The sequence below is a fragment of the Sphingomonas sp. SORGH_AS_0950 genome, assembly GCF_030818415.1.
Lineage (GTDB): Bacteria > Pseudomonadota > Alphaproteobacteria > Sphingomonadales > Sphingomonadaceae > Sphingomonas.
The window spans coordinates 2,822,247-2,936,046 of sequence record NZ_JAUTAE010000001.1 but is presented as its reverse complement, the minus strand read 5'-3'; the positions used below and the strand labels follow the sequence as shown (position 1 = coordinate 2,936,046).

Below are 113,800 nucleotides of genomic sequence, written 5' to 3'. Positions count from 1 at the left end.
GCCTGAGCCGCACCAGCAGGCCGCCCAGGTCCTCGCTCTCCTCCAGCGACACGGTGCCGCCGTAAATCTCCGCCACGTCGCGCACGATGGCGAGGCCCAGTCCCGTGCCAGGCTTGCCCGTGTCCAGCCGGACGCCGCGATCGAAGATGCGGACGCGTTCGCTTTCGGGGATGCCGGTGCCGTCGTCTTCGACCAGGATCTCGACGAAGCCGGCCTGCGCGGCCACCGTCACGAAGACGCTGCCGCCGCCATATTTGGCCGCGTTCTCGACCAGATTGCCCAGCATCTCGTCCAGGTCCTGGCGCTCGACATGGACGACCAGGTCCTTCGGCCCGTCGACATCGATCCGGGCGTGGCGATAGAGGCGGCCGACGGCGCGCTCGACCGATTGCAGGCTGGGCCAGACCTCCGCCCGGCTGTGCGCCGAGCCGCGCCGCCCGACCGCGCGGGCGCGCGCCAGATGGTGGTCGACCTGCCGCCGCATCGTTCGCGCCTCGCGGATCACCGTCTCGGCCAGATCGTCGGCATGCGCGGTGGCGGCGTTCATGATGACGGTCAGCGGAGTCTTGAGCGCGTGCGCCAGATTGCCCGCATGCCGCCGCGCCTCCTCGGCCTGCTTCTCGTTATGCTCGACCAGCGCGTTGAGTTCCTCGACCAGCGGCGCGACCTCGTCGGGCATGGCGTCGGAAATCCGGTCCGCCCGCCCGGCGCGCATCGCCGCGATATCCTCGCGCACCCGGCGTAGCGGATAAAGGCCGTAGAAGGTCTGGATCGCCGCCATCAGCAACAGCCCGATCGCCAGCAGCGCGAAGCTGCGCACCAGCGTCCGCCGGAGCGCGGCGATCTGCGCGTCCAGCCCCTGGCGGCTCTGCGCGACCTGGAACCGCCAGCGCACCTCCGACCCGGGCAGCTTCACATCGCGTTCGACGATGCGCAGCTTTTCCTCGGGGAACTGGTCGCTGTTATAGGTGTGGATGCTGTCGTCATTGTGCGGCGTGCCATAGGCCAGCTGCCGGTCCCACAGGGATCGCGAGGGAAACGCCTCGCGCCCCGGTGCCGACACCTGCCAATAGACGCCCGAGCCCGGCTCCAGAAACGCCTGGTCGGCGGGCTCGCGGCTGAACCACACCTCGCCCTGCTGGATCTCCGCCGAGACGAGCAGCGAGCGCAGCACATAGGCCAGCCGGTCGTCGAAATTCTGCGTGACCGCCGACACCAGCACCCGGTCGAGCGCGAAGCCGCCGCCCGCCAGCAGGACCGTGATCCACCCCGCGGCGATCAGGATCATGCGACGCGACAGCGATCCGGTACGCCGCGTCGGGCGCAGGGTGGCACCGTCCTTCATGGCAATGTCCCGGTGCGGCCGCCGGTCAGGCCGCCGCGCCCGCCGACCCGGCCGCCGGATCGTCCAGGCTGTAGCCCAGGCCGCGAATGGTGGTGATCACGTCCTGGCCCAGCTTCTTGCGGATGCGCGTCACGAACACCTCGATCGTGTTCGAATCGCGGTCGAAATCCTGGTCGTAGATATGCTCGATCAGCTCGGTGCGGCTGACCACCTTGCCCTTGTGGTGGAGCAGATAGGACAGCAGCTTATATTCCTGCGCGGTCAGCTTCACCGGCTCGCCCGCCCGCGTGACCTTGCCCGAACGGGTGTCGAGGCGGACGTCGCCGGCGGTCAGCTCGGACGAGGCGTTGCCGCTGGCGCGCCGGATCAGCGCGCGCAGACGGGCGATCAGCTCCTCGGTCTGGAACGGCTTGGCGACATAGTCGTCGGCGCCCGCGTCGAGCCCGGCGACCTTGTCCGACCAGCTGTCGCGCGCGGTCAGGACGAGGACGGGCATGGTCTTGCCCTCCTTGCGCCAGCGGTCGAGCACGGTCAGCCCGTCAATCTCGGGCAGGCCCAGGTCGAGCACGATCGCGTCATAGCTTTCGGTCGAACCCAGGAAATGCCCCTCCTCGCCATCGGTGGCCAGGTCGATGGCATAGCCCGCACCCTCCAGCGTGGACTTCAACTGCTGGCCGAGATTGGGCTCGTCCTCGACGATCAGAACGCGCATCGCAAAACTCCTGTTGTTCGATTGCAACCGGCGGGGGTCGCGCTCACCCGTCGGTCCGGCCGATGACGCGGCCGGTGCGACCGTCGACCTCCACCCAGATGACCGTGCCATTGCGCAGGAACTTCAGCGTGTAAATGGCCGCGCCCGCATCATAGTCGAAGCCGATATATTGCGAATCGCGCATGGTGGGCACCACCCGCGCCTCGATCTCGCGCAGCGACAGATTGCCTTCCCGGCGGGCCTGGGCCGCGCGCATCTGGTCGCCGCGACGTTGATCGGGGGGCGACCCGATCATCGGCGGCGGACCCATCGGTGCGGCGAGCAGAGCCAGAAGGACGGTCATCGACATGAAACTGGCATAGCGGGAAACCGTTGAACAGCCTCTGAATGGATCATGCAGCCGTGCGACAGCGCATGGAGCGCTTGCCGGGTTCCCCCTTCGCGCCTAACTGCCAATCCATCATGGCAGCACCCGTTCTTTCCTATGAAGACCTGGGCCTTGTGCAAGGCTCGGGCTGGCTCTTCCGGCATCTCGACATCCATATCGGTCCGCGCGACCGGCTGGCGCTGATCGGGCGTAACGGGGCGGGCAAATCGACGCTCCTCAAGCTGATCGCCGGGATCATCGATTCGGACGAGGGGCGGCGTATGATCGTGCCCGGCACCCATGTCGTTTATCTCGAGCAAGACCCCGATTTGACCGGCTGCGCCACGCTGATGGACTATGTCCTGTCGGGCGAGGGCGCGCCGGAAAGCTATGAGGCCGAGGCGATCGCCGGACAGCTCGGCATCGACCTGACCCGCGAGGCCGCGACCGCCAGCGGTGGCGAGAAGCGGCGCGCCGCGATCGTCCGCGCGCTGGCGATGAACCCCGACGTGCTGCTGCTCGACGAGCCGACCAACCATCTCGACCTCGCCGCGATCGAATGGCTGGAGGATTGGCTGAAGCGCTTCACCGGCGCGTTCGTCGTCATCAGCCATGACCGCACCTTCCTGACCCGGCTGACCAAGTCGACGCTGTGGCTGGATCGCGGTCAGATGCGGCGCAACGAGGTCGGCTTCGGCGGCTTCGATGCGTGGACCGAACAGGTCTATGCCGAGGAACAGCGCGCCGCCGAGAAGCTCGACGCCAAGCTGAAGATCGAGGAGCATTGGCTCCACCGCGGCGTCACCGCACGGCGCAAGCGCAACCAGGGCCGTCTGGAAAAGCTGCACCAGATGCGCGCCACCCGCGCCGCGATGATCGGGCCGCAGGGCGCGGCGAAGCTGGGCATCGCGTCGGACGATGTGAAGACCAAGGAGGTCATCAAGGCCGAGCATGTCACCAAGCGTTACGGCGACCGCACGATCATCAAGGACCTGAGCCTGAAGGTGACGCGCGGCGACCGGATCGGCCTGGTCGGCGCGAACGGCGCGGGCAAGACCACCCTGCTCAAGCTGCTGACCGGCGAGATCGAGCCCGACGAAGGCACGGTGTTCCTCGCCAAGACGCTCGACGGCGTCATCATCGACCAGCAACGCAAGCTGATGGCGCCGGAAAAGCGGGTGCGCGAGGTGCTGGCGGACGGCGGCGACTGGATCGACGTGCGCGGGGTCCGCAAGCATATCCACGGCTATCTCAAGGAGTTCCTGTTCGACCCCTCGCTGGCCGAGGCGAAGATCGGGACGCTGTCGGGCGGCGAGCGCTCGCGTCTGCTGCTGGCGCGTGAGTTCGCGCGCGAATCCAATCTGCTGGTCCTCGACGAGCCGACCAACGACCTCGACCTCGAAACGCTCGACCTGTTGCAGGAGGTGATCGGCGATTATGACGGCACCGTCCTGATCGTCAGCCACGACCGCGACTTCCTCGACCGCACCGTCACGGTGACGCTGGGGCTGGACGGGTCGGGCACGGTCGATGTGGTGGCGGGCGGCTATGCCGACTGGGTCGCCAAGCGCAAACCGGTCGCGGAGAAGAAGGCTCCGGCCAAGGCCGCCGCCCCCGCATCCCCCGCGCCGGTCCAGGCCAAGACCAAGCTCAGCTACAAGGACCAGCGCGATTACGAGCTGCTGCCCAAGCGGATCGAAGAGCTGGAAGCGGCCATCGCGCGCGACGAGGTGAAGCTGGCCGACCCCGATCTCTATGCCAAGGACCCCGCCCAGTTCGACCGGCTGATGAAGGCGATCGAAAAGGCGCGTGAGGAGAAGGACGCGGCCGAGATGCGCTGGCTGGAACTGGCCGAACAGGTCGAGGCGCTGGCGGGCTGACCCCGCGCCCCCGCGCCCCCGCGCCCCGCGCGCATCCTACCGGGTGATGCGCGCGGTCGCCACGGCGCTCTGGAACAGGCCATCCATGGCGGCGAAGATGTCCTGGTCGGTCGTGACCTTGGTATACAGGCCGGGCGAAGCGCATTTCTGCAACGCCGGTTCGACCTGGTACAGATAGGGCGCGACATTCTTCTGGGACCAACTGTGGTTGTCCATCGCTTCGCGCAGATACTCGGTATAGAGAACCGCGATACGGATGTTGCGGGCCTTGATCGCATCGCAAAGCGTCGTGTCGATCGCCACCTCGGGTCGGCCATTGGCGCGGGCCTCGTCCCGCATGCCGTCGGTGACGATGAACATCACGCCCTGCGGAGCCTGGTTGTCGGTGCCGCTGCCCGGCGTTTCCATATTGTCGCGCATCCAGCTCAGGATGTCGCTATGCGCCGAGTCCCTGTCGCCAAAGCCGACCTCGTCCGGATCGCAGGCGCGGGTCGGGCAGTTGTTGGTGTAGTATAGCGGCACCTTCAACGTCTTGGCCTTGCTGGCCACGATCGTCATGTCCGATGTCCGCTTCGTCAGAACGGTGATGCCGCCCTTGCCGCGAAAGGTCACCACCGCCGCCCGATATGCCGCGCCGTTCTTGCTCGACGCGCTGCGGATATTCGTGCTCAGGCGCGACAGGGCGGTGCCCTCGTCATCGATGCGCAGGGTCAGGCCATAGGATGTCGCGACCCCGTACAGGTCCGTTATCCGGCCGTTCGCATCGCGCCCGGTCTGATCGGCCTGGGAATGACAGGCGAATTTGCAGCCCTGGCTGTTGCTCTGCGCCACCTTGGCCAGCCCCGCCGAGGTCGTCGGCAGCGCCATCGAGGCCGAGACGTCCAGCACCATGTAGAAGTCGATATCGGGCGCCACCGCGTTGGTGGTGGCCGACAGGCCCGATATGGGCAGGGTCTTGAGCCCCAATATCTGGGCGAAGGCGTTCGAGGATGTGGCAGTGTATTTCACCGTGGCGTTGCGCCGTCCGTTGGCGTCGGTCGGCGCCTGCACGGTCAGCCCGGTGATCTGGATGGCCCCCTCCCCGCCGAGGCCCTTGGCCTGCGCCTGGAAGACCTGGGCCGCATAGGCTGCCGCATCGCTGTCGCTGACGCCCAGCTTGGCCTTGCTGACCGCCGAGAGCGCCGCCGCATCGGCGATCGCGTTGAGCTTGGTCTGGGCCTTCATCGCGCGCGCATAGTCGACCCCCATGCCGATGGCGAAGGTCAGCACCGGCAGGGCCAGGGCGAACAGCATCATCACGTTCCCGCGACGATGGCGAAGCGCCGCGCGAAGCAGGCGGACGGACAGGATGCGACGGATCATTGGCAGTTCGAACAATCGATCTTGTCGGTATTGCGCGGCACCATGAACAGACGATCCTGGAAGGTCATCGGGCCGATGGTGCCGAACGATACCGGAGGGGAATAGGCGTAGCTGACCTCGGCGAGCAGGAAATAGGTGCCCGCACCGCGCATCGCGGCCGGAACCGCAAGGGTGGTGCCGACGGCATAGCCGGCGGTGTTCAGTCCCCGGCTCCACTGCACGGTCGTGTTGCCGCGGGCATCGGTCGCGATCTCGGTGATCCGGAAGCGCGCCTTGTCGGCGGCATAGGGTTGCAGCACCTGCGCGGCCGCGACCAGATTGTCCTGGACCTCGGCGGCCGACATGATGCCGGTCGTGTTCTGCGCGATCAGGTCGGCCGCCGCGCGGGTGGCGATCGTCACCTTGCGATTGCAGGCGATCCCGTCCTGGAGCTGGACGCCGCCCAGATAGAGCAACAGCATCACCGGCAGGATCAGCGCGAATTCGACGAGGGCGACCCCGCGCGTGTCGCCTCGCATCGTCGCCAGGACCCGCCGCCTCACGTATAGGGTTCCGACTTGGACACCGATGTCGCCATCAGGATCGACGAACCGGCATTGCCGCTCAGATCGGGCTGCGGCGTGATCCGCATCGGCCACACATAGACGAACCGCACGATCACGACCGCCCCCTGCTCGCCCAGGCTATAGGACAGCGGCGCGGACAATTTGCCATTGGCATCGAGACGCAGATTGCCATTGGCATCGAGACGCAGATCGAGCGGCGCGATAGCCAGCCCGCCGCCGGGCGCGCTCTTCACATCGACATAGAGCCGCGAGCAGGACAGGAAGATGGGCAGTTGCGCGCAGCCCGACTTGCGAAACCGCTCGGCGAGCTGCGCCTGGGTCATCCCCTGCGCCAGGGACTTGATGTCCGCCGACTGGGTCTGTCCGGTCACGATGCCGCGCGCCGCGACCTCGACCGCGGTTTCGAGCGATTCCTGCGCCAGATAGGCAAGGCTGGTCTGCAGGATCGCCAGCAGCAGCGCGAGGAACGGCGCCGCGACCAGCGCGAATTCGACGATCGCGGCCCCCCGCCGATCGCTCAGGACCGAGCGCCGGGCGCGTGCGCGACGAAGCGAGGGGGGACGAAGGATCATGGAAGGGCGGTCTCGTTTCCGCCCATATCGGTCACAAAGGGTTAAACATCCGCAAATGTGCCGCGATTTCGGGACGATACCGAAGGGCGATCAACGCAGCGCCCGCGCATAGAGCGCCAGGGTCCATTGCATCGCCTGGAGGAACAACGCGGGGTCGTAGCGCGGCCCCTCGTCGCGCAGAAAGGCGTGCTGGCCGTTCACCTCATGCCATTCATAGCTGGCACCGACCGCTTCCAGCCGGGCGCGGATCGCCTCGCGTCCGGCATAGGGGACATGCGGGTCCTGCCGCCCCCAGACGAACATCGCCTCGGCCTTCAGCTCGTCCATCCGCGCCAGGCTGTCGTCGCTGCGCCCCTCGCCCAGCGTGCCCGAATGGATGTCGGTGGCATAGAAGCACGCCGCCGCCGAGACGCGCGGGTCGAGCGCGGCGCGATAGGCCAGATGCCCGCCCAGGCACACGCCGAACGTGCCCAGCCGCCCGTTGCACGCCGGATGCGCCGCCAGCGCGGTCAGCGCCGCCATCGCATCGGCGTCATAGGCCGCGACCGGCTTGGTGAATTTCAGGTCGTTGCCGCGATCGGTGCCCGGCTTGTCATAGGCCAGCACCGTGCCGGCGGGCTCATATTCGTGATAGACCTCGGGGATGCCGACGACATAGCCCTGCCCCGCCAGCATCGTCGCCAGCCGCCGGATCGGCGCGGTCACCTGATAGATTTCGGAAAATAGCAGGATGGCGGGAAAGCGCCCCTCGACCGCCGGGCGGATCAGGTGGACCCGCATCGCGCCGCTGCCCGGCACCTCGACATCCTGAAACTCATCGCCGCGCACGATCATCGCCGGTCCCTTATATTGTCAGCAGTGTCCTTGGCACCCGCGAGCGCCCCCGGCAATCCGGTGCGGGCGTTGCATGGAGTCGCCACGCCGCTATCGTCGGCGCATGCAACGGGAACGATGGAAGCGCGACGACCGGCGGCTGGTGCTGCTGACCCTGATCTGGGCGGCGGGGCTGGTCGCGTCGGGGTGGCGGCCGTTCGACCGGGCGACCTGGGCGATGGAGGTCGCGCCGGCGCTGATCCTGATGCTGGGCGGGGCCTATAGCTATGCGCGGGTGCCCGCCGGGGCCTGGGTTCAGGACTGGCTGCATCTGGCACGTAATCCCTATGACCGGCTCGGCCATTTCGCGCAGGGCTTCGTGCCCGCCATCGTGTTTCGCGAGGCGTTGATCCGGCGGGGTGGGTTGCCGCGCGGCGGGCTGACGACCTTTCTCGTCCTCGCCTGCTGCCTGGCGGTCAGCGCCATCTATGAGCTGATCGAATTCGCCGCTGCCTTGGCGCTGGGCCAGGGGGCGGAGGCGTTTCTGGGCACGCAGGGCGATGTCTGGGACACGCAATGGGACATGCTGATGTGCCTGATCGGCGCGGCGACCGCGCTGCTGACTTTGTCGCGGCTGCACGATCGGCAGTTGATTCGATGGAAGCGCTGAAGGGGTGATGACCCGCGCCATTCGTGTTAGGGCCGATCGACATTCAGCGACGCCTTTCCGTCCCTCGCCCCTCGCAGAGGGGAGAGGGTTGCGCAGACTTGGTCTTTGCGAGAGCAAAGGCTTAGTCGGAGCTGGGTGAGGGGTGGGCGCTCGCGAAGCGAGCGCGCGAGCCTTTGGGCTCGCTCAACCCCTCACCCAAGCTGCGCTAGCCAGCAGGCTGGCAAGCTTCGCTAACCCTCTCCCCTGTCCAGGGGAGAGGGGAAGAAGACGCAATACTGAATGTCGATCCGCCCTAGAAGACGCGATCGAACGGGAGTTTTCGAAATGATCCAGCGGCACCGCTGACGCGGCACAGGTTTTCCCGGACGGCACCTTCCTGGGCTGTCGCTATGCCATCGGCGCGATGAAGGCGAAGGGCAGCGGATCGATCATCAACATCTCGTCGCGCTCCGGGCTGGTCGGGATTCCGGCGGCGGCGGCCTATGCCTCGTCCAAGGCGGCGATCCGCAACCACAGCAAGACGGTCGCGCTCTATTGCGCGCAGGCGGGCTGGACGATCCGCTGCAATTCGATCCACCCGGCCGCGATCCTGACCCCGATCTGGGAACCGATGCTGGGCGACGGGCCCGACCGCGCGGCGCGCATGGCGGCGCTGGTCGCCGATACCCCGCTGAAACGCTTCGGCGAACCCGACGAGGTCGCCGCGATCGCGGTGATGCTGGCCTCGGACGAGGCGACCTATGTCACCGGCGCGGCGTTCAACATCGATGGCGGGCTGCTCGCGGGATCGGCGGCGAGCCCGGGCTAAGCCTATGGCGTCGGGCGGTTTCGGCCGATAGGCTGACCCCATGAACCGCAACCTCACCGAAGACCGCCCGACCTTCGTCACCCATCTGGAATGCTCGCTGACCGGCGAACGCTATGAGGCGGACCGGCTCCACGGCCTGTCGCGCGCGGGCCGTCCGCTGCTGGTGCGGTATGATCTGGAGGCGATGGGCCGCGCGGTGTCGCGCGATGCGATCGCCGCACGCGACACCGATCTGTGGCGCTGGCGCGAGCTGCTGCCCGTCCGGCGCACCGGGAGCATCGTGTCGCTGGGCGAGATCGAGACGCCGCTGATCCCGATTCCCCGCTCGGGCGGCGGATCGGTGCTGGTCAAGGACGAGGGGCGGCTGCCCACCGGATCGTTCAAGGCGCGCGGGCTGGTCATGGCGGTGGCGATGGCGCGCGAGCTGGGCGTGACCCGGATCGCGATGCCGACCAACGGCAATGCGGGCGCGGCGCTGGCCGCCTATGCCGCGCGGTGCGGGATCGAGACGGTGATCCTGTGCCCCGAGGAAACGCCGGAAGTGAATGTCCGCGAGATCGCCGCGCAGGGCGCGCGCGTATGGCGGGTCAACGGCCAGATCGACGAATGCGGCGCGATCGTCGGGCGCGGCGCGGCGGAGGGGCGCTGGTTCGACTTCTCGACGCTGAAGGAGCCCTATCGGATCGAGGGCAAGAAGACGATGGGGCTGGAACTGGCCGCGCAGCTGGGCTGGGAACTGCCCGATGCGATCTTCTATCCGACCGGCGGCGGCACCGGCCTGATCGGCATGTGGAAGGCGTTCGACGAGATGGAGCGGCTGGGCTGGATCGGGTCCAGGCGACCGCGCATGTATGCGGTCCAGGCCAGCGGCTGCGCGCCCATCGTCCGCGCCTATGAGGCGGGTGAGGAGCATGCCGAACGCTGGGAGGACGCCGCGACGGTGGCGGCGGGCATCCGGGTGCCCAAGGCGATCGGCGACTTCCTGATCCTGCGTGCGGTGCGCGAGTCCGGCGGCGCGGCGCTGGCGGTCGGCGATCCGGCGATCCTGAAGGCGGTGGAGGACTGCGCGAAGCGGGACGGGTTGCTGCTCTGCCCCGAGGGCGGGGCGACACTGGCGGCGTACAAGCAGGCGGTGCGCGACAATCTGGTCGACGAGGATGAACGGGTGGTGCTGTTCAACTGCGCCACCGGGCTGAAATACCCGATGCCGGAGGCGGGGCAGTGGCTCGACAAGAACGGGGCGATCGATCTGGCGGCGCTCTAGGCCCTTGGCCTTCGACTTCGCTCAGGCTGAACGGAGGTTGGGCTCCCTTCCCCCACTCCGTTCACGCTGAGCGAAGTCGAAGCGCACGCCCCCCCTCACCCACGGACTTTCACCCGATCAGCAACCGAATCCCCAGCGCCGCCAGCAACGCCAGCGGCATCGCCACCGCGCCGATCTTGAGGAAGGCGAGGAAGCCGACATCCTCCCCCTCGCGCCGGATCGCCTGAAGCCACAGGATCGTCGCCAGCGAGCCCGTCACCGACAGGTTGGGCCCCAGATCGACACCGATCAGCAGCGCGTCGGTGACGATCTGCGGCGGCTGCGCCTGGGCGATCGCGCTGCTCGCGATCAGCCCGGCGGGCAGGTTGTTCATCAGGTTGCTGCCGAACGCCAGCACCGTGCCCGACACCGCCGCCGCGCGTGTCGGATCGGCCAGCATGCCGCGCAGGCCGCTCGCGACCCAGGCGATCACCCCCGTCCGGTCGAGCGCTTCGACCAGCACGAACAGCCCGGCGACCAGCGGCAGCACGCCCCAGCTCACCGACCGCGCCAGCGTCAGCGGCGAGCGTCCCGCCAGCAGCGACACGATCACCGCCGTCGCGATCCCCGCGATCGCGGTCGGCAACCCCAGCGGCTCGTCCAGCGCCGACATGGTGAGGAGGAGCAGCGCGGTCAGCACGATGCCCGCAATCGCCAGCTTGCCGCCATTGGTCAGCGGGTCGCGCGCGACGTCGCGCTCGCAACCGCCCGCGATCCGCTGCCGCTCGATGGTCCGCAGCACCAGGAAGGTCACGACGATCGACCCGATCGAGGGCAGCGCGAAGGCCGCCATCCACGCGCCCAGCGGCGGCATATGCCCGCCATAAAGGACCAGATTGGCGGGGTTGGAGATCGGCAGGACGAAGCTGGCGGCATTGGCGATCAGCGCGCAGGCGAACAGCAGCGGCAGCGGGTCGGCCTTCGCCTTCTTCGCCGCGACGAAGACCGCCGGGGTCAGCACGACGGCGGTCGCGTCATTGGACATGAAGGTCGTGACGACCACCCCGGTCGCATAGACCAGCGCGAAGAGCCGCGCGCGCGATCCCTTCGCCGCGTTGACCGCCGTGGCGGCGATCCAGTCGAACGCGCCATGCTCGCGCGCCGTCTCGCTGAGCAGCATCATGCCGATCAGGAACAGATAGACGTCGCCCCCCTTGGCCACCGCCTGCCCCGCTTGCCCGAGCGGCATCAGGCCGAGCAGGATCAGCAGCGCCGCCCCCGCCACCGCCCAGATCCATTCGGGCCAGCGCATCGGCCGCGCGATGACTCCGGCGGTCGACAGACCCGCAATCGCCCAGGTCGCACCCGTCGCCAGAGTCACCATCCGCATCCATTCTTGTTCGGCCCCAGCCGGGCCCCGTCGATCCCGGCGATAGGCCAGGGGCCGATCGCATGGCAATCCTCGCCCGGCGCGACGGGCAGGCGCCGCTTGGGGATCGCGTCCATGCCCCGGACCAGACAGTCGATGCGATCGCGCCCTTCGCCGCACGCCACCTCGACCGCGTGCAGCCCGGCGTCGAGCGTCACTGCGGCGTGCCACGATCCATCCTCCCCGCGCGTCATCGGCGTCGCCGCGCCGCCATCGGCCGCAACCATCGGCACCGCATCGGCATCGGCGCCGAACAGCCTGGCCGTGATCGTCACCGGGCCCGGCCGGGGGACCTGATGCGGGTCGGTCGGCCGGGTGATCAGGCGGACATCGCCGGGGCCCACGATCTGGACATGCGGCCAGGGTGCATCCAGCCGTCGGAAGCGCCAGCTGACCACCCGGTCCTGGACATGGACGATGGTGAAGCCCGCCGCGCCGCCATCCTCCTCGATCTGCCCGGTCGAGCGGGTCGCGCCATAGATGACCCGGCCATCGTTCAGCAGCTCGTTATAATGGGTATGGCCGGTATCGACGAAGGCGACCTCGCCATCGATGAGCTGGCGCGCGATCGTCTCGCCATCGGCGGCCAGATCGCCGGGATAGGCGTGCATGAAGACCAGCGGCACCTGCCCCGCCGCCTTGGCCCGCGCGAGTTCCTCGGCCAGCCGGTTGCGGTCGTGCATGGTCAGCCGGAAATCCGGCCCGCCCGCGCCCGCCGATACGATGTCGAAGAACAGGCAGCGATGCCCGGCGATCACCTCCGTCTCGGGCTGGTTGGCCCCGGGGATGGCGGCCTCATAGGCGGTGAGATCGCCCGGCTCGAAATCATGGTCGCCGGGGATGATCCGCCAGGGTCGCGACAGCGGCGCCAGCGCGTCCAGCATCCGGGCATATTGTTCGGGCATGCCGTGATTGGCATTGTCGCCTGGCAGGAAGACGAAGTCCGCCGCCTCGCCGATCCGCGCATTCACCTGCGCCACGATGGCGCGCAGCCGGTCCAGGCTTTGCCAGCCATCATCCGCGTCCAGATGCAGGTCGCCGACATGGACCCAGCAGATACCGCCGCTCATGCGTTCGCTTCCTTTCCGGCGTCTCCGCCACAGGCCGGGCGCAACGTGCCCGCAAAGCCGATCCACAGCGCGAGGCTGGCGACCGCGAAGCCGCCCAATATATAGAAGGCAGTGCTGTAACCGAGTTCCTGCGCCAGCCACCCGCCGATCGCGGGCGACAGGCTGGCCCCGACGCCCTGGATCGTCATCACCGCGCCCTGCCCGACATTGACCCGGCCGGTGCCGTTCAACAGGCAGGCGACGAGCCCCGGCACCGCGACGCTCTGAAGCCCCGCACCGATCCCGTCGAGCGCCTGGACCGGCCAGACGCCCCAATGCTCGATAAAGGTCCCCGCCAGGAATCCCCGCAGCGGAAGCGCCGCGAAGGAGATCAGCAGGACCAGCCAGTAACCGCGCCCGGCGGCGACCTTCATCGCGACCAGGCTGGCGACGATCATCACCGCCTGTGCGACCATCACCGTCGTCGCGGTGAACATCGCCGCATCGCCCTTGCCCGCGCCGACCACCGCCATGCCATAGAGCGGCAGCATCGCGCCGTTGCCCAGATGGAAGCACGCCAGCGCCGCCGCCAGGATCAGCATCGGCTTGTTGGACAGCAGCGCCTTGAACCCCTCGGCCTGCCCGCCCTCCTGATCCTCGCCCTTGTCATCCTCCAGCCCGCGCGCGGCCCGGTGATCGATGGCGCGCTCGGGGATCGACAGGACCGAGATGACCGCCAGCACCCCGAAGGCGGCGGCCAGGAAGAAGATGGCGGGCATCCCGAACTTCCAGCCGAGAAAACCCGACAGCCCCGCGCCGACCATGTTTCCGGCATGGTTCCAGGCCTGGTTGCGGCCATTCTGCGCGTTGAAGCCCTTTTGCCGGACGACGCCCAGCGTCATGCCGGTCACCGCCGGACCGATCGCCGCGCCCGCGATCGCGGTCGCCACCTGGCTGATCCCGACGACCAGCCCGGTCTGCGACCAGAGGATCAGGAAGGACGCCAGCACCGTGCAGATGCCGGTAATGACCACCACCCAGCGTTTCTTGTCGGTATGGTCGATAAAGGCGCCCGCAGGCACGGCCATCACCATCCCCGCCACGCCGCCCAGCGTCATGACGGTGCCGATCGGCCCCGTCTGCCACCCGCGCTGTTGCAGGAAGACGCCCAGAAAGGGACCGATCCCCGCCTGCATGTCGGCCATGAAGAAATTGAGCGCCTGTAGCCAGCGCGTCGCGCGGCGGCGGTCGGCGTCCGGCGCGTGGGCGCCGGAGGCGTCGGGTAGGGCAGCTGTCGCCATGGATCGTCTCCGCAAGATGCGGGGGCCCAACTCAGCAATGTTTTGAAATATCCGCAGTCAGGCTGATTTATGTTGGCCGGGGACCGCTCGCCGGGCGTTTGGTAAAATCAACCGTCCTGAAGCCCCACGCTTTTTCCGACGACCCGGCCCATGACACGAAGAAATGGCCCGATCGAGAAAGGATCGGATCGACCGGGAACAAAATCCGGTGGCGATGAAAACTCTGGCTATGCTCGGGCGCGACGTATCAGGAATTTCAGATTCGTGTCATCTTTGCTGTTTCCGTGTCCCGCTATGCTGCATCACCAAGGCAGCCGGCATGGGGATGATGGCGCGATGATCGGGACGATGGGGCGATATGCCGTGGCGGCGGGCCTGCTGGCGGGCGGCGCCGCGCCCGCTATGGCGGCCACGGGGTGTCAGGTCGGGATGATGGCCGCGATCCCCGTCACCATGCAGGGGCTTCGCCCGGTGGTCGAGACACAGATCAACGGCAGGCCCGCCCCCTTCCTGCTCGATAGCGGGGCCTTTTACAGCAACATCGCGCCACCCGTCGCGCGCGAGTTCGGGCTGTCGCTGAGCCCGCTTCCCGACGGGTATCGCGTGAACGGGGTCGGCGGCAGTTCGGAGGCACGCGTCACCACCGTCCGCCGCTTCACCCTGGCCGGGTTCGACCTGGCCCATGTCGAATTCATCGTCAGCGGCAGCGATGTCGGAGAGACCGGACTGCTCGGCCAGAATGTGCTGGGGCTGGCCGATGTCGAATATGACCTGCCCGGCGGCATGGTGCGGCTGTTCAAGCCCAGCAACTGCGCCAAGGCCGCCATGGCCTATTGGACCAAGGGGCAGCCCTTCTTCGAAATGCCGATCGAGCCGCGCGACAGCCGCCAGCACCACACGGTCGGCACGGTCGAGCTGGACGGCGCGAAGCTGCGCGCCACCTTCGACACCGGCGCGGACGGCACCGTGCTGACCCTGCGCGCCGCCGCGCGGGCCGGGGTGCATCCCGGCGATCCGGGGGTGGAGCCCGCAGGCTGGTCGACCGGGATCGGGCATCATGTCGTCAAGGGCTGGGTCGCGCGGTTCAAGCTGCTGCGGATCGGCAATGAGGAACTGCACAATGTCCGGCTGCATATCGCCGATCTGGGCGGACTGGACACCGACATGCTGCTGGGCGCGGATTATTTCGTGTCGCACCGCCTCTATGTCTCGAATGCGCAGCACCGGCTGTATTTCACCTATAATGGCGGACGGCTGTTCGACGCCGCCGCGCATGTCGATCCCGCCGCGTCGGGCGCGGTGCAGGTCGTCGCCGAGGCCGCCGCACCGACCGATGCCGAGGGCTATAGCCGTCGCGGCGCGATGCTGCAGACCCAGCACGACCTGCCCGGCGCGATCGACGCCTTTACCCATGCCATGACGCTCGCGCCCCGCGACCCGCGCTTCCCCCGCCAGCGCGCGCTCGCCTATCTGGAGCAACGGCGGCCGGTGCTGGCGATCGACGACCTCAACACCACGCTGACGCTCGACCCCGCCGACACCCACGCCCGTTTCCTGCGCGCCGAGCTTCGCCAGCGGGCGGGCAATCCGGCGGGCGCGGTCGCCGATCTCGACCAGATCAGCGCCGCCCTGCCGCGCGAGGACATGCAGCGCCTGCAAATCGCGCGGCTCTATGCCGATGCGGACGCGATGGCCCCGGCGATCGCGCAATATGGCCTGTGGCTGGACACGCATCGCGACGATGCCCGGCGCGGCACCGCGCTCAATGGGCGATGCTGGGCCCGGATGCTCGCGAATGTCGAGCTGGACAAGGCGATGAGCGACTGCAACGCCGCCATCCATGCGGTGCCGGGCAATCCCAGCTATCTCGACAGCCGCGCCTTCGTCCGGCTGCGGCGCCACGAGGATCAGGCCGCGCTCGCCGATTTCGACGCCGCGCTAGCCATCGATCCCAAGCGCGCCTGGGCGCTCTATGGCCGCGCCATCGTCGAGCAGCGGCTGGGCAGGACCGCCGAGGCCGATCGCGACCGCGCCGCCGCCATCGCGATCGACCGGCACATGCCCGACCGGATCAGGACATTCGGCATCGCCTGACCGGGTGGCGGGGCGGCGGTTGGTGCCGCCGCCCCCCCCCTCCTCAGAACGACTTGGACACGCCGACGAAGAAGCCGCGACGCGGCCCATATTGCGGCGCGCCGACACCCACGCCGGTTCCGTCGCGGATCTCGTATTTGTGGTCGAGCGCGTTGATGACGTCGAAGCGGATGTCGATGTTCGGCCCGGCCAGATGGTGGCTCGCGGTCAGGTTGAACTGGGCATAGGGCGCGATCTTGGCGCCGTTGGGAATGCTCCGCACATCGTCGTCGCGGCGCAGGCCCGAGCCATAGATCATGCTGCCGCCCAGCTTCGTGCCCCCCGCAAAGGCATAGGACACACCCGCCGATCCGGTGAAGGTCTGGTCGTGATCCAGATAGATATAATGCCGGGCGATATAGTCGAGATCGTCCTGGCCGAAGCTGAACTGGCTGGAGACGATGCCCCGGCCCTTGGCCTTGGCGGCGGCGAAATTGGCATAGGCGAGCAGCGGCCCACGCTGATAGCTCATATTCGCCTCGATCCCGCCGATACGCCCCTGCCGATAGTTGAACGGGGTCAGGATGATCGGCGCGCCGAACTGCCCCTCGTCGATCAGGTTCTTCGAGATGCGGTAATAGGCGTCGATGCCATAGGTGAAGTAGCGGCTGAGCCGCGCCTGGAACCCGGCGTCGAAATAATCCTGCCGCTCGGCATAGGGGACGTCGTTGACGGTGACCGAGGGATAGGCGCTGGTGCCGACGAACTTGTTGATGCTGGTATTGCCGACCAGCTCGAAGGGCGGCGGCACGAAATAGCGCGAATAGCCCGCATGCAGCGTATAGACATCGTCCGGCTGCCACACCAGGTTGACGCGCGGCGACAGCTGCCCCTCACGGCGATAGCCGTTATAGAGGTCGTAGCGCGCGCCATAGTTCAGCGTCAGCCTGGGCAGCAGCTTCCATTCGTCTTGCAGATAGGCGCTGACGCTGGTCGCGGTCTTGCCGCTATTGTCGGCGATCATGATCGGCTCGCCCGCCTGGGCGCCGTTGCCGTCGACCGGGAAGACGCTGGTCGTGGTCGCGCTGGTCGAGCGGTCGCGCGACAGCAGCAGGCCGCCGCGCAGCGTGTGCGCATCGCCCAGATGATAGACGGCATCGACCTGCCCGCCGATCGCGAAATCCTGCTTGTACGCCTGTTGCGCCTGCCCGTTATAGAGCAGCTCGCCCAGCACGTCGGGACGATAGCGCAGCGAGGAATAGCGCGCGAAAAGCGACGCCTGCACGGTGAACGGCTCGGCATCGTGGAGGAAGGCCAGTTGGCCGAAGCCGGTCTTCTCCAGCTGCGTCTCGTTCAGCTTCTCGCTGGGAAACGTCTTCTGTCCGCCGACGCTCCAGGTGCCGCCTGGCTGTTGGCCGACCGGGTTGGGGATCTGGAACCACTGGTTGGAATAGCCGCCGACGAACGACACCCGGTTCTGGTCGTCCAGGATATGGTCGACATAGGCAAAGCCCTGATACTGGTCGGTATCGTCGTGCACCGGATTGGACCGGCCGTCGACGCTCTCGATGCCCAGGCCACTGTGCCGGTAATCACCCGACACGAAGTAATTGGTGCTTCCCGAAGAGCCGCCATAGGTCAGGCTGGGCTGGATGGTGTTGTGGCTGCCGCCATAGATGGAGGCGGTGCCGCCATTGTCGAACAGCCCGCTCTTGGTCGTGATGTCGATCACGCCTGCGGTGCGCAGGCCATATTGCGCCGGCAGCGCGCCGGTCAGGATGTTGACCTTGTCGACCAGGCGCGGCGACAGGGTCTGGCCGAACACCGCCAGGCCTTCGGGCAGGATGGTGCCGTTGATGCGATATTGCAGGCCATTATGGTCGTCGCGGACGTGGAATTGGCCGAAACCGTCCTGCACGATGCCGGGCGCCTGGAGCAGGATCTGGTTGAACTGCTGGTTCTCGCCGCCGGGCAGCGCCTTGATCGTCGCGCTGGTGATCTCGTAATTCGACGCGCCGAGGCTGGGCTGGATATGCGCGCGCGCCGTGTCCAGCCGCTTGGCGGTCACGACGATGTCGCTGCTGTCGCCGCCCTGCGTCTGGTCCGCGTCAGGCGTGGGCACGCCGCGCGTCTGCGCCATCGCCGGCATGGCGATCGCGGCCGTGGCTACGCAACACAACAGGGCGTATAAGCGCATAGAGATACTCGCATGATATATAGTCTCCCGGACGTTCTGCTTCGCCTTGCTGCGGTGCGAAGGCAAGCGCCGTCGCGCTCCATGACGCATTTGTAAGACAGTCATCATCCGCCCGCCCGCCATGGCCAGCGGGGCCGGATCACGCTAATCATGCGGATATGGCCGAACGTTTTGAGAGACACCGCCAGCCCTGGCGGCCCGACGAGATTCAGAAACTCCACACGCTCGCCAAGAAGGGCATGGCGCTGAAGGCGATCGCCAAGGCGCTGACCCGCAGCGAGGAGTCGGTCAAGGCGCGCGCCAAGGAAGACGGGCTGTCGATCGCCAAGCTGCACTGAGCCGGACGGGCGACGCTACTGCGCGACCCGCCCGATCCGCACCAGCACGCCGTTGGGGTCGCTGACCGCGAACTCATAGGTACCCCAGGGCTTGAGGTGCGGCGCGCCGGGCTCGATGATCCGGTCGCGCACCCGGTCGGCGACCGCGTCGACGTCCTCGACATAGAGATAGAGGCCGAAGGGATTCTCCTCCACGCGGGGTGGCCAACCGGGCATGTGGTTCAAATGCAGATGCCAGCCGCGCCCGTCCTCCATTATCCGATAGCCGCCGAAATCGGCCGCGACGGTAAAGCCGAGCAGCCGGTAGAAGGCGGTGCTGGCCGCCATGTCGCCAGCCGGCACGATCGCGACGCAGTGATGATTCATGGCCCTCTCCCGTCCCGTTGGCGGGACCGGCGCATCCTATCGCATGGCGTCGTCCGCGAAAGCCGTTTGCCGCTATAGCGGATAGCCGTCGCGGCACCGCTCCCATTCGACCGGATCATGCGCGCAGACGAGCGTGACCGTGTCGCGGCGTGCGATCGACAGGTCGCGCAGCCGGGCCTGGTTGGCCAGACGCGCACGCGCATCGACCTCCATCAGCCGCTGATAGGCGCGCAGGCCCGGCGTGCAGCGGCGCCTCGCCTCGCGCATCTCGCCGCGATAGAAATAGGCGTCCCCGGCATGGAGCAGCCATCGCCCGCCGGGCTGTCGGATCGCCACGCCCGCATGGCCCCATGTGTGGCCGGGAAGCGGCACCAGCAGGATTTCGGGCGGCAGGCCGGGCAGGTCGCGGACCGCATCGAACCCGAACCAGCCCTCGCCCCCGGCGCTGTGGAACTGCCACCGCGCGACCTGATCCCATTGCCGGGGCCGCCAGCGGTTGCGCGCGACGATCCCCGCATGCGGCCCGGCGGCATCGTCATATTCGCGGCGCATGACATGCACGGCCGCATTGGGAAAATCCTCCAGCCCGCCCGCATGGTCGAAGTCGAGATGGGTCAGCACGATGTGCCGGACATCCCCGGCGCGATGGCCCAGCGCCTCGATCTGGCGGATCGCGGTTTCCGACTCGCGCAGCCGGATGTTGAGCATGGCCCGCCACGGCAGGGTGATGCGGGGATCGGGGCGGCGATGCGGATGCGCCACGTCGCGCAGGCCATAGCCGGTATCGACCAGCACCAGCCCGCTCGCCTCGGTCTCGATCAACAGGCAGTGGCAGACCAGATGCCCCAGCGGCCCATGGCTGCGCCCGTCGAACAACGCACCCCCCAGGGGGCAGTCGGTCCCGCAGTTGAGATGGTGGATCCGCATCGGACTCCAACCCGATCGATCGGGCGATCGTTCCATCTTATCCCTATTTTACAACAGGATAAACCACATCACCTGGATCAGGAAGCCGCCATCACGGCTCAGGCGGTCAGGGTGATCCGCCGCCCTTCCCGCGCGGAGCGATAGATCGCCTCGATGACGCGCAGATCGGCCAGCCCTTCCTCGCCGGGGACCAGCGGCCGGGTGTCGTTCAGGATGCACTCGGCGAAATGGTCGAGCTGTCCGGCATGCTGCCCCTTGCTCGGCGTCAAGCGCCGCTCCTCGGTCCGGCCGTCGCGGTGGACGAACATCCGCTGCCCCTCATAGGCGGTGGCGGGTTCCAGCTCGATCCAGCCCTTCGTCCCCGTCACGCGGTAGATATTGTGCCCCGAGCTATAGCTCGACACGCAGGTCGCCTCGATCCCGGAGGGGAAGCGCAACAGGAAGGTGATGCGGTCCTCGACGGTGCGGAAGCGCGGGTCGTTGCGGTCGGTCGATTCCACCGCACTGACCTCCACCGGCTGCTCGCCGGTCAGGTAGCGGACCGCGTTCAGGCTGTAGATGCCGATGTCCATCAGCGACCCGCCCCCCGACAGCGCACGGTCGAGTCGCCACTGGTTGGGCTGCGCGTTAAAGCCATGGTCGGAGGTGACGATCCGCGTCGGCCCGACAAAGCCCTTGCGCGCCAGATCGATCGCCAGCCGGTTATACGGCTCGAACCGCGAGCGATAGCCGATCATCAGCTTGCGCCCCGCCGCCTGGCAGGCCTCGATCATCGTCCGGCAGTCCGAGGACGACACCGCCATGGGCTTCTCGCACATCACATGCTTGCCCGCCCGCGCCGCGCGCACCGTATATTCGGCGTGCAGGGCGTTGGGCAGGATCACATAGACGACGTCGACATCGGGATTGTCGCGGATCGTGTCGAAGTCCGCATAGCTGTAGCGGTGGCTGGCGGGCACGCCATATGTCTCGCCGAAACGGGCCAGCTTCTCGGGCGTGCCGCTGACCAGCGCGGTCAGGCGCGCATGGTCGCACTCGGCGAATTTGGACATAATCAGTTCGGCATAGCGGCCCAGTCCGACAATGGCATAGCCGATCCTGCGCCCGCCCGGCGCGGCGCAGGCGCCCCCGGCCGCCATAGCCAGTCCGGCGCCCAGCCCTGTGATGACGGTTCGACGGCTGGTGTCGCGCATGATCCTCTCCCGATCGGTTATGGCTATATCCGTCAATGGCTTAGCATCATCCGCCGATCCGCACCACCGCGCGCCGTTTCCGCCGCCCCCCGTCCCCCCTTGCCAGGATTTCCGACGCGCCATAGCGTCGCGGCCGGGGATCTGGGGGGAATAGAGACGTGCGTACCATATTCGTGCCGCGGCACCGGCTGGCGCCGGCGCTTCTGATGGCGGGCGTCGCCGCCTTTCCGCTTCACGCCGCCCGACCGGTCGCCGTGGCGGTGGAGACCGCGGGCCCCGCCGCCGCGCAGGCCCCGGCGGTCGAGCCGATGCCCGACTGGGTCCGCACGCTTGCCATCCCCGAGGCGACGAAACCGCGCGTGGAGCGGGCGCAGGACGGCGTCGTCTATCTGCTCAACGATGCGCAATATCGCTCGCGCCCGGACGGTCATGACGACTGGTTCCGCCTGACGAGCAAGGTCATCAACCGCAGCGGGCTGGAGTCGGCCGGTCAGATCACCATGGCCTATAATCCGGCCTTCGAGACGCTGGGCGTCCACTTCGTCCACCTGATCCGCGACGGCAAGGTCATCGACCTGACCCGCGACACGCAGTTCCGCGTGGTCGAGCGCGAGGACGATCTGGAGGACGGGATCGTCAGCGGCACGATGAAGGTCATCGCCAATCTGCGCGACGTGCGGGTCGGCGACATCGTCGATTACGCGACCACGGTCCATGCCCGGTCCAGCCTGTGGGCGGGCCATGCCTTTTACGGTTTCTCCCAGCGTTTCTCCGAGCCGCTGGCGATGCGCAGCCTGCGGTTCGTCTGGCCCGAGGGGATGACGCCGCGTTTCAAGGCGATCAACAGCGACATCGCCTTTCCGCCGCGCAAGACCGATCGCGGCACCGAATGGGAATGGAGCGTCACCGATCCCGCGCCGATGAAGGGCGAGGACAATGTGCCCGGCGGCGTGTTCCAGTGGGGACTGGGCGAGATCTCGACGATGCGCGACTGGGGCGAGGTCGCGACCTGGGCGACCGGGCTCTACCGGGGCGACGACACGCTGCCCGCCGACTTCGCCGCGCGGCTGGACGCCATCGCCAAGGCGTCGCCCGCCCCCGCCGACCGGCTGACCGCCGCGACCCGCTATATCCAGGACAATATCCGCTATGTCGGTGAGGAGCTGGGCGAGGGCTCGTTCGTGCCGCGGCGGCCCGGCGTGGTGCTGGCGCGCGGTTACGGCGACTGCAAGGACAAGAGCCTGTTGCTGGCGGTGGCGCTGCGGCGGCTGGGCATCGACGCGGTGCCTGCGCTGGTGTCGACGACCGACGGCCCCCGGCTGACCGAGCGCCTGCCCTCGCCGCTGGTGTTCGACCATGTCATCGTCCGTGCGGTCCTCGACGGACGGGTGCTGTGGATCGACCCGACCGGCACCCATCGCGGCGGCCGGGGGACCGCGATCGTCCCCTCCAATCTGGGCCATGCGCTGCCGATCCGCGACGGCCAGGCGGCGCTCGAGCCGATGGCGGGCTATGGCGAGCGGGCCGGGCGCATGACCGTGGTCGAGGAATTCGCGGTCGACGAAAAGGCCGAGGTCGCGATGACCCTGCACGTCGTGACCCGCTATACCGACGCCCGCGCCGACCAGGTGCGCGGCAGCTGGGCCTCGACCTCCGCGCGCAAGATCGCGGACGACAATCTCGCTTTCTATCGCAAGCGCTTTCCCGAACTGGTCGAGGGCAAGCCGCTGGTCCAGACCGACGATCGCGACGCCAATGTGGTGACGATGGTCGAGGACTATACGATGTCGCGCGCCGCGTTCGACAAGGCCAAGCTGTCCGCCAAGCTGATCACCCGCGCCTATGCCGCACAGGACATCCTGCCCGACCGGCAGGATGATCCGCGCCGCCAGCCGCTGGCGCTGCCCGACCATGTGGTGAACGAGCAGACGATCGACCTGCGGGTCAAGGACCGGCTGCTCGAGCCGCTGGACGATGTCGAGGCCAAGGGCGGGCCGGTGGCCTTCTCGCGCCGCTCGACCAAGCTGCCCGACGGCCTGCACATCGTCTATCGACTCGACACCGGCCCGCGCGACATGGTGCCCGCCGCCGAGGCGGAGGCGGTCTATGCCGTGTCGGAGAAGGTCTCGAACGAGACGGGCATCGAATTCTATCTGGAAAAGTCCCCGCGCCCCTCGGGAATGCCTGCCGGGCTCGACCCCGCCCTGACGGCGACGATCCGGCCCGACCTGGAAAAGCTGATGGCGCTGATCCAGAAGCCGGACCAGCCGTCGAAGATCGAGGCGCTGTCGCTGATCGCCGCGATGTCCGAAAAGCTGCCGCACCCCTCGCCGATGGCGGGGATGGTCGACGGGCTGAAGGCGGCGGTGCTGTCCGATCTGCGGCGTCCGCAGGCGGCGCTCGCCGCATTCCAGTCGGCGACCGCGCAGTTCGACGGCAATCCCGAGGTGTTCCGGATGTGGATCGCCTATGAGCTGGATCTGGGAACGCCGGACTCGGTCGTGAAGGCCTTGCAGCGCACCCGTGCCGCCCAGCCCGCGATCGTCACCGGACTCGAAGATGCATGGGTTCGCGCCGCACTCCAGAAGATCCAGACCTTGCCCGCCGAGGCGCGGACGAAGGCCCATGAGGATCTGTGCATCGTCCTGTCCGACAGCGAATGGCAGCAATCGCCGCGCACCGCCTTCGGCGGCAGCATGCTGGGCTGCGCGATCGTGGCGCAGAGCCGCCGGGGCGATCTCGCCGCCGTGCGGGCCGGGCTGGCCAGGACCCCGCCGACGCCCGCGCTGCTGGCGCTGGCCACCGACAGGCGGCACCAGCCGCTGTGGGGCGACATGGAGCGGCTGGTCGCCGACGGCTTCCGCCAGTCGCTGACCAGCGCCGCCGCCAGCGCGGAGGCCGCCGCCAGCGCCGCGCCGCGCGATTACAAGGCGGTCACCGAACAGATGCGCACGCTGCGCACGCTCGGCCGCTATCAGGAGGCGATCGCGGCGGGCAAGGCGCTCGCCACCGACACCGCGCGGATCGAGATGGTCGGCCATGACGGCTTCTGGCTGGCCAACGAATATGCCGAGAATCTGCGCTCGCTGGGCCGGACCGACGAGGCGGTGGCGCAATATGACCGGATGCTGGCGCTGGGGATGGAGCAATATCCCGAGCTGGTCTCGCTGGCGATAAACCGCGCCGAGACGCTGACCGCCGCCGGACGCTATCAGGCGAGCATCGACAGCCTGACCGCGCTGGAGGCCGGGCAGGGCCCGAAGATCAGCCTCTATGGCAAGATGTGGATCTGGTCCAACCGCGCCTGTGCGCAGCACCGGCTGGGCCATGCGGCGGAGGCGAAAGCCGACGAGGACCGGCTGGCCGCCAAGCCCGCCGAGAACTGGAGCGCGACGACCTCCGCCGCGGCATGCCGGGGCGACGTGAAGGCGATCGGCGAGCATCTGATCGCCCGCCTGCGCGCCGAGGACAGCCGGGAGCAGGCGATCGGCCTGTTCCTGATCCAGCCGCCCTCCCCGCACCGCACGTCGCTGGAGGCCGAGATGGTCGAGACGATGGACAAGGCCCGCGCGCTGCCCGAGGTGCAGGCCGAACTCGCCAAATATGGCCGCGCGGTCCGCTATGCCGGGATGGCGGGGGGTTGGGGTACGTTCTGACGCCCGTTCGGACCTCTCCCCTCCCGCAAGCGGGAGGGGTCGGGGGAGGGCATGGGGTCTCACCGAGCCCATAACCCGTGGCCATCGCCCCTCCCCAACCCCTCCCCTTGCCGGGAGAGGGGCTTTATGGGCCGGGCCCTCCGCTATGACGAATGGGCGCAGGGCTGGTGAACGATCCGACGCCCGTCCGGACCTCTCCCCTCCCGCAGGCGGGAGGGGTCGGGGGAGGGCATGGGGTCTCACCGAGCCCAAAGCCCGTGGCCCTCGCCCCTCCCCAACCCCTCCCCCTGCCGGGAGAGGGGCTTCACCGGACTAGCCCCCGACGCTACCCAGACGGCGCCGCGCCCTGTCCAGTGCCGCGTCGCGCCATGCCCTCAGCGTTGCCGCCGGGACCTCCGCCAGATCGAAGCGCAATTCGTGCATCGTCATGCCCGAGCGATAGCCCTCGGGCCAGACGGCGGTCTGTTCGAAGCCGCAGCGCTGGAAAAAGGGCGCAACCCGTGGCGAGGTGTCCACGGTGACATAGCGGGTCGGCGGATCGGCATGGGTGGCGATATGGAGCAGCCGCTCGAACAGCAGCAACCGGCCCAGCCCCATGCCGTGGCAACGCCGCGCCGCCATGCCCCAATAGAGCAGCGCCTTGTTGTAATGCTCCCAGAGTTCATAGCCGCCGAACGCCACCGCCACCCCGTCCAGCACAACCACGAAGGCCGGGCCGTCGGGATCGTCCAACGTCTCCTCCAGCCATTCGCGGTCGCCCGCGCCGAAATAGTCCGCCCGATTGTCGTCGAAGATCGCCAGCACGGCGGCGTAGTCGGCCTGTTCGTAACGGCGGACGGCGAGGTCGGTCATAGCGTATCGTCCCAAAGAGCCACGGTGTCGAACGCGCCACCCGCCTCACGGCTCCAGCAGCGAGACATGCCCTCACAGGTCGCTGTCGCCATGACCGAATCGATCAGCCGGGTCTCGATCGACTCCGCCGCCAGCCGCCGGGGCGCGCCGACCAGCTTGGCGTGCGCTTCCTTGATCGTCCAGCGGCGCAGCCATTGCCGCGACCGGTCACCCGGCGGCGCGGCGCGCAGCGCCTGTGCTTCCAGCGGGGTCAGCATGTCCCAGAGCGGCGGGGCCTCCTCGATCAGCTCGCGGTCGACCGCGATCGGCCGGCGCGCCGCACCGATCAGGCACTGGCCGCCGCGCCCCGACAGGCCGAGATGCCAGCCGCGCGGGACCACGACCTGTGGCTGCCCCGCCGGGCTGCGCGCCAGCATGACCGCCTGCGGATCGAGGCTGCCGAGCCGGGCGAGCAACCGCGCGGCCAGCCCCGCTCGCCGCCCCGCCCCCGGATCCTCGGTCCGCCAGATCACCGGGCCATCCGCGTCCAACGCGTCCAGCGCGCCGTCATGCCAGAGCGGCGTCATCCCCCGGTGACGATGCGCGCCGGGCTGCCTTCCCAGTTGGTGCCGTCGGGCAGCGTCTCGCCCTTCATCACCACCGACAGGTCGCCCAGCTGCGCGTCCGCCCCGATCTCGGCATCGTAGAGCACGATCGCCAGCGAGCCGATGGTCGCGCGGTCGCCGACGGTGATCGCGCCGACCTTCATCACCCGGTCCTCGAACAGATGCGTCTGGAGCCCGGCATAGTCGTTCAGCGCGACATCATCGCCGATCGTGACCAGATCATGCTCGGTCAGGTCGGTGGTGTCGATATAGCAGCGCCGCCCGACCTTCGCGCCCATCAGCCGCAGATAGAGCCCGATCCACGGCGTGCCGCGCAACGGTTCGAGCAGGTTGCTGACCGCCAGATTCTCATAGGTCGCCGTCACCAGCTCGGTCCGCCAGACAAAGGTGCTCCACAGCGGCGCGGTGGTCGTCTTGTACCGCCCGACGACCAGCCATTTCAGCGCCAGCACAAACGCCCCGCAGGCCAGGCAAAAGCCCAGATAGAGGAAGGGGAAGGTCGAGACGATGACCAGCCCGCCGCGCTCCAGATCGTCGAGATCGCCGACCACCGAGAGCAACATGCTGAAGAACACCAGAAAGGCGGTCAGCGACAGGGTGGTGCGGATCGCCTCGATCGACAGACGCGTGGCGATCAGGCCGCGCGACGGGTTGAAGCGTGCGCCCTCGTCGAACATCGTCGCGACCTGGCGCACCGGCAGCTTGAAGGCGGGCGAGCCGAACCAGGTGCTCCCCGCCTCGGTCGCGAGCGCGGGGTCGGCGGGGGGCTTGGACAGGACGCCGATCAACACCTCGTCGCCGATCTGCGCGCCGGTCGGCAGCAGCGCGGAATTGCCGATGAAGCTGCGGCGGCCGATCTTGGTATGGGCCAGCTCGATGGTGCCGTGCCCGATCTTGGCCGCGCCGAAGATAACTGAGTCCGCGATGAAGCTCTCCGGCCCGATCTCGACCAGGTCGGGGATGATCGCGCTGGCGGTCGAAATCTCCGCGCGCCGCCCGACCTTGACGCCCAGCGCGCGATACCAGGGGATGACGTACAGCGTCGCGAAGATCGGGTGCAGCAGCCGCAGCGCCAGATCGTTGATCTGCTTGACCATCCAGTAGCGGACATAGAAGCCGCTGTTCAGGTCATAGACGCCCGGCGCGACCCGGCCGAGCAGCAACCGCTTGGCCAACACGGTCAGCACGCACATCATTACGATATAGGTCGCGGCGAGCAGCGGCGAGACGAGCATATAGCCATAGCCGGTCGTCGCCCAGTCCAGCTCGATCAGCGCGATCAGGCCCGGTGCGATGGGCAGGATGGCGAGGATCGGCAGCAGCAGCGCGCCGATCAGCAGCCCCAGCGACGCCGTGCCGCTCTTCGCGGTCCGCACCGTGCCGGGCTCCACTATCTGGTCGAAGGCGGCGGGCGATCCGGTCCAGCGTTGCCGCGCCGGAATCACCGTCTCGGCCGGGAGCGCGGACATGTCGTCGAGGATCGCATCCTCCTCCAGCCGCGCATTCCGCCCGACCACCGCCTGCGACCCGACAAAGGACCGTGCGCCGAGATGGACCGTGCCCAACCGCAGCAACCCGCGCTCGACCGAGCTGGTCGCCAGCACCGCCTGGTCGCTGACGATGGCGTCGTCGCCGCACGCAAACAGGTCGGCGGTGTCGATGATGCCGGTGCCGATATAGGCGCGCTTGCCGATCCTGGCGCCGAGCATCCGATAATATCCCCGGATCATCGGGGTGCCCGCCAGATAGGGGGTCGCCGTCACCGCGATGATCCGGCGCACCAGCCACCAGCGGAAATAGGTCCAGCCCCAGAGCGGATACTCGCCCGCCTTGAACCGCCCGGCGATCAGCCACTTGGCCGCAATCGAGAACAGCATCGAGGCGACGGGGACGATGGTGAAGAATAGCGCGCTGAGGACCAGCGCGTCGATCCGGCTCATCCGCCCCGCCAGATGGGTATAGGCGACGTAAGGGAAGAACCATTGCAGCCCGGCAATGGTATAGATGGGCAGCAGCGCGACGGTCTGCGCGGCGACACACAGCATCCGCTGCCATTCGGGGACGCGGTGGAAACTCGCCTCGGTCGCCACCGCGACGGGCGCGGTCCCGCCGATGCGCAGCGCCAGCGCGCGGATGGTCGGCGCGGCGTAGAGATCCTCCAGCGACAGCCCGGCCAGCCCCGGCACCTTGCGCGCCGCCGAGACGAGCCGTGCGGCCTTCAGCGAGTGGCCGCCCAGATCCTCGAACAGATCGTCGGTGACGGATACCGGCTGCGGCGCGAAGGCTTCGGCCCAGATGCGATGGAGCTGTTCCTCCATCGGGGTCGCGGGGGCCTCGATGGCGCGACCGGTGTCGACCGTCACCTCGGGCTTGAGCAGCGCCTTGCGGTCCACCTTGCCCGAGGCGGGCAGCGTCGGCAGCGCCACAAGTTGCTGGTACGCCGCAGGGCGCATGTAATTGGGCAGCCGCTCGGTCACGCGCGCCTTGATATCGGCGATGTCGATCGTCTCGCCGCCGCGCGCGACGAGGAAGGCGGCCAGGAATTCGGAGCCGTCGGCATCGGTGAACAGATGGACGACCGCCTGCGCGACGCCCGGAGCCTCGCCGATCACCGCCTCGATCTCGGCCAGTTCGACGCGGAAGCCGCGAATCTTGACCTGGGTGTCGATGCGCCCGACGAAATCGATGTCGCCCGCCGCGTCCAGCCGGACGAGATCGCCCGAGCGATAGATGCGCTCCGGCCCGCCCGACACGGTGTCGAACGGGGTCATGGTGAATTTCTCGGCGGTCAGGTCGGGGCGGTTGACGTAACCGACGCCGACGCCGGGGCCGCCGATCACCAGCTCGCCCTCCTGCCCCGCTTCCACGGGTTGCAACGCCTCGTCGACGATCCAGGCGGTATAGCCGGGCAGCGGCTTGCCGATGGTGATACGCTTGCCCGGCTGCACCTCGGTCCAGGTCGCGGTCACCGAAGTCTCGGTCGGGCCATAGGTGTTGAGCAGCCGCAAGCCCGGCCGCGCGAGGCGACGCGGCAGGTCCGCCGGGCACGCCTCGCCCCCCATGTTGATCAGGCGGAGCGTGGGCACCGGATGCTCGACCAGCGCGATCAGCGAGGGGACGACGTGCCAGACGGTCGCCTTTTCCTCGGCCAGCGCGATCGCGACATCGGGCCCGCTCGACGCCAGCGCCTCGGTCGCGACGAGCAGTTTCGCGCCGACGAAGAAGGCGCTCCACATCGTCTCGACCGACATGTCGAAGGCCAGGCTGAACCCGCCGAACACGATGTCGCCCGGCTCCAGCGCCAGGATCGCGCTTTCGGAGCGGACCAGATGGCAGGCATTGGCATGGGTGATCATCACCCCCTTGGGCCGCCCGGTCGTGCCCGAGGTATAGATGATATAGGCCAGGTCGTGCGGGTCCGATTCCGTCACCGTGCGCCCCATCGGCAGCGGCGGCTCGGCGGCGAGATCGCCCAATTCGGCGTCCAGGCACAAAGTCCGCCCCGGAATCTCCCCCGCCCGCGCGCTCGTGGTGATGGTCAGCGCCGCGCCGCTATCCTCGATGATGTAGGCGATGCGGTCCTGCGGATAGCCCCAGTCGACGGGCACATAGGCGGCCCCGGCGCGCAGCACGCCCAGGATCGCCATATACTGGTCCAGCCCGCGCGGCAGGCACAGGACGACGCGGTCGCCCCTGCCCACCCCCAGCGCGCGGAGCCGGTGCGCCAGCGACAGGCTGCGCTGCGCCAGCATGTCATAGGTCCATTCGGTCGAGCGGCCGAATTCCTCGTCCGCGCCGATCAGCTTCAGCGCGGTCGTCCAGCCCCGGTCCCGGCAGGTCGCGTCGAACAGCTCGTGGAGCAGTTCGTCCCGCGCATAGGGGCGGTCGGGCCGCAGCGCCGGGGCCGGAGCGATCGAGGCATGGATGCTCGGCGCGACGGAGGCTTCGGTATCTGCGGACATCGATACGCTTTCCTGGGGAACAAGGACGGGAGACGGCTCAACTGCGCCGGATGAGCGCCCGTGACAATCGCCGATCCTCCAGCGAATAGTAAAGCCAGATGCCATCCTCGGCCACCACGACCGAGGCGGCGAAGGCGATGTCGGTGGCGCCGCGATCATCGGCGGGCGGCGGCAGGATCAGCGGCTCGATCCCGCGCGCGACGACGCGGGTATAATGTTCGTCGAACGCAACCCAGCCGATCCGCCAGCGCGCATCGCGCGTCGCGCCATTGTAGAACATGACCGGACACGCCTTGTCGTCGGTCAACAGCGGGCCGGTCGACAGATGCCAGTCGTCCCAGCTGTTCTCGCGCGGCATGAAGGGGGTGGGCTGTTCGGTCCAGGGGCCCGCGACGTCCGCGCCGATCGCCATGCCGATGCGCGAGGCCTGGTCGGCGGCATATTCGTAGAACAGCCGCCAGCGTCCGTCGGCGGTGCGGTCGACGGTCGCCTCCTTCGTATTGCCCTCGGACTTGGAGGAAGCCAGCGCGACACCGCTCTTGGCCAGCCGGTCGAGCGCGGGGCCGGTGGCATAGGACAGCTCGCCATGCGAATGGTCCGCCAGCACGCCCGAATAATAGACGAGATAGTCGTCCTCGCGGCGCACGACGGTCGGGTCCTCGACCCCGCCCGCGTCATGGTCGCCCGGCCCCGGCGCGATCGAGGGGGTGTCGAGCATGGTGAAATGCCGCCCGTCCTCGCTCCATCCCGACCAGATCACGCCGGTATCGGTCAGCGTCTCGCCCGGACGGACCACCGCGCGGACCATCATGCCCCATCGCCCGTCCGCCTCGCGCCAGACATAGGGGCTCATCAGGTCGCGGGCCATCAGCGCGGGCGGGCCCGACAGCGTCACATCCTCGATCCGCTTGACGTTGAAGTCGAGGTCGAGCGGGGCGTCGACCACCCGGTCCTTGCGGTGCGGATCGGCGACCGGGCTCCGCGCGTCGGGGGCCATCATGCGCCGAGCGCCTGCATCAGCGACAGGCCGCCATCGATGACGATCCGTGCGCCGGTGATGTAGCGTGCCTTGTCCGAGGCGAGGAAGACGGCAAGGTCGGCCACTTCCGAGGCATTCCCCGCGCGCCCCATCGGAATATTCTGCTCGAGTGTTCGGCGATAGACCGGATCGGCCTGCGCATGCGCGTTCATCGGGGTCAGGATCATACCCGGCTCGATCGCGTTCACGCGGACGCCGTGCGGCGCTTCCTCGATCGCCAGCGTCTCGACCAGATTGGACAGCCCGCCCTTGGCCGCGCAGTAATCGGCGCCCCCGGCGCGCACCGCATAGGCGTGGATCGACGAGATGTGCAGGATCGCGGCATCACCCTTCGCCGCGCCCCGCCCGGTCAGGAACCGGCGCGAGGTCAGGAAGGCGCCCGTCAGGTCGGTGTCGAGCAGCCGCCGCCACTGGGCCAGCGTCATGTCGCGCACCGTTACGCCCGACATGTTCAGCCCGGCCGAATTGACCAGCACATCGGCGGGCCCCCAATGCCGTTCGACGGTCGCGAAGGCGTGGTCGACCGAGACCTCGTCATCGACATGCGCCTGGACGGTGATCGCCTCGCCCCCGGCGGCGCGCACCGCCCCGGCGGTCTTTTCGGCGGCGGCGGCATCCGCATAATAGAGCACCGCCACCCGCGCCTGCCGTGCGCCGAACGCCTCCGCACATGCCGCGCCGATGCCCGATTCCGCGCCCGTCACGATCACTGTCTGACCCGCCACGTCCAGTCCTCCATCGATGATCGGGCGTAACGATTCTTGATCCAGATCGGTTCAGCGGCATCTTCGCGAAGCCGTGGAATGTCGGGGGCGACTGACATGCGCGCTACATATTTGCGCGGTATCGGCGCGCATCCGTCGATGGCGATGCCGGGGCGGCGGCGCGCAAGAGCGCGGCTCCTGTGGTGGCGGAATGGGTGGCGACGGTCGGACAGTGATGGGCGCGCAGGACGCGGCGGGGCGGCGATGATGCTGCTCGCCGCGCTGGTGCTGGCCGCCGGGCAGGACGACCCGATGCTGCGCGTCGACCTGCCCGCCGGGACGGTCGCGGCCGGGCTCGACCGGCTGGCGCGGCAGGCGGGGCAGGCGCTGGTCGCTCGGCCCGCCGACCTGGCCGGTCGCCAGGCGCCCGCGCTGAAGGGGACGCTGCGGCTGTCGCGCGCGCTCGACCGCTGGTGTCGCCCGGCCGGACTGTCCTGTCGCCGGATGCCGGGCGGAATCGTGGTGCGGGCCAGCCGACCGCTGCCGCCCAAGGTCACGCCGCCACGCCGCGCCCCCTCCCCGCCCCCGCCGCCGCCGCCGCCCGTGACCGGCGAGGAGGTGATCGTGTCGGGACGACGCGGCACCGACGTGCAGGGCGAACTGGACCGCAGCTATTCCGCCTCGCATCTGGACGCGGTGGAACTGGCGCGGCGGCCGCCGCAAAGCCTGGCCGAGATGCTGTCGGGCCTGCCCGGCCTGTGGGTCGACACCTCGGCGGGAACCGCGGCGAACACCGTCCGGGTGCGCGGCATCCCGCTCGACGGCTATCAGGCGATCGCGGTGCAGGAGGACGGCCTGCCGGTGCAGCACGACACGCTGCCCTGGACCGATATCGACCAGTTCGTCCGCCCCGACCTGATGGTCGAGACGGTCGATTATGTGCGCGGCGGCCCCTCCGCGATCTTTGCCAGCAACGCGCCGGGCGGCGTGCTCAACATGCGTACCCGCGCCCCCGCCGGGCGGCCCGGCGGCGAGATGCGCGCGACGCTGACCGATTACGGGCTGGTCCGCTGGGAAGGCTATGCGACCGGCCCCATCGCCCCCGGCTGGCGCGCGATCGTCGGCGGGTCGGTGGCGCGCGATCCGACGGTGCGGCGCATCGCCGCGACGCTGGGCGGCGGTCAAATCCGCGCGCGGGTCGATCACGACTGGCGGGGCGGGCGGCTGACGCTGGCATGGCGCGGGCTGGCCGACGACACGCTCAACATCTCGTCCTTTCCGATGCGCTATGTCGGCGGCGGGCTGGCGCCGCTGCCCGGTTTCGATCCGCGCCGGGACAGCTTCTTCGGCCCCGAGCTGGCGACCCTGCGCTTCGCCGCGCTGGGCGAGCGGCCGCTGGGGCGGAACAATCGCAACCGGCTCACCATGCCCTCGCTGGCGCTGACCCAGGATATGGGCGGGGGCACGCTGGCGTTACGTGCGCATGGCCGCCGGTCGCGCACCACGCGCTATGCACTGTCCTCCTCGGGCAGCGCGATTCCGGCGGCGAGCGCCATCGCCGAGGCGTTGCCGCGCCTCGCCGCCGCCTTTCCGGGGACCGCCCAGGCCGCCTTGCGCCATGTCGGCGACGACAGCCCCTTCGCACCGCTGCCCGGCAACGACCGGGTGGTGACGCTCAACCCCGTCGCTGCCGATGTCCGCCTGTCCGAAGCGATCGCCGACCTGTCCTATTCGCGCGCGCTGGAGGCGGCGGGGCATCACGAACTGACGCTGGGGCTGTACGGCGTCGGCTATGACTGGCGCTTCCGCCGCGCGGTCGCGCGTGCGCTGGTCGAGGCGCGGGGACAGGGCCGGTTACTCGATCTCGTCGCGCTGGATGCCGCCGGACGGGTGCTGGGCCGCGCGACCGATGGCGGATTGTCGAGCCGGGGATCGACCTATGAGGCGGTCGACGGGCACCAGCGCATGGTCGCGCTCTATGCCGCCGACGAATGGCGGTTCGCGCCAGGCTGGCGGCTCGACTGGGGCCTGCGGCACGAGCGCGCCGCGCTGTCCGCACGGGTCGAGCGCGCGACGACGGTGAATGGCGGCGATCCGTCGACGCTGGCGGATGACCGGATCGCGATCGGATCGGGGATATGGGACCGGCGCCGGGCCCGCATCGCGCGGACGGCGGGGACGCTGGCGCTGCATTGGCGGGCGTCCGACCGGCTGGGGCTTTTCACCCGCGCGACCCGTGCGATGCGGCTGCCCGATCCCGGCGCGTTCCGCATCGGCAGCGGCGATGCCGTCCGCGCCCTGTCGGTCGAGCAGGCCGAGCTGGGGCTGATCTGGCGGCGTGGCGGTGCGGGGCTGGACGCCACGCTGTTCGCCAGCCGCTTTCCCGACATCGCGCTGCCCGACCTGTCGCTCGATCCCGCGACCGGCGCGGTGCAGGTGGGGCAGCATGACGCGACCGCGCGCACGCTGGGGCTGGAGCTCAGCGGCCATGCCAGTCCCCGGCCGGGCTTGGCGCTGCGCGGCACGCTGACCTGGCAGGACCCCAGGCTGCGCCATTATCGCTTCGCCGACGCCACCGGCGGCCCCCCCGTCGTCACCGACCTGAGCGGCCGGATGCCGCGCCGGGTGCCTCGTCTGATGGCCAGCCTGTCGGCCAGCGCCACCCTGCCCGGCACCGGCTGGACGCTGGACGGGGATGTCTCGGCGATGGGGCGGCGCTTTGCCGACGATGCCAATACGCTGGCGCTGCCCGGCTTCGCGCTGGTCGATCTGGGTGCGAGCTGGGCAGCGACACCCGTCCTGACGCTGCGGCTGCGCGCGACCAATATCCTCGACCGGATCGCGGTGATGCAGGGCGACGCGCTGGGCGGCGAGATCCGCGCCGGGGCCAGCGACGGCGTCATCACCGTCCGCGCGCAGCAGGGCCGCGTCGTGGCGTTCAGCGTCGACTGGCGGCTGTAAGGCCCCGGCGGTAGCGCGCCAGCTCCTCGGCCGCCGCCGCCATGTCGCGGCGGAATCCGGGCTGGCCCTGTTCGCGCGCGAACACCGCGCTGGCCGCCAGATAGCCGCCCTCGACCGCGCTCTGGCTGTGTGATCCGCAGATCCAGCGGCTGTCGCCATAGTCGCGCCCGCGCGCCAGGATCGCCTGCGCCCGGTCGGGGATCAGCGCCGCCATCAGCAGCGCAAAGCCCCAGCCATGTGCGGTATGACCCGAGGGATAATCGCCATTGGCGATCAGCGAGGCGGTGCGCGGCTCGCAAATGGGCAGGTCGGTGCCGATGAAGGGGCGCGGCGACTGCCAGTGCCGCTTGGCCGCGCCGATCGCCGCCGAACGGTCGGCATCGAACCGCGCGATCAGCGCGCGGGTGACGGGCAGCTTGCTCCAGTCCGGTCGAAAGCCCAGCGCCCCGGCGAAGCGATCGCCCAGATCGCTCGACACGTCCGCCGTCGCCTGTTGCCAGCGCGGTGTGCCGGCGAGCGTCCGGCTGTCGCGAAAGACCCGCGCATCGGCCAGCGCGCGCGGACTGCCCGGTGCGGGCGGGCCGGGAAGGATCGCGGCCAGGTCCAGCCCCTCGCCCGCCGCCAGATAGCCCGCCGTCTCCCGCGCGACCGCGCCGCCCGGCATCGCCAGAACAAGCATCAGGATCGCTGCCATTCCCCAGCCCGTTCGCATCGTCCGCATCCGCTCGTCCCCTGCCGAAGTTGTCATTCGCCTATCCCAAGACGTTTTTCCCCGGCAACCGGGGACATGGCCCTCGGATTGTTCAGACGATTCTCAAATCCGTAGAAAAACCGTAACAAAAACGCCATAAATGTCTTAAAACTTTTACAAATTTCCTTGTCCCCGTTTTCGCGAAACCCCTGTCTTCCCCGCGACCGTCCGTTTGGCCGGACGCGTGATTTCATTCCTTGGGGGGTTATTCGAGATGTGGACGAAGAGAACGCTGCTGCTGGCGTCGAGCGCGCTGTTCGCGGTGCAGCCGGCGGTCGCGCAGGACGCGCCGAAGCAGGACGGGGCGGCGGACCAGCAGGGCGAGGTGGTCGTCACCGGCTATCGCACCAGTCTGGCCGCCGCCCGCGATTCCAAGCGCGACGCGTCGATCATCAAGGATTCGATCGCGGCCAGCGACATCGCCGCCTTTCCCGACCTGAACCTGGCCGAAGCGCTCCAGCGTCTGCCCGGCGTCGCGATCAATCGTGAAGCGGGCGAGGGCCGCCGCATCTCCCTGCGCGGCCTGGGCCCCGACTTCACCCGCGTCCAGCTCGACGGGATGGAGGTGCTGGGCAATGTCGACTCGCCGCAGGACAGCCGCGGCCAGACCACGCGCGACCGCGCCTTCGACTTCAACCTGTTCGCCGCCGAACTGTTCAACCATGTCGATGTCGAGAAATCGTACCAGGCCAAGCAGACCGAGGGCGGCCTGGCGGGCACGGTCGGGCTCTACACCGCGCGCCCGTTCGACTTCAAAGGCACCAAGATCGCCATGTCGGCGCAGGGCGGCACCAATACGCTGACCCGCGATTTCCAGCCGCGCCTGACCGGCCTGATCTCCAAGAACTGGGGCGATTTCGGCATCCTCGTCTCGGCCGCCTATAGCCGCCGCAACACCCGCGAGGAGGGGTTCGACACCTATCGCTGGCGCCGCAACAAGGCGAATGGCAGCAACATCAGCGGCCTGACCGCCGCCGAACAGGCCAAGATCAACTCGGGCGACCTGTTGTTCGCACGCGGCAACCGCCTGTCGGTATGGGACAGCAAGCAGGAGCGGATCGGGCTGACCACCTCGGTCCAGTGGGCGCCGACCGACAAGGTGCATCTGACGCTCGACGGCCTTTACGGCCAGTTCAAGGGCGACCGTTTCGAGACGCACCTGGCCTCGCGCGGCGGCGGCAGCTCGACCTGGCTGGGCGGCGGCGAGACGTTCGCGGGCGTGGTCTATCCCAATTCGCGGGTCAACGCGCTCCAGTGGAACGACCGCAACGAGGTCGTCTATCTCGACGTGTCGGGCGGCAAGGCATCGACCGAGACGCGCATCCAGAACACCAAGAACATCTTCAAGCAGCTGGTGCTGAGCGGCGACGCCGAGCTGGCCGAGGGGCTGACCTTCACCTGGCTGGGCGGGGTCGAGCGGTCGGCCTATTCGATGCCGGTCAACGACAAGTTCACGGTCGAGGGGTTCGGCGACGTCACCTCCGACTATCGCGGCGGCACCTATTCGCTTGTCAACACCTATAAGTTCAACCCGGCCGACGCCAATTTCTGGCATGCCAAGCGGCTGTACGTGAACAACACCTATCAGGACACGGCGTTCGACAACATCAAGGGCCGGTTCGACTATAAATTCTCGCCCGACGACACGATCAGCATCGGCGGCGAGTGGCGGCGCTTCGCCAATACCGGCTATTATGGCGAGCAGGACAATATCCTGACCAGCCAGTTCCAGTCGGGCAAGGTCAGCGCCAATGTCGCGGGCTATGCGCAGGTTTACGGCGGCTATACCGGCCAGGACTGGACCATCGTCGACTTCCCCAGGATGCTCCAGACGCTGGGCATCGACCGCAGCCAATATCTGACCAGCAAGCTGGGCGTCTTCGCGGTCGAGGAGCGCACCGGCGCGGCCTTTGTCCAATATGACTGGAACCATGTGCTGGGCGGCGTGCCCTTCCGCGGCAATATCGGGGCGCGCTATTATCGCACCACCGTCACCTCGGACGGGCTGGCCAGCGTCGGCCCGGTCACGGTGCGCGGCGAATATCAGGGCGTGCTGCCCGCCGCGAACCTGATCTTCGAGCTAAATCCGGGGCTGATGCTGCGCTTCGCCGCGTCGCAGAACATCAACCGCCCGGCGCTGGGCGCGCTGGCGGTCAACGGGTCGGTCAGCAACAACAATGGCGACATCACCGTGTCGATCGGCAACCCGAACCTGCGCCCCTACAAGTCGAACGACTTCGACATCTCGGCCGAGCAGTATTTCGGCTCGGTCGGCTATGTCGCCGCCGCCCTGTTCTACAAGCATCTCGACGGCTATATCTCGACCCAGACGGTCAGCGACGTGCCCTATTCGCAGACCGGGCTGCCCGACAATCTCTATCCGGGCGTCACCGGCAAGACGATCATCGACAGCTTCTCGCGCCCCGTGAACCTGCTGGCGACGAACCTGTTCGGGGTCGAGCTGTCGGGCCAGACCGACTTCAAGTTCCTGCCCGCGCCGTTCGACCGGCTGGGGACTGCGGTGAACTTCACCTATGTCGACTCGCGGCTGGACTATTCCAAAATCTATGCGGGCAGCATCCCGACGACGCTGGAGGGGCTGAGCAAGTATAACGCCAACGCCACCCTCTATTACCAGGACAAGGCGTTCGACGCGCGCGTCTCGGCCAATTACCGCAGCGGCTATATCTTCAGCGCCTCTCCGGTGCTGACGTCGCTCGGCCCCGATCAGGACGTGACCGGGTTCGAGGGCACCGTCTATGTCGACATGTCGGCGCATTATGCGCTCACCAAGAACGTCCAGCTGACGCTGAACGGCATCAACCTGACCAACCAGCGCGAGAAGCAATATTCCAACAGCACCAAGCGGCTCTATGTCGTGACGCGTTCGGGCACGACGCTGCTGGGCGGTGTGCGGGTCACCTTCTGACCCTGACGCCACTTGATGTCCTGCCCGCGCAGGATATCGGATCATGGTGCGTCGGCCTCTTCCCCGAGGCCGGCGCATCCTGTTTTTTCGACGAGGGAATGTCCCCGGATGCGGTGCGACCGGCTCTTCATGGACGGGACCGAATGAGCGGGCCGCTCGCCTGGGTGGCGGACGGGCGCGACCGGCTGCTGACCTATGTCCGCAGGCGGATCCGCGAGCCCGAACAGGCCGAGGACATCGTGCAGGAGGCGATCATGCGCGTCATCGAGCAGGAGCGCAGACAGGTGATCGAACAGCCGCTCGCCTATGCCTTTCGCGTGGCCGACTCGGTCATCCATAACCGCTCCCGGCGTATCGTCGCCGACCATGGCCCGGTCGATACCGAACTGGCCTGCGCGCTGCCGCTGGCGGACGAGGTGCTGGACTATCGCCAGCGCTTCGACCGTTTCCGCGCCGTGCTGGACACCCTGCCGCCGCAGCGCCGCGCGGTCTTTGTCGAACGCCATCTGGAGGGCAAGTCGCGCCAGCAGATCGCCGAGGAGATGAACATCAGCGTCGAGGCGGTGAAGAAGCATCTGGTGCGCGCCATGGTCGATCTGGCCGGATGCGTGGACGACGGCCCCATCCGCCCCCTTCCCCGGAGCCGGGCGCATGACTGACGGGCTGATCGAAGAGGCGGCGGACTGGGCCGACCGGCTGGACGCGCTGTCGCCGGACGATCGCGCCGAACTGGGCGCATGGCTGAACCGCTCGCCCGCGCATCGCGCGGCGCTGTCCCGCATGGTGCGCCTGCTGGGCGACCCGGCGCTGTTCCATGTCGTCGAGCAGGCAGAGCGGGCAAGCCCGCCCATCCCGGCGCCCCGCCCCCGTCCCCGCCGCTGGCAGGCGCTGGCGCGCCCCGCGAACCGGCGCTTCGCCATCGGCATCGCCGCCGGGCTGGCCATCGTCGCGGTCGCGCCGGTGCTGTGGCACGCCCTGCCCCCCGGCGGGACGGTGCGCGCAGACTATGCCAGCGCGGTCGGACAGCAGCGCCGGGTCACGCTGCCCGACGGATCGGACATGACGCTCGACGCCGCCTCGCGCGTCGCCATCGCCTTTTCGGACGGCGCACGCGACCTGACGTTGCAAGGCGGCGCGGCGCGCTTTGAGGTGCGCCACGATGCAAGCCGCCCCTTCGCGGTCTCGACGCCCGAGGGACAGATGGTCGCGCTGGGCACCAATTTCAGCGTCGATCGCGGCGCGGGGCATAGCGAGCTGCGCGTCTATCGCGGCCGGGTGCGGCTGACCGTGCCGGGGCAGCCGCCGGTGGTCGTCACCGCCGGTTACTGGGCCGAGGCCGGGCGCGACCGGATCGCGCTCCACCGCTTCGACACCGCCAGCTATCAGGGGTGGCAGGACCGCTGGCTGACCGGCGACCGCATCCGGCTGGGCGATGCGGTGGCGCGGATCGGGCGGTACAGCCCCCGCCCCATCCGGCTGGCCGATCCGGCGCTGGCGGACGAGACGTTCAACGGCCGCTTCCGGCTGGACCGCCCGGTCGAGAGCCTGACGCTGATCGGCGCGCTGTTCGACCTGTCGGTGCGCGAGGGGCCGGACGGGATCACCCTCACGCGCAGGTAGCTATTGCGAGTCCCTATCAAAAGTATATGAGGCGCTCGCAAAGGGGACATCCTATGCGAACGATCACCGGCGGGTTGCTGGTCCTGGGCCTGACCGCCGCTTCCGCGCAGGCGGCCACGCTCGACGACGACGGCACCACCGGGCAGGAGATCGTCGTCACCGGCCGCGCCTCGCCCGCGCCCAGGGCGGCGGACGACCGCTACAAGCCGACCCCCGACGCCTCGACCCTGCGCTCCTCGGCCGGGCCGCTGGAGACGCCGCAGGCGGTCAATATCGTGCCCGCGCAGGTGATCCGCGACCAGCGCCCGCGCTTCCTGGACGATGCGCTCGCCAATATCAGCGGCATCACCCAGGGCAATACGCTGGCCGCGACGCAGGACACGGTGCTCAAGCGCGGCTTCGGCGGCAATCGCGACGGGTCGGTGATGCGCAACGGCATGCCGCTGGTGCAGGGCCGCGCCTTCAACGCCGCCACCCAGAGCGTCGAGGTGCTGAAGGGCCCCGCCTCGCTGCTCTATGGCATCATGGACCCCGGCGGGGTCATCAACACCGTCGCGAAGAAGCCGCTGCTCGACCCGCATCTGGCGGTCGCGCTGACCGGATCGGCCTATGCCGCATCGCGCACCGGGCTGGAGGCGATGGCCGACCTGACCGGGCCGATCGCGGGCAATCTGGCCGGGCGGCTGGTGCTCGATCATCAGGACGAGGATTATTGGCGCAATTTCGGCGAGCGCCGCGACACGCTGATCGCGCCCTCGCTCGGCTGGTATGGCGGCGATACCCAGGCGGTGCTGTGGTATGAATATCGCCGGTTCGACACGCCCTTCGACCGGGGGACGGTGCTCGATCCCCGCACCATAACCCCGCTGGCGGTGCCGCGTCGCGAGCGGCTGGACGATCGCAACAACCGGATGTTCGGCGACAGCCATCTGGTCCAGCTCGCCCTCGACCACCGGCTGGGCGGCACATGGGCGGCGCATCTGGCGGCGAGCTTCAACAGCGAGCGTTACGATGCCGGACAGTTGCGGGTGACGGCGGTCAACACGACGCGCGGCACGCTGACCCGCCGGAACGACGCCACGGTCGGCTCGCTCAGCACCGACGCCTATATCCAAGCCTATCTCGACGGCTAGGTCGAGGCGCTGGGGATGCGGCACCAGATCATCCTGGGCGTGGAGGGCGAATATCGCCGCTATTACCGCCGCGACCTGATCCGCCAGGCGACCGCCACGACCTTCAGCTATCTGCGCCCCGTCTATGGGCGCGAGCCCTTTCCGACCACCGTGTCGCCCTCCGACAGCGACCAGACCGACCGGCTGTATAACTATTCGCTGTTCGGCCAGGATGCGATCCATCTGGGCGAGCGCTGGATCGTGACAGCGGGCGGGCGTCTGGTCGGGTTCGACCAGCGGGCGGGGCGCGGGCGGCCCTTCACCGCCAACACCGATCTGGACCGCTGGGAGTTCGTGCCCCAGGCCGGGCTGGTCTGGCGCGCGACCGATACGCTGTCGCTCTATGGCGGCTATACCCGCTCGCTGAAGCCGACCTCGACCATCGCGCCGCTGGCCAGCGGCGTCACCCTCACCTCGGCCTTCGCGCCGGAGCGGGGACGCTCGTTCGAGGTCGGGGCCAAGCTGGACGTGCCCGACCGCGTCACCGCGACTCTGGCGCTGTACGATATCGACAAGCGCAACGTGCTGGTGTCGCAGTTCAATCCGGCGACCGCGCTGACCGATTACCGCACTGCGGGCCGCGCCATCTCGCGCGGGGTGGAACTGGACGTCGCGGGCCAGGTGACGCGCACGCTCAGCCTGATCGGCAGCTATGCCTATACCCATGCGCGCACCGTCGAAGACCCCGCATTCGCGGGCAACCAGCTCGCCAATGTCGCGCCGCATACCGCGTCGCTGTCGGCGGCCTATGATGTCGGGGCGATCGCGGGCGAGGATCGGCTGAGGCTGGGCGGCGGCGGGCGCTATGTCGCGCGGCGGCCGGGGGACGATGCCAACAGCTTCTGGTTGGCCTCCTATGTCGTGGCCGACGCCTTCGTCACCTATGACACGCAACTGGCGGGGCGGCGGGTGACGTTCCAGTTCAACCTGAAGAACATCTTCGACCGCACCTATTACACCTCGGCGGTCAACCAATATGGCGTCGCGATCGGCGACCCGCGTCGCGCGATCGGCACGGTCAGCTTCGCCTTTTGAGAAGGGGCGGCGCGCATGCCCGCCGCCCCTGTCCCTTAAATCAGGCCTTCAGGCCCTTCACCATGTTCAGATGCGCCGCGACGGTCGGGATCAGCCCGTTGGCGAAGGCCTTCAGCTGGGGCACGTCGCCGGTCGCGGCATAGGCCTTCAGCGCATCGAGCGTCTGCTGGTGCCCGGCCGCCTGCGCGGCGATATAGGCCTGGTCGAACGCCGCGCCGTTGAGCGACTTCAGCTGGTCGATCGTCTGCTGCTGCTCGGCATTGAGCGCCGGGTCGGGGGTGAGCGCGGGGCTCAGCGTGGCGGTGGTCGCCTTCAGCTTGGCAGTCGAGGCGGTGTGCGCCTCGATCATCTTGCGGGCATAGGACTTGACCGAGGCGGACGAACCATTGGTCAGCGCCAGCTTCGAGCTTTCGATCTCGAACGCGTCGCTGGCGGCGGCGGTGTTGACGAAGCTCTGCGACGCGCTGACGGCGGCGGGGGTCGGCGTCGCGGCGTCGAGCTGGTTGGCGGCGGCGATGCTGTTCGTCGTGTCGGCGGGCGTCGCATCCTGTTTCTTGCCGCACCCCGCCAGCGCGAGAAGGGCGGTCGTGGCGATGAGCGTCGTACGAATGGTCATGGCAAACCCCTGAAAAAGCGTCGGGAGATGGGGTGTAAGCGTCTGTCGGGCGATGACGTTCCCAACCGGGAAGCGACCCGTGACGGACCCGGACGCCACTTTTCGTCGTTGAGGCGGGCATCGCCGTCATCCGTATCAGCGAAGGAACTCGGTCATGAGCATTTTCGGCAATATCCTGAACAAGATATTCCACCATGGCAGCAAGACGCCTGCCCCCGCTCCCACCCCGGCACCCGCCACGATCCAGGCGGAACCGACCCAGCCCGCCCCGGCCGCCGCCGCCGCCACCCCTGCCCCTGAACCCGCATCGCCCCAGGCGGTCGATGTCGGTGCGGTCCTGTCCGAAATGGCGTCGATGAAGGGCGGCGGTGGTAACTACCAAAGCTCGATCGTCGATCTGCTCAAGCTGCTCGACTTGGATTCCAGCCTGTCGGCGCGCAAGGAACTGGCCGACGAACTGGGCGTCCACGCCGCCCAGGACGGGTCGGCCGAACAGAATATCGCGCTGCACAAGGCGGTGATGGCCAAGCTCGCCGAAAATGGCGGCGTCGTGCCCGACAGCCTGCGCAACTGATGGCGTAAGGTCGGCGGCGCATCACCGCCGCCGACCCCGTCCCCTTCAGTCGCGGAACAGCAGCGGCGCCATGGCGTGGAGGCTGCGCCGCCATGTCTGGAATTCGTGCCCCGTATCCGGCGAGACGAAGAAGACGCTGTTAAGCCCGGCCTTCTTCAACGCTTCGGCATTGGCGCGCGGATCGCTGCGCGGACCGCCCGGCGGGCCGGTACGACCGCCCTCCAGCTCGCGACTGCCGAAGCTGACAAAGGTCAGCCGCACCTTGTCGCGATAGCCGGGTGCCGCCTTCACATCCTCCATCGACATGGTCCCGCCGCTCAGCAACCCGATCGCGCCGAAGGTGTCGAGATGTTTGGGGGCGATCAGCTTGGTCTCGAACCCGCCCATGGACAGCCCCGCCATCGCGCGGTGACGTTGGTCGGACAGGGTGCGGAAATGCCCGTCGACATAGGGGATCAGCTCGTTCAGCAGCACCGTCTGGAACGGCCGGATATCGAACGCGGCCAGCCCGCCTGGACCGCCGGGGCGCAGATCGTTAGTCATGCCATAGGTCATGACGATAAGGAACGGCCGCGTCTTTCCGGCGGCGATCAGATTGTCCATGATGAGGTTGGCATGGCCCTGGTTGGACCAGGCGGTCTCGTCCTCGCCCCAGCCATGCTGGAGATAGAGGACCGGACAGCGTTCGCCCGCGCTCCGGTCATAGCCGGGCGGGGTGTAGACGAAGGCGCGCCGCTGCGTGCCCGTGCTGGGCGAGGCGAACAGGATCTGCTCGACCCGGCCATGGGGCACGTTCTTCAGCGCATAGAAGTCCGCATCATGCGCCGGAATCTCGATCCCGCTTTCCCAGCGCGTCGACCCGTAGAAGTTGCGCGTCCCCGGATCGTTGAACGTGCCGCCATCGACGGTCAGGTGGTAATAATGGAATCCCTCGTCCAGCGGCCCTTCGGACGTGCCCATCCATGACCCGTCGGGCGCTTTTGTCAGCACGGTCCCGCCGCGCCCACCCAGCCCCAGGCTGACCTTCACCGCCCTGGCATCGGGGGCGAGGATGCGGAAACGGGCATAACCTTGCGAATTGACCTGCGGATAGAGCTGGCCCGGCTGGTTGAGCGAGGAGGGTCTGAAATCCTCCTTCACCGGCGCGGGCGTCGGCGCGGACGGGGTCTGGGCCGACGGGATTTGGGCCGCCCCGGCCGCCGCCACGCCCGCCATACCCATCGCCAGCGCCGCGAGTGCGATCCTCATAGCTCATCCTCCCTCGTCTCCCGGTCCCGAAAGCCGGTTCGTTTCGGCAAGGGTGATCGCAAGGACAGGACAACACAAGCGCCGATCGGCAGAGGTCCGGAAACGGATCAGATGCCGTCCCAGCCGCTCGACAGGGCGGTGAAGAACGGTTCGGCCTTACGGCGTTTCGAACATGATCGGGGAGCGCGGCATATGGCGGAGACGGAGGGATTCGAACCCTCGGTACGGTTTCCCGTACGACGCTTTAGCAAAGCGTTGGTTTCAGCCACTCACCCACGTCTCCGGTTGCGGCGAGGTGCGGCTATAGCGGGGCCGGGGGAGGCAATCAACCGGGGTTGGACGGGATTTTGTGGAGAAAATCGACTAGGGGCCTTCAGGTCGTTCATTGCACTGCAAGGCGGCGGCTGGTTAACGTGCCGCATCGGCTTGCCGGGGGAGTTGAAGGTCATGCGTTTCGTCCATCTGGGTCTGTCGGTCCTGTGCGGCCTGTCCGCCGTCGTCGCGACCGCCATGCCCGCCGTCGCCCAGGTCCGGACCATCGATCCGAACCAGGGAATCGACAGCGACCTGGCGACCCAGCCCTCGCGTCCGGCGCAGCGGGATCCGGTGCCGGTCGAGCCGCCCGTCCAGTCCCTGCCCCCCGCCCAGACCACCACTCCGCCCCCAGTCACCACCCCCATCCCCGATTCGCGTGCGACGCAGACGACCCAGGCCTCCGAAACCTTCGAGCGCGACGATCTGATGGCCGCGGGCGAGGATGTGTTCGGCAAGGGCGCCGAGGGCCTGGCGGGGATGATCGAGCGCATCCTGCGCGAGCAGGGCCGCCCCAATGCCTATATCGCGGGGCGCGAGGCATCGGGCGCGTTCGTCGTCGGGCTTCGCTATGGCTCGGGCGTGATGACGCACAAGGTCGAGGGGCAGATGCCGGTCTATTGGACCGGCCCCTCGCTGGGCTTCGACATTGGCGGCGATGCGAACAAGGTGTTCGTGCTGGTCTACAACCTCTACGACACCGAGGAGCTGTTCCACCGCTTCCCGGCGGCCGAGGGGCGGCTCTATTTCGTCGGCGGGTTCGCCGCGACCTATTTGCGGCGCGGCAATGTCGTGCTGATCCCGGTGCGGCTGGGCGTCGGTTGGCGCGCGGGCGTCAATGTCGGCTATATGAACTTCACGCACAAGGCGCGGTGGTTGCCGTTCTGATCGGGGCTGGGGGATTCCCTTGGCCTTCGACTTCGCTCAGGCTGAACGGACGGAGCGGGTGATTCCCCAACAGCCGTTCAGGATGAGCGAAGTCGAAGCCCGTGCCCGCCCCTATCCGCGCATCAGCAAGCGATAGGGTTCGCTGACCGCGATCACCGGCACGTCCCAGGGATGCGCGGCGAGCAGCCGTTCCGCCAGGCCCGACACATCCGCCTCCGCATCATAGATCGCGGTCAGGATGACGGTGGGCGACCAGCTCGCCTCGCCCACCGTTCCCAGAGTCGGCACCGCGCCCTCGGCCGGGCGAAAGCCCTCATAGCCGAGCGCGAGTTCCACCACCTCGCGATACCGCCCGAAATCGCCGAGCGGCGGCGTCCGCAGGATCGCAAGCAGCGCGGCGGCGGTCGCGTCGCGCTCGACCGCCATCGGATCGCCCGCGATCATCGCAGCCAGCGTGGGGTGCGCGACCGGGCAATAGACCCGGATGTCACGCACCCGGCGCTCCGCGATCATCCGAAATCGACCGCCTCGAAACGGATCGGCTGGCCGGTCGGGGCCTCGGCCAGCTGGTCTTCCCACATCGCCACCTGGCCGCGCACGATCGTGCCGATCGGCTTGCCGGTCAGTTCCATGCCGGTGAAGGGCGACCAGCCGCACTTGGACTGAAGCCACTTTTCCTCGATCGTCCACCGCTTCTTGAGGTCGACGATGGTGAAGTCGGCGTCATAGCCCGCCGCGATCCGCCCCTTGCCGACGATGCCGAAGATGCGCTGCGCACCGGCGCTGGTCAGCTCGATCACGCGCTGGAGCGACAGGCGGCCGTTCGCGGCATGGTCGAGCAGCAGCGGCAGCAGCGTCTGCACGCCCGGCATCCCGCTGGGGCTGCCCGGATAGGGCTTGGCCTTTTCCTCCAGCGTGTGCGGCGCATGGTCCGAGCCGATGACGTCGGGCACGCCCTGGTTCAGCCAGTGCCACAGCCCGTCGCGATGCGCGCCCGAACGGATTGGCGGGTTCATCTGCGCCAGCGTGCCGAGCCGCGGATAGGCCTCCTCGCCCGCCAGCGTCAGATGCTGCGGCGTGACCTCGCAGGTCGCGATGTCCTTGTGCTTGGCGATATATTCCAGCTCGGCGGGCGTGGTGACGTGCAGGATGTGGATGCGGCGATTGGCCGCGCGCGCCAGCCGCAGGATGCGATGGGTGGCGAGCAGCGCGCTTTCGTCGTCGCGCCAGACCGGGTGCGACGACGGATCGCCCTCGATCCGCTCGCCCGCACGCGCGTTCATCCGGTCCTCATCCTCGGCATGGATGGCGACGCGGCGATGGCCCGAGGCGAGCACCTCGGCCAGCCGCGCATCCTCGGACACCAGCAGGTCGCCGGTCGAGGCGCCCATGAAGATCTTGACCCCCGCCGTGCCCGGCATCCGCTCCAGCTCGGCCAGGTCGCGCGCATTGTGGTTGGTCGCGCCGACATAGAAGGCATGGTCGCAATACATCGTCTTGGCGCGGGTCAGCTTGTCGGTGATCGCGTCGGCCGAATCGGTGTTCGGCTTGGTATTGGGCATTTCGAAGACGGCGGTCACGCCGCCCATCACCGCCGCGCGGCTTCCGCTCGCCAGGTCTTCCTTGTGCATCAGGCCGGGCTCGCGGAAATGGACCTGGCTGTCGATCACGCCGGGAAGGATGTCGAGCCCGGTGCAGTCGATCACCCGCCCCGCATCGCCCTTCGCCCCGATGGCGACGATCCGGCCGTTCGTCACGCCGACATCGGCACGAACGGGGCCGCCGGGGGTATGCACGGTGCCGCCGGAGAGAAGCAGATCGAAGGTCATGACAAACGGGCCTTTCGCGATTGGTCGCGCCCTCCTACCTTGCCGCCATGAGCGATACCACCCCGACGACGCAGCCCGGCCCCGCGCCCGCCACGACCCTGGCCGACCGGCGCCTGATCCGCGTGGCGGGCGAGGATGTGCGCGGTTTCCTGCAAGGCTTGGTGACGCAGGACGTGATCGGCCTGACGCCCGACCGGCCGCGCTGGGCGGGGCTGCTGACCCCGCAGGGCAAGGCGCTGTTCGACTTCCTGCTATGGGCGGACGGCGATGCGGTGCTGATCGATGCGGAGGCCGCGCAGGCCGAGGCGCTGGCGCGGCGGCTGTCGATCTATCGCCTGCGCCGGGCGATCACGATCGAGCCCGTGGAGGATCTGGCGGTGCATTGGAGCCGCGACGCCGATGGCCATGCCGAGGACCCGCGCCTGCCCGAATTGGGCAAGCGCTGGCTGGCTCCCGCCGGCGACGCGGCGACCGATTGGGTCGCGCACCGCCTGTCGCTGGGCGTTACCGAGGGCGTGGGCGAGCTGGGGTCGGGCGAGACGCTCTGGCTGGAATGCAATGCGCGCGAGCTGAACGGGGTCAGCTTCACCAAGGGCTGCTATGTCGGGCAGGAGAATACCGCCCGGATGCATCACCGCTCGAAGGTCAACCGGCGACTGGTGGTGGCGCCGCTGGGCGATGCGGGCGACCGGACACGGGCGACCTATCCGGAGCTGGGGCTGATGGTCGAGCATCGCCGGGTCGAGACGCTGGGCGATGCGTTGTGCCCCGCCTGGCTGGCGGCGGCGATCGGGGCGGACGAACCGGCCTGATCCCCTTCGCGGATCAGGGGCGCGCGTCGGGCTTTACCGCCAGCGCCTGGGTGATGCGGCCGGTGGGAATGGCGAGCATCTGCGCCACCTCCAGGGCGATGACGATGGCGGCGACCAGCCCGAAGGCACAAAGCGCGCCGAATTGCAGGTTGCCAGCCAGCCAGCGGCTTCGGTCCAGGCCATGCGCGGTGTCGATGCGGCTGACCGCGCGGCTGCGGCTGGTGCGGCGATCGGCTTCGGCGGCGGACTGGACCGGGCGCCCTTCCAGGCGCGGTTCGTTGATGAGGGTGTCGGCGCTGATCACGTCCTGGGTTCGGATGCCGGTATAGCAATCGCGCCGCCAGATGACGCGACCGATCACCACCTGGCGGCCCCGGCGGATGTCGACATAGTCACCGGGCACCAGCGGATCGTCGGAGGCGATCATCATGCCGCGCGACGAGATATTGTGGATGCAGGCGTCGCCCCATCCCCGCACCGACTTCATCCGGCACGGAATCATGACCTGCCGACGCGCTTCCCGGCTTCGATGATGTTGTCCTCCGCGCGGCATGGCGGCCTTGCCCCTTCGTGTCCCCAGTCACCTGTTCATATTGGGCAGGGGCGAAGAAAGTATGAATCACCGAAATCGATTACGGGCCGTGTACAGGCCGTGCGCGCGCATGAAAAAAGGAGGCCGGCTTTCGCCGACCTCCCTTTTTGCAATCAGCCTTGGCTGAGCGTGGCTTACTGGCCAGCGCCCGGACCGTAGGTGATTTCCACGCGACGGTTCTGGACCTCGCGGACGCCGTCCGCAGTCTGAACGCGCAGGTGGTCGCGGTCTTCGCCGAACGCTTCGGTCGAGATCGAGCCATCCGGGATCGAACGCGACGTCATGTACGCCTTCACCGCGTCGGCACGACGCTGCGACAGACCCATGTTGTAGCGCGGCGTACCCGAGGTGTCGGTGAAGCCGGCGACCATCACGCGGGCATTGCCGCAGCTCTGGTACTGGGTGATCGCGTTGTCGAGGATCGACGCTGCTTCCGGGGTGACGTCCGACTTGTTCCACTCGAAGAACACGATGAACGGACCCGGCGAGCACACCACGGGCTCCGGAGCCGGAGGCGGGGGCGGCGGGGGAGGAGGCGGCGGGGGCGGCGGGGGCGGCGGCGGGGGCGGCGGAGCTGCCGGTTCGCCGAAGTTGTACGCCACGCCACCCAGGATCGAGTGCGAACGGAAGCGGCCGTCGAACGTGTTGTTCGCAACGTCGACCAGCTTGACGTTCTCGGCGTTGAAGAAGCGATACTTCAGCGTCGCGTCGATGTGGTCGGTCAGCGGCGCGCGGATGCCCGCCAGAGCCTGCCACGCGAACACGGTGTCCGAGTCGTTCAGGAAGTCGGCGCGGTTGTTCAGGGCGTAGTTCGCCTTGACGCGCGCGACGCCGACGCCGCCGCCGACGAAGCCCTGGATGCCGTCATCGGCACCGAAGTCCAGCAAGCCGTTCAGCATGAAGCTGAGCGCCGAGGTGGAGCCACCGGCATAGTCATAGTTGCCGGCCGGAACGGTGCCCGTGCCGATGCCGGTGTTGGTCAGCGTGGTCGAGCTGAAGCTGTCGACCGTCGCGCGGCGATAGCCGACTTCGGTTTCCAGACGGAAACCACCGAAGTCATAACCCATCACGCCGTCAATGTCATAACCATAGTCATGGTCGACGGTGGCGGTGCCGGTACGCGTGCCGGTGATATCATAGTTGATATCTTCGACGATCATCCCGCCGCCTTCGATGCCGACATACCACGACTTGTCGCGGGCGAGGGCAGGCGAAGCGAGGGCGGTGGAGGCAAGTGCCAGAACAATGGCAAGCTTCCGCATCATAGTCCCCTTTCTTGGTTGTCACTACGGACAGCGCAAACTCACTATCGGAGGGTTGGTTTCCACGCAAGCAAACAAAAGCCCCCGACTGTGGCATTAAAAGCACAGATTTTGGGTCATGCCGAGGCGATCAAGCCATGGTTCCGCAGCGCGCGGATCACCGCATCGACCGCCGATCTTGCCTGCAAATCAATGACTTGACCGCCTTCTGTAAGCGCTATGCCACTTTGTTGCGGGCCAACAACCTTTTTTCCCTCCACCAGCAACTCGCGCGCCGTCACCCGGCCCGTCCGCCAGCCATCCTCATCCCAATCCGATCGGCAGCGATCGGCCCGACTCCATACCGACAGGCCGGGCTGCGGAATCAGGAACCGCCAGCCCCCGGCGGTCATGCCCGCCAGATGCCGGGCATGGCCGGTCCAGGCGCCGGTCGGCTGGTAGCCGACCACCCAGGCCTGACCCGGTGTCGCATCGGTGGGCGGCGCGTTCAGCCCGACCGCCTCGACACAGGGTTGCACGACCAGATCGAGCAGGCTCAGCGCCTCGTTATGCGTCACCTCTTTCTGCGCCTGCCCTGCCGACAGCAGCGGCAGCGTCCAGCGCGGCGTTTCCTCACCCATCTCGTCCCTCCCCCAATATCGCGACCAGCGGCAGCGATGCCGCCAGCGTTCCCAATTGCCGCACCGCCACCCGCGTCCCGACGGGCGCGCTGCCCGTCCAGACGGGTGCCGAAACCTCCTCCTCCCGCTCGCCGATCGTCACGCGGTAGCGCTCGCTCTCCTCGCCCAGCGGCGCGTCGACCCGGTCCGTCCAGCCCCAGCCGATGCGGCTCCGCCGGGTCCAGCCGATCGTGACCCGCCCGTCCTCGCCTCGCCGCCAGCGCAGATGGACCGGCGCGGGCGGGCGGACCGACTGGCCCGTCACCATCGCCGATGCCTGCACCCCCTCGACACCGTCGCCCACGCCATGCGCCAGGAAGCGGACCCGAGCGCCCAGCATCGTGACGGGAATGTCGATCGTCCGGACGCTGGCCGCCGACATCAGGACGAAGGCATCGCCGGGCCCGGCCTGGCCGACCATCGCCTCGGTCCCGCGCAGGCCGCGTCGCAGCTGGCCGAGCCGCCATTGCCCGTCGCCCAGCGGCTCGGCGCGCGCGAACTGCAACAGCTCGCCGCCGACCCAGGCGAGATTGGCCCCCGCATCGATCGCGGCCGGATCGGCATCCGCCAGATCCTCCGCCACCGCGACGACGAACGCCCCGCGCCGGTCGATCAGGCCGATCGCCCCGCCGGGGGAGACCGCCGTCACCCGCCCGATCACGCCGGGCATCGCCGTCAGGCCCAGCGCGGTCCAGCTCGCGCCGTCGTCCAGGCTATAGGCGAGCGAGGCCTGCCGCCATCCGGGACCGCCCGCCGCCACCACCGACAGGCGCGGCGTGCCGAGCGGCTGGTCGTCGAGCGGCGGCGCTTCGAAGGCGATCAGCCGGGTGACGCCGATGGCCCGGTCCGGCGCGGGCGCGATCCGGCCGGATGCGGCGGGCAGCATCGGCCCGCCCCGGCCCAGCGGCACGCAGGTCAGCCGCACCGCCATATTCTCCCAGGCGGATTCGATCACCCGCCAGCGCCCCGCCTCTCCCGCGATCGCGACGATGGTGCCGGGCGCGATGGACAATGCTTCGGGGCCGAGAGTCACCGTGCGACGCACCCGCTCGACCGACAGCCGCGCCAGCCGGTCCTGCGCCAATGTCCGCGCGGTCGCCGCATCCAGCGCGGCGGCCAGCTCCAGCCGCTCGTCGCGCACTCCGCCGGGGCGACGCGCGCGCTGCTGCCCGATCTGATAGTCGCGGGCGGGATCGTAATGCGCCACCGTCACGCTGGCGGCGATGCTTGCCTCGCTGGCGATGGCGCGCTGGCCGCGCCGCCCATGGCCGTCCGCCGCCATGGCGTCGTCGCGGATCGTGACGGCGGGCGTGGCGGATGCGGACGGCGCGACCAGCCGGATACCGTCGCCCTCGGCGACCCATTGCCCGCCGCTCATATCGGCCAGCATGTCCAGCACCGCGCGCACGCTGCCCCCGCTTGCGGCGAATCCCGCGACGGTCGCGCCCGCATCGCCGCCGCGCACCTGCCCGCACAATGCCTGCGCGATGGCACGGCAGGACAGCGGCGCCTCGTCCGCCTCGACCTCGAAGGTCAGCTGGGGGATGCGATTGCCGAACTCGGCCAGCGCCAGCCCCTCGAACACCGCATAGGCAAGCCCCCGACAGGCCGAGGCGCGCGCCCCCTCGACCGAGGCGATCAGCGGGTCGACCGGCTGATCCTCGGTGCCGGGATGGAGGCGAAAGCCCGTCGCCACCTTGAAATCGCCCGCCGCCCCGCGCAGCAACCGGCCATCGGCCCAGATACGCCCCACCCGCCGGATCGGCCGCCCCGACAAGGCGACCGCGAAATTGGCGGTGTAGCTATAGCTTTCGGTCGCCGGACGCCCCTTGCCCCCGCCGGTCAGCCCGCGCGCCTCGACCAGATCGGTCGCCCAGATCACCGGCCCGGCGACCCGCATCGTGCCGAAGACGGCGGGCATCTGCGTGCCATAGGTCGAGGTCTGGACCGACAGCTCGGTCAGGCGCGGGCCCTGCTGCCGTCGCGGCCCCAGCACCGCATGATCCACGCGGTTGCCGATCAGCGCACCGATCGCGCCGCCCACCGGCCCCAGCAGCGCCCGCCCCACCGTGCCCAACACCAAGGTCGCCATTATCCCTCCCCCTTCCAACAGCCCAGCACCGGCCAGGGCGGTGCCCCCGGCCGCCAGGCGACCCGGCGCAGGCCCGCATCGGCATGGACGATCCCGTCACCGACCCGGATCGCCAGATGGAGCTGCCCCGGCCCGGCACGCAGCAGCAGCACCGCGCCCGGCGAATCCGTCGTCCTCTGAAATTGCGCATCGAGCGCCGCCGCCGCCTTCGCCGCGTCGCCGCTGCGCCAGCCATAGCCGGTCGGCGCCGCCCGCCCGGTCGCCGCCGCGACCAGCCCGACACAGTCCAGCCCATGCGCCGGGTCGCGCCCGTGCAGCCGGAACCGCACGCCGACCAGCGCGGCCGCCGCCGCCGCCACCGCGCTCATGCGCCGGGATAGCGGGTGAGCAGGTCGATGCCGGGCAGGAACGGCTCGCCCCGGAAATTCAGGACGTTGGCGAACCGCGCGACACAGGTCTCCAGCCGCTTGTCGCACCCCTCGACCAGCTCGACCAGCGGCGTGCCCTCGACCGCGAAGGCGGGCGTGGCGGCCAGCCACAGACGCCGCCCCTCCGACCGCAACACCACCGCCTCCAGCCCGCTATTGGCGCCGCCGAACCAGATCAGCCGCCCCTGGCCATAGGCATTTGCGACCGGCTCGTCATGCGCGACGGTCAGCATCGCCTCGCCGTCCCAGTCGCTCACCCGCGCGATGCGCCGCCGCCCCGCCATCGGCACGCGGCACCGCCGGTCGCCCAGCGCGGCGCGGCAGTCGGGCGAGGTCTCCGCCGCCACCGGCCGGTCGAGCAGCGCGCCGACGCCGCGCAGTTCGGCGGTGAAGCCCCCCTCACCCAGCTGCACCGCGCCGATCGTCCCCTGGCCCAGCGGCACCGGGTCGCCCGCGCCGCTCCAGTCGACCGCGATCGCCGCCACGCGCGCCCCGTCCCAGCGGCCCGCCAGCAGGTCGCGCTCGCCGATCGCCTCGCTGGTGAGTGCGCCCGAGGCGTCCATCAGATCGGGGTCGAGGCCGTCGCCGCGCAGGATCGCGCTGGGCGTCAGGCCGGGCGCGGCGCGGTAGCGCAGGCCGTCGATCCACAGATCATGGTCATGGCCGGTCAGCCCGATCGTCACCCCGTCGGACCGCTCGATCCGCCAGCACAGCACCCAGCCGGTCAGCGTGTCGCCGCTCATGCCTCGCGCACCTCGACCAGCGGCACCGACGCCGCCGCCCCCGCGCGAAACCCCGCCAGCGTGACGCTCAGCCGGTCCTCGGCGAAGCGGACGGGCACGTCGAAGGCGAAGCTGGCGGCGATCGCCGCGCCCGCCACGGGAGCGGTGTCGAACAACAGCCAGCCGCCCGGCTCGACGACGAAGCCCGTCACGCCCCGGCCCGCCACCCTGACCGAGACGCTGCCCGCGACCGGCCGGGTGATCCGGCGCGGCTGGTCGCCATAATGGCGGACCAGCGCGAAGCGGCGGGTGGTGCCGTCGCCGGTGCCGATCGCCTCGTCGGTGGCGCTGCTGTCGAACGGATCGCGCAGCCGGAATCCGCGTGCCGGGCCCAGCCGCGCGCGGAAGAAGGAGAGCAGCGTCGCCATGTCCTCGGCCGAGCGGAGGCCGGGGCCGACATCATAGGTGGTCCGCGCCTCCGCCCAGGCGGCGTTGCGCGCCTCGCGCCCGCCCGCGCTCGTCAGGATCGCGGTGGAAAAGCCCGGCGTCACCTCCGCCTCGCGGCCCAGCGCCAGTGGGAACAGCACATCGTCGAAAGCCTGCACGCGATCCTCTCCCCCTTCCCAACAGACGAACCCGTCGCGCATCACCTGCGGCATCGCCCAGACGAAGGTCGCCGCGATTCCGCGCGCCCGCGCGACCCCGGCCGCCTCGGCGATCCGGCCCCATTGCGCCCGCTGATCGGCGCGCAGCACGAAGCCCGAAAAATAATGCTGCCGCTCCGGCGGATAGCCCAGCCGCGCCTCGGCCAGCGCGACGCCCTTGCGGGTCGAGGCGGTGTCGCCCGCCGTCACCCAGTCATAATCCTCCAGCTGCAGGATATCGAAGGCCGGGCTCGCCCAGCCGACCGGCATGTTCGCGCGGACGGCCTCGGGCGCGGCCGGGTCGAGCACGGTCGGCAGATAGGTCAGCAAATGGGTGACGCAGCCCGGCGCCGCCGCCTTCGCCGCCGCGCACAACGCCGCCGTCGATGCCGCCAGGCACGCCCCCGCCCGGTCGAGCGTATCGCGCTGCGCCTGGCTCCGCGCCCCCGCCATGCTCGCCATCGGCACCGGCGCGAAGGCCGCCACCGCCGCCGCGTCGTACAGGCACGGCGCGCCGTCGGCGGGACGCTCCCACCACCAGGGCTCGCCCACCTGGAATTTCGGGGGCAGCCCCGCCGCCTGCCCAATCGCCAGGAACGCGCGCGCCACCGCCTGGAGATACGCCATCGCCCCGCCATGCGCCGGGCTGAGCAGCGTGGAGGGCGGCGACCAGCCGGTCAGCGCCGGCGCGCCATCGGCCGAACGCTGCTTCCAGTCGCCCCAGCAATGCGCGTCGAACAGCTCATAGGACAGCGACCAGATCGGGTCATAACCCAGCGCCCTGGCCTCGAGCGCGAACCCGCGATGCCAGGCGGCGCAGGGCGCGTTGAGCACGCCGCCCGCCAGGCTGGCGTACAGCCCGTCGCCGCTGCGTTCGAGCCGGAAATAATGGCTCATGCCGACATAATGGACGAGGTCGCCGCGATAGCCGAGGTGCAGCATGTTGCGCAGCAAACGCTGCGGCGTCAGGTGATAGCTGTCGTCATAGCCGCTGGCGATGCGGAACCCCTGTTCGGGCAGCACCGCCGCGCCGACCCCGATCACCGCGCCCGGCCCCTCGCAGGCGATGCCGGTCAGCTCGACCCAGCCCTCCTGCGGCCGCGCCAGAAAGGCCGCCCCCGCATCGTAATCGGGCGCGACCAGCGAAACGAACATGCGATCGACATCGCCCGCCCAGACGGGATCGCGCTCCTCGGGAAATCTGAATCCGCCCGCCAGGTTCGCGAAGTCGATCGCGACCTCCGCATCCTCCGCCGTGCCGGTCGCATAATTCCACAGCCGGACATACCAGGCGCGCGCCTTGCCGCTTGCGTCGCGCCCCTCGATGGTCAGCGTCGGCCCATGCCGCGCGTCGAGCGGCTTGATCCCGCCCGAGCGCCAGCGGAACCGCAACCGGCAATCGCGATAATCGCGCACCGTGTCATAGCGAAGCAGCGGATGGTCGTGCCGGTCGGCCGACTCCCAGATCAGCCCCGCCAGATCGTCGGTGCGATAGAAGACCGTGTCGACGCGCAGGCTGTCCGCCCCGCTCGCGACCACCGCCGCCATCATCGGGCGCGGAAAGTCGACGGTCCAGTAACGAGGATCGAAGCGCGACAAATGATCGCTCCGCTGATCCCGCCGCTGCTCATGCAGACACCATTGCACCGGTTTTTCCCTCCCCTTGTCCCTCGGGCCGTCGCGGGCGCCTCAATCCTCCGCGAGCGCCGCGCGAACCGCACGCGCCACCTGGCGGCCGGAGCGTTGCAGCACCCCCGCCGCCTCGCCCGCCCCGGCGTTGATGGTGATCGCCACCCGCACGTCGCGCGGTGATGCGGCGCGGCCCAACGGCTCGACCCGGCCGCTGCTGGTCGGCACGAAGACCTCCGGCCCCCGCTCGCCGACCAGATAGGGGCGGTCGGGCGATACCGGCCCGCCGGTCGCCCGCCCCGGCAGGCCCGACGCCAGTCCGCCCAGCAGACCCAGCAGGCCGCCGTCACCGACCGCCCCCACCCCCTGCCGCAACGCCGCGCGGGCGATCTGGTCGAGCGCGGACAGCGCGGTCGCCTTCAGCTCCTCGAAACCGAACCGGCCGGTCCGCGCCGCCCGGAGCAGCGCCCCCTCGACGCTACGCGCGCCCAGCTCGGCAGCATCGCCCAGCCCCTGCGACAGGTCGGCGCGCATCGCGGCCATGTCGGCGGTGAAGCCACGCATGTCGATGCGCGGCGCGAAATCCTGCTCATCCATCCGGATACATCTCCCGCAACCGGGCGAGCGTGGCGCGCGACGGCGGATCGCCCCCGTCCTGCCCCGCCCCCGTCAAGGCCCCGACCACCGCGTGAAGCTCGGCCGGGGTGGCGCGCCAGAAGCGGTCGGGCGACCAGCCCAGCACCGCGCCCGCCATCCCCGCCAGCCGCGCCGCATCGTCGGCAAAGCTCATCGCCCCCCCAGGATCTGGCGCAGCAATTGCCGCAGCACCGGTGCCAGCGCCGCCAGCCCCAGCTCGACCAGCGCCTCGCCCAGCTGCTCGCGGCTGAGCCCTTCGGGCACCTCGCGCAGGCAGTGCCAGATCAGCGCCGCCGCCTCGCCCAGCGACAATTTTCCCTCGCCCGCGCGCTCGACCAGTTCGAACAGCGGGCCCAACTCGCCCTCCGCCGCGACCAGCGCCTGGAAGCTCGGCCGCACGACCAGCTCGGCGCCGCCGACCCGCAAGGCGGCCTCGCCGCGCACCGGATTGGCCCCGGCGCTCATGCCGCCACCACCGGGCCGGAGCTTTCGAGCGCCAGCGTGTAGGTCCGCTCGCCGCCGAAATCGCCACTATAGTCGAGGCGCGTGACCAGGAACCGGCCGGTCATCGACCCGCCGCTCTCGAAGCTCAGCCGATAGGTCTCGATCGTGCCCGCCAGCGCATGGCCGCGCATCCGCGCTTCCGCCGCCGATCCGGTGAACACGCCCGCGCCCGCGACGCTGACATGCCGCACCCCCGCGCCGGACAGCAGCTCGCGCCAGCCGCCCGAATCCTTGTTCGTCACCACCACCGTCTCGCCGTTGATCGACAGCTGCGTCGTGCGCAGCCCCGCCATCGTCGCGAAGGCGGGCGGCTCGGCCCCGTCGCCGATCTTGAGCAGAAAGGCGCTTCCCTTTTCGATCGCCATGATGTCCCCCCTTATTGTCCCGCGCGCCACAAACGGGCGCGCCATTCGACGCTCGCGGTCCAGCGCGCGCCCGTCTTCGCCATGCGTGTCGCGATGACCGCCAGCCCGGCGACCCGCCATCCGTCCGACAGCGCGGCGGGCAGCGCGATCCCCTCGACCGCCTGCATCGCCGCGCGCAGCCGCCGGGGCTGTTCGCCCTCGTCGCTCAGCGTCACGGTCACGCGCAGCTCGCGTCCCTCGATCCCCGCCGCGCCCCAGTCGCTGTCGCTCGGCTCGCCCAGCACCGCCTGCGGGACGCCGCCGCGCACCGGGACCGCGTCGAACACCGTCACCGCCAGCGGCTGCAAAACGGTGCGCAAGCCGGTCAACAGGCCGGTGCGCAGCGCCTCGCGCGCGGTCACGACCGCCTCGGCGTATCGAGCCGCATCCGCCGCCAGGGCCGCCACAGCGCCGCGACCGCCGCGGGCGGTACGGCGGCGGCCTCGCGATTGTCGAACAGATGCGCGCCCATGATCGCCACGCCATGCGCGATCTCGGGCGGCAAGCCCGTCCAGTCCGCTGCCAGCCCGGCGCGATAACGCACCGTGATCGCCGCGCCGGTACGGACCCAGCCACGACCATCACGGTCTATCGCCCCCTCGCCCTCCGACAGGATCGCGCCGACCGGCGTCGCCGATAGCGCCTGCCACGCGACCGACGCCGTCACCGGCTCCTCGACGACTCGCGCGATCAGCAGCTGCCCGCAAAAGGACTCGGCCAGCCCCAGCGCGACGCCCGCGACCCGCTCGACCAGCGCCGCCTCATTGCCCTCGTCCAGCCGCAACAGCGCGCGCACCGCGCCCGCCGCCGCCGTCACGGTCGCGGCGGGCAGGGGCTCCATCGTCCCGCTCATCATGAATTCTCCTTCACCGATACAAGTTGCGACAGGCGCGACATATGATCGTCACACTTGGGGAGCAGAGACCTGCTCAGCCGCTGCCCGCCTCCCCCTTGGGCACCGGCCATGCCGACCCCGCGCCCCCCGGCCGGGTCCGGCATCCTCCCTGAACTACGGGGCAGCCGCCTGCCGGCTGCCCCGATTTTTCCGAGGGTTCAGTTCGTCGCGAACTTCATCAGCTTGATCGCCTCCGAGTCGCTGACACAGCCGCCGACCCGCCGCGTGGCGTAGAAGGTGACGAACGGCTTGTTGCTGTACGGATCGCGCAGGATCGCCGTCTCGGCGCGCTCGGCGATCAGATAGCCGAGCCGGAAATTGCCGAACGCGATCGCGCAGCTATTCTCGGCAATGTCGGGCATGTCCTCCGCCTCGACCACCGGATAGCCGAGCAGCGTCGCGGGCTGCCCCGCCACCAGCCCCGGCGCCCACAGGAACTGGCCGTCGCCCGACTTGATCTTGCGGATGCGCGCCGAGGTTGCGGCGTTCATCACGAAGCACGCCCCCTGGCGATAGGGCGCACGAAGCGACTGGATCAGGTCGACCAGCCGTTCGTCGGGGGCGGGCCCGAACGCGCCGGGTGCCCCGCTCGCCAGATATTGCAGCGTGCCGAAGGGGCGGGTGCCGTCCCGGGCCGAGGATATCGGGCTGGTCAGCAAGCCGCGCGGCCGGTTGACGCCCGATCCGGTGATGAAGGCCTGGCCCTCGGCCCGTGCGAACTCGGTGGCGATCTCCTCCGCCAGCCAGCCCTCGACGTCGAACGCCGCATCGTCCAGCATCGCCTGGCTGGCCGAGGGATTGGCATAGAGTTCGCCCATCGGCGGCGCCAGCTCGACAAAGGCGGGCGTCGCGGTCTCGGGCCGCGCCGCCGTCTCGCTCGCCCAGCCCGACGGCGTGCCGCCGGTGGTGATCAGCTTGCGATAGCCCGCCGATCCCACCGCCACGACATTGGCGATGCCCCGGATCGGCGAGACGGTCTTCAGGACCGAGGCGATCGCCGCATCGATCTCACGCGGGACGGCAAAGCCGCCGCTGTCCCCGGTCGTGCCGGTAAAGGCCTTCAGCTCGACGGTGGTGCCGCTGCGCACATAGCCGCCGAACGCGCCGTCGCTCTTGTCGCGCGCGCCGTCCAGCACGGGTCGTTCGATCACGTCCATATCAATTCCCCTTGGTTGAAAGGTGATTCACGCGGGCGAGCGGTTGCATCGGCACCGTCACCAGGCTGATCTCGATGAGTTCCGCCGACAGGATCGCGCGGGCCGCGCCCTGGTGGACGACGCGCGGGCGATAACCGACCGACAGCCCCGCCACCGCGCCCGACCGGACCAGCGCGGCGAGCGCGGGGTCCTCGACCACGCCCGCGACCGCCAGCCCGGTGGCGTCCTCGACGAGCGACTCGATCCGCCCCATCGCCGCCCCGCGATGCTGCCAGAGGAGCGGCACCCGCCCCGCGCCCGCAAACGCGCCGCGCCGCATGACGTCGCCCACCCGGTCCATCCGGTCCCAGATCGCGGCATAGCCGGTGAAGGAAAGGCTCATTTCAGCCAGTCCTCCATCCCCAGCCGCATCGCGATTCCCGCCAGCAGCAGCGCGCCGAGCAAGCGGCTGATCCAGCCGACCATGCTCTTCCACACCGACGACTTGGCCTCGCGCCACGCGGTCAGCAGCTCGCGCAGTTCCGCGACATCCCCCGCCGCCTCGGCGTCCGAAAGGCCCAGCCGGGTCAGCGCACGCGTCGCGCCCAGTTCGCCCGCTTCCTCGGCGACCGCGCGCAGCGTCACGAGGTCCGCCCCGCTGTCCGCCGCCTGCGCCAGCAGCCGCGCCAGAACATCGCCGCTCATGACAGGCCGACCATCTGGCGCTTCTCCGCCGGATCGAGGAAGTCCGCGCTCGCCGCCATTTGCCACAGCATCTGCCGCTCCTCGGCCAGCGCGGTGACGCGATTCACATCGACCGACAGGCTCGCCCCCTCGAACCAGCCCGCCAGCCCCTGCGACAGCCCGCTCAGGATCGCCCCCGCCAGCGGCAAGATCGCCTGGCGCCACAGCGCGCGGTTGGCCTCGCGATAATTGGCATAGGTGTTGTCGCCGGGCAGGCCGAGCAGCATCGGCGGCACGCCAAAGGCCAGCGCGATCTCGCGCGCCGCCGACGCCTTGGCCGCGATGAAGTCCAGCTCCGCCGGCGTCAGGCTCATCGCCTGCCATTTCAGCCCGCCTTCCAGCAGCAGCGGCCGCCCCGCATTGCCGCTGCCCGCAAAGCCTTCCATCTCGGCGCGCAGCCGCTCGAACTGGTCGGGGGTCAGGGTCGAGCCGTCGCCCGGATCATAGACCAGCGCCCCCGACGGCCGCGCCGCATTGTCGAGCAGCGCGCGGTTCCACGTCGCCGCCGCATTGTGGATCGCGATCGCCCCCGCCGCCGCGCCGAGACAGCCCAGCCCATAATGATCGTCGAGCGGGTGACAGCTTTTCAGATGCACCACCTGCGGCCGGACCGGATCGACCGGCAGCGTCGTCACCCGACCCCCTGCGCGGTAGAGATAGGCGGCGGGCCAGCCGCTCGCGTCCAGCTCCATCGTCACCCGTTCGGGGCGCAGCGCGAACAGCTCGACGACCGCGCCATCGCCGTCGCGCAGCAACTGCACATAGGCATTGCCGTGCAGCAGCATATGGGTGGCGACCGTCTCCAGCAGCGCCTGCCCCTCGCTGCGCGCCGCGACCAGCGCGACCAGCTCGGGGTGCGAGGCGACCAGCGGTGCTTCCGCCAGTCCGCCCGCGACCATCCGCACCGCTCGCTGCGCCACCGGGTTGCGCAGATAGCCCTCGCGCACCTGGCTTTCATAGGACGGCGCCGCCCCCGTCAGCGGCACCCCCGACCGGGCCAAGCCCAGCCCGAGCAAGGGACGCGCAGCCCCCCGCCCGGCCTTGCGACCGAACATCCTCATGATCGAATCTCCTCGAAAACCATTCCTCCCCTGCAAGGGGAGGGGGACCATCCGCAGGATGGTGGAGGGGTGTCACCGCCCGCGAAGACAGTCCCACATCTCCAACCAGGACACCCCTCCGTCAGGCCTTCGGCCTGCCACCTCCCCTTGCAGGGGAGGAAAAGCTGACCTCATAAATTCCGTATCCCCGGCGGCCCCCGGCCCGACAGCATCAACTCGGTCAGCGCCCAGACCAGCGCGTCCGCGCGATCCGGCGAGCGGCCCGGCCCGTCATAGGCTCCCGCCACGCCCAGCCCGCACAGCTCGTCCTCCAGCGCAGGGAAGCCGCGCGCATGCCACACCCGCCCCTGCGCATAGAGAAACGACACCGGCTCGGCCCGCGCGGCTTTGCCAATCGAGGCATAGACCAGATGCACCGGCAGGGTCGGGTCGGCGAGCCGCAGCACGCTCTCCACCATGTCGCCGCCCTGGTTGCGCTCGGCCACCACCCGGTCCGCGCGGTTGCGCCTGGCGCAGCCCGCGACCCGCGCCGCCCAGCCCTCGGGCGACAGCCCCGCTTCGCTCGCGTCCTCCAGCACATAGCCATGCCCGTCGCGGCCCAGCCCGACCGCGACGATCCCGCAGGCATCGCCGCTGCTGGTCGCGGGCGGATCGACGCCGACCACCACCCGGTCGAGCGCGGGCACCGTCTTCGCCCGCTGCCGGTCGAGCAGCGCGCGGGTCCACAAGGCCCCCTCGCGATCGTCGACCATCTCGCCGTCCAGTTCCTGCCGCCCCAGCCGCGTGTCGCCATATTGCGCCAGCATCGCCTCCTGGAAGCTGTCGGGCAGATGCGCATTGTCGCTGGTCCGCCCGATCGTCTCCACGCAATCGGGCAGCGCCATGACCTTGCGCATCAGCGGCGTCGCGCGCGGCGTGGTCGTGACCAGCACGCGGGGGCGTTCCCCCAGCCGGAGCGTCATCATCAGATTGTCCCACCCGGCCTCCCCCTTCCATTTGCCCAGTTCGTCGCACCAGGCCGCATGATGCTGCGGCCCGCGCAGAGCCTCGGGCGCCGCCGCCGAATAGGCGAAGCCGATCGCGCCCGATGCGAAATGCACCTGCCCCAGGCTGCCGATCCAGCGCGGCGTCTCCCCCTTGCGCGCCACCGCCAGCAGACCGCTTTCGCCGCGCACCATCACCCGCTCGACATCGCGAAGGGTCGCCCCCATCAGCGCGATCCGCGCGCCCGGATTGTCGCGGGCGAGCGCACTCACCCACTCCGCCCCCGCACGCGTCTTGCCGAAGCCGCGCCCCGCGCGGATCAGCCAGACCCGCCAGTCGCCCGGCGGCGCAATCTGTCCGTCATGCGCCCATAATTCCCATCGCTCGACCAGCTCGCGCTTCTGCGCCGGGGTCAGCGCCGCCAACGCCTGCCCCCGCGCCTCCGGTTCCAGCATCGCCAGCGTGGCGAGCCGCGTCGCCGCATCCTCTCCCGCCATCACGCCATCCCCTTCAACCGCCGCCGCGCCAGGCCGTCGAGCGCGCGTTCCAGCGCCGCATCGGTCTCCGCCGCATCGGCCCGCGCCGCCGCGCTCGCCCCGTCACCGGCCTGCGCCAGCGCATCCCGCCGGGCGAGCAGCTTCAGATAGAGTTGCACCTCGGTGGCCGAGAGCGGCGGGGTGATGGAGAGGCCGGTGGTCCCCGCACCGGCCTCTCCGCCCTCCTCCCCACCCTGGGCCAACAGGGTCAGCATCCGGCGCAGCAGGCCTTCCTCGACCAGCGCGTGCGCCGCGCCGATCGCCTCGGCCCAGCCCTCCGCGAAGGTCGGATCGCGTCGCCGCAACCCGCGCACGGCGCCCAGCGTCTCTCCCACCGCCCGCGCCGCCACGCCCGCATCCGCGCTGACCGCCAGCGCCGCCAGGAATTGCCGTCGCCGCGCCTGCGTCCACCGCGCGCCCTCCCCCGTTCCGGCCATCCCCGCTCCCCCCGAAGCACCGGACGCTCCCGACCGCTCCCCCGGTCAGGCCGCCTCCGATGTTCCTGTTATGTACCGGATGCGATCGGCTTTGTATCCAACAAAGGAACCGCTGCGGTTCGCGACGCAAAAGCGGCTTGCCAGATGCCCGACACCCCGGCATTAGGCGTGGCTTCCCGAGAGGGGGCGATTAGCTCAGTTGGTAGAGCGTCTCGTTTACACCGAGAATGTCGGCGGTTCGAGCCCGTCATCGCCCACCATTCCAATGTATGATGTATTCAATTGCGCCTTACAGTGGAAATTAGGCATGACCTGAATGCCTTGCTGGCAAAACCTTTCAAGTTGCGGCATCCCATACAAATTCTGCCGTTCGAATAAGATAGATTGTATGCCCCAGACATACCGCAAGAATCGGTTGAGCCTCCGTAGAAGCTCTGAACCAATCCAGCCCTCAAAAGCCGTCCAAAATAACAAATCTATCTCAATGAGTGATAAGATTGGCTTAGCTGGCGTTATCATCGCTGTTTTTTCTAGCGGCATCGCCCAATGGAATCAGGTGCAAAACGGCCGCGATACAGCCAATGCCTTAAAATCCATGGCGAAAATTGCGAAAGCGTCTCAAGGTCAGCAGGCCGCTCTTGACCGTCAAGCGAAAGCAACTTTGGCAGCGTTACGGAGTGCCCAAGTAAGCGCCAACGCAGCAACACGCCAGGCCGCAACCGCTGAGGCGAGCCTACATCAGAGCGAAAGGCCATATGTAAGCATTGTCCCCAACGTATTTTACAAAGGGCTTGATCAGAGCCTAAGCATTGACGATGCTGGAAATGCTACTGTCACAATTCAGAACGTTGGACGATCCACAGCTATGCAAGCACGCATGCTTGCAAATGTTGCCATTACACCACTTGGCACCTATTTAGATATAGGCAGGACTGCGATGCTCAAGATACCCTTATCTGAGTCAATCGCCATAGGAAATACCGTAACTATTTCCATACCACGCTCAAATACCTCAGCAAAGGAGAACGAACTTCGGTCGAATGGGAAATTCCGCTCATTTGTATTTGGTAAAATATCCTATAGCGATGCATTTTTGCAACGCTACGAAACCAAATTTTGCTATTCGTTTGATAAAGCCGGCGGAACAGAAACTGCATGCCCCTTTTACAACAATGGCACCTAATTTAGACAATTATTGTAATTGCCCTTCAACGAAAATATTAAACTTCTTTGGCGTACGCTTAGATAGAAATACCTCACGCTAATCACAGCGGCTTGAAAACATCCCATAGGACTCGGAATTTATCTTTCACCCGACAAAGGCTCCATCCTATGCTCGACGGTGGAGGAAGCGATCAGGCCAAGTTCCAGTAGGTCGCGTACCGCTCATGCGCGATCCGGTGGTAGGGGACCAGTCGCACCGGCTTGCCGTCTGCGGCCGGGATGGTGAATTCGAGCGGCTTGCCCGAGGCCCGGATCTTCTGCGTCAGCTCCCCCGGCTCGCCCGCCAGCGTCGGGGCCTGGAACGGCGTGTTGTTGTAATCGCCATATTTGCGCTCGCTGACGATGATGTCCGCACCCGGTGCCAGCCCCTCGCGGCCCAGCGCACCGGCCAGCACCAGCGGGCCATAGGTGAAGGCGACGATCTCCGGCGCGGCGGGGGCGCTTTCGACGCCGGGCTCCATCACCATCCGCCATTCGACCGTGTCGCCGGTCTTCCACGTCCGGGTCAGCTCGGCATAGCGGCCGGGTTTGTCCGAGCGCTCCACCTCGGCGCCGTTGACCAGCAGGGTCGCGGTCCGGCTCCATTTCGGGTGGCGCAGCTTCAGCGTCAGTTCGGTCGGCTGGCGGAGTTTCCACTGGAACCGGGTGGTCGCCGTCTCCGGGAAGGTCGTCACCTGGGTCAGCACCGCGCCCTTGTCGGCCCAGGTCACGCTCGAGGGGATGAACAGGTTCACATAGAGCGCGCGGTCGTCATGGAAGTAGATCGAGTCGCGATACTTCACATGATTTTCCATCCCCGTGCCGGTGCAGCACCAGAAACTGTCCTCGGGGGTGTGATAGAGCTTCATGTAACCCGGCCGCGCGCCCTGGAAATAGGTCGCCATGCCCGTATCCGGGTCCTGCGAGGCGAGGATGCCGTTGTAGAGCGTGCGCTCGTAATAATCGGCATATTCGGCGCGCGGATCGTGCAGGAACAGCGCGCGGGTCAGCTTCAGCATATTGTGCTGGCAACAGGTTTCCGACCCCTTGGCCGAAAAGACATGCTTGTCGAAATCGGCCATGGCGAAGAAATGCTCGCCATCGCCATGCCCGCCGGTCGCGAAGGAGCGGGTATGCGCCACCGTCCGCCAGAAGAACGCTGCCGCATTCTGATATTTCGGCTCGCCGGTCGCCTCGAACACGCGCTGGAAGCCGATGATCTTGGGCACCTGCGTATTGGCGTGCAGCCCGTCGAGATAATCGCGCCCCTGCGCCAGCGGGTTCATGATCGCCTTTTGCGAGAAACGCTCGGCGACGCGGCGGTAATCGGCGTTGCCGGTCATGACATACAGGTCGGCATAGATTTCGTTCATGCCGCCATATTCGGTTTCCAGCATCGTCTCGAACTGCGCATCCGATAGCGGCCTGGTGGCGACGACGCCCCAATCGGCCAGCCGGATCAGCACCGCCCGCGCCGGTTCGCTGTCCGCCAGCAAGACGGCGTCGCGCAGGCCCGCATAGACCTTGTGCAGCGTGTACCACGGCACGCCGGTGATCGGTTCGCCGCGCAGATGCGCCGCGACCAGCGCGGCTCCCTTGGGAAAGGCGCAGACCAGCCCGGTGCCCGCCGCCTTCTGGCACTCGGCCAGTTCGTTCGCGATATAGTCGATGCGCTGGCGGTATTTCCGGTCGCCGGTCGCGCGATAGGCGAGCGCGCAGGCCGACAGATAATGGCCCAGCGTATGGCCATGGCAGTTGATGTCGTCCCACTGGGCCTCCGACTCCCAGCCGCCATAGACCGGGGCCTTGGGCTTCAGTCCGGCATTCTTGCGGAAATTGGCAAGCATCCGATCGGGCTGCAACCGCATCAGATACGCCTCGGTCATCTTCTGCGCATGGAGGAACGGCCCGTCCGCCAGCGTGACATCGGCCATGTCGAAGGGCTGGACCATGGCGGCGGATGCGGTGGCGATCGGCCGCGCCCCCAGCCCCGCCCCATTCTGCGCCCAGGCGCTGGCGGGCATCGCCGCGCCCCAGGCGGTGGCCATCGCCCCCACGCTGGCGGTGGCAAGGACGTCGCGACGCGACGGGGCGTGGCAGCATGAGGGCACCGATCTTCTCCGACTATTTATCTTTGCCCATGGGGTAGCGGGCTTCAGTCGGGATTCGCAACCGCTTTCGCGCGCGGAGGGGATCGGCGACGAAAAGACGCGCATTTCGCCACGGCGCCGGTGTTTCTTGTCGGACAGATAGAGGCGATCAGGGGGCCGTCACATGGCTCCGCCCGGCACGCAGGCTCATCCGCCAGAGCTGCTGGACGAGCGGCTCGTCCTCCGCCGCCCGGCCCGGCAGCCGGGCGACCACGCCTTTGGCGAGCGCCAGTCCCAGATCGCCCAGCGTCAGCGTGAAGCAGGTCAGATCGGGCGACAGCGCCCGGCACGCCGGACTGTCGCGCAACCCGATCACCGCGACATCGCGTCCGGGCTCCAGCCCGATGCTGCGCAGCGCGCGATAGGCCCCGACCGGCGCGGTCTCGCCCATCAGTAGCAAGGCGGTCGGCGGATCGGCCAGCGCCATCAGCGCGCGCGCGGTTTCCTCGCCGTCGCTCTCGTCCGTCTCGCCATGATGGACCAGCACCGGGTCGAAGGGCAGCCCCGCCCGCTCCAGCGCGGCGCTGTAGCAGGCGAGGACGATCTGGCTGTTGTTGATCGACACGGGCGGCGCGACCAGCCCGATGCGCCGGTGCCCGGCCTGGGTGAACAGGCCCATCGCCTCGGCCACCACCCCCTCGAAATCCAGGTCGATCCAGGCATAGTCCTGCGCGGTCGCGGTCCGCCCCAGCGCGATGAAGGGAATCCCCCGCTCGAGCAGGAACGCGATCCGCGCATCGTCCTGCTGCGTCCCCGACAACACCCAGCCATCGACCGTCCCGCGCGACACGTGCCGCCGCAAAAAGGTCAGCCCGTCCTCGCCCTTGCGCGCCAGCAGGACGACAAGGTCCAGGTCATGCTCGCCCAGCCCGCTCTGCAATCCTTCCAGGAGCGCCATGAAGAACGGGTCGCCATGGATCGCGCTGTCATTCTCCAGCGTCAGCATGAAACCGATCGTGCCCGTCCGCCCGCTGCGCAGCGTCCGCCCCGACTGGTTGGGGATATAGCCATGGGTCCGCGCCGCCGCGATCACCCGCTCGCGCGTGGCGGGGCTGACATCCTTGCGATCGTTCAGCGCGCGCGAAACCGTGCCGATCGAAAGCCCCAAATGCTTGGCGAGCTGGCGTATGTCCATCCGCCCGTGATTGCGGGACGGCGCGATCCGCACAAGGGTCATTGACAGTCCCGATTGTTCCGATCAGTATTCGTAAACGTTTACGGACGCACAAAGATCGGGAGGGTGACAGGGTTGGACACGCTGTGTCTGGAATCGCGCGCGATCGCATGGCGCTACAATGGCGACTGGCTGCGGATCGAGGCGCATGGTCCCGACGGGCTTCGGCTACGTGCCTCGACCTTTCCGGCGACCGATGCCAAGCCCCATGCGCTGCTCGACAGCGTCACCCATGACGGCACGCCGCACGTCACCCGCGACGGGGCCATCGCCCGCATCACCCATGGGCGGATCACCGCCGAGGTCGACCTTCAGGGCCGGGTCCGCTTCCTGAACGCGCAGGGGCAGCTTCTGCTCGAGGAGAAATGGCGGCAGCGCGATACGATCAACACATTCTGGACGGTCGGCACCGACGAGGTGCGCACGATCAGCGCGCTCGGCCTGTCGGGGCGCGAGTTCAAGCCGCTGCCCGGCGAGGTCGCCGCGATCACCGTGCGGTTCGAGGCCAAGCGCGGCGAACGGCTCTACGGCATGGGCCAGTATCAGCAGCCCAATCTCGATCTGGCAGGCTGCTCGCTGGAACTGGCGCAGCGCAATTCGCAGGCCAGCGTCCCCTTCGTCGTGTCGAGCGAAGGCTATGGCTTTCTGTGGAACAACCCGGCGGTGGGCGAGGTGCATTTCGCCGCCAACGGCACCGTCTGGACCGCACGCGCCGCGCGCGAGATCGACTATTGGATCACCGCCGCCGACACCCCCGCCGAGATCGTGCGCAACTATGCCTGCGTCACCGGCACCGTGCCGATGATGCCCGACTTCGCGCTGGGCCTGTGGCAGAGCAAGCTGCGCTATCGCACCCAGGAGGAGCTGCTGGCGGTCGCGCGCGACTATCACCGGCGCGGCATTCCGCTGGCGGTGATCGTCGCCGACTTCTTCCACTGGCCGGTCCAGGGCGACTGGCGGTTCGATCCGCGCGAATGGCCTGATCCGGCGGCAATGACCGCCGAGTTGAAGGCGATGGGCACCGAATTGCTCGTCTCGATCTGGCCGACCGTCGACCCCAGGTCGGAAAATTATGCCGAGATGGCCGAAAAGGGCTATCTGGTCCGCGCCAATCGCGGGCTGGACGTGCAACAGGAATTTCTGGGCAATACCCGCTTCATCGACACCACCCATCCGGGCGCGCGCGCTTTTCTGTGGGAAAGGGCGAAGCGCAACTATCGCGACCAGGGGGTGGCGCTGTTCTGGCTGGACGAGGCCGAACCCGAATATAGCGCCTATGATTTCGACACCTATCGCTATCATGCGGGCAGCGTGCTGGCGGTCGGCAACGCCTATCCGCTCCATTATGCCCAGGCGTTTCACGACGGGCTGGCGGCGGAGGGAGAGACCGAGATCGTCAGCCTGATCCGCTGCGCCTGGGCGGGCAGCCAGCGTTACGGCGCGCTGGTCTGGTCGGGCGACATCCATTCCTCGTTCGAGGCGATGCGCAACCAGCTGAGCGCCGGGCTGAACATGGGAATGGCGGGGATCCCCTGGTGGACGACCGATATCGGCGGCTTCCACGGCGGCGATGTCGGCGATCCGGCCTTTCACGAGCTGATGGTCCGCTGGTTCCAATGGGCGGTGTTCACTCCCGTGCTGCGGATGCACGGCCATCGCGACCCCATCACCCCGCCGCCCGAGCCGTTCCGCGACGGCGTGGCGCAATGCGATACGGGTGCGGGCAACGAACTCTGGAGTTTCGGCGAGCCGGTCTTCGCGATCCTGCGCCGCTATGCCGCGCTTCGCGAGCGGTTGCGCCCCTATCTCGCCGGGCTGATGCGCGATGCGCATGAACGCGGCGATCCGCTGATGCGACCGATGTTCTACGACCATCCGGACGATCCGCGCTGCTGGGCGGTGGACGATCAATATATGTTCGGCCCCGACCTGCTCGTCGCGCCGGTGACGGCGGCGGGGGAGACGATGCGCTGCGTCTATCTTCCCGCCGGGGTGTGGCGCGACGCGTGGAACGGCGACCTGATCGAAGGCGGCGGCGACCTGTCGGTCGCGGCGCCGCTCGACCATATTCCGGTCTTCGTGCGCGACGGCGCGGCGGTCGCCGCGGCCTTCGATCGGGACGGTTGGGAATAAGGGAAAGCGGAATCGGAATCGTCAGGCGATAGACGGGGTAGCAAGGGAGAGGGTCATGGCGGCATCGGGGGCGGACCACGCCATAACGGCGAACGGAGCACAGCGGAGCGATGCCGCCGTCGCCGCTTCAATCCCGTTCGTCGAAAAGGTCTGTTACGGGCTGGGCGATGCCGGGGGCACGATCGTCACCGGGCTGATCGCCAATTTCCTGACCTTCTATTACACCGACGTCTTCGGGCTCGCGCCGGGGATCGTCGGCATCCTGTTCCTGTCGCTGCGCATCTTCGACGCGATCTCCGACCCGCTGATCGGGATCATGGCCGACCGCACCTCCACCCGCTGGGGGCGGTTCCGTCCCTATCTGCTGTGGACGGCGATTCCCGTGGGCCTGAGCTGCTTCCTGACCTTCCAGTCGCCCGATCTGGGCTATGACGGCAAGGTCGCCTATGCGGCGGCGACCTATTTCCTGCTCGCCTTCTCCTATTCGCTCAACAACGTGCCCTATTGCGCGCTGATCACCCGCATGACCGACAGCGAGCGCGAGGGCGTGGCGTGCCAGTCGGTGCGGTTCGCGCTGGTCGCCATCGCCTCCTTCTGCGTGTCGGTCGGCCTGCCGATCATGGTCCGCCAGCTGGGCGGCACCGACATCGCGCGCGGTTACCGGGACGGGGTGGCGATCCTGTCGCTGGCGGCGGTCGCGATGTTCCTGATCTGCTTCCTGTTCGTGCGCGAGCGGGTGGTCACCGCCGACTCGGCCGAGGTGCCGCTGAAGGTCGCGGTCGCCACCACGCTGAAGAACGACCAGCTGCGCCTGACCTTCGTCATGACGCTGCTGCTGATCGGCATCTTCAACACCAAGGGGGGCGCCGCCCTTTATTTCATCACCTATGTGCTGGGCGGCGACACGACCTATCAGGCGCTGTTCTTCGGCACGGCGACGGCGGGCGGGTTCCTGGGATCGGTGATCGTGCCCTTCTTTACCCGGCGGTTCGACGTGAAGACCGTCTATGTCGGGGTGAACCTGATCCTGGTCGCGGGGCATTTCGCCGCCTTCTTCGTGCCGGGCGGCCATCCGATGCTGTGGCTGGTGCTGGTCGGGCTCTGCTGCGTCGTGCTGGGCTGCACCCTGCCGCTGCACTTCACCCTGATCCAGCTGGCCGACCAATATGGCGAGTGGAAGCTGGGCATGCGCTCCTCGGGCATGAGCTTCGCCTTCAACCAGTTCTTCGTGAAGCTGGCCTGGGCGCTGGCGGGCGTGCTGATCAGCGGGGTGCTGGTCATCGTGTCGTACCGGGCGGGGGCGGGCAACCAGACGCCGCTGTCGCTGACCGGCATCCGCGCGCTGTCGACCCTCATCCCCGGCCTGATGCACCTGGCGCTCGCCGCCACCGCCGCCCGCCTGATCCTGACCCGCGCGACGATCGAGCGCATGACCGCCGAGCGCCCCCCATGCTCCTCCTGACGAAAGCCCGCCTGATGCCCTCCCCGCTTCGCCTGATGCTTGCCGCGCTGCTCGGATCGACCGCGACCTTGGCCACCGCCCAGGACCGGATCACGGTCGACCTGTCGAGCGACACCGGCGCCTTTCACGGCGGCGCGTCGGGTACGCTCTACGGCCTGTACGATGCGCGGTTGCCGCATCCCAATCTGGTCGAGGGCATCGGCCTGCGCACCGTCTCGACCAAGGCGCAGGACGGGCCGCAGCATCCCGGCGCCGACGCGCTGGAGGTGGCGACGCTGCTGACCGATGCGTCGGGCGGCGACACCTATATCTACATGACCGACATCAACCGCGAATTCCCATACAACTGGAAGACGGGCGACTGCGCCCAGTCGGTCGCGGCCTATATCGAAAAGCTCCGCGCGCAGGTCCGCCAAGTGAAGGGCATGGCCAAGCGCTATCGCGACCGCATCGTGTTCGTCCCCTATAACGAGCCCGACGGGAACATGTTCGCCGACGGTCCCAAGAGCTGCAACGGCGTACGCTGGCAGAAGGACCCGACCGTCTTCAACGACGCCTGGGACCGCGCCTATCGCATGATCCGGCAGGAGATGCCCGATGCGCGGATCGCCGGGCCCAATACCAGCATCCTGTTCCCCGAGGTGGAGGGCTTCCTGCGCCATGCCATCGCGGCCGACACGGTGCCCGACGTCATCACCTGGCACGAACTCAGCAACCCGGCGACGGTGCGCACCAGCGTGCGCCAATATCGGCAATGGGAGGACAGGCTGTTCGCCGGGACCAGGTGGCAGGGCCGCCACCTGCCGATCAACATCAACGAATATGCCTATAACTACCACACCTCCGTCCCCGGCCAGATGGTGCAATGGGTCGCCGCGATCGAGGATTCCAAAGTCGATGCCGACATCGCCTATTGGAATATCGACGGCAATCTCAGCGACTCGGCGGTGCAGGCCAATCGCGGCAACGGGCAATGGTGGCTGCTCAACGCCTATGCGACGATGAGCGGCCATACGCTGGCGGTCACGCCGCCGCATCCCGACCAGAGCTATACGCTACAGGGGCTGGCGACGCTCGATCCCGCCCGGCACCAGGCCCGGCTATTGTTCGGCGGCAAGAGCGGCGACGCGATCGTCGCGCTCGACCGGATTCCCGCGCTGTTCGGCGGGACGGTGCGCGCGCGGGTGCGCGAGATCGGCTGGACCGGCCAGCTGGGCGACGCCACCCCGCCCGACCTGATCGCCGACCGCATCCTGCCGGTCCGCGACGGGCGGGTGGAGATGCGCTTCGGCCAGGACGGCCTGCCCGCCCTGCGCGAGGAAGCCGCCTATGAGCTGGTCCTGACCCCCGGCCAGACCGCACGGCCCGCCGCCGTCACCCTGCCCTGGCGGCAGGATTACGAGGCGGAACAGGCGATCCGCCGGGGCACCGGCCTGACGCTGCGCGGGCCGGAGGGATCGCCCGACAATGTCGATCGCTTCCACACCTCGGGCCGCTATTCGGTCGAGGGATTCGCGACCGGCCATGACGCCGCGCTGGACTTCGCGGTCGATGTGCCGCGCACCGGCCGCTACGACCTGCGGGTGCTGGCCAGCACCTTCAACAAGGACCCGCTGGCGCAGGCGCAGGGGGCGACCAACGTCTTCCTGACCATCGACGGCAAGGCGGCGGGCGAGACCGAGCTGCTGCTGCCGCTGGGCTACAAGCCATCGGTGCTCGATCATGTCGATACGGTGCTGTCGCTGACGCAGGGGCGGCATGTGCTCACCCTCTCGACGCGCAGCCGGGACGGGCGCCGCCGCACCCAGGGCAATGCGCTGGTCGACCGGATCACCCTGACCGCCGCCGACCCGGCGCCGACAACCGCGCTGTACGACGTGCAGGACGCGGTGCTGCGCGGCGATCCCGCCCCGGCGGGCGACGGCGTCACCCTGTCGCCGGGGACGAGCGCGACCTTCTGGGTCTATGCGCCGCAGGACGGGCCGATGCGGCTGGCGGCGGATATGCGCGGCGGCACGGCGCGCATGACGGTCAATGGCCGCAGGCTGACCGACGGGCGCGCCTTCCTGCTGGGCGGGATCAACAAGGTGGTGGTCGGCGGTGCAGGCGGATCGCCCGTGCTGCGCGCGCTGCGCGTCACCCGCGAGGTCGCCCCCGCCGCCCCGCATCGCTATCAGGCGGAGGAAGCGCAGGTCGCAGGAACCGCGCGGATCGGCACCGCCTCGCGCGCCGAGGGAGGACGCGCGGTGTTCGACATCGGCGGCGCGCCCGGCAATGGCAACACGCTGACCTTCCCCCGCGTCATGGCCGACCGGGCGGGCACCTATGCGCTGACCATCCGCTTTTCCAACGACGAACAGTCCAAGGCGACGCATTATAATCCCGACCCACTCGCCCGGATTGCACGCATCTCGGTCAACGGCGCCAAGCCGCTGCTCGCCACCTTCCCCAACAGCTTCCATGCCAATAACTGGTGGGAGATGACGGTGCCCGTCACGCTGCGCGCCGGTGCGAACACGATCCGCATCTCGGGCGAGGAACAGCCCGAATGGGACGGCCGCACCTATGCGTCGCAGACCTGGCCCGGCGTCCTGCTGCGGTCGCGCTACGCCCCCAATATCGACCGCATCACGATCGCGCCGATGCCCGGCCGATGACCTTCCGCGGCTAGGCCCGGCGGAACAGCAACCGTTCCGCCACCCAGTGGAGCGCCGCGCCGATCGCGACGCCCAGCAGCACCTCCTGCGCGCGGGCGAGCGCGGCGGTCAGGATGGTGCCGCCGGGCGGTACGGTCAGCAGGACGATGACCGAGGTCCACATACACACGCGCAGCTCGGTGCGCAGCCGCGCGACGGCGGCGGTGATCCCCACCGCCACCGCCAGCATCGCCACCGGCCCCGCCCCGTGCAGGATCAGCGCGACCAGCACCGCGACCCCCACCCCGATCACCGTCGCGACGATCCGCCAGCTCAGCGACCGGTGCGTGTCGCCCAGCGTGTCCTGCGACACGACCAGCGCGGAGACGCTGGCCCAGACCGGATGGTCGAGCCCCAGCCGGTTCGCCACCACCAGCGCCAGCACCGCCGCGCCGGTGCAGCGCGCGACGAACGCCACGCTGCGGATCGTGTCCGCCCGCGACAGGCGCTGCCCGACCCAGTCCCTCAGGGCAAGCCGCCGGATCACCGGAAGAGATTGGCCCTGGCCAGTTCGATCACCTCGTCCCCGCGTCCGCTCAGCACCGCGCGCGCGGCGTACAGGCTGAAGCCCTTGACCTGCTCGGCCTGGATCTTGGGGGGCATGATCAGCTCCTGGGTCTCGGTCACGACATCGACCAGCGCGGGCCCGTCATGCGCGAACGCCGCGCGCAGGGCCTCCTCCAAGGCGTCCGAGCGGGTGACGCGCACCCCGAAATAGCCCATCTCGCGCGCGATGGCGGCGAAGTCGGGATTGTGCAGCGACACATTGGTATCGACATAGCCCGCCGCCTTCTGCTCCATCTGGACGAAACCCAGCGAGCGATTGTTAAAGACGACGATCTTGACCGGCAACGTCATCTGCACGGCGGTCAGCATGTCGCCCATCAACATGGTCAGCCCGCCATCGCCCGACAGCGACACCACCTGCCGCGCGGGATACGCCCCCTGCACGCCCAGCGCCTGGGGCAGCGCATTGGCCATCGATCCGTGGTTGAACGATCCGATCAGCCGCCGCTTGCCGTTCATCGTCAGATAGCGCGCCGCCCAGACGGCGGGCGTGCCGACATCGGCGGTGAAGACCGCATCCTCCGCCGCGATCCGGTCGACCAGCCGGGCGACATATTGCGGGTGAAGCGGCTTGTCGCCGTCGCGCGGGGTGGCGAGATCGTCCAGTCCTTTCCGCGCGTCGCGGTAATGCGCGCGCGCCTTGTCCAGGAAGCGCCCGTCGCGCTCGCCCGCGATCAGCGGGATCAGGCCGCGCGCGACCTCGCCGACATCGGCGACCACCCCCAGGTCGAGCGGCACCCGCCGCCCCAGCGCGCCGGGATCGCGGTCGACCTGCACCACCTTCGCCTTGTCGGGATAGAAGTTGCGATAGGGGAAGTCGGTCCCCAGCATCAGCAGCGTGTCGCACTCCATCATCGCGTGATAGCCCGACGAGAAGCCGATCAGCCCGGTCATCCCAACATCATAGGGATTGTCATATTCGATCCATTCCTTGCCGCGATAGGCATGGACGATCGGGGCCTTCAGCGCCTCGGCCAGCGCGACCACCTCGTCATGCGCGCCCGCCGTGCCCGCGCCGCACAGCAGCGTCACCGCCCTGGATTCGTTGAGCAGCGCGGCGACCTGCCCCAGCGCCTGCGCGTCGGGCACGAGGCGCGGCGCGGCGAGGGCGGGGAAGGGAATGGCGCGCGTCTCGGGCGCGGTCTGCAACGCGACGTCGCCGGGGATCACCAGCACCGCGACGCCGCGCTGGCCGATCGCGGTGCGGATCGCACGGTGGAGGATTTCGGGCATCTGCCGCGCATCCTGCACCATCTCGCAGAAATGGCTGCACTCGCGGAACAGCTCGGTCGGGTGGGTCTCCTGGAAATAGTTCAGGCCGATCTCGCTCGACGGGATATGCGCGGCGATGGCGAGCACGGGAACGCGATTGCGATGGCAGTCGAACAGGCCGTTGATGAGATGGAGATTGCCCGGCCCGCAACTGCCCGCGCACACCGCCAGCGCGCCGGTCGCCGCCGCCTCGGCCCCGGCGGCGAAGGCGCCCGCCTCCTCGTTGCGGACATGCATCCAGTCGATCTTGCCCGACTTGCGGAGCGAATCGTTGAACGCGTTCAGACTGTCGCCCGTCACGCCCCAGATTCGCTCCACACCCGCCTCGATCAGCGTGCGGTTCAAAAGGTCGGCGATCGTCTCGGCCATCTCGCTAGGTCCCTTGCTGTGCCACGGGGACAGGCGGGTCCCCGTTCATGCTGCAGGAGCGAAACGATTGGTGAGCCGATTGGCTTCGTGACGGACGGGTGAAGCTATCGTAACCCTCGCCCGCCCCGCCGCCGGGACGGGCGCGGCCCGCGGACCGGATCAGAACAGCCCGTCATCGTCGTCGTCGAAGGTGACCGCCGCGACCGACGGCGCGGGAACCGCCATGCCGGGCAACAGGAAGTCCGCATGGATCACCCGCTCGCACGCCATGGTGTAGAGGCTTCCCGCCCAGGGCAGCAGCTCGGTCAGCGCGGCGAAATCCTCGGCGGTCAGCGCGCCCGCATCGGCCGCATGACCCTGCTGCCCGGCATAGAGGGCCAGCCCCTGCGCGGCGGTCGCCAGCGTGTCGGCAAAGGCGCGCTGTTCGGCCAGGTCGCTGGCACTCGCCTGGAGCGACGCCAGCACGCGCTGCGCGTCGCCATCGCCCTTGGCCATCACCGCGCTGGAGCTTTCGCAGGCCGCGCGGACCACCGCCAGCGCGTCGTTCAGCGCGCCGCGCGTGCGCACCGTGCCGTCCTGCGTGCTGTCCTGCACCAGATCGATCGCCGCCAGGACGCCGACCAGCCGACCGACCGCGACGCTCAACTGGTCCAGACGGCTGGCGCAGGGGGCGACCTCCTTGGCGATGACCGCGACCGCGCGGCCCAGGGTGCCGTGGCGACGGCACAGCAGCTGGGTATTGGTCGAGATGTCCTGCACGCTGGTCGCGATGTTGCGGATCCGGCTGAGCCCCTGGGTCAGATCGGCCAGCGTCCGGCTGACGAATCCGGTCAGTTCGGCGAGATGCCCGTCGGCGTCGCACAGCTGGTCGGTGACGCTGGTCAGCTTGGCGATGTCCAGTTCCAGCCGGACCAGAATCTGCCCGTCATCGGCATTGTGCGAACCCAGCAGCGTGCGCAGATGATCGGCCAGCGGCCCCAGCCGTTCGAGCGACTGGACGATCGCGACGATCTCCCGCCCGAAATCATCGGCCATCGCCTCCATCTGCGCGGCGGCCAGCCGGGCCAGATGCGCGGCGGCGCCGGGCGGCACCGGCGGCACGTCGCCGATCGTCGCGGGCGCGATGCGGCGCAGGATCGTGATCACATGCTCGGCGCGCTGGCGCACGCTGTCGCCGATCTGGATCGCGCCCAGGATGCGCGCCACCTCGCCCTGCACGGTGCGCATGATGCCCGCCACCTCGTCGGTGGTGCGCATCACCGCGTTCACATGGTCCTGCAACGCATTGGCATTGCCGGTCAGTTCGGACGGCACCGTCCCCCCGGCGCTCGCGCATTCGCGCGCCAGCCGCTGGTCGGCGGCCTGCACCTCGCCGATGACCTGGTTGAACTGGCCCAGATCCTGTTCGATATGGCGCAGCTCGTTCCGGCCGCTCGCCAGCTTCTCGTCCATGCCGACCACGAAGTTCAGGAAGGACGGCTCGCCCGACGAGGCGATCTTGATGTTCATGCCATAGATGCCGAGCAGCTTCAGGATCATGCCCACTTCGCCCAGCAGCCCGCGCAGCTCGCGCGTGCGGCCGTTCAGCGTCTCGACCTCGACCGCGCGGCGCGCCTGGATCATCGGCAGGGTAATCAGGCGATAGGCGACGTCGCGCAGCCGGGTGACGGCGACCCCGGCGGTCTCGGGCGACAGCGACTCGCGGATCACCGCCAGCCCCTGCGCCAGCCCGTCGATGGTGTCGATCGCCGAGGCCAGCGCCTCGCCGGTTTGGCGAAAGGCATCCTCCAGCCCCGTCATCTCACCTTGCAGATGATCGGCCAGTTCCCCGACCGACGGGGCATCACCCAAAACAGGTCCCAGGACGGGGGTGGCCAGGGGCGTATCGATCCGTGCCATCAACATGGTATTTCCCCTTCTCAGCGGGCCGTGGCTTGCAGCAGTTCGCGCGCGACGCTGCCCAGCGGGATGATCCTGTCATGCGCGCCGCGCGCGATCGCCTCCTTGGGCATGCCGAAGACGATCGAGGTCGCCTCGTCCTGCGCGAAGGTGCGTGCGCCCGCCTGCTTCATCTCCAGCAGGCCGCGCGCGCCGTCGTCGCCCATGCCGGTCAGGATGATGCCGACCGCATTGGCCCCGGCATTGCGCGCCGCCGAACGGAACAGCACGTCGACCGACGGGCGATGGCGCGAGACCAGCGGTCCTTCGCGCACCGACACGACATAGCGCGCGCCCTGCCGTTCCAGCATGGTGTGGCGCAGGCCGCCGGGCGCGATCAGCACCCGGCCGCGCATCACCGTGTCGCCGTCCTCGGCCTCCTTGACGTCGACCTGGCACAGCCCGTCGAGCCGCTTGGCAAAGGCGCGGGTGAAGCTCTCGGGCATATGCTGGACGATGACGATGCCCGGCGAATTGGCGGGCAGCGCCTCCAGCACCTCGCGCAGCGCCTCGGTCCCGCCGGTCGACGCGCCGATGCACACCACCATCTCGGTCGTGCGGCTCATCGCGCGGCCGGTCGGCGGCGGCAGGACGGCATCGGCGGTCAGCTTGCGCGCCGGGGCGGTGGTCCGCCCCTGGCGCCGCGCGCCCAGCCGCGCGGTGGCGGCGCCCTTGACCGTCTCGCGGATCATCAGATGCGCCTCGGCCAGATGGTCCGCCACCCCGACGCGCGGCTTCAGGATCACGTCGACCGCGCCGGCCTCCAGCGCCTGGAGCAGCGTCTCCGACCCTTCCTCGACCAGCGAGGAGCACATGACGACCGGCACCGGGCGCTGCGCCATCAGCTTGCGCAGGAAGGTGATGCCGTCCATGCGCGGCATCTCGACGTCGAGCGTGATGACGTCGGGCACCTCTTCCTGGATGTAGCGCGCGGCGGCGAAGGGATCGGCGGCCGCCGCGATCACCTCGATCGCCGGATCGGCGGACAGGATCGCGGTCATCGCCTGGCGGACGCTGGCGCTGTCGTCGATGACGAGGACGCGGATCTTCTTGACCGGCATCAGACGCGCTCGAACACGGTGTTGGCGACCGGGCGCAGCGGCAGCTGGAACCCGGCAATCGATTCCGAATGACCCAGGAAGATCAGCCCGCCGGGCCGCAGACAGGCGACCAGCCGCGACACCACCTTTTCCTGGGTCGGCTTGTCGAAATAGATCAGCACGTTGCGGCAGAAGATGATGTCCATCGCATCGCCCACCGGATAGCGTTCGTCCATCAGGTTCATCTGCGCGAAGCCGATCGCCGAGCGGAGGGCGGGCGCGATCCGCATCTCGCCGCGCTTGGGATCGCTCGGCCGCATCACATAACGGTTGCGCAGCGCGGTCGGCACCGGGTCCAGCATCGCCGCCGGATAGACGCCGCGCCGGGCGGTGCGCAGCACCTCGCTGTCCAGATCGGTCGCCAGGATGCCGAAATCGGGGCCGCCCTTGTCCTGGGCATAGGCATCGAGCAGCATCGCCAGCGTATAGGGCTCCGCCCCCGTCGAGCAGGCCGCGCTCCAAACCCGCAGCTGGCGCACGCCCTCACGGTGCATCTTGGGCAGCGCGGTATCGACCAGATAGTCGAAATGCTTGGGTTCGCGGAAAAAGTCGGTCTTGTTGGTGGTGACCGCGTTCAGCAGATGCTCGCGCTCCCCCTCCAGATGATTGCCGTCGAACAGCCAGCCGCAATAGTCGCGCAGGCTGGACAGGCCGTTGGCGCGCACCCGGCGGCGCAACCGCCCCTCGATCATGGTGATCTTGACCGGCGGCAGGCGGATGCCGCACTCCTTGTAGATATAGGCGGCAAGCCGATCGAAATCGCGCGGTTGCAGCGCATCGGTCGTGTCTGCCACGCGGGCCAGATTGCTCAAGGGGTCGGTTCCTGTTCGCCGGAAGGAAAGGGACCGGCCGCCGCGCCGGGCGGCCGGTTGCAAGAAGGATCAGGCCGCCAGGCCCAGAGTCGCCAGCGCGTCGGGCCCGTCATCGGCGCCGAACAGCCGGGCGGGGTCGAGCAGCGCGACGAAGCCCGCCCCGCGCCGCAGGATCGCCTCGATCTGCTGCGACCGCCAGCGGCCGCCGATATCGGGCGAGCCCTCCACCGAGTCGGCGGCGAAGGTGCTGACGTCGAGCACCCGGTCGACCACCAGCCCCAGCGCGAGCGGCGCGCCCCCCGCGCCGGTCATGTCCACGACCAGGATCCGGGTCGTCAGCGTCGGCTCGACCGGCGGCAATCCCAGCCGCGACCGCAGATCGACCATCGGCACCGACAGGCCGCGCACATCGGTCAGGCCCAGGAACCATTCGGGCGCGGCGGGCACCCGATAGGCCGGACGATGGTCCAGGATCTCCCGGACCGCGGTCACGGGAAGCGCGAACTCCTCGTCCCCCAGACCGAAGACCACGACCTGGATGTCTCCCCCCGCCGCGCTCATGCCGCGCGTCCGAATTCGGCGTCTTCGCCGTCCGGGCCGCCATTGGTCAGGTCGAGCGCGAAGCCGCGCACCCGCGCCTGCTGGTCGGCGACCGAACCGGGCCGCGAGGACGACGGAGCCTTGGCCCTGACCTTGGCGACGGCCGGGCGCGAGGCCGGGCGGCGATGATGCGGCGTGCGGGCGGGAGCGCCATGGCCGATCGTGTCGACCTGGAAGAAGGCGATGCCTTCCTGAAGCTCCTCGGCCTGGCTCGCCAGTTCCTCCGAGGTGGACGAGATCTGCTCGGACGCCGAGGCGTTCTGCTGGGTCACCTTGTCGAGCTGCTGGATCGCCTCGTTGATCTGGACCGCGCCGATATCCTGTTCGCGGCAGGCGGCGCTGATCTCGGCGACCAGCTCGGCGGTGCGACGGATGTCGGGGACCAGCCTGGTCAGCATCTCGCCCGCCTGGGTCGCGGCGGCGACGGTGTCCGAGGACATGCCGCTGATCTCGGCCGCCGCCGTCTGGCTGCGCTCGGCGAGCTTGCGGACCTCGGCGGCGACCACCGCGAAGCCGCGACCATGTTCGCCCGCGCGGGCCGCCTCGACGGCGGCGTTGAGGGCGAGCAGGTCGGTCTGGCGGGCGATTTCCTGCACGATGCCGATCTTCTCGGCGATGGTGCGCATCGCGACGACCGCCTTCTGCACCGCCGCACCGCTCTGTTCGGCATCCTGCGACGACTGACGTGCGATCTTCTCGGTCTGGGTGGCGTTGTCGGCATTCTGTTTGATGTTGGCGGCCATCTGCTCCATCGAGGCCGAAGCCTCTTCGGCGGCGGCGGCCTGTTCGGTCGCGCCCTGGCTCACCTGTTCCGACGAGGAAGACAGCTGCTGGCTGCCGCTCGCGACATTCTGCGCCGCCTGGGCGGTCTGGGTGATCGTGTCGCGCAGGCGGCCGGTCATGCGGTTCACCGTGTCGACCAGATCCTTGATCTCGTCATTGCTGCGGACCGACACTTCGTTGTTCAGGTCGCCTTCGGCCACCGCGGACATGGCCTCGCCGACCTTGCGCAGCCCGTTGGACACCAGCAGTGCGATCCACACCGCACCGCAGATCGCGATCAGCAGCGCGACTGCGGCGGTGGTGAACATGGTGGTGCGCGCCGATGCGTAGAGCGCGTCCGACTCGGCATTGGCCTTGACCATCTGCCCCTGGGTGATGATCGCCAGCTTGCCCAGCGTCTCGCTCAGATTGGTGGCGATGGTGCGCCCCTCGGTCATCGAGATCTGCGCGGCCTCGGCATTGCGATTCTCCATCGCCAGGCCGCGCGCCCGCTCGCTGACCGCCTTGTAGGCGCGCCAGTCCTCCAGCGCCTTGGTCCAGACCGGACGCCCCTGCTCGGTGGCGATCTTCAGCCCGCCGTTCAGGCTTTCCTGGATCTTGGCGTCATATTGCGCGAACAGCGCCTCGAAATTGCGGTTCGCCGCCGCATCCTGGCTCAGCATCATGTTCTTTTCGGCGCGAATCGCGCGACCGATATCGCCATCGGCGGTCAACGAGAGCTGGATACGCTTGGCCGGCCCATCGATGATGTCCGCGATCATGGTGTTCAAAACGTTGATCTTGGAAATGCCGACCCCGACGACCACCGCCAATAGCAACAATACTACCGCGAATGTCCCGGCCAACTTCATCTTGATGGTTGCGCGCATCGTCAGTCCCCGTAAGAACCACCTTTCGAGGTGGTTTCGAATCACCCATAAAATTCCGATCATCAATTAACTGGCAACTGATGAAGGATTGGTTCAGAGCGGATGCTCTTGTGCCGATTTTACGCGGCCTTGCGCGGCGATGGCGTCCGGGAGCGAGGCAATGCGACGCCCCGCCCCCGATACCCCGCCCCCCGATACCCCGCCCCCGATGGCGACGTCAGGCGACTCGGCCGAAATCCACATCCTCGCCGTCCGGGCCGCCGCTGGTCATGTCGAGCGCGAAGCCGCGCAGGCGCGCCTGCTGGTCGGCGACCGATCCCGCACGTCCGCCGCCGGGCCGCGCCTTGGCCGCCGCCGGACGCGGCGCGGGCTTGCGCACCGCCGACTTGGCCGCCGCCGGTCGCGCCTCCTGCGCCACTTGGAAGAAGGCGATGCTCTCCTGCAAATCCTCGGCCTGACCCGCCAGTTCGGTCGACGTGCCCGAAATTTGCTCGGAGGCCGAGGCGTTCTGCTGGGTGACCTTGTCGAGCTGCTGGATCGCCTCGTTGATCTGGACCGCGCCGATATCCTGTTCGCGACACGCGGCGCTGATCTCGGCGACCAGCTCGGCGGTGCGGCGAATGTCGGGGACCAGCCTGGTCAGCATGTCGCCCGCCTGGGTCGCGGCCGCCACCGTATCCGAGGACATGCCGCTGATCTCGGCCGCCGCCGTCTGGCTGCGCTCGGCCAGCTTGCGAACCTCGGCGGCGACCACAGCAAAGCCGCGTCCATGTTCGCCCGCGCGGGCCGCCTCGACGGCGGCGTTGAGGGCCAGCAGGTCGGTCTGGCGGGCGATCTCCTGCACGATACTGATCTTCTCGGCGATGGTGCGCATCGCCACGACCGCCTTCTGCACCGCCGCCCCGCTGATCTCGGCATCCTGCGAGGACTGGCGCGCGATCTTCTCGGTCTGGGTGGCGTTGTCGGCATTCTGTTTGATGTTGGCGGCCATCTGCTCCATCGAGGCCGAAGCCTCCTCGGCGGCGGCGGCCTGTTCGGTCGCACCGCCCGACACCTGCTCCGACGAGGAGGACAGTTGCTGGCTGCCCGCCGCGACCAGATCCGCCGCGCCCGACACGTTGATCGCAAAGCTGGTCAGATTGTCGACCAGATTATTGATCGCATCCTTCATCCGGCGATGATCGCCCTCGCATGCGATCTCGACCCGTTCGAGCAGCGAGCCCGTGCTGACGAGATTGAGCACCCGGTTGCCCTCGCCGATCGGCAGCAGGATCGCGTCGAGCATCCCGTTGATGCCCTGGACCAGACGCGCGAAGTCGCCAGGGAAACGCTGGGCCTCGCCCCGCTCGCTCAGCTGCCCCGCGGTCGAGGCGGCGATCAGCCGCTGGATCTCGCCGATGATCGCCTTGAAATTGGTGCGCAGCAGTTCGATCGTCTCGTTGATAAAGGCCTTCTTGCCGGGCAGCTGCTCCATCGGCGCGTCGAAATCGCCCTCGCCGAACTGCTTGATGCAGGCCATCGCCTTCTTCTTGGCGGCGATATGGTTGGCCACCATGTCGTTGAGGCCCTTGGCCATCGCCGCGAAGTCGCCCTGGAACCGCTCGACCGGCACGAAGACGTCGATATCACCGCGATCATGCTCAGCCGACATGGTGTTCATCTCGGCGATCAGGCCCTTCAGATTGCCGCGAAGCTGCTCGATCGTGTCGTTGATGAACGCCTTCTTGCCGGGCAGCGGCGCCAGCGGCGCCTCGAAATCGCCCTCGCCCAGCGACTTGACGCAGGCCATCGCCATCTTCTTGACGGCGATATGGCTGGCGACCAGGTCGTTGACCAGGCGGGCGGCGTCGGCGAGGTCGCCGTGGAAATCGTCGACCGGCAGCATCGCGTCGATATCGCCCCGGTCATGCTCGGCGGCCATGTGCGACAGCCGCCGGGTAAAGGCGGAAGCGGGGGACGCCGCCGCTTCGATCATCTCGTTCACCGCGACCAGAACGTCGCGCGCCTTGCCGGTCGCGCCGGTCAGATCGGCCCGCTCCTGCGTCCGCCCCTGGGCGAAGGCACGCTGCAACCGGGTGATTTCCATTGTGGCGGCATCGACATGCGACGTGGTCTTGAGAGAGGCATGGAAACGCATTTTACTGCTCCGAAGAGGTTATGATCTTGAAAAAGGAAGCGGGGCGGTATCGATCGATACCGCCCCCAGAAGTCAGGCCGCCGCCGCAAGGGACATGGGGCCGTCCAGATCGTCCGCCGCGAACAGCCGACCGGGATCGAGCAGTGCGACGAAGCCCGTGCCGCGCCGCAGGATCGCCTCGATCTGCTGCGATCGCCATCGGCCGCCGACACCGGGCGAATCCTCGATCATGTCCGCCGCGAAGATGCTGACGTCGAGCACCCGGTCGACGACCAGCCCGAGCGAGAGCGGCACGTCCCCCGCTCCGACCAGGTCGACGACCAGGATGCGGGTCGTCAGCGTCGGCTCGACCGGCGAGAGGCCCAGCCGCGCGCGCAGGTCGACCATCGGCACCGACAGGCCGCGCACATCGGTCAGCCCCAGGAACCAGTCGGGCGCGGCCGGCACCCGATAGGCCGGACGATGATCCAGAATCTCGCGGACGCTGGTCACGGGAAGGGCGAATTCCTCCTCCCCCAGTCCGAAGACCACGACCTGGATGTCGCCGCGCGCGCTCATGCCGCGCGTCCGAATTCGGCGTCCTCGCCGTCCGGGCCGCCATTGCTCAGGTCGAGGGCGAAGCCGTGCGCGCGGGCCTGCTGATCGGCAACCGACTGGGAACGCGGCGCGGGCTTGGCCTTTCGGGCGGCGACCCGGCGATCGGCCGGCTTGGCGGCACGCGACGATCGGGCCGACCCGGTGCGGTCGCGGTCATCGACGTTGAAATAGGAAATGCTCTCCTGAAGCTCCTCCGCCTGGCTCGCCAGTTCCTCCGAGGTGGACGAGATCTGTTCGGCGGCCGAGGCGTTCTGCTGCGTGACCTTGTCGAGCTGCTGGATGGCGCCGTTGATCTGGACCGCGCCGACATCCTGTTCGCGGCACGCGGCGCTGATCTCGGCGACCAGCTCGGCGGTGCGGCGAATGTCGGGGACGAGGCGGCTGAGCATCTCGCCCGCCTCGACGGCGGCGGTGACGGTGTCCGACGACATGCCGCTGATCTCGGCCGCCGCCATCTGGCTGCGCTCGGCGAGCTTGCGGACCTCGGCGGCGACGACCGCGAAGCCACGACCATGTTCGCCCGCACGCGCCGCCTCGACCGCCGCGTTGAGGGCGAGCAGGTCGGTCTGACGCGCGATTTCCTGCACGATGCCGATTTTCTCGGCGATGGTGCGCATCGCCACGACCGCCTTCTGCACCGCAGCGCCGCTCTGTTCGGCGTCCTGCGAGGACTGGCGTGCGATCTTCTCGGTCTGGGTCGCGTTGTCGGCATTCTGTTTGATGTTGGCGGCCATCTGCTCCATCGAGGCCGAAGCCTCTTCGGCGGCGGCGGCCTGTTCGGTCGCGCCCTGGCTCACCTGCTCCGACGAGGAGGACAGCTGCTGGCTGCCGCTCGCGACATTCTGTGCCGCCTGGGTCGCATCGCCGACGACGCCGCGCAGACGCTCGACCATCGTGACCAGCGCATGGCCCAGCCGGTCCTTGTCGGACAGCGGCTTGGGCTGGACGGTCAGGTCGCCCCCGGCAATCTCCCCGGCGATGGCGGCGATCCCCTCGAAGCTGCGGCGCAGCGCGTCGAGATTGGCGTTCAGCTGATCGGTCAGGCCGCCGAAACGCTGGGTCATGCCGACCGTCGTGTCGCCCTTCGACACGGCATCCAGCACGCCCGAAATCTGGTCGAACGCGCCCTCGACCGCGCCGACGCTGCCCTGCATCTGCCCGATCTCGTCGCGGCGATTGGTCGCCAGCGGTTCGGCGATGCGGGCCAGCGCCTGGGACAACAGGCCGATGGGGCGGGCGATCGTGCGGGTCATCAACAGGCCGATCGCAACCGCCGCCAGCACGCTGGCCGCCATGCCGATCCAGATGGCCAGGGTGATCGTCGAGAAGGCGTCCCGCTGCGCCTCCTGCCGCTGGGCGAGCAGGGTGCGTTCGGTGGCGACCAGTTCGCCGACCCGGCCACGCAGCTGGTCCATCGCCGCCTTGCCCGCACCGCTGCTCTCCAGCGCGCGCGCGCTTTCGCGGGTTTCGGGATGCGACATCAGGCGGATGGCCTTTTCGGCGACATCGTTATGCCAGCTTTCCGCCAGCCGCCGGATATCGTCCAGCCGCGACTGCTGCGCCGGATTGTCGCTGGTCATCGCCTTGACCTCGGTCCAGGCATGCGAAAAATCGGTCCAGCCCTTGTGATAGGGCTTCAGGAAGTCATCGTTCCCCGACACCAGATAGCCGCGATAGCCGGTTTCCTGGTTGACCATGTTGGTGACGATATCGTCCGCCGTGGCGATGACCTTATAGGTATGCTCGTTGATCTCGGTGGTCGATTTGACCTTGCCCGCATTGGACAGGATCACCCCGTCGACGCCGACCGTAATCGCGATGATCGCGCCCAGACATAATGTCAGCTTCTTCGATATCGACAGATTGTTGAACAGCGTCAGCATGGTGATGTCCCAAGGAGGAAAAAAGGACGCACGCCGGAGCCTCCGCGTCTTGGCGCGCGGATGACGGTCGGCGTTGCGGGTGGAAAAGGGGGGTGGGGGAGGCGATCCGCCTCCCCCGGTTACGCAGCGATCAGGCGGCGCGTCCGAAATCGGCGTCCTCGCTGTCGGGACCGCCATTGGCCAGGTCGAGCGCGAAGCCGCGCACCCGCGCCTGCTGGTCGGCGATCGAGCCGGGTCGCGAGGCCGGGCTGGCCTTCTTGGCCGGCGCGGCGCGCTGGACGACCGGCTTGCGAACCGCCGAGCTGCGCACATGCTGGCCCCCAGCCTTCTCGACGCGGAAATAGGCGATGCCTTCCTGAAGCTCCTCGGCCTGGCTGGCCAGTTCCTCCGAGGTGGACGAGATCTGCTCGGACGCCGAGGCGTTCTGCTGGGTGACCTTGTCGAGCTGCTGGATCGCCTCGTTGATCTGGACCGCGCCGATATCCTGTTCGCGGCACGCGGCGCTGATCTCGGCGACCAGCTCGGCGGTGCGGCGGATGTCGGGGACCAGCTTGGTCAGCATCTCGCCCGCCTGGGTGGCGGCGGCGACGGTGTCGGACGACATGCCGCTGATCTCGGCCGCTGCCGACTGGCTGCGCTCGGCGAGCTTGCGGACCTCGGCGGCGACGACCGCGAAGCCACGACCATGTTCGCCCGCACGCGCCGCCTCGACCGCCGCGTTCAGCGCCAGCAGGTCGGTCTGGCGGGCGATTTCCTGCACGATGCCGATCTTCTCGGCGATGGTGCGCATCGCGACGACCGCCTTCTGTACCGCCGCACCGCTCTGTTCGGCGTCCTGCGACGACTGGCGTGCGATCTTCTCGGTCTGGGTCGCGTTATCGGCATTCTGTTTGATGTTGGCGGCCATCTGCTCCATCGAAGCGGAGGCTTCCTCGGCGGCGGCGGCCTGTTCGGTCGCGCCCTGGCTCACCTGCTCCGACGAGGAGGACAGCTGCTGCGAGCCCGCCGCGACATTCTGCGCCGCCTGGGTCGAGTCGCTCACCACGCCGCGCAGACGCTCGACCATCGAGACCAGTGCATGGCCCAGCACGTCCTTGTCCGACAGGGGCTGGTGGCTGATGGTCAGGTCGCCGCTGGCGATCGTATCGGCCAGCTGGGCGCTCTCGCGCAGATTGGCGGTCATGCGGTTGACGGTGTCGACCAGGTCCTTGATCTCGTCATTGGTCTTGACGGTCACATCCTGGCTGAGATCGCCGATGGCCACCGCGTCGAGCGCGACCGACACCTTGCTCAGCCCCTGCGACACCAGGCGCGCGATCCAGAAGGCCGCACCGATCGCGATCAGGATCGCCGCCACCGCCGTCGCCAGCAGGATGTTGCGGGCCTGCTCATATTGCGCATTGGTATCGGCATCGGCCTGCTTCATCGCGTCCTGCGCGATGTTGACGATCTGGTCGATCTGGTCGGACATGGTGCCCGCGATCTCGCGCGACTTGGACACCGAAAGCTGTCCGGCCTCGGCATTCTTGTTGACCAGTGCCAGGCTGCGAATCCGGTCGTTGACCGGCACATATTGCTCGAAGAGCGACTGGACCTGCATCCAGCGCGGCTTGCCGTCGGCGCTGGCGATGTTCAGCCCCGTCGCGATCATGTTGCGCGTCTCGCTGCGCGCCTTCATCACCTGTTCGTCGAACTTGCGGGTCAGCGCATCGTCGTTGGTCAGCGCCATGTTCTTTTCGAAGCGCAGCGTTTTGTTCATCCGCTCATTGACCATGAGCGCGATCTCCAGCCGCTTGGCGGGGCCCGCGATGACGTCGGTGATCGCCGTGTTCAGTGCGTTCATCTTGGCGATGCCGACGCCGATGACGGCCAGCAAAAGCAATATCGTGACGGCAAAGCTGGCCGCCAGTTTCATTTTTATCGTTGCTCGCATGATTTTGTCCCCCCGCGCAAATGGCTGATATGTCGTATATTTTAGTGGATGCTTGCCGCCTCGGTCGCATGGGCGGTCAGACGCGAGAACAGGGCCGCCAGATCGGGCAGGACGACGACATCGCCCTCGCGCCGGACCAGGCAGCGGACATGGTCGCGCGGCCAGCGCATGCCGATGACGGGCGCCTCCTCCGCATCGCCCGCATGCAGCACGGTCACCTCGTTCACCCGGTCGGCGGTCAGGCCGATCAGGATCGGATTGCCGTCCAGGTCGAGTTCGATGACGATGATCCGGCTGTCGGCGGTGGTGCTCAGCGCCTCCATCCCGAACGAACCGCGCAGATCGGCCAGCGGCACGATGCGCCCGCGAAAATTGATGACCGCCGCGGCCAGCGGATCGGCGCCCGGCACCGCGGTGACCGGCATCATGTCCAGTATCTCGCGGACGATGCCCGCCTCCAGTGCGAAGGTCTCTCCGCCCAGGCCGAAGGTCAGGACCTCCAGCCCCTGGTCGGGCGTCCATTGGGGTACTTTGTGATAGGGCATGGGCTTATCCAGCGGCCAGACGCCGCTCCTCCCTGGGCTGGCTCAGCGCGATCAGCTGGGCGATGTCGAGGATCAGGGCGACCGAACCGTCGCCCAATATGGTCGCGCCCGCAAAGGCCGCGACGTTGCGGTGAAGCGGCGACATTGCCTTGATCACCGTCTGGTGGTTGCCGATGATCTGGTCGACGACCAGGCCGACCCGCTCCTGGCCGGTGCCGACCACCACGATCTTCTGATAGGTGTCGGGCTTGGTCCCGGTGTCGAACAGGTCGCGCAGCCGCAGGAACGGCACCAGCCGCTCGCGCAGCGTGATGATGCTGCGCCCGCGCGAGCGCAGATCCTCCTCCAGCGACAGCTCCAGGCATTCCTCGACCGCCGCGAGCGGGATGACATAGCGTCCCTCGCCCACCCGGACGAGCAGCCCCTCGATGATCGCCAGCGTCAGCGGGATGCGCAGCGTGATGGTCGAACCCTGGCCGGGCACGCTCTTCACGTCGATCGAGCCGCGCAGGCTTTCGATCGTGCGCTTGACCACGTCCATGCCGACGCCGCGCCCGGACAGGTTGGTGACCTGCGCCGCCGTCGAGAAGCCGGGGTGGAAGATCAGGCCGAGCAGTTCGTCCTCGCCGACCACCTGCCCCGGCTGGATCAGGCCATTGGCCTCCGCCTTGGCACGGACCCGCTCGACATCAATGCCGCGCCCGTCGTCGGTGATGGTGATCAGCACCTCGCCGCCCGCCTGATGCGCGCTGAGGCGAATGAGGCCGCTGGCCGACTTGCCCGCCGCGAGGCGGTCCTCGGCCCGTTCCAGGCCATGGTCGCAACTGTTGCGGATGATATGGACCAGCGGGTCGAACAGCCGCTCGATCACCGTCTTGTCGACCTCGGTCGTCTCGCCCTCGGTGACGAGTTCGATCGTCTTGCCGGTTTCGATCGCCAGATCGTGGATCAGGCGGCGGAAGCGGCCGAACAGCGTCGAGACCGGCACCATGCGCAGGATCATCATCGTGTCGCGCATCTCGCCCGCCAGCCGCTCGATCTCCTCGGACACGGAGCGCAGGCTCAGGTCATGGCCATGGCCCGCCAGCTGCGACAAGCGGCTCTGCGCGATGACGAGCTCGCCGACCCGGTCCATCAGTTCGTCGAGACGCTCGGCGGGGACGCGGACATGCTCGCCCTGCGACCGGTTGGCCGGGGTGCGCGCGGGCTGGTCGTTCGCCGCGACCGGGGCCGTGGCGGCGGGTGCGGGCGCCGGAGCCGCGACGGGCGTTGCCGCCGCCGGTTCGTCCGCCACCGCCGGTTCCTCGCTCGCCTCGACCGCCAGCGGGGCGATGGTGATCTCCATATCGTCCATGACGAACAGGAAGACGTCCTCGATCGCGTCGCGCGAGATGTCGCCGATCAGCGTGCAGTCCCAGCCGACGACGCAATGGCCGGGCTCGAAGGTGCCGAGCGCGGGGATCTCGTCGGTCCGCGCGACGATCGTCGCCTCGCCCAACTCGCGCAGCTCGTCGAGCAGCGCCAGCGGATTGGTGCCATTGGCCATCGCGTCGGGCGGCAGGCGGAAGGACAGCGTCCAGCCCGTCCTGACCGGCGCGGCGACGGGCGCGGGCGCTTCGCCGGCCCCGCCCGCCGCGGCGTCGACCGCCGCCGCCAGCCGGGTCAGGATCGCCTGCCCCTCGGCCTCGGGCGCATCGCCCTCGACCAGCGCGCGCATATGGTCGCCCGCCGACAGGATGACCGACACCAGGTCCGGCGTCGCGCGGACATCGCCCTTGCGGACGCGGTCGAACGCGGTTTCACAATGATGGGTGAAGGCCGCCAGCTTGTCGAAGCCGAACATCGCGCCCGAGCCCTTGAGCGTGTGAAGCCCCCGGAACACGGCATTGACCAGGCTCATATCGTCCAGCCGGTGCCCCAGGTCGAGCAGCCCCTGTTCGACCTGCTCCAGAAGCTCGCCCGCCTCGATCCGGAAGGCGGCTGTCGGGTCCTCGCCGCTCACCGTGCGAGGACCTTCTGCGCGACGCGGATCAGCTGTTCGGGCTGGAAGGGCTTGACCAGCCAGCCGGTCGCGCCCGCCGCCTTGGCCTGCGCCTTCATCGCGTCGTCCGATTCGGTGGTCAGGAAGATGATCGGCACACCCGCTTGGGCGGGTTGCTGGCGCAGCGCGCGGATCATTTCCAACCCGTCCATATTGGGCATGTTCAGGTCGGTGACGATCAGGTCGAACCGGGTCGCGGTCGCCTTGCTCAGCCCCTCGACGCCGTCCGCGGCTTCGGTCACCGCATAGCCCGCGCCGGTCAGCGCGATGCGGATCGCCATGCGCAAGGAGGCGCTGTCGTCAACGGTAAGGATCGAGGCGGTCATTGGTCCGTATCTCCGTGGAACCAGAATTGGCTGTGTTCGGGGTTGGGGTGGGGCAGGAAGGCCGCCCGGTTGAGAAGCGCGCGGAAGGACTCGCCCGCCGGGGCCGCCAGGGCGAAATCGCAATCGACCTCCGCCGCGCCGACCCGTGCCGCCTGGACGAGCTGGACGACGCTCAGATCGGGGGCGGCGACCTCGGAGAGATCCAGCCGGACCGTCGCGCCCGGCGTGATGGCCGCCTGCAATTCCTCGGCAAGCGTGCCGATGTTCGGCAGGCACAGATTCTCGCTTGCCATCACTGTCGTGATCGACATGATTTTATCCTTCGCAGCAAAGATTCGACGGCGCAGGATCGCGCCTGCGTCGAGGATCACTTATCTATCGGGACGATCGTCAAGATTTCGGCGCCCGGTTCCGTATCCCAATCGGGAGTCACCCTTGTCGCGCGGCTGCACCCGGCTTGCCTTGGCACGGGTGAAGGGGCGTCTTTAAGGGTCACTCATTTGTAATTCCCCCGCATTCATTTGGAGGGATAGGGAACAAAGGTAAAATGCCCCTTAAATGGGCAAAATTTTCTGCCCAAAATGGCGAATTATTGGCCGCACCTGCGCGATGTCCTGAAAAGCCGCCATTCCATGGGCATCAGATGGCGCGGCGCGCACGGGACAACCGGTCCGGGGAAGCATCCGCCGGACGGCATTTCGTTGAAGATCGATCGGGCGCGACCGCGAATCGCACCGCCATCGGGCGACGGCGCGATTCGCGGACGGGGTTCGGGACTATTCGGCGAACAGGGTCGCGGTTTCGTCGGCGGTCAGGTCGATGCCGAACATCAGGCTCATCCGCATCCGATAGACGCGCGGATCGGTGATCGTCCCTTCCGTCACCTCCTGCCCGACGCAGCGGCGATAATGCCGGCCGGTCAGCGTCGCAAAACCGCGCGGCAGGATGATGCTGACGATATTGGCCAGGCGGAACCGGCTCTCTTCATAGGTCGAGGTCCAGTGATTGCCCATCGCCAGATCGGCATCCCAGACATGGTCGGTGGTGAAGCTGTATTGCGGCTCCCACCCCTCGCCCATCGAGCGGCCGTCGGTGTTGCCCGGATGCCCGTCGCGCAGCAGCATCCAGCCATGCTGGACGTCGCGGGCCAGCCGGAAGCGCGCGCCGTCGGGGCCGTCCGCCTCCGCTCCGTCGACCAGCGGCATCGGCGGCGAATAGCTGCCCCCGAAGCCCGCATCGGCGATCCAGTCCTGGCCGTCGATATGGACGAGGCTGAACGTATGGGTGGTCGGCGGCACGTCGGTCGCGCGCAGCCAGACCCGCGCCAGGAGCGGCCGCGCGGCAAAGCCATGCGCCGCCAGCACGTCGAGGAGCAGCCGGTTCTGCTCGAAACAATATCCGCCGCGCCGGGCCCCGACCAGCTTGGCGAACACGCTGGCACTGTCGATCGCGATCGGACGGCCGAGGCGGACGTCGAGATTCTCGAACGGGATGGCCAGCCGGTGCGCGCGCTGCAACCGCGCCAGCCCTTCGGCATCGACGGTCACGCGCGAGGGAAGGGCGATGCGGGCGAGATAGGAATCGAGGTCGAACATGGCCCAGCAGATAGGATGCCCGACCGCGATTGTCGAAGGGGCGCGCGCATGGCCCTGCCCCCTTATCGCGCACGTCGCAACAGGATATAGGCCGCGTCAGCCATGACCTTTCCCGACCACGACCCGACCCTGCCCTTCGGCCCTTCCGCGATCCGTGCCGCCGCCGCGGTGATCGCGGCGGGCGGGATCGTCGCGGTGCCGACCGAGACGGTCTATGGCCTCGCCGCCGATGCGACCGACGCGGCGGCGGTGGCGCGCATCTATGCGGCCAAGGGGCGGCCGTCCTTCAACCCGCTGATCGTCCATGTCGCCGATCTGGCGGCGGCGCAGGTGCTGGCCGACTTCGATGCCGAGGCGCTGGCGCTGGCCGAGGCGTTCTGGCCCGGCCCGCTGACGCTGGTGCGCCCGGTCCGGGCGGGGTCGGGCATCGCTTCGCTGGTGACGGCGGGGCTGAACACGGTGGCGATCCGGGTGCCGCGCCACCGCGCGATGCAGGCCCTGCTGGCGGAGAGCGGCCGTCCGCTCGCCGCCCCCTCCGCCAATGCCAGCGGCGGGATCAGCCCGACCCGCGCCGCCCATGTCCGCGCCAGCCTGGGGCCGGACGTACCCATTCTGGACGACGGCGCGACCGAGGCGGGGGTGGAATCGACGATCGTCGCGGGCCGCACCATCCTGCGCCCCGGTCCGGTCACGGCGGCGATGCTGTCGGGCGTGCTGGGCACGGTCGAACAGGGGCCGGACGCCCCCGCGATCGTCACCGCGCCGGGGCAGCTCGCCAGCCATTATGCCCCGCGCAAGGCGCTGCGGCTGAACGCCACGGCAGCGGATGCGGACGAATGGCTGATCGGCTTCGGCGCGGTCGCGGGCCATGACACGCTGTCGGCGAGCGGCGATCCGGTGGAGGCCGCCGCACGGCTGTTCGACGCCCTCCACCGCGCCGATGCGAGCGACCACGCCCGCCTGGCGGTCGCCCCGATCCCGGCGGACGGGATCGGCGAGGCGATCAACGACCGGCTGCGGCGCGCGGCGACACGCTAAGACGCCGCCCAACCTCCGTTCAGCCTGAGCGTAGTCGAAGGCCACGCCCCGGACTGTCGCCAAAAATGCCTTCGTGGCGTCGGCCAATCCCTTGGCCTTCGACTACGCTCAGGCTGAACGGGGGTGAGGGCTGGAGGCAGGAAGTGTCCCGCCCCCAGCCCCATACCTGCTTTACGCCGTCACTGCCTTCGACCGCGCGGCGAAGCTCTTGCGCAGCTTCTGGAGCTTGGGCGGGATCACCGCCATGCAATAGGGGTTGGACCGTCCCGAGGTTTCCCAATAATCCTGGTGATAATCCTCCGCAGGATACCATTCGGCCATCGGCTCGATCGTGGTGACGATCGGCTTGTCGCTGCCGTCCTGCGCGCGCGCCTTCGCCGCCACCATCGCGGTCTCCTGCGCCTCGTCGGCCGGGAACATCGCCGAGCGATATTGCGTGCCGACGTCATTGCCCTGGCGGTTCAGCTGCGTCGGGTCATGCGTCGCGAAATAGATGTCGAGCAGATCGTCCAGCGCCAGCTGCTCGGGGTCGAAACCGATACGGATCGCCTCGGCATGGCCGGTATCGCCGCCGCACACCTGCTTGTAGGTCGGGTTGGGCACGGTCCCGCCGATATAGCCGCTCTCGACCGACTCGACCCCGATCACGTCCTTGAACACCGCCTCGGTGCACCAGAAACATCCGCCGGCCAGCGTCACATATTCGGTCACTCGGAATCTCCTTGTCGTCTTGTGTGCCTAGATAGGAAGGCGCTAGGCGACGACAATCCAAGGCTTTGGGACAAAAGATGATGGCGACGATCGACGGCAAGGTGATGGTGACCGGCGGCGCCGGCTATATCGGCAGCCATGCCGTGCTGGCGCTGCTGGATGCGGGCTATGAGGTCGTCGTGCTCGACAATCTCGTCACCGGCTTCGATTGGGCGGTCGATCCGCGTGCCTCGCTGGTGGTCGCTAATGTCGCCGACGACGAGGCGGTGCGCGCCGCGATCCGCGAGCATGGCGTGCGCGCGATCATGCACTTCGCCGGTTCGATCATCGTCCCCGAATCGGTCACCGATCCGCTCAAATATTATCGCAACAACACCGCCGCCAGCCGTTCGCTGATGGAAAGCGCGGTGGCCGAGGGCGTGGCGCACTTCATCTTCTCCTCGACCGCCGCAACCTATGGCACGCCCGAACGCGTGCCGATCAAGGAGAGCGATCCCAAGGCGCCGATCAATCCCTATGGCATGTCCAAGCTGATGACCGAGATCATGCTGAAGGACGTCGCCGCCGCGCATCCGATCAACTATTGCGCGCTGCGCTATTTCAACGTCGCGGGCGCCGATCCGCAGGGCCGTTCGGGCCAGTCGACGGTCGGCGCGACCCATCTCATCAAGATCGCGGTCGAGGCGGCGATCGGCAAGCGTGAGGCGGTCGGCGTCTATGGCACCGACTTCGCGACCCGCGACGGCACCGGCGTGCGCGACTATATCCATGTCTCCGACCTTGCCGCCGCGCATGTCGCCGCGCTGGAGCTGCTGGTCGCGCAGCCGGGCGAGAGCCACACGCTCAACTGCGGCTATGGTCGCGGCTTCTCGGTCCTCGAGGTGCTCGACGCGGTCGACCGGGTGACGAACCTGACCATCGAGCGCCGGATGGAGGGCCGCCGCGCGGGCGATCCCGCGGAACTGGTCGCCGACAATAGCGCGATCCTGGCGGCGCTGCCCTGGCGCCCGCAGCGCGACGACCTCGACGGCATCGTCCGCGACGCGCTGGCCTGGGAGCGCAAGCTGGCCGAAATGGGCCGCTGACGCCGATGCGGCTGCGTTCGCTCCTGTTCGTGCCGGGCGACCAGCCCAGCCTGATGGCCAAGGCGCTGCGGACGGAGGCGGACGCGCTGATCCTCGACCTGGAGGATTCGGTCGCGACCCAGGCCAAGCCGGCGGCGCGCGAGGCGGTCGCCCGCTTCCTGTCCGCCCCGCGCGAGACGGACAAGGCCATCTTCGTCCGGATCAACCCGGTCGACGGACCGCTGGCCGCCGACGATCTCGGTGCCATCCTGCCCGCGCGTCCCGACGGCCTCGTCCTGCCCAAGGCGGAGGGGCTGGCCAGCCTGGACGCGCTGGCGGCGCTGGGGGTGGCGGACATCCCCGTCCTGCCCCCCATCCTGCCCATCGCCACCGAGACCCCGGCGGCGATCTTCCGGCTGGGCGACTATGCGGACGCGCGCCTGCCGCTCGCCGGGTTGACCTGGGGCGCGGAGGATCTGCCCGCCGCGATCGGCGCCACGACCGCGCGCCATGCCGATGGCGGCTATACCGCCCCCTATCAGCTGGCCCGTTCGCTGACCCTGTTCGGGGCGCATGCGGCGGGCGTCGCGGCGATCGAGACGGTCTATCCCGATTTCGGCGACGCGGAGGGGCTGGCCGATTATGCCGCGCGCGGGCGGCGCGATGGCTTTACCGGCATGATGGCGATCCATCCCCGGCAGGTACCGGTGATCAACGCCGCCTTCACCCCGACCTCCGAAGAAGTGATCCGGGCGCAGGCGATCGTCGACCTGTTCGGGGCGAACCCCGGCGCGGGGGTGCTCCAGCTGGACGGCAAGATGCTCGATGCGCCGCACCTGAAGGCGGCACAGCGGCTATTGGCGCGCGCCGCGCCATGACTCGCGGGCGGCGGCGGTCGCCCACCACCAGCCCAGCGCCCAGAGCGTTCCGAAACACCATCCGGCGGCCACGTCGGACGGCCAGTGCACGCCCAGATAGACGCGGCTGACCCCGATCATCCCGACCAGCAGCACCGCCAGGATCACGATCATGTGGCGCACCCGCCGCTCCTGCGTCACCTGAGTCGCGAGCGCGGCCAGCGTCAGATAGACCATCGCGCTGCCCGCCGCATGGCCGCTGGGAAAGCTGGCATTGGACACGTCGACCCAGTGCGGCACCAGATCGGGCCGCGCCCGCGCGACGATCGTCTTGACCAGCGTCACCGCCATGCCCCCGCTGATCCCCGCCGCCGCCGTGGCGATCGCGGTCAGCCACAGCCGACGCGCGGCCAGCAGCGATACGGCCCCCGCCATGATGAGGATCAGCACCGGCACGCTGCCCAGCGCGGTGACATCGACCGCCGCCCGCATCAGCGCGCGCGACTGGCCATGCGCGCGCAGCCCGGTCAGAATCGCCCGGTCCCAGGCAAAGGGCCAGTGATCGATCAGCAGGCCCAGAATCAGCAGAAGCGCCAGCGCCATTGCGCCCGCAGCGGCGCCACGCAACGCCAGCGGCATGGTCGAGGGTCGAACACCGGGTTCGCTCAACACGGATGCGGGGCACATATCGGGGACGGGGTTCGGGTCTGTCATAGAAGGGTGCTGATCATGCCATCTCCCTGGCAAGGCAAGGGGAAATGCCCGATTTCCGGGCCTGGCGAGGCCAAGGCACGCATTTGTCCCTCTCCTTTTTCCTGAACGGAGAATTTATCAATCAGGCTGATTTGAAAAATGGGTTTGCTTCTCGGCGAATTTTGTCGCAGAAATGTCTCATACCGGCAGGCAGACCGGTCGGAGAGGACCGATGACCATGAACGATAACGCCATTTCGCCCGTTGACCGTTTGCTGATCCTGGCCTTCGGTGCGATGGCCAGCTGGATCGCCGTTGGCGGCGTCGCGCTGGGCGCCTCGCGACTGGTTCATCATCTTTTCTGATTTTTCCGGGGCTTGCGGATCGACAAGCCCGGCTCCCAAGACGCACTGATTGCCATCCCCCGCGCAGCCCCCTCTGCGCGGGCTTTTGTTTGGACCGTCCGCAAGCGGCCCTTCCCAATCCCGAAGCGCGACGTCGACGCCGCGAATCACCCCTTGGGCGATTCGTTTTCGACGGTGGATGAGTCCAATTCCCGACGGATGCGACGCAGCTGTCGCACCGCGCCGATGGCACGCCAGCGCAGCAGATCGTCCAGTCCCGCATAGCCCAGCCCCAGATGCGGCGGCCGCGCGCTCAGCACATCGCCCAGCGTCACGCGGCCCGAGCGCAGCGCGGCGCGCGCCAGTTGCCGCCATCGCCGCGCGGTTTCCCAGCGGATCAGCGCGAGGGATTCGTCACGCGGCGCGACCTCGGCGACGAAGGCCGCCTGCAATCCGGCGATCGCCCGTCCCAGCCGCCGGAACATCGCCCCGTCCGCGACCGGGACGCCGCCCATATTGTGCCGGACCAGCAGCCGCGCGACCGCCTCGGCCTCCGCGCCCAGATGCCGCCGATGCGCCTCGGCCAGCACCCGCGTCGCACTGTCCCGCATCGTGTCGGTGAAGCGCTTGGACACGCCCCCGGCATGCTGGCGATAGATCAGCAGCGGCTCGTCGAGCCGCGCGATCCGGCCGAATCGGCGGATGCGATGATACAGGTCGAAATCCTCGGCATAGAGGATGTCGGGCCGCGTGAACGGATCGAGCCGCCGCGCGACCTCGGCACGGACCATCACCGTCGACCAGACCAGCGGATTCTCGATCCAGCTCAGCCAGGCTATCAGATCGGGGGTGGTGTGCGGCGCATAGTTCATGGGCAGGATCCGCCCCTCGACCCATTGCTCCGCCTGCGCGCCCACCAGCACGACATCGGGATTCGCCTCCAGATAGGCGACCTGCCGCGCCAGCCTTTCGGGACGGCAGAGATCGTCCTGGTCCAGCCCCGCCAGATAGCGCCCCCGCGCCTCGGCAAAGCCGCGATTGCGCGTCCGCACCGGCCCGCCATTCACCGCATTCTCGATCAGGCGGACACGCGGATCGCGCCAGTGGCGCACCAGCGCGCGGGTGTCGTCGGACGAGCAGTCGTCGACGACCAGCGCCTCCCACCGGGTCAGCGTCTGGGTTTCCAGGCTGGCCAGCGTCTCACCGATCAGCGCCGCGCCGTTATAGGCGGGAATGACGACGCTGACGATCGGATCGCTCATGCCGCCGCCGCACCCGATTGCGCATCGCCCTGCCCCAGCACCTGATCGACGATCATCCGGCCGACATCATTCTGCCACAGCCACAGTCCGTTGGCCTGCCCCCGGAAGCTCTTCTCTCCCCCCAGCGGCCCCCAGGGCACGAAACCGGCGGACAGGCCGATGCCATAGGCGCCCGGCACCGGGCGATCCTGCGCATCGAGGATATGGCAATGGCGGTCGACCATCGGCCGCCCCTCCTCATGCGCCAATGCGATGGCCACCCCGTCGGCGTCGAACAGCGGCAGCGCGCGCGGGCGATAGCCGAGCGCCCCGATCACCAGATCGGCCGCGCCGATGATGGCGCGCGCGTGCAGGTCCGCCTCTCCCGCGATCCGGTGAAGCGCCAGCCGCGGATCGGGCGTGCGCCCGCCAAGCGCCAGCATCCGCAGGACCAGTTCGCGCGACTCCAGCCGCAACCCGGCAAGGCGCAGCACGAAGCCGCTGACCGGGCAGATGTCGTCCGGGGTGAAATCGGTGAACCCCTCGGCATGGGCGGCCTCGACCGTCGGGAAGAAGGGCTTGGGCGGTGTCCGGGCGAGCAGGGTGATCGCCTCCGCTCCGAAGGGCAGATCATGGCATTTGAGCAGTTGCACGGCGCAGGCGATCGCGCTGGTCGATGCGCCGATGATCGCGACGCGGGGCGCACGGACACCCGCCAGCCGCTCCCGCACCCGATCGATCCCGCCATGCCGCAGCAGCGCGTCGGATCGCATCAGCCGGTCCCCCGCCATATCGCCCAGCCGCGCGCCCGCCACCATCGTGTCGGCCATCTGTTCGTCGGTCTGGTATCCCCCCGTGGCGATGACGATATGCCGCGAGGTCAGGGTGCGGACGCCATCGGGACCGTTCAGGGTGGTGCGCCACCCGCCATCCGCCATGCGGTCCGCGCGCAATGCCTCGGTCGCGGTCAGGACCGCCCCGCCATGATCCGTGACGATCCCGCGCAGCCGCTGCGCCGTCGCCTCCAGCAGCGGCGCGGTATCGCGGAGCGGCGCGCCCAGCGCCCCGCAATAGCCCGCCATCACCTGCCCCGCCGGATGCGCCTCCAGCGCGGCCAGTTCGGGATGCGGATTGCCCTTCACCGCCGACAAGAAGGTCTCGGCGGTGGTGTCCGACCGGATGGCATAGCCGCCCAGCTCGCCCGCGCCGATCCGGTCCGACCGTTCGACCAGGACCAGTCCCTGCCGGGCCAGCGGCGCCAGCTGTCCCGTCTTGCTCGCCGCGATCAGGATCGCGGTTCCCGCCGGGCCTCCCCCCACCACCAGGCAACCACAGGGCCGGTCGCGGTCCGGCGCGGGCGCGCCCTCGGCGGCGATGCGCGCGACCACCGCCTTCAGCCGCTCGGCGACGATCCCGGCATCGCCCGGCTTCATCCCGTCCGTGATCGGCAGGCTCAGCATCCGCACCGACAGCGCATCCGCCACCGGGGTCGGCTGGATCAGCGCAGTGTCGCGGAACAGCGGCTGCTCGCCGAGATGCGGGCTGAAATAATGGCCCGCCCCGACGCCGTCCGCCGCCAGGGCGGCGATCACCGCATCGCGCCGCGCCGCAATGGCGGGCGGCAACAGCACCGGCATGAACTGCGTCGCCTGCCGCCGCCCCCGCTCCGCCTGAAAGCCATAGCCGGGCAGGCTGTCGCGATATTCGCGGTCCAGATCCGCGCGCGCGGCGCAGACGGCGTCGATCTCCGCCAGTTTCACGCGCGCCATCAGGGCCAGTATCTCGGGCATCTTGGCGTTGATACCGGGCAGCGTCGCGACCCGCCCGCGCTCGAAACCGAAATTCACCATCGCGCGCAACTGGTCGATGCGGTCGCCATCGCCGCTATAGACCAGCCCGCCCTCCCCGACCGAAAAGGTCTTGGTCGCGTGCATCGAATAGACCAGCGTGAAGGGCGCACCCGTGCCGAACCCCTGCCCCCGTTCGTCCAGCGTGCCCAGCGACGCCGCCGCATCGACGACCACGCCCACGCCATGGCGTCTGGCCAGCCAGGCATAGCGATCCAGGTCGATGTCCGTGCCGAACGTGGCATAGGGCACGATCGCCCCGATCCGGTCGCCATGGCGCGCGAGCATCCGCTCCTCCTCGCCCGGGTCGGCCGTCCAGTTCTGCGGATCGACATCGACGATCAACGGCGTCAGCCCCGCCCAGATCGCCGCCTGCGCGGTCGCGGCAAAGGTCATGGCGGGCATCATCGCCAGCATGCCGGGCTTCGGCGTCATGCCCGCCGCCTGCCGGATGGCGATCATCAGGCCCAGGGTCGCATTGCCCACCGCCAGCGCCGCCCCCCGGCCGTCGAAGAGTCGGTCCACCATCTCCGCCTCGAGCGCGCGGACTTCGGGGCCGTTGTTGCTGAACTGCCCGGACGCCTCGATCCGCTTCAGCCCGTCCAGATGTTCGGACAGCCGGGGCGGTCGGGGGGCGATCAGCGGAAAATCCATGCGGCGCTCGTCCTGTTCGGCGCGCCAGCATCCTACGTCATTGGCGCCGCTACGGATTACCATGGGGCAGCCCCTGCCGCCATGACCCCATCGTGCCACGCGTATCAGGCGGGGACGCGGCGGGGCGCTTATGCCACCTGCCGATCGGGAAAGGTCCGCAATGTCTTGAAACACCCCGTGGTGGGTCCGCCGGGACTCGAACCCGGGACCTCTCGATTAAAAGTCGCTTGCTCTACCAACTGAGCTACGGACCCTCCATCGGGGTGGAAGCGACCTAGGGGCGCGGACGCCTGCGGTCAACACCATGTCGCAAATGTCTCACCCGGCGGCCGTCGCGCGGATCGCGCCAGTCCGCGGCGATGGCGGCCAGCGGGTGCAGCACGAAGGCGCGTGCGGCATAGGCGATGTGTGGGACAACGAGTCCCGGCGACCGCCAGACCCCGCCCGACCACAGGATGATGTCGAGGTCGATCACCCGCGCGCCCCAGCGCTGCCCGCGCCGCCGCCCGAAGGCGCGTTCGATCGCCTTCAGCCGCGCCAGCATCGCGGGCGGATCGAGCGGGCTGTCGACCAGCGCGGCGGCATTGGCGAAGGCCCGGATCGACGGGCCGACCGGCGCGGTGACGATGATCGGCGACACCGCGCGGACATCGCCCAGCTTGGCCAGCGCCGCGCGGATCTCGGCGCGCGGCGAGCCATGCCGCCCCGGACGGTTGGAACCCAGCGCGATGGCATAGCTTGTCGTCGTCATGCCCGACGACTACCCGAGCGCGATGTCCGATGCATCCTTTCCCGCCATCCCCGCACCGCTCGTGCCCGTCCAGCCGCCCCATGACTGCCCGCTATGCCCCCGCCTGGTCGAGGTCCGCCACGCGGTCGCCGCCGAATATCCCGGCTGGTGGAACGGCCCCGTGCCGCCCTTCGGCGATGCCGATCCCTGGCTGGCGATCGTCGGCCTGGCCCCCGGCAAGCATGGCGCGCATCGTACCGGCCGCCCCTTTACCGGCGATGGCGCCGGGCCGCTGCTCTATGGCACGCTCGCCCGGTTCGGGCTGGCCGAGGGGAATTTCGACGCGCGGGTCGATGACGGCCTGACGCTGAACGGCGCGGTGATCCTGAACGCGGTCAAGTGCCTGCCGCCCGAGAACAAGCCGACGCCCGACGAAATCCGCACCTGCCGCACCTTCCTGGAGCAGGAACTCGCCGCGCTGCCCCGGCTGTCGGTCGTCATCGCACTGGGCGAGATCGCGCACCGATCGGTCATCAAGGCACTGGGCGGACGCCTGCCCAAGGCGCGGTTCGCGCATCTGGCCGAGCACCGCCTGCCCGGCGGCGGGCCGGTGGTGCTCGATAGCTATCACTGCTCGCGCTACAACCAGAATACCGGGCGACTGACCCCCACCATGTTCGAGGCGGTGTTCGAACGGGCGCTGGCCTTGCGGGGATGATCCCCCTCCTCCCCAAGCGCGCCTGGGGAGGAACAAGACGTCAGATATCCTGGACCAGCCGCCCGTACAGCTCGGGACGGCGGTCGCGGAAGAAGCCGAACGCCGCGCGGTGGCGCTTCACCCGGTCGATGTCGAGCGTGGCGACGATCACGCCCTCTTCCTCGCGGTCCAACTCCGCCAGGATGTCGCCGCGCTCGTCGCAGATGAAGCTGGTGCCGTAGAAGGTCTGACCATGCTCGCAGCCGACCCGGTTGGCCGCGACGATCGGCACGACGTTCGACACGGCATGGCCGACCATCGCGCGCCGCCACAGCCGGGCGGTGTCGAGGCTGTCGTCATGCGGCTCGCTGCCGATCGCGGTGGGGTAGAACAGGATTTCGGCGCCCATCAGCATCATCGCGCGCGCCGTCTCCGGGTACCATTGGTCCCAGCAGATGCCGACGCCCAGCTTGGTCGCGGGGCCGTCCCACACCTTGAACCCGGTATTGCCGGGGCGGAAATAGAATTTCTCCTCATAGCCCGGACCGTCCGGGATATGGCTCTTGCGATAGACGCCCGCGACCTGCCCGTCGGGATTGATCATCGCCAGCGAGTTATAGTGATGCGGGCCATCCGCCTCGAAGAAGCTGGTCGGGATATGGACCTTCAGCTCGGAGGCCAGCGCCTGCATCGCGCGCACCGCCTTGTGCTCGGCGGTCGGCTTGGCGTTGGCGAACAGTCCCTCGTCCTCGACGCGGCAGAAATATTCGCCCTCGAACAATTCGGGCGGCAGGATCACCTGCGCCCCCTGGGCCGCCGCCTCGCGAACGAGGCGCGACACCTCGGCGATGTTGCGGTCGATATCGGCGGTGAAGGCCAGTTGCAGCGCGGCGACGGTGATCTGGGTCATGGCCACGCCCTTTAATGGCTCAGGACCGGCCCGTCACCCGCCGAGTGACCAGCCGGGCGCGCAATTCGTCGAGGAAGCGACCGGGCTCGTCGAGCCGCAAGGCGATCGCGTGGACCGGCGCGCCATGCCAGGGCGAACGGGGCGGCAGCGGCGTTTCGAGCCGGAGCATCAGGTTGGGCCAGGCGAGCAACGCCACGTTCCAGCTGCCCGGCGCCCGCACCGTCTCTCCATCGGGATTCGCCGTGACTTCGGCGATCGCTTCATAGGGGATTATCCGGTCGATCAGAATCCCGGCGCGAATCCGTACCCCCGTCGGGGTCAGCAACACAGGTGCCAGCCGCAGCGACTTGATGAGGCCGACCAGATAGAGAAGCGACACGTCGCTGATCGCGAACAGGATCCACGCCAGCGTCCGGTTCCAATGCGCAATGAGCAGGTGCGTGACCCCGATCTCGATGCAGGATAGCAGCAGCAGCGCGATCATCATCGGCTGGAGATAGCGGTGATAGGCAAAGCCGATCGTCCCCGGCGGCACGTCGGGTGCGCCGTTCCAGCGAAACAGGGCCAGATGCAGCAGCCTCGCCTCGGCCATGGCGAAGCGCGCGAGTGGCGGGGGTAGAATTTCGCCAAGCAATGCGCCCCAGCGATCGGGATCACGCGCATCCCAATGTCGCACCCGCTCCGCCACGCGCCACAGGCCCCAGCCGCCATGAAGGCCGATCGCGACCACCGGCACCGCCAGCGCCCAGGGCATGTCGACCAGGGCGGCGCGGATCGGCACCGGCGACAGGGAAAGGACCGCCGAGCCCGCCATCGCCATGGCAGCAATGCCCGCGCGCCAGCCGGGACGGCGATGGCGGGCGATCAGGCCCAGCATCATCGCGTCGGAAGCGATCCACAGGAACAGCAATGCCGCTGCATGGGGATGGGCCAGTGCGATCGGCAGGCGGAGCAGGGCCGCCGCCGCCATGATGACGAGGGGAGGAACGATGGCCGACCAGACGGAACGATCGGGCGTGGCAGTCGAGCGGGCGATCATCATGGCGCATCCCCCTTCTATCATGAAAGGAGTAGCACCTTATGCGAGGGGCCGCATCCCCGATCCCTCTCCGCTGGAAGCGTTACACAGCAAAAAGGCCCGCGCTCCCCTCTGGAAGCGCGGGCCTTTTGTCGGCCGCGATTCGGATCAGCGCGCCGGGATCTGCTGCGAGATGCAGTGGAAGCTGCCGCCGCCGGTCAGGATCGCGTCGGCGCGCAGGCCGATGACCTGATGGTCGGGGAAGATCGCCTGGATCGCGGCGACGCCCGCATCGTCATTCTCGCTGCCATAGATCGGCACGACGACCGCCGCATTGCCGATATAGAAGTTCATATAGCTGGCGGGCACCACCTCTTCGTCGCGCAGCACGCGGCCGGGCGACGGGATGGTCACGACCTCCAGCCCGGCCGCCTCGGCGGTCCGCTTGGCGGCGGCATAGACCTGCCAGTTGGGGTCGTTCTCGGCCGCCTCGGGCATGGCGACCCGGTTCGGTCCGACGAAGCGCGCCAGATTGTCGACATGGCCGTCGGTATGGTCGTTGAGCAGGCCGTCGCCTAGCCAGACGATCCGCGTCAGCCCCAGGTCGCGCGCCAGCCGGTCGGCGATCGCCGCCTCGCTCAGCTCGGGATTGCGATTGGGGTTGAGCAGGCACTGGCGCGTGGTGATGACCAGCCCGGTGCCGTCGCCGTCGATCGCGCCGCCTTCCAGCACCCAGTCGCACACCGTCGCCGCGATACCGCGATCCTCGGCCAGCCGCGCGCCGACCGTATCGTCACCGGGCAGGTCGTATTTGCCGCCCCAGCCGTTGAACTGGAACAGCCGTGCCGATCCGTCGCCGGTGACGATCGGGCCGGTGTCGCGCAGCCAGATATCGCCGAAGGGCTGGACGATCACCTCCGCCGCGTCGCCCGCCATGGCCCGCGCGGCATCGGCCGCCTCGCCGTCTGCGGCGACCAGGATCACCCGCTCGCCCCGGCCATCGGCATGGACGGCGCGGGCAAAGGCCAGCACCTCCTCGCGCGCAGGCTCCAGATCCTCCTGCCACAGCTCGGGATGGCTGGGAAAGCCGATCCACACGGCGTCATGCGGGGCCCATTCGGGCGGCGGGGGCGTGGTCACGGTCTGCGTGGTCACTGGACGTTCTTCCTGCTTTGATCGCGAATGGCGCGAAATTCGGCGGTGGGATACCAGTTGGGCCACAGGCCCGGCCGGTCGGCCAGCGTCCTGCCCAATTGATAATAGACCGTCAAATCCTCGACCGCGCCCGACCAATCCCAGCGGGGATCATATTCGTCGGCGGGCTTGTGATAGCGGTTGGCGACATAGTCCTCGGTCGCCTTCTTGCCTGCGGCGATCCCACCCATCACCTTGTCCTGCCCCGACCCGCCGTCGAGCATCGGCACGCCCAGCTTGGCGAAGGAGAAATGGTCGGAACGGTAATAGCTGCCGCGCTCGGGATTGGCTTCCTCGCCGATATAGCGGCCCTGCCGGCCGACAAAGCCCTTGGCCAGATCCTCAATCTCGGACTTGCCCTTGCCGACCAGCACGAAGTCCTTCGAGCGGCCCGTCACGTTCAGCCCGTCCATGTTCACGCCCCCCACGGTCCGCGCCAGCGGGAACACCGGATGCTGCGCATAATAGCCCGAACCGAGCAGCCCGCTTTCCTCCGCCGTCACCGCCAGGAACGCGATCGAGCGCTTGGCAGGCCCCGCCTTTGCTTGCGCCTCGGCCAGCGCGACCAGCCCGGCGATGCCCGTGGCATTGTCGAGCGCGCCGTTGCAGATATCGTCGCCGTCCACCGCGTCGCAGCGGCCCAGATGGTCCCAATGCGCCGAATAGAGGACGTAATCGCCCGGCTCGGTGGTGCCGGGCAGGACGCCGATCACATTCTTGGATGCCTGGCGCCGGATCGTGTTGGCGAAGCCGCCCGACAGGGTCAGGCCCAGCGGCACCGCCTTGAACCCCTTGGTCTGCGCCGCCCTGGTCAGACTGGCGAGGTCCTGGCCCGCCGCCTTCAGGATGCGCTCGGCCACGGGCTGCTGGATCCAGCCGATGACCTGGCTCTGATCCATATGATCCCCCGCCTCGTCCAGCTCCAGCTGCGGCCCGGTCCAGGAGGACTGGACCACCGCCCAAGGGTAAGCGGCGGGTTCGGTCTGGTGCACGATCAGCGCGGCGGCGGCGCCGTGCTTCGCGGCATTCTCGAACTTATAGGGCCAGCGACCATACCAGGTCATCGCGCGCCCCTCGAACGGCCCATCGCGCCCCATGGTCTGCCAGTCGGCATCGTTGATCAGGATGACCACCGTCTTGCCGCGCACATCCACCCCGGCATAATCGTCCCAGCCCTTTTCGGGCGCGGTGATGCCATAGCCGACAAAGACCATCTCGCTGTCCTTCACGTCGATCCGGGGCGTGACGCGATAGGTCCCCGCCACCATGTCGGTGCGGTAGGCCAGCGAAATGGGCTGCCCCTTGCCCGCCACCGTGAAGGGCTGGACGTCGGTCGCGGTGATCTCGACCATCGGCACGTCCTGGGTCCAGCTGCCCTTATTGCCGGGCTTCAGACCGGCCTTCTGGAAACGGTCGATGATATAGGCGACCGTCTTGTCCTCGGCGGGCGTGGTCGGCGCGCGGCCTTCATATTCGTCGGAGGACAGGACCTGCGTCACGGTCTTGAGCGTGTCGACCGAAATGGCGGGCCGTTCCTGCGCGATGGCGGTGCCCGAGAGCAGGAGGGACAATAGGACCAGACGACGCATGATGTGCTTTCCCCTTGTGTTTGGGGAGGTTGTGCCGGGCGGCGTCGCCGAGGGCAAGCATGCCGGCGTTTGCCTTCGCTCCAGCGTCAGCTCCGGAAACGCCGTTCCGGGCCAAGGGAAAACGTCAGTCCCCCAGCGAATAGACCGACTGGAACTTGCCATTGCGCAGCCCGCCGATCGTCCACTTGGACGGCGCGCCGTTGGTGAAGTTCACCCGATATTGCTCATAGCGTTCGCCGCTTATCTGTTCGGCCTGCACGAAGGTGATCGTCTTGACGGGCCCCGCCGCCTTCAGGTCCGGCGCCATCCGGGGGAGTTGGTCCTGATACGCCTTGAGCAGGCCATCCGCCATCAGGTCGGCCGGGCAGGTGCCGCTGGCGACCGCGGTGAATATCGCGCGGAGTTGTCCGGCATATTGGCCCTGCTCGGCGGTCTGGGCCGTGGCGGCCGTCGCGATCATCCATGCACCGATGGCAACAAAACCCGGTCGCATCGCACCCCTCTCCTTGTATGGGCGGAGTATGGGCGGCCCTTCGGCATCCGGCAAGCGACGCCGAAACGAAAAAAGGCGGCCCCGAAGGACCGCCCTTTCCGCAATTCGGTAAGACCCGAAAACTTAGCGCGAATAGAATTCGACGACCAGGTTCGGCTCCATCTTCACCGGATAGGGCACTTCGTCCAGGGTCGGGATGCGGGTCAGCGCGACCTTGGTGTTGCCGTCGGCGGTGACGTAATCGGGCACTTCACGCTCGGCGAGCTGCTGTGCTTCCATGACCAGCGCCATTTCGGTCGCCTTCGAACCCAGCGAGATCTCGTCGCCGACGAAGCAGCGACGCGACGCGACGTTGCACTTCACGCCGTTGACGCGGATGTGGCCGTGGCTGACCAGCTGGCGCGCGGCGAAGATCGTCGGCGCGAACTTGGCGCGGTACACGATCATGTCCAGACGCTGCTCGAGCAGGCCGATCAGGTTCTGCGAGGTGTCGCCCTTCATGCGGGCGGCTTCCTGGTAGCAGGCCTTGAACTGCTTCTCGGTCACGTCGCCGTAATAGCCCTTCAGCTTCTGCTTGGCGCGCAGCTGCAGACCGAAGTCCGACATCTTGCCCTTGCGACGCTGACCGTGCTGGCCGGGGCCATATTCACGCTTGTTGACGGGGCTCTTGGGGCGGCCCCAGATGTTCTCGCCCATACGGCGATCGAGCTTGTACTTCGCGCTCTGACGCTTCGACATCTTAAATCCTTGGCAATTACGAACGACGTTGGTCCCGGTATCGCACCATGCAAGCCTTTATGGGGACAAGCGCAGGCCCACCGCTTCACCGGGATGCGGGGGCAATTGCGAAGGGGCGCGCCTAACCGAGACGCACCCCGGAGTCAAGCGAAGCGGCGGATCAGCGGCCGTTGGCGGTGCTCAGCCGTCCGGCGGTGCTTTCCACATCGTTGCGGGCATTGGCAGCGATCTCGTCCCATTCCGCCTGGGTCTTGCAGATCCGCTTGCTGGCGAGGCGCGAGCCGGTGGTTTCCTGCGCGCGGCAGATCTTCTTTTCCTTCACCGGTGCGGGGGTGGGTTCGGCCTGTTGGCCGGAAAGCGCAAGCAGCAGCAAGGTGGTCAGCATCGTCCTATCTCCCAATTGGAACGAAGCCGCAGCCTATCGCGCGCCAGCCGCGACCCGCAAGCCGGACTGGACAGCGCGAACGCCGCCCGGCAGAGCTTGGCCATGACCCAGATTCTCGCCGGACCCGATTGCACCACCATGGCGGAGGTTCGCGCGGGCGTCGACCAGCTCGACCGCGAGCTGGTGGCGCTGCTTGCGCGCCGCTTCGGCTATATGGACGCCGCCGCGCGGATCAAGCCGAGCCGCGACCGCGTGCGCGACGAGGATCGCAAGACCCAGGTGATCGAACAGGCGCGGGCCGAGGCCGAACGGCTGGGCCTGCCCGGCGCCGTGATCGCCGAGATGTGGGACGTTCTGGTCGAAGGGTCGATCGCCTATGAACTGGCGACCTTCGACCGGACTCGGGGGTAAGGCGACCCCAATCCCGTTCAGGCTGAGCGTAGTCGAAGGCCAAGGGCCATCCCCCGCCAAGCGGTCCCCGTGGCGGAGATCACGGCGTGGCCTTCGACTCCGCTCAGGCTGAACGGAGGTGGTACGTTACCGCTCGCGCGGGCGGGCCAGCGTCGACAGTACGCCGCGCAGGGTGCGGATTTCCTGGCTCGACCAGCCGGGCTTGGTCAGCAGGGTGCGCAGCGTCCGCTTGGTGGCGGGCGTCCGGTCGGGCGGGAAGAAATAGCCCGCGCCGTCCAGCATCTCCTCGAGCTGGCCGATCATGCCGTCCAGCTCGAATTGCGGCGCGACCTCGGGCAGTTCGACCTCGGGCGGCTGGGCCAGCTCGACGCCCTTCGACCATTCATAGGCGATCAGGATCACCGCCTGGGCCAGGTTCAGGCTGCCGAATTCGGGGTTGATCGGCACGGTGACGATCTTGCGCGCGATCGCCACGTCGTCGGTCTCCAGCCCCGATCGCTCGGGCCCGAAAAGGAAGGCCGCCCGGCCGGTCGTGTCGGCATGGATTTCGCGCGCCGCCTCTTCCGGGGTCACGACCGGCTTGGTGACGCCGCGCTTGCGCACGGTGGTGGCATAGACCTGCGCACAGTCGGCGACCGCATCGGCGACGCTCTCATAGACCTTGGCCTGTTCCAGCACCGTGTCCGCGCCCGAGGCGGCGGGCCCCGCCTGCGGATTGGGCCAGCCGTCGCGCGGGGTGACGAGGCGCATCTCGACCAGCCCGAAATTGAGCATGGCACGCGCGGCCTTGCCGATATTCTCGCCCAGCTGCGGGCGAACCAGGACGATGACGGGGGGCTGGGATTTGTTCACGTTCACTCTTCCGTTCGCCCTGAGCGAAGTCGAAGGGCACGTTCCGCGCGCGGTATCGCGGCTTCTTTCAGCGCCGTCCAGTCCGATGCGATTAACGCGGCCTTCTTGGTGCGGGACCAGCCTTTGATCTGGTGCTCGGCGGTAAGGGCTTCGTGGCGGGTGGGGAAGTCCTGCGACCATGCCAGTTCGACCGGGCGGCGGCTGTGGGTGTAGCAGGGGATTTCGCCGGTCTGATGCTGGGCGATGCGGTGTTCGAGATTGTCGGTGTGGCCGGTGTAATAGCTGCCGTCGGAGCAGCGGAGGATGTAGCAGTAGAAGGCCATTCACTTTCCCCGAAAGCGAGCACCGCAAGGCTATCGCTTTCGGGATTTGGGGCAAGGGAAATCCCTTGGGCTTCGACTTCGCTCAGCCTGAACGGCTGCCTTGTTAAAGCCAAATAACTCCTAACCTCCGTTCAGGCTGAGCGAAGTCGAAGCCCACGCCCCGAACCTCACCTCACTCCCCCTTCGGCGCCACTTCCTCAACCGTCCCGGCAAAAGCCTCGAAATCCTTGGCCTCGCCGAACTCGCGATACACGCTGGCGAAGCGGATATAGGCCACCGAATCCAGGCGCTTCAGCCCTTCCATCACCATCTCGCCGATCCGCTTGGACGATACCTCGCCCTCGCCGCTGGTCTCCAGCTGGCGCTGGATGCCGGACACCAGCTTTTCCACCCGCACCGGGTCGATCGGGCGCTTGCGGGTCGCGATGGCGATGGAGCGGAGCAGTTTTTCGCGGTCGAACGGCTCGCGCCGCTCTTCGCTCTTCATCACGGTCAGTTCGCGCAGCTGGATGCGCTCGAAGGTGGTGAAGCGCGCGCCGCAACCTTCGCACTGGCGGCGGCGGCGGATCGCCGCCCCATCTTCGGTGGGGCGGCTGTCCTTTACCTGACTGTCTTCATGGCCGCAAAAGGGGCAGCGCATTCAGATCTTCTTCTTGTCGCGTTTCCAATAGGCATAGGTGGCTCCGGCCACCGCACCTAGCGGCATCGTAAACGGCAACGGAATGGCGATCACCGCACCCAGAGCCGCCCACTTGGCCATCGACTTGCCCAGGCCCGGCGTGTTCTTCACGGTTTCCGGCACAGCGTTGATCTTGTCTTCGAAGCTGCTCATGCGTCCTTATCCCTGATAGATCGGAAAGCGTGCGCAAAGCTCACGCACACGGGCACGAACGTTCGCCTCGACCTCGGGGTCCCCATGCTCGCCCTTGGCCTTCAGACCGTCGAGCACATCGGCGACCATATGGCCGATCTGCTCGAACTCCGCCGGGCCGAAACCGCGCGTGGTGCCCGCGGGCGAGCCGACGCGGATGCCGCTGGTCTTCATCGGGGGCAGCGGATCGTTGGGGATGCCGTTCTTGTTGCAGGTGATGCCCGCGCGCTCCAGCGCCTCGTCGGCGTCGCGGCCGGTGATGCCCAGCGGGGTCAGGTCGACCAGCGCCAGATGCGTGTCGGTGCCGCCCGCGACCAGGTTCGCGCCGCGCGCCTTCAGCGTCGCCGCCAGCGTGCGGGCATTTTCGACCACCGCCGCGATATAGGTCTTGAACTCGGGCTGGAGCGCCTCGCCGAACGCGACCGCCTTGGCGGCGATGACGTGCATCAGCGGGCCGCCCTGCAGGCCGGGGAAGACCGCCGAGTTGATCTTCTTGGCTACGCCCTCGTCATTCGTCATGATCATGCCGCCGCGAGGGCCGCGCAGCGTCTTGTGCGTGGTGGTCGTCACGACATGCGCATGGCCGAAGGGGGTCGGGTGCAGGCCGCCCGCGACGATGCCCGCAAAGTGCGCCATGTCGACCATGAAATACGCGCCGACCTCGTCCGCGATCGCGCGGAACTTGGCGAAGTCGATGACGCGGGGATAGGCCGATCCGCCGGCGATGATGATCTTGGGCTGACACTCGCGCGCGATGCGGGCGACCTCGTCATAGTCGATCAGGTGCGTCTCGGGGTCAACGCCGTACTGGACGG

The 113,800-nt window shown here is 68.5% G+C and carries 101 protein-coding genes, 3 tRNA genes and 2 pseudogenes (2 of these 106 only partly in view); 27 read left to right on the top strand and 79 right to left on the bottom strand.

The annotated features are described in order from the left end of the window. The 3 genes in view from QE385_RS13150 to QE385_RS13140 are tightly spaced (at most 43 nt apart) and all read right to left on the bottom strand, a layout consistent with a single transcriptional unit that may run on beyond the window. Positions 1-1,345, bottom strand: partial view of an ATP-binding protein gene (locus tag QE385_RS13150; RefSeq protein WP_307102531.1) — the 5' portion only. 86 nt of this gene lie to the left of the window's left edge; 1,345 of the gene's 1,431 nt are visible here — the first part of the coding sequence; it begins with the start codon at positions 1,343-1,345; the stop codon falls past the left edge of the window. Positions 1,346-1,370: 25 nt separating this feature from the next. Beyond that, positions 1,371-2,057, bottom strand: a complete 687-nt coding sequence (locus tag QE385_RS13145) for a response regulator transcription factor (RefSeq protein WP_307102529.1) — start codon at positions 2,055-2,057, stop codon at positions 1,371-1,373. A 43-nt stretch (positions 2,058-2,100) separates the two neighbouring features. After that, positions 2,101-2,406 carry a hypothetical protein gene (locus QE385_RS13140; RefSeq protein ID WP_307102527.1) on the bottom strand — a complete coding sequence of 102 codons (306 nt, stop codon included), beginning with the start codon at positions 2,404-2,406 and terminating at the stop codon, positions 2,101-2,103. Positions 2,407-2,519: 113 nt separating this feature from the next. Here QE385_RS13140 and QE385_RS13135 point away from each other — a divergent pair, with 113 nt between their 5' ends. Then, positions 2,520-4,304 (top strand): ABC-F family ATP-binding cassette domain-containing protein, encoded by a 1,785-nt coding sequence (locus QE385_RS13135; RefSeq protein ID WP_307102525.1) that lies wholly within the window; start codon positions 2,520-2,522, stop codon positions 4,302-4,304. Between the two features lie 36 nt (positions 4,305-4,340). Here the strand turns inward: QE385_RS13135 and QE385_RS13130 are convergent, their stop codons facing one another. The 4 genes from QE385_RS13130 to QE385_RS13115 all read right to left on the bottom strand — a co-directional run bounded on the left by QE385_RS13130 (position 4,341) and on the right by QE385_RS13115 (position 7,638). Further along, on the bottom strand, positions 4,341-5,666 hold the full coding sequence (locus QE385_RS13130) for a TadE/TadG family type IV pilus assembly protein (protein ID WP_307102523.1): 1,326 nt from the start codon (positions 5,664-5,666) through the stop codon (positions 4,341-4,343). Next, positions 5,663-6,208, bottom strand: coding sequence for a TadE/TadG family type IV pilus assembly protein (locus QE385_RS13125; RefSeq protein ID WP_307102521.1), 546 nt, complete (start codon positions 6,206-6,208; stop codon positions 5,663-5,665). Before QE385_RS13125 ends, QE385_RS13130 begins: the two co-directional genes overlap by 4 nt. Continuing rightward, entirely contained in the window at positions 6,205-6,804 is a 600-nt protein-coding gene (locus QE385_RS13120; RefSeq protein WP_307102518.1) for a TadE/TadG family type IV pilus assembly protein, read from the bottom strand. Before QE385_RS13120 ends, QE385_RS13125 begins: the two co-directional genes overlap by 4 nt. Positions 6,805-6,894: 90 nt before the next feature. Beyond that, on the bottom strand, positions 6,895-7,638 hold the full coding sequence (locus tag QE385_RS13115) for a dienelactone hydrolase family protein (RefSeq protein ID WP_307102516.1): 744 nt from the start codon (positions 7,636-7,638) through the stop codon (positions 6,895-6,897). A gap of 103 nt (positions 7,639-7,741) precedes the next feature. Between QE385_RS13115 and QE385_RS13110 the strand changes: the two genes are divergently transcribed. From QE385_RS13110 to QE385_RS13100, 3 genes and pseudogenes are all read left to right on the top strand, one after another. Next, positions 7,742-8,287, top strand: a complete 546-nt coding sequence (locus tag QE385_RS13110; protein ID WP_307102514.1) for a DUF2238 domain-containing protein — start codon at positions 7,742-7,744, stop codon at positions 8,285-8,287. Positions 8,288-8,651: 364 nt separating this feature from the next. Beyond that, positions 8,652-9,095, top strand: a pseudogene (locus tag QE385_RS13105) (SDR family oxidoreductase); the annotation flags it as partial. Positions 9,096-9,135: 40 nt separating this feature from the next. Beyond that, positions 9,136-10,359, top strand: coding sequence for a threonine synthase (locus tag QE385_RS13100; RefSeq protein ID WP_307102512.1), 1,224 nt, complete (start codon positions 9,136-9,138; stop codon positions 10,357-10,359). 109 nt (positions 10,360-10,468) lie between these two features. Here QE385_RS13100 and QE385_RS13095 read toward each other — a convergent pair whose 3' ends face one another. From QE385_RS13095 to QE385_RS13085, 3 genes are read right to left on the bottom strand one after another with little or no spacing between them, the layout of a single operon-like run. Then, entirely contained in the window at positions 10,469-11,719 is a 1,251-nt protein-coding gene (locus QE385_RS13095; RefSeq protein ID WP_307104725.1) for an arsenic transporter, read from the bottom strand. After that, on the bottom strand, positions 11,716-12,837 hold the full coding sequence (locus QE385_RS13090) for a metallophosphoesterase (RefSeq protein WP_307102510.1): 1,122 nt from the start codon (positions 12,835-12,837) through the stop codon (positions 11,716-11,718). The genes QE385_RS13095 and QE385_RS13090 overlap by 4 nt, the downstream gene beginning before the upstream one ends. Beyond that, positions 12,834-14,117 carry an MFS transporter gene (locus tag QE385_RS13085; protein ID WP_307102508.1) on the bottom strand — a complete coding sequence of 428 codons (1,284 nt, stop codon included), beginning with the start codon at positions 14,115-14,117 and terminating at the stop codon, positions 12,834-12,836. Before QE385_RS13085 ends, QE385_RS13090 begins: the two co-directional genes overlap by 4 nt. 336 nt (positions 14,118-14,453) lie before the next feature. Between QE385_RS13085 and QE385_RS13080 the strand changes: the two genes are divergently transcribed. Continuing rightward, a complete protein-coding gene (locus QE385_RS13080; protein WP_307102506.1) occupies positions 14,454-16,211 on the top strand; it encodes an aspartyl protease family protein in 1,758 nt (585 codons plus the stop codon). A 43-nt stretch (positions 16,212-16,254) separates the two neighbouring features. On the opposite strand, the gene QE385_RS13075 is transcribed toward QE385_RS13080, so the two are convergent. After that, complete coding sequence (locus tag QE385_RS13075) at positions 16,255-18,387, bottom strand: TonB-dependent receptor (RefSeq protein ID WP_307102504.1); 2,133 nt, start codon at positions 18,385-18,387, stop codon at positions 16,255-16,257. A gap of 158 nt (positions 18,388-18,545) precedes the next feature. Here QE385_RS13075 and QE385_RS13070 point away from each other — a divergent pair, with 158 nt between their 5' ends. After that, entirely contained in the window at positions 18,546-18,725 is a 180-nt protein-coding gene (locus QE385_RS13070; RefSeq protein ID WP_007403839.1) for a hypothetical protein, read from the top strand. Between the two features lie 15 nt (positions 18,726-18,740). On the opposite strand, the gene QE385_RS13065 is transcribed toward QE385_RS13070, so the two are convergent. The 3 genes from QE385_RS13065 to QE385_RS13055 form a co-directional block, all read right to left on the bottom strand. After that, positions 18,741-19,091, bottom strand: coding sequence for a VOC family protein (locus QE385_RS13065; RefSeq protein WP_307102500.1), 351 nt, complete (start codon positions 19,089-19,091; stop codon positions 18,741-18,743). 72 nt (positions 19,092-19,163) lie between these two features. Beyond that, positions 19,164-20,018 (bottom strand): MBL fold metallo-hydrolase, encoded by an 855-nt coding sequence (locus tag QE385_RS13060; RefSeq protein WP_307102498.1) that lies wholly within the window; start codon positions 20,016-20,018, stop codon positions 19,164-19,166. 98 nt (positions 20,019-20,116) lie between these two features. After that, the gene (locus QE385_RS13055; RefSeq protein ID WP_307102496.1) at positions 20,117-21,211 is read right to left on the bottom strand and encodes a Gfo/Idh/MocA family protein; all 1,095 of its coding nucleotides are present in this window, start codon (positions 21,209-21,211) and stop codon (positions 20,117-20,119) included. Positions 21,212-21,369: 158 nt separating this feature from the next. On the opposite strand from QE385_RS13055, the gene QE385_RS13050 reads away from it, so the two are divergent. After that, a complete protein-coding gene (locus tag QE385_RS13050) occupies positions 21,370-24,867 on the top strand; it encodes a DUF3857 domain-containing protein (protein WP_307102494.1) in 3,498 nt (1,165 codons plus the stop codon). Positions 24,868-25,179: 312 nt separating this feature from the next. Here QE385_RS13050 and QE385_RS13045 read toward each other — a convergent pair whose 3' ends face one another. From QE385_RS13045 to QE385_RS13025, 5 genes are read right to left on the bottom strand one after another with little or no spacing between them, the layout of a single operon-like run. Continuing rightward, positions 25,180-25,719, bottom strand: a complete 540-nt coding sequence (locus QE385_RS13045) for a GNAT family N-acetyltransferase (RefSeq protein ID WP_307102492.1) — start codon at positions 25,717-25,719, stop codon at positions 25,180-25,182. Then, complete coding sequence (locus QE385_RS13040) at positions 25,716-26,285, bottom strand: 4'-phosphopantetheinyl transferase superfamily protein (protein WP_307102490.1); 570 nt, start codon at positions 26,283-26,285, stop codon at positions 25,716-25,718. Before QE385_RS13040 ends, QE385_RS13045 begins: the two co-directional genes overlap by 4 nt. After that, a complete protein-coding gene (locus QE385_RS13035; protein ID WP_307102488.1) occupies positions 26,282-30,286 on the bottom strand; it encodes a Pls/PosA family non-ribosomal peptide synthetase in 4,005 nt (1,334 codons plus the stop codon). The genes QE385_RS13040 and QE385_RS13035 overlap by 4 nt, the downstream gene beginning before the upstream one ends. Before the next feature lie 37 nt (positions 30,287-30,323). After that, positions 30,324-31,286, bottom strand: coding sequence for a glycosidase (locus tag QE385_RS13030; RefSeq protein ID WP_373424667.1), 963 nt, complete (start codon positions 31,284-31,286; stop codon positions 30,324-30,326). Beyond that, entirely contained in the window at positions 31,283-32,050 is a 768-nt protein-coding gene (locus tag QE385_RS13025; protein ID WP_307102487.1) for an SDR family oxidoreductase, read from the bottom strand. Before QE385_RS13025 ends, QE385_RS13030 begins: the two co-directional genes overlap by 4 nt. Positions 32,051-32,146: 96 nt before the next feature. On the opposite strand from QE385_RS13025, the gene QE385_RS13020 reads away from it, so the two are divergent. After that, a complete protein-coding gene (locus QE385_RS13020; protein ID WP_307102485.1) occupies positions 32,147-34,990 on the top strand; it encodes a TonB-dependent receptor in 2,844 nt (947 codons plus the stop codon). Here QE385_RS13020 and QE385_RS13015 read toward each other — a convergent pair. Then, positions 34,968-35,684, bottom strand: a complete 717-nt coding sequence (locus QE385_RS13015) for a phosphatase PAP2 family protein (protein ID WP_307102483.1) — start codon at positions 35,682-35,684, stop codon at positions 34,968-34,970. The two genes, QE385_RS13020 and QE385_RS13015, sit on opposite strands and share 23 nt — an antisense overlap. Before the next feature lie 271 nt (positions 35,685-35,955). Between QE385_RS13015 and QE385_RS13010 the strand changes: the two genes are divergently transcribed. The 5 genes from QE385_RS13010 (at position 35,956) to QE385_RS12990 (ending at position 42,497) form a co-directional block, all read left to right on the top strand. After that, a complete protein-coding gene (locus tag QE385_RS13010; RefSeq protein ID WP_307102481.1) occupies positions 35,956-38,670 on the top strand; it encodes a TonB-dependent receptor in 2,715 nt (904 codons plus the stop codon). Between the two features lie 143 nt (positions 38,671-38,813). Then, entirely contained in the window at positions 38,814-39,329 is a 516-nt protein-coding gene (locus QE385_RS13005) for an RNA polymerase sigma factor (RefSeq protein ID WP_307102478.1), read from the top strand. Continuing rightward, positions 39,322-40,290: a FecR domain-containing protein gene (locus tag QE385_RS13000; protein ID WP_307102476.1), complete on the top strand. Its 969-nt coding sequence runs from the start codon at positions 39,322-39,324 to the stop codon at positions 40,288-40,290. The genes QE385_RS13005 and QE385_RS13000 overlap by 8 nt, the downstream gene beginning before the upstream one ends. Positions 40,291-40,343: 53 nt before the next feature. Continuing rightward, positions 40,344-41,423 (top strand): TonB-dependent siderophore receptor, encoded by a 1,080-nt coding sequence (locus QE385_RS12995; protein ID WP_307102474.1) that lies wholly within the window; start codon positions 40,344-40,346, stop codon positions 41,421-41,423. A gap of 15 nt (positions 41,424-41,438) precedes the next feature. Continuing rightward, entirely contained in the window at positions 41,439-42,497 is a 1,059-nt protein-coding gene (locus QE385_RS12990) for a TonB-dependent siderophore receptor (protein WP_307102472.1), read from the top strand. A 40-nt stretch (positions 42,498-42,537) separates the two neighbouring features. Here QE385_RS12990 and QE385_RS12985 read toward each other — a convergent pair whose 3' ends face one another. After that, the gene (locus QE385_RS12985) at positions 42,538-43,113 is read right to left on the bottom strand and encodes a DUF4142 domain-containing protein (protein WP_307102469.1); all 576 of its coding nucleotides are present in this window, start codon (positions 43,111-43,113) and stop codon (positions 42,538-42,540) included. A 154-nt stretch (positions 43,114-43,267) separates the two neighbouring features. Here QE385_RS12985 and QE385_RS12980 point away from each other — a divergent pair, with 154 nt between their 5' ends. Further along, complete coding sequence (locus tag QE385_RS12980; protein ID WP_307102467.1) at positions 43,268-43,687, top strand: DUF3597 family protein; 420 nt, start codon at positions 43,268-43,270, stop codon at positions 43,685-43,687. Positions 43,688-43,732: 45 nt separating this feature from the next. On the opposite strand, the gene QE385_RS12975 is transcribed toward QE385_RS12980, so the two are convergent. Both QE385_RS12975 and QE385_RS12970 read right to left on the bottom strand, forming a co-directional pair. After that, a complete protein-coding gene (locus QE385_RS12975) occupies positions 43,733-44,935 on the bottom strand; it encodes an alpha/beta hydrolase-fold protein (RefSeq protein WP_307102464.1) in 1,203 nt (400 codons plus the stop codon). Between the two features lie 193 nt (positions 44,936-45,128). After that, positions 45,129-45,218: transfer RNA gene (locus tag QE385_RS12970), tRNA-Ser, on the bottom strand. Between the two features lie 164 nt (positions 45,219-45,382). On the opposite strand from QE385_RS12970, the gene QE385_RS12965 reads away from it, so the two are divergent. Next, positions 45,383-46,135: a DUF1134 domain-containing protein gene (locus QE385_RS12965; RefSeq protein WP_307102461.1), complete on the top strand. Its 753-nt coding sequence runs from the start codon at positions 45,383-45,385 to the stop codon at positions 46,133-46,135. A gap of 111 nt (positions 46,136-46,246) precedes the next feature. On the opposite strand, the gene QE385_RS12960 is transcribed toward QE385_RS12965, so the two are convergent. Next, on the bottom strand, positions 46,247-46,630 hold the full coding sequence (locus QE385_RS12960) for a hypothetical protein (RefSeq protein ID WP_307102460.1): 384 nt from the start codon (positions 46,628-46,630) through the stop codon (positions 46,247-46,249). A gap of 14 nt (positions 46,631-46,644) precedes the next feature. After that, complete coding sequence (locus QE385_RS12955; RefSeq protein ID WP_307102458.1) at positions 46,645-47,964, bottom strand: dihydroorotase; 1,320 nt, start codon at positions 47,962-47,964, stop codon at positions 46,645-46,647. Positions 47,965-48,011: 47 nt separating this feature from the next. On the opposite strand from QE385_RS12955, the gene QE385_RS12950 reads away from it, so the two are divergent. After that, positions 48,012-48,776 carry a folate-binding protein YgfZ gene (locus QE385_RS12950; protein ID WP_307102456.1) on the top strand — a complete coding sequence of 255 codons (765 nt, stop codon included), beginning with the start codon at positions 48,012-48,014 and terminating at the stop codon, positions 48,774-48,776. A 13-nt stretch (positions 48,777-48,789) separates the two neighbouring features. Here the strand turns inward: QE385_RS12950 and QE385_RS12945 are convergent, their stop codons facing one another. The 19 genes from QE385_RS12945 to QE385_RS12855 all read right to left on the bottom strand — a co-directional run bounded on the left by QE385_RS12945 (position 48,790) and on the right by QE385_RS12855 (position 64,141). Continuing rightward, positions 48,790-49,329: a PilZ domain-containing protein gene (locus QE385_RS12945; RefSeq protein ID WP_373424666.1), complete on the bottom strand. Its 540-nt coding sequence runs from the start codon at positions 49,327-49,329 to the stop codon at positions 48,790-48,792. A gap of 173 nt (positions 49,330-49,502) precedes the next feature. Next, on the bottom strand, positions 49,503-50,630 hold the full coding sequence (locus tag QE385_RS12940; RefSeq protein ID WP_307102452.1) for an OmpA family protein: 1,128 nt from the start codon (positions 50,628-50,630) through the stop codon (positions 49,503-49,505). A 116-nt stretch (positions 50,631-50,746) separates the two neighbouring features. After that, positions 50,747-51,250 carry a DUF2793 domain-containing protein gene (locus QE385_RS12935; RefSeq protein ID WP_307102449.1) on the bottom strand — a complete coding sequence of 168 codons (504 nt, stop codon included), beginning with the start codon at positions 51,248-51,250 and terminating at the stop codon, positions 50,747-50,749. Next, the gene (locus QE385_RS12930; protein WP_307102447.1) at positions 51,243-53,381 is read right to left on the bottom strand and encodes a phage tail protein; all 2,139 of its coding nucleotides are present in this window, start codon (positions 53,379-53,381) and stop codon (positions 51,243-51,245) included. Before QE385_RS12930 ends, QE385_RS12935 begins: the two co-directional genes overlap by 8 nt. Beyond that, positions 53,381-53,749 (bottom strand): peptidoglycan endopeptidase, encoded by a 369-nt coding sequence (locus QE385_RS12925; protein ID WP_307102445.1) that lies wholly within the window; start codon positions 53,747-53,749, stop codon positions 53,381-53,383. Before QE385_RS12925 ends, QE385_RS12930 begins: the two co-directional genes overlap by 1 nt. Continuing rightward, positions 53,746-54,552: a DUF2163 domain-containing protein gene (locus tag QE385_RS12920; RefSeq protein ID WP_307102443.1), complete on the bottom strand. Its 807-nt coding sequence runs from the start codon at positions 54,550-54,552 to the stop codon at positions 53,746-53,748. The genes QE385_RS12925 and QE385_RS12920 overlap by 4 nt, the downstream gene beginning before the upstream one ends. Beyond that, the gene (locus tag QE385_RS12915; protein WP_307102441.1) at positions 54,549-56,822 is read right to left on the bottom strand and encodes a DUF2460 domain-containing protein; all 2,274 of its coding nucleotides are present in this window, start codon (positions 56,820-56,822) and stop codon (positions 54,549-54,551) included. The genes QE385_RS12920 and QE385_RS12915 overlap by 4 nt, the downstream gene beginning before the upstream one ends. Before the next feature lie 42 nt (positions 56,823-56,864). After that, positions 56,865-57,401, bottom strand: coding sequence for a tail tape measure protein (locus QE385_RS12910; RefSeq protein WP_307102439.1), 537 nt, complete (start codon positions 57,399-57,401; stop codon positions 56,865-56,867). Next, positions 57,394-57,594 (bottom strand): phage tail assembly chaperone, encoded by a 201-nt coding sequence (locus tag QE385_RS12905; RefSeq protein ID WP_307102437.1) that lies wholly within the window; start codon positions 57,592-57,594, stop codon positions 57,394-57,396. The genes QE385_RS12910 and QE385_RS12905 overlap by 8 nt, the downstream gene beginning before the upstream one ends. Further along, a complete protein-coding gene (locus QE385_RS12900) occupies positions 57,591-57,905 on the bottom strand; it encodes a gene transfer agent family protein (protein WP_307102435.1) in 315 nt (104 codons plus the stop codon). The genes QE385_RS12905 and QE385_RS12900 overlap by 4 nt, the downstream gene beginning before the upstream one ends. Then, entirely contained in the window at positions 57,902-58,309 is a 408-nt protein-coding gene (locus QE385_RS12895; RefSeq protein ID WP_307102433.1) for a phage major tail protein, TP901-1 family, read from the bottom strand. The genes QE385_RS12900 and QE385_RS12895 overlap by 4 nt, the downstream gene beginning before the upstream one ends. Before the next feature lie 11 nt (positions 58,310-58,320). Further along, positions 58,321-58,710 (bottom strand): DUF3168 domain-containing protein, encoded by a 390-nt coding sequence (locus QE385_RS12890; protein WP_307102432.1) that lies wholly within the window; start codon positions 58,708-58,710, stop codon positions 58,321-58,323. Next, entirely contained in the window at positions 58,707-59,204 is a 498-nt protein-coding gene (locus QE385_RS12885; RefSeq protein ID WP_307102429.1) for a hypothetical protein, read from the bottom strand. The genes QE385_RS12890 and QE385_RS12885 overlap by 4 nt, the downstream gene beginning before the upstream one ends. Before the next feature lie 197 nt (positions 59,205-59,401). Beyond that, the gene (locus QE385_RS12880) at positions 59,402-60,400 is read right to left on the bottom strand and encodes a phage major capsid protein (RefSeq protein ID WP_307102426.1); all 999 of its coding nucleotides are present in this window, start codon (positions 60,398-60,400) and stop codon (positions 59,402-59,404) included. A 1-nt stretch (position 60,401) separates the two neighbouring features. Next, positions 60,402-60,782, bottom strand: a complete 381-nt coding sequence (locus QE385_RS12875; RefSeq protein ID WP_307102424.1) for an HK97 family phage prohead protease — start codon at positions 60,780-60,782, stop codon at positions 60,402-60,404. After that, a complete protein-coding gene (locus QE385_RS12870; RefSeq protein ID WP_307102422.1) occupies positions 60,779-61,084 on the bottom strand; it encodes a DUF6127 family protein in 306 nt (101 codons plus the stop codon). The genes QE385_RS12875 and QE385_RS12870 overlap by 4 nt, the downstream gene beginning before the upstream one ends. Further along, on the bottom strand, positions 61,081-62,184 hold the full coding sequence (locus QE385_RS12865; RefSeq protein WP_307102420.1) for a phage portal protein: 1,104 nt from the start codon (positions 62,182-62,184) through the stop codon (positions 61,081-61,083). Before QE385_RS12865 ends, QE385_RS12870 begins: the two co-directional genes overlap by 4 nt. A gap of 170 nt (positions 62,185-62,354) precedes the next feature. Further along, positions 62,355-63,665 (bottom strand): DNA-packaging protein, encoded by a 1,311-nt coding sequence (locus QE385_RS12860; protein WP_307104722.1) that lies wholly within the window; start codon positions 63,663-63,665, stop codon positions 62,355-62,357. Continuing rightward, entirely contained in the window at positions 63,665-64,141 is a 477-nt protein-coding gene (locus QE385_RS12855; protein ID WP_307102418.1) for a hypothetical protein, read from the bottom strand. The genes QE385_RS12860 and QE385_RS12855 overlap by 1 nt, the downstream gene beginning before the upstream one ends. 184 nt (positions 64,142-64,325) lie before the next feature. On the opposite strand from QE385_RS12855, the gene QE385_RS12850 reads away from it, so the two are divergent. Beyond that, a tRNA-Val gene (locus tag QE385_RS12850) sits at positions 64,326-64,401 on the top strand. 224 nt (positions 64,402-64,625) lie between these two features. Next, entirely contained in the window at positions 64,626-65,324 is a 699-nt protein-coding gene (locus QE385_RS12845; RefSeq protein ID WP_307102416.1) for a hypothetical protein, read from the top strand. 172 nt (positions 65,325-65,496) lie between these two features. Here the strand turns inward: QE385_RS12845 and QE385_RS12840 are convergent, their stop codons facing one another. Beyond that, on the bottom strand, positions 65,497-67,392 hold the full coding sequence (locus QE385_RS12840) for a glycoside hydrolase family 127 protein (protein ID WP_307102414.1): 1,896 nt from the start codon (positions 67,390-67,392) through the stop codon (positions 65,497-65,499). A gap of 211 nt (positions 67,393-67,603) precedes the next feature. Further along, complete coding sequence (locus QE385_RS12835; RefSeq protein WP_307102412.1) at positions 67,604-68,671, bottom strand: substrate-binding domain-containing protein; 1,068 nt, start codon at positions 68,669-68,671, stop codon at positions 67,604-67,606. Positions 68,672-68,734: 63 nt separating this feature from the next. Here QE385_RS12835 and QE385_RS12830 point away from each other — a divergent pair, with 63 nt between their 5' ends. From QE385_RS12830 to QE385_RS12820, 3 genes are read left to right on the top strand one after another with little or no spacing between them, the layout of a single operon-like run. Next, on the top strand, positions 68,735-70,801 hold the full coding sequence (locus QE385_RS12830) for a glycoside hydrolase family 31 protein (protein ID WP_307102410.1): 2,067 nt from the start codon (positions 68,735-68,737) through the stop codon (positions 70,799-70,801). A 55-nt stretch (positions 70,802-70,856) separates the two neighbouring features. Continuing rightward, positions 70,857-72,263: an MFS transporter gene (locus QE385_RS12825; RefSeq protein ID WP_307102408.1), complete on the top strand. Its 1,407-nt coding sequence runs from the start codon at positions 70,857-70,859 to the stop codon at positions 72,261-72,263. Between the two features lie 14 nt (positions 72,264-72,277). Beyond that, a complete protein-coding gene (locus QE385_RS12820) occupies positions 72,278-74,920 on the top strand; it encodes a cellulosome protein (protein WP_307102406.1) in 2,643 nt (880 codons plus the stop codon). 10 nt (positions 74,921-74,930) lie between these two features. On the opposite strand, the gene QE385_RS12815 is transcribed toward QE385_RS12820, so the two are convergent. The 16 genes from QE385_RS12815 to QE385_RS12740 form a co-directional block, all read right to left on the bottom strand. Further along, positions 74,931-75,446 carry an FUSC family protein gene (locus tag QE385_RS12815; RefSeq protein WP_307102404.1) on the bottom strand — a complete coding sequence of 172 codons (516 nt, stop codon included), beginning with the start codon at positions 75,444-75,446 and terminating at the stop codon, positions 74,931-74,933. Further along, complete coding sequence (gene poxB / locus QE385_RS12810; RefSeq protein ID WP_307102402.1) at positions 75,443-77,167, bottom strand: ubiquinone-dependent pyruvate dehydrogenase; 1,725 nt, start codon at positions 77,165-77,167, stop codon at positions 75,443-75,445. The genes QE385_RS12815 and poxB overlap by 4 nt, the downstream gene beginning before the upstream one ends. 159 nt (positions 77,168-77,326) lie before the next feature. Then, complete coding sequence (locus QE385_RS12805; RefSeq protein ID WP_307102400.1) at positions 77,327-79,072, bottom strand: hypothetical protein; 1,746 nt, start codon at positions 79,070-79,072, stop codon at positions 77,327-77,329. A gap of 14 nt (positions 79,073-79,086) precedes the next feature. After that, positions 79,087-80,166 (bottom strand): chemotaxis response regulator protein-glutamate methylesterase, encoded by a 1,080-nt coding sequence (locus QE385_RS12800; protein ID WP_307102397.1) that lies wholly within the window; start codon positions 80,164-80,166, stop codon positions 79,087-79,089. Next, positions 80,166-81,017, bottom strand: a complete 852-nt coding sequence (locus QE385_RS12795) for a protein-glutamate O-methyltransferase CheR (protein WP_307102395.1) — start codon at positions 81,015-81,017, stop codon at positions 80,166-80,168. The genes QE385_RS12800 and QE385_RS12795 overlap by 1 nt, the downstream gene beginning before the upstream one ends. A gap of 69 nt (positions 81,018-81,086) precedes the next feature. Beyond that, entirely contained in the window at positions 81,087-81,578 is a 492-nt protein-coding gene (locus QE385_RS12790; RefSeq protein WP_307102393.1) for a chemotaxis protein CheW, read from the bottom strand. After that, positions 81,575-83,269 (bottom strand): methyl-accepting chemotaxis protein, encoded by a 1,695-nt coding sequence (locus QE385_RS12785; RefSeq protein ID WP_307102391.1) that lies wholly within the window; start codon positions 83,267-83,269, stop codon positions 81,575-81,577. Before QE385_RS12785 ends, QE385_RS12790 begins: the two co-directional genes overlap by 4 nt. A gap of 217 nt (positions 83,270-83,486) precedes the next feature. After that, on the bottom strand, positions 83,487-85,406 hold the full coding sequence (locus QE385_RS12780; RefSeq protein ID WP_307102389.1) for a methyl-accepting chemotaxis protein: 1,920 nt from the start codon (positions 85,404-85,406) through the stop codon (positions 83,487-83,489). Positions 85,407-85,478: 72 nt separating this feature from the next. Beyond that, complete coding sequence (locus QE385_RS12775) at positions 85,479-85,964, bottom strand: chemotaxis protein CheW (protein WP_307102387.1); 486 nt, start codon at positions 85,962-85,964, stop codon at positions 85,479-85,481. Continuing rightward, positions 85,961-87,886 (bottom strand): CHASE3 domain-containing protein, encoded by a 1,926-nt coding sequence (locus tag QE385_RS12770; protein ID WP_307102385.1) that lies wholly within the window; start codon positions 87,884-87,886, stop codon positions 85,961-85,963. The genes QE385_RS12775 and QE385_RS12770 overlap by 4 nt, the downstream gene beginning before the upstream one ends. Positions 87,887-88,016: 130 nt before the next feature. Continuing rightward, a complete protein-coding gene (locus tag QE385_RS12765) occupies positions 88,017-89,801 on the bottom strand; it encodes a methyl-accepting chemotaxis protein (RefSeq protein ID WP_307102384.1) in 1,785 nt (594 codons plus the stop codon). A 59-nt stretch (positions 89,802-89,860) separates the two neighbouring features. Further along, complete coding sequence (locus QE385_RS12760) at positions 89,861-90,364, bottom strand: chemotaxis protein CheW (RefSeq protein ID WP_307102382.1); 504 nt, start codon at positions 90,362-90,364, stop codon at positions 89,861-89,863. Between the two features lie 4 nt (positions 90,365-90,368). Further along, positions 90,369-92,366 carry a chemotaxis protein CheA gene (locus QE385_RS12755; protein WP_307102381.1) on the bottom strand — a complete coding sequence of 666 codons (1,998 nt, stop codon included), beginning with the start codon at positions 92,364-92,366 and terminating at the stop codon, positions 90,369-90,371. Then, on the bottom strand, positions 92,363-92,731 hold the full coding sequence (locus tag QE385_RS12750) for a response regulator (RefSeq protein ID WP_307102379.1): 369 nt from the start codon (positions 92,729-92,731) through the stop codon (positions 92,363-92,365). The genes QE385_RS12755 and QE385_RS12750 overlap by 4 nt, the downstream gene beginning before the upstream one ends. Then, the gene (locus QE385_RS12745) at positions 92,728-93,042 is read right to left on the bottom strand and encodes an STAS domain-containing protein (RefSeq protein ID WP_307102377.1); all 315 of its coding nucleotides are present in this window, start codon (positions 93,040-93,042) and stop codon (positions 92,728-92,730) included. Before QE385_RS12745 ends, QE385_RS12750 begins: the two co-directional genes overlap by 4 nt. 465 nt (positions 93,043-93,507) lie before the next feature. Further along, a complete protein-coding gene (locus tag QE385_RS12740) occupies positions 93,508-94,326 on the bottom strand; it encodes an arylamine N-acetyltransferase (RefSeq protein WP_307102375.1) in 819 nt (272 codons plus the stop codon). 102 nt (positions 94,327-94,428) lie between these two features. Between QE385_RS12740 and QE385_RS12735 the strand changes: the two genes are divergently transcribed. Then, positions 94,429-95,364, top strand: a complete 936-nt coding sequence (locus tag QE385_RS12735; RefSeq protein ID WP_307102373.1) for an L-threonylcarbamoyladenylate synthase — start codon at positions 94,429-94,431, stop codon at positions 95,362-95,364. A 171-nt stretch (positions 95,365-95,535) separates the two neighbouring features. On the opposite strand, the gene msrA is transcribed toward QE385_RS12735, so the two are convergent. Beyond that, positions 95,536-96,075 (bottom strand): peptide-methionine (S)-S-oxide reductase MsrA, encoded by a 540-nt coding sequence (gene msrA, locus QE385_RS12730; protein ID WP_307102371.1) that lies wholly within the window; start codon positions 96,073-96,075, stop codon positions 95,536-95,538. A gap of 77 nt (positions 96,076-96,152) precedes the next feature. Here msrA and galE point away from each other — a divergent pair, with 77 nt between their 5' ends. Beyond that, positions 96,153-97,160 carry a UDP-glucose 4-epimerase GalE gene (gene galE, locus QE385_RS12725; RefSeq protein ID WP_307102369.1) on the top strand — a complete coding sequence of 336 codons (1,008 nt, stop codon included), beginning with the start codon at positions 96,153-96,155 and terminating at the stop codon, positions 97,158-97,160. A gap of 5 nt (positions 97,161-97,165) precedes the next feature. Continuing rightward, positions 97,166-98,017 (top strand): CoA ester lyase, encoded by an 852-nt coding sequence (locus QE385_RS12720; protein ID WP_307102367.1) that lies wholly within the window; start codon positions 97,166-97,168, stop codon positions 98,015-98,017. Here the strand turns inward: QE385_RS12720 and QE385_RS12715 are convergent. Beyond that, positions 97,994-98,635: a phosphatase PAP2 family protein gene (locus QE385_RS12715; protein ID WP_307102365.1), complete on the bottom strand. Its 642-nt coding sequence runs from the start codon at positions 98,633-98,635 to the stop codon at positions 97,994-97,996. The two genes, QE385_RS12720 and QE385_RS12715, sit on opposite strands and share 24 nt — an antisense overlap. Before the next feature lie 292 nt (positions 98,636-98,927). On the opposite strand from QE385_RS12715, the gene QE385_RS12710 reads away from it, so the two are divergent. Then, on the top strand, positions 98,928-99,053 hold the full coding sequence (locus QE385_RS12710; RefSeq protein ID WP_307102364.1) for a hypothetical protein: 126 nt from the start codon (positions 98,928-98,930) through the stop codon (positions 99,051-99,053). A 146-nt stretch (positions 99,054-99,199) separates the two neighbouring features. On the opposite strand, the gene QE385_RS12705 is transcribed toward QE385_RS12710, so the two are convergent. The 4 genes from QE385_RS12705 to folK form a co-directional block, all read right to left on the bottom strand. Continuing rightward, on the bottom strand, positions 99,200-100,294 hold the full coding sequence (locus QE385_RS12705) for a glycosyltransferase (protein WP_307102362.1): 1,095 nt from the start codon (positions 100,292-100,294) through the stop codon (positions 99,200-99,202). Beyond that, positions 100,291-102,837 carry a DegT/DnrJ/EryC1/StrS family aminotransferase gene (locus QE385_RS12700; RefSeq protein WP_307102360.1) on the bottom strand — a complete coding sequence of 849 codons (2,547 nt, stop codon included), beginning with the start codon at positions 102,835-102,837 and terminating at the stop codon, positions 100,291-100,293. The genes QE385_RS12705 and QE385_RS12700 overlap by 4 nt, the downstream gene beginning before the upstream one ends. 115 nt (positions 102,838-102,952) lie before the next feature. Continuing rightward, positions 102,953-103,028 (bottom strand) — tRNA-Lys (locus tag QE385_RS12695). A gap of 20 nt (positions 103,029-103,048) precedes the next feature. Continuing rightward, entirely contained in the window at positions 103,049-103,525 is a 477-nt protein-coding gene (gene folK / locus QE385_RS12690) for a 2-amino-4-hydroxy-6-hydroxymethyldihydropteridine diphosphokinase (protein ID WP_307102358.1), read from the bottom strand. A gap of 22 nt (positions 103,526-103,547) precedes the next feature. Between folK and QE385_RS12685 the strand changes: the two genes are divergently transcribed. Next, positions 103,548-104,222 (top strand): uracil-DNA glycosylase, encoded by a 675-nt coding sequence (locus QE385_RS12685; RefSeq protein ID WP_307104720.1) that lies wholly within the window; start codon positions 103,548-103,550, stop codon positions 104,220-104,222. 40 nt (positions 104,223-104,262) lie between these two features. On the opposite strand, the gene aguB is transcribed toward QE385_RS12685, so the two are convergent. From aguB to QE385_RS12650, 7 genes are all read right to left on the bottom strand, one after another. Next, positions 104,263-105,111: an N-carbamoylputrescine amidase gene (gene aguB, locus QE385_RS12680; protein WP_307102357.1), complete on the bottom strand. Its 849-nt coding sequence runs from the start codon at positions 105,109-105,111 to the stop codon at positions 104,263-104,265. 19 nt (positions 105,112-105,130) lie between these two features. Further along, the gene (locus tag QE385_RS12675) at positions 105,131-106,153 is read right to left on the bottom strand and encodes a hypothetical protein (RefSeq protein WP_307102355.1); all 1,023 of its coding nucleotides are present in this window, start codon (positions 106,151-106,153) and stop codon (positions 105,131-105,133) included. A gap of 144 nt (positions 106,154-106,297) precedes the next feature. Then, a complete protein-coding gene (locus QE385_RS12670) occupies positions 106,298-107,269 on the bottom strand; it encodes an agmatine deiminase family protein (RefSeq protein ID WP_307104718.1) in 972 nt (323 codons plus the stop codon). Positions 107,270-107,280: 11 nt separating this feature from the next. Further along, positions 107,281-108,912, bottom strand: coding sequence for a M28 family peptidase (locus QE385_RS12665; RefSeq protein ID WP_307102353.1), 1,632 nt, complete (start codon positions 108,910-108,912; stop codon positions 107,281-107,283). 124 nt (positions 108,913-109,036) lie between these two features. Continuing rightward, positions 109,037-109,405 carry a hypothetical protein gene (locus tag QE385_RS12660; RefSeq protein ID WP_307102352.1) on the bottom strand — a complete coding sequence of 123 codons (369 nt, stop codon included), beginning with the start codon at positions 109,403-109,405 and terminating at the stop codon, positions 109,037-109,039. A 123-nt stretch (positions 109,406-109,528) separates the two neighbouring features. Continuing rightward, on the bottom strand, positions 109,529-110,143 hold the full coding sequence (gene rpsD / locus QE385_RS12655; protein WP_183950038.1) for a 30S ribosomal protein S4: 615 nt from the start codon (positions 110,141-110,143) through the stop codon (positions 109,529-109,531). 160 nt (positions 110,144-110,303) lie between these two features. Next, complete coding sequence (locus tag QE385_RS12650; protein WP_307102349.1) at positions 110,304-110,528, bottom strand: hypothetical protein; 225 nt, start codon at positions 110,526-110,528, stop codon at positions 110,304-110,306. A 102-nt stretch (positions 110,529-110,630) separates the two neighbouring features. Here QE385_RS12650 and QE385_RS12645 point away from each other — a divergent pair, with 102 nt between their 5' ends. Continuing rightward, the gene (locus QE385_RS12645; RefSeq protein ID WP_307102347.1) at positions 110,631-110,939 is read left to right on the top strand and encodes a chorismate mutase; all 309 of its coding nucleotides are present in this window, start codon (positions 110,631-110,633) and stop codon (positions 110,937-110,939) included. A 126-nt stretch (positions 110,940-111,065) separates the two neighbouring features. Here the strand turns inward: QE385_RS12645 and QE385_RS12640 are convergent. From QE385_RS12640 to glyA, 4 genes and pseudogenes are all read right to left on the bottom strand, one after another. Further along, positions 111,066-112,114, bottom strand: a pseudogene (locus QE385_RS12640) (TrmH family RNA methyltransferase). 172 nt (positions 112,115-112,286) lie between these two features. Then, positions 112,287-112,754, bottom strand: coding sequence for a transcriptional regulator NrdR (gene nrdR / locus QE385_RS12630; protein WP_307102340.1), 468 nt, complete (start codon positions 112,752-112,754; stop codon positions 112,287-112,289). After that, complete coding sequence (locus QE385_RS12625) at positions 112,755-112,946, bottom strand: hypothetical protein (RefSeq protein WP_058731921.1); 192 nt, start codon at positions 112,944-112,946, stop codon at positions 112,755-112,757. Between the two features lie 6 nt (positions 112,947-112,952). Further along, positions 112,953-113,800 carry the 3' portion of a serine hydroxymethyltransferase gene (gene glyA, locus QE385_RS12620; protein ID WP_307102337.1) on the bottom strand. Its footprint extends 451 nt past the window's final position, so only the last 848 of its 1,299 coding nucleotides appear in the window; its start codon lies off the right edge, out of view — the gene reads right to left on this strand; the stop codon is at positions 112,953-112,955.

Excerpts from the sequence above, each read along its gene's own strand:
- QE385_RS13145 (WP_307102529.1), bottom strand. The coding sequence starts at position 2,057 with ATGCGCGTTCTGATCGTCGAGGACGAGCCCAATCTCGGCCAGCAGTTG.
- QE385_RS13140 (WP_307102527.1), bottom strand. The coding sequence starts at position 2,406 with ATGTCGATGACCGTCCTTCTGGCTCTGCTCGCCGCACCGATGGGTCCG.
- QE385_RS13135 (WP_307102525.1), top strand. The coding sequence starts at position 2,520 with ATGGCAGCACCCGTTCTTTCCTATGAAGACCTGGGCCTTGTGCAAGGC.
- QE385_RS13130 (WP_307102523.1), bottom strand. The coding sequence starts at position 5,666 with ATGATCCGTCGCATCCTGTCCGTCCGCCTGCTTCGCGCGGCGCTTCGC.
- QE385_RS13120 (WP_307102518.1), bottom strand. The coding sequence starts at position 6,804 with ATGATCCTTCGTCCCCCCTCGCTTCGTCGCGCACGCGCCCGGCGCTCG.
- QE385_RS13115 (WP_307102516.1), bottom strand. The coding sequence starts at position 7,638 with ATGATCGTGCGCGGCGATGAGTTTCAGGATGTCGAGGTGCCGGGCAGC.
- QE385_RS13110 (WP_307102514.1), top strand. The coding sequence starts at position 7,742 with ATGCAACGGGAACGATGGAAGCGCGACGACCGGCGGCTGGTGCTGCTG.
- QE385_RS13100 (WP_307102512.1), top strand. The coding sequence starts at position 9,136 with ATGAACCGCAACCTCACCGAAGACCGCCCGACCTTCGTCACCCATCTG.
- QE385_RS13090 (WP_307102510.1), bottom strand. The coding sequence starts at position 12,837 with ATGAGCGGCGGTATCTGCTGGGTCCATGTCGGCGACCTGCATCTGGAC.
- QE385_RS13085 (WP_307102508.1), bottom strand. The coding sequence starts at position 14,117 with ATGGCGACAGCTGCCCTACCCGACGCCTCCGGCGCCCACGCGCCGGAC.
- QE385_RS13080 (WP_307102506.1), top strand. The coding sequence starts at position 14,454 with ATGATCGGGACGATGGGGCGATATGCCGTGGCGGCGGGCCTGCTGGCG.
- QE385_RS13075 (WP_307102504.1), bottom strand. The coding sequence starts at position 18,387 with ATGCGCTTATACGCCCTGTTGTGTTGCGTAGCCACGGCCGCGATCGCC.
- QE385_RS13070 (WP_007403839.1), top strand. The coding sequence starts at position 18,546 with ATGGCCGAACGTTTTGAGAGACACCGCCAGCCCTGGCGGCCCGACGAG.
- QE385_RS13065 (WP_307102500.1), bottom strand. The coding sequence starts at position 19,091 with ATGAATCATCACTGCGTCGCGATCGTGCCGGCTGGCGACATGGCGGCC.
- QE385_RS13060 (WP_307102498.1), bottom strand. The coding sequence starts at position 20,018 with ATGCGGATCCACCATCTCAACTGCGGGACCGACTGCCCCCTGGGGGGT.
- QE385_RS13055 (WP_307102496.1), bottom strand. The coding sequence starts at position 21,211 with ATGCGCGACACCAGCCGTCGAACCGTCATCACAGGGCTGGGCGCCGGA.
- QE385_RS13045 (WP_307102492.1), bottom strand. The coding sequence starts at position 25,719 with ATGACCGACCTCGCCGTCCGCCGTTACGAACAGGCCGACTACGCCGCC.
- QE385_RS13040 (WP_307102490.1), bottom strand. The coding sequence starts at position 26,285 with ATGACGCCGCTCTGGCATGACGGCGCGCTGGACGCGTTGGACGCGGAT.
- QE385_RS13035 (WP_307102488.1), bottom strand. The coding sequence starts at position 30,286 with ATGTCCGCAGATACCGAAGCCTCCGTCGCGCCGAGCATCCATGCCTCG.
- QE385_RS13030 (WP_373424667.1), bottom strand. The coding sequence starts at position 31,286 with ATGATGGCCCCCGACGCGCGGAGCCCGGTCGCCGATCCGCACCGCAAG.
- QE385_RS13020 (WP_307102485.1), top strand. The coding sequence starts at position 32,147 with ATGCGCGCTACATATTTGCGCGGTATCGGCGCGCATCCGTCGATGGCG.
- QE385_RS13015 (WP_307102483.1), bottom strand. The coding sequence starts at position 35,684 with ATGGCAGCGATCCTGATGCTTGTTCTGGCGATGCCGGGCGGCGCGGTC.
- QE385_RS13010 (WP_307102481.1), top strand. The coding sequence starts at position 35,956 with ATGTGGACGAAGAGAACGCTGCTGCTGGCGTCGAGCGCGCTGTTCGCG.
- QE385_RS13005 (WP_307102478.1), top strand. The coding sequence starts at position 38,814 with ATGAGCGGGCCGCTCGCCTGGGTGGCGGACGGGCGCGACCGGCTGCTG.
- QE385_RS13000 (WP_307102476.1), top strand. The coding sequence starts at position 39,322 with ATGACTGACGGGCTGATCGAAGAGGCGGCGGACTGGGCCGACCGGCTG.
- QE385_RS12995 (WP_307102474.1), top strand. The coding sequence starts at position 40,344 with ATGCGAACGATCACCGGCGGGTTGCTGGTCCTGGGCCTGACCGCCGCT.
- QE385_RS12990 (WP_307102472.1), top strand. The coding sequence starts at position 41,439 with ATGCGGCACCAGATCATCCTGGGCGTGGAGGGCGAATATCGCCGCTAT.
- QE385_RS12985 (WP_307102469.1), bottom strand. The coding sequence starts at position 43,113 with ATGACCATTCGTACGACGCTCATCGCCACGACCGCCCTTCTCGCGCTG.
- QE385_RS12980 (WP_307102467.1), top strand. The coding sequence starts at position 43,268 with ATGAGCATTTTCGGCAATATCCTGAACAAGATATTCCACCATGGCAGC.
- QE385_RS12975 (WP_307102464.1), bottom strand. The coding sequence starts at position 44,935 with ATGAGGATCGCACTCGCGGCGCTGGCGATGGGTATGGCGGGCGTGGCG.
- QE385_RS12965 (WP_307102461.1), top strand. The coding sequence starts at position 45,383 with ATGCGTTTCGTCCATCTGGGTCTGTCGGTCCTGTGCGGCCTGTCCGCC.
- QE385_RS12955 (WP_307102458.1), bottom strand. The coding sequence starts at position 47,964 with ATGACCTTCGATCTGCTTCTCTCCGGCGGCACCGTGCATACCCCCGGC.
- QE385_RS12950 (WP_307102456.1), top strand. The coding sequence starts at position 48,012 with ATGAGCGATACCACCCCGACGACGCAGCCCGGCCCCGCGCCCGCCACG.
- QE385_RS12945 (WP_373424666.1), bottom strand. The coding sequence starts at position 49,329 with ATGCCGCGCGGAGGACAACATCATCGAAGCCGGGAAGCGCGTCGGCAG.
- QE385_RS12940 (WP_307102452.1), bottom strand. The coding sequence starts at position 50,630 with ATGCGGAAGCTTGCCATTGTTCTGGCACTTGCCTCCACCGCCCTCGCT.
- QE385_RS12935 (WP_307102449.1), bottom strand. The coding sequence starts at position 51,250 with ATGGGTGAGGAAACGCCGCGCTGGACGCTGCCGCTGCTGTCGGCAGGG.
- QE385_RS12930 (WP_307102447.1), bottom strand. The coding sequence starts at position 53,381 with ATGGCGACCTTGGTGTTGGGCACGGTGGGGCGGGCGCTGCTGGGGCCG.
- QE385_RS12925 (WP_307102445.1), bottom strand. The coding sequence starts at position 53,749 with ATGAGCGCGGTGGCGGCGGCGGCGGCCGCGCTGGTCGGCGTGCGGTTC.
- QE385_RS12920 (WP_307102443.1), bottom strand. The coding sequence starts at position 54,552 with ATGAGCGGCGACACGCTGACCGGCTGGGTGCTGTGCTGGCGGATCGAG.
- QE385_RS12910 (WP_307102439.1), bottom strand. The coding sequence starts at position 57,401 with ATGGATGAGCAGGATTTCGCGCCGCGCATCGACATGCGTGGCTTCACC.
- QE385_RS12905 (WP_307102437.1), bottom strand. The coding sequence starts at position 57,594 with ATGAGCTTTGCCGACGATGCGGCGCGGCTGGCGGGGATGGCGGGCGCG.
- QE385_RS12900 (WP_307102435.1), bottom strand. The coding sequence starts at position 57,905 with ATGAGCGCCGGGGCCAATCCGGTGCGCGGCGAGGCCGCCTTGCGGGTC.
- QE385_RS12895 (WP_307102433.1), bottom strand. The coding sequence starts at position 58,309 with ATGGCGATCGAAAAGGGAAGCGCCTTTCTGCTCAAGATCGGCGACGGG.
- QE385_RS12885 (WP_307102429.1), bottom strand. The coding sequence starts at position 59,204 with ATGATGAGCGGGACGATGGAGCCCCTGCCCGCCGCGACCGTGACGGCG.
- QE385_RS12880 (WP_307102426.1), bottom strand. The coding sequence starts at position 60,400 with ATGGACGTGATCGAACGACCCGTGCTGGACGGCGCGCGCGACAAGAGC.
- QE385_RS12875 (WP_307102424.1), bottom strand. The coding sequence starts at position 60,782 with ATGAGCCTTTCCTTCACCGGCTATGCCGCGATCTGGGACCGGATGGAC.
- QE385_RS12870 (WP_307102422.1), bottom strand. The coding sequence starts at position 61,084 with ATGAGCGGCGATGTTCTGGCGCGGCTGCTGGCGCAGGCGGCGGACAGC.
- QE385_RS12865 (WP_307102420.1), bottom strand. The coding sequence starts at position 62,184 with ATGAGGATGTTCGGTCGCAAGGCCGGGCGGGGGGCTGCGCGTCCCTTG.
- QE385_RS12860 (WP_307104722.1), bottom strand. The coding sequence starts at position 63,665 with ATGGCGGGAGAGGATGCGGCGACGCGGCTCGCCACGCTGGCGATGCTG.
- QE385_RS12855 (WP_307102418.1), bottom strand. The coding sequence starts at position 64,141 with ATGGCCGGAACGGGGGAGGGCGCGCGGTGGACGCAGGCGCGGCGACGG.
- QE385_RS12845 (WP_307102416.1), top strand. The coding sequence starts at position 64,626 with ATGAGTGATAAGATTGGCTTAGCTGGCGTTATCATCGCTGTTTTTTCT.
- QE385_RS12840 (WP_307102414.1), bottom strand. The coding sequence starts at position 67,392 with ATGGCCACCGCCTGGGGCGCGGCGATGCCCGCCAGCGCCTGGGCGCAG.
- QE385_RS12835 (WP_307102412.1), bottom strand. The coding sequence starts at position 68,671 with ATGACCCTTGTGCGGATCGCGCCGTCCCGCAATCACGGGCGGATGGAC.
- QE385_RS12825 (WP_307102408.1), top strand. The coding sequence starts at position 70,857 with ATGGCGGCATCGGGGGCGGACCACGCCATAACGGCGAACGGAGCACAG.
- QE385_RS12820 (WP_307102406.1), top strand. The coding sequence starts at position 72,278 with ATGCCCTCCCCGCTTCGCCTGATGCTTGCCGCGCTGCTCGGATCGACC.
- poxB (WP_307102402.1), bottom strand. The coding sequence starts at position 77,167 with ATGGCCGAGACGATCGCCGACCTTTTGAACCGCACGCTGATCGAGGCG.
- QE385_RS12805 (WP_307102400.1), bottom strand. The coding sequence starts at position 79,072 with ATGTTGATGGCACGGATCGATACGCCCCTGGCCACCCCCGTCCTGGGA.
- QE385_RS12800 (WP_307102397.1), bottom strand. The coding sequence starts at position 80,166 with ATGCCGGTCAAGAAGATCCGCGTCCTCGTCATCGACGACAGCGCCAGC.
- QE385_RS12790 (WP_307102393.1), bottom strand. The coding sequence starts at position 81,578 with ATGAGCGCGGCGGGGGGAGACATCCAGGTCGTGGTCTTCGGTCTGGGG.
- QE385_RS12785 (WP_307102391.1), bottom strand. The coding sequence starts at position 83,269 with ATGCGCGCAACCATCAAGATGAAGTTGGCCGGGACATTCGCGGTAGTA.
- QE385_RS12780 (WP_307102389.1), bottom strand. The coding sequence starts at position 85,406 with ATGCGTTTCCATGCCTCTCTCAAGACCACGTCGCATGTCGATGCCGCC.
- QE385_RS12775 (WP_307102387.1), bottom strand. The coding sequence starts at position 85,964 with ATGAGCGCGCGCGGCGACATCCAGGTCGTGGTCTTCGGACTGGGGGAG.
- QE385_RS12770 (WP_307102385.1), bottom strand. The coding sequence starts at position 87,886 with ATGCTGACGCTGTTCAACAATCTGTCGATATCGAAGAAGCTGACATTA.
- QE385_RS12765 (WP_307102384.1), bottom strand. The coding sequence starts at position 89,801 with ATGAAACTGGCGGCCAGCTTTGCCGTCACGATATTGCTTTTGCTGGCC.
- QE385_RS12760 (WP_307102382.1), bottom strand. The coding sequence starts at position 90,364 with ATGCCCTATCACAAAGTACCCCAATGGACGCCCGACCAGGGGCTGGAG.
- QE385_RS12750 (WP_307102379.1), bottom strand. The coding sequence starts at position 92,731 with ATGACCGCCTCGATCCTTACCGTTGACGACAGCGCCTCCTTGCGCATG.
- QE385_RS12745 (WP_307102377.1), bottom strand. The coding sequence starts at position 93,042 with ATGTCGATCACGACAGTGATGGCAAGCGAGAATCTGTGCCTGCCGAAC.
- QE385_RS12740 (WP_307102375.1), bottom strand. The coding sequence starts at position 94,326 with ATGTTCGACCTCGATTCCTATCTCGCCCGCATCGCCCTTCCCTCGCGC.
- QE385_RS12735 (WP_307102373.1), top strand. The coding sequence starts at position 94,429 with ATGACCTTTCCCGACCACGACCCGACCCTGCCCTTCGGCCCTTCCGCG.
- galE (WP_307102369.1), top strand. The coding sequence starts at position 96,153 with ATGATGGCGACGATCGACGGCAAGGTGATGGTGACCGGCGGCGCCGGC.
- QE385_RS12720 (WP_307102367.1), top strand. The coding sequence starts at position 97,166 with ATGCGGCTGCGTTCGCTCCTGTTCGTGCCGGGCGACCAGCCCAGCCTG.
- QE385_RS12715 (WP_307102365.1), bottom strand. The coding sequence starts at position 98,635 with ATGCCGCTGGCGTTGCGTGGCGCCGCTGCGGGCGCAATGGCGCTGGCG.
- QE385_RS12710 (WP_307102364.1), top strand. The coding sequence starts at position 98,928 with ATGAACGATAACGCCATTTCGCCCGTTGACCGTTTGCTGATCCTGGCC.
- QE385_RS12705 (WP_307102362.1), bottom strand. The coding sequence starts at position 100,294 with ATGAGCGATCCGATCGTCAGCGTCGTCATTCCCGCCTATAACGGCGCG.
- QE385_RS12700 (WP_307102360.1), bottom strand. The coding sequence starts at position 102,837 with ATGGTAATCCGTAGCGGCGCCAATGACGTAGGATGCTGGCGCGCCGAA.
- folK (WP_307102358.1), bottom strand. The coding sequence starts at position 103,525 with ATGACGACGACAAGCTATGCCATCGCGCTGGGTTCCAACCGTCCGGGG.
- QE385_RS12685 (WP_307104720.1), top strand. The coding sequence starts at position 103,548 with ATGTCCGATGCATCCTTTCCCGCCATCCCCGCACCGCTCGTGCCCGTC.
- aguB (WP_307102357.1), bottom strand. The coding sequence starts at position 105,111 with ATGACCCAGATCACCGTCGCCGCGCTGCAACTGGCCTTCACCGCCGAT.
- QE385_RS12675 (WP_307102355.1), bottom strand. The coding sequence starts at position 106,153 with ATGATGATCGCCCGCTCGACTGCCACGCCCGATCGTTCCGTCTGGTCG.
- QE385_RS12665 (WP_307102353.1), bottom strand. The coding sequence starts at position 108,912 with ATGCGTCGTCTGGTCCTATTGTCCCTCCTGCTCTCGGGCACCGCCATC.
- QE385_RS12660 (WP_307102352.1), bottom strand. The coding sequence starts at position 109,405 with ATGCGACCGGGTTTTGTTGCCATCGGTGCATGGATGATCGCGACGGCC.
- rpsD (WP_183950038.1), bottom strand. The coding sequence starts at position 110,143 with ATGTCGAAGCGTCAGAGCGCGAAGTACAAGCTCGATCGCCGTATGGGC.
- QE385_RS12650 (WP_307102349.1), bottom strand. The coding sequence starts at position 110,528 with ATGCTGACCACCTTGCTGCTGCTTGCGCTTTCCGGCCAACAGGCCGAA.
- QE385_RS12645 (WP_307102347.1), top strand. The coding sequence starts at position 110,631 with ATGACCCAGATTCTCGCCGGACCCGATTGCACCACCATGGCGGAGGTT.
- nrdR (WP_307102340.1), bottom strand. The coding sequence starts at position 112,754 with ATGCGCTGCCCCTTTTGCGGCCATGAAGACAGTCAGGTAAAGGACAGC.
- QE385_RS12625 (WP_058731921.1), bottom strand. The coding sequence starts at position 112,946 with ATGAGCAGCTTCGAAGACAAGATCAACGCTGTGCCGGAAACCGTGAAG.